At 73.6% G+C, this 115,343-nt stretch carries 93 protein-coding genes and 2 pseudogenes; 59 read left to right on the top strand and 36 right to left on the bottom strand.

What is annotated here, in order from left to right; all coding sequences use genetic code 11:
* Positions 1 to 55: 55 nt before the first annotated feature.
* From AB0F58_RS24780 to AB0F58_RS24770, 3 genes are read right to left on the bottom strand one after another with little or no spacing between them, the layout of a single operon-like run.
* Complete coding sequence (locus tag AB0F58_RS24780; protein WP_357147381.1) at positions 56 to 1,129, bottom strand: Zn-dependent alcohol dehydrogenase; 1,074 nt, start codon at positions 1,127 to 1,129, stop codon at positions 56 to 58.
* Positions 1,126 to 2,544 carry an aldehyde dehydrogenase family protein gene (locus AB0F58_RS24775; protein WP_357147378.1) on the bottom strand — a complete coding sequence of 473 codons (1,419 nt, stop codon included), beginning with the start codon at positions 2,542 to 2,544 and terminating at the stop codon, positions 1,126 to 1,128. The genes AB0F58_RS24780 and AB0F58_RS24775 overlap by 4 nt, the downstream gene beginning before the upstream one ends.
* 45 nt (positions 2,545 to 2,589) lie before the next feature.
* Positions 2,590 to 3,255, bottom strand: coding sequence for a TetR/AcrR family transcriptional regulator C-terminal domain-containing protein (locus AB0F58_RS24770; protein ID WP_357147376.1), 666 nt, complete (start codon positions 3,253 to 3,255; stop codon positions 2,590 to 2,592).
* 104 nt (positions 3,256 to 3,359) lie between these two features.
* On the opposite strand from AB0F58_RS24770, the gene AB0F58_RS24765 reads away from it, so the two are divergent.
* The 5 genes and pseudogenes from AB0F58_RS24765 to AB0F58_RS24745 all read left to right on the top strand — a co-directional run.
* A complete protein-coding gene (locus tag AB0F58_RS24765) occupies positions 3,360 to 4,508 on the top strand; it encodes an acyl-CoA dehydrogenase family protein (RefSeq protein WP_357147374.1) in 1,149 nt (382 codons plus the stop codon).
* 102 nt (positions 4,509 to 4,610) lie between these two features.
* The gene (locus AB0F58_RS24760) at positions 4,611 to 5,783 is read left to right on the top strand and encodes an acyl-CoA dehydrogenase family protein (RefSeq protein ID WP_357147371.1); all 1,173 of its coding nucleotides are present in this window, start codon (positions 4,611 to 4,613) and stop codon (positions 5,781 to 5,783) included.
* Positions 5,780 to 6,244 (top strand): MaoC family dehydratase, encoded by a 465-nt coding sequence (locus AB0F58_RS24755; protein WP_357147368.1) that lies wholly within the window; start codon positions 5,780 to 5,782, stop codon positions 6,242 to 6,244. The genes AB0F58_RS24760 and AB0F58_RS24755 overlap by 4 nt, the downstream gene beginning before the upstream one ends.
* Complete coding sequence (locus AB0F58_RS24750) at positions 6,241 to 7,791, top strand: long-chain fatty acid--CoA ligase (RefSeq protein WP_357147366.1); 1,551 nt, start codon at positions 6,241 to 6,243, stop codon at positions 7,789 to 7,791. The genes AB0F58_RS24755 and AB0F58_RS24750 overlap by 4 nt, the downstream gene beginning before the upstream one ends.
* A 204-nt stretch (positions 7,792 to 7,995) precedes the next feature.
* Positions 7,996 to 8,478 (top strand): annotated as a pseudogene (locus AB0F58_RS24745) (M23 family metallopeptidase); the annotation flags it as partial.
* A gap of 292 nt (positions 8,479 to 8,770) precedes the next feature.
* Here AB0F58_RS24745 and AB0F58_RS24740 read toward each other — a convergent pair.
* The 12 genes from AB0F58_RS24740 to AB0F58_RS24685 form a co-directional block, all read right to left on the bottom strand.
* Positions 8,771 to 10,117, bottom strand: a complete 1,347-nt coding sequence (locus AB0F58_RS24740; RefSeq protein WP_357147363.1) for an MFS transporter — start codon at positions 10,115 to 10,117, stop codon at positions 8,771 to 8,773.
* A 104-nt stretch (positions 10,118 to 10,221) separates the two neighbouring features.
* Positions 10,222 to 11,178 (bottom strand): NAD(+)/NADH kinase, encoded by a 957-nt coding sequence (locus AB0F58_RS24735; protein ID WP_357147361.1) that lies wholly within the window; start codon positions 11,176 to 11,178, stop codon positions 10,222 to 10,224.
* A gap of 128 nt (positions 11,179 to 11,306) precedes the next feature.
* Complete coding sequence (locus tag AB0F58_RS24730; RefSeq protein ID WP_357147358.1) at positions 11,307 to 11,999, bottom strand: hypothetical protein; 693 nt, start codon at positions 11,997 to 11,999, stop codon at positions 11,307 to 11,309.
* Positions 11,999 to 12,964, bottom strand: a complete 966-nt coding sequence (locus AB0F58_RS24725; protein WP_357147355.1) for an NAD-dependent epimerase/dehydratase family protein — start codon at positions 12,962 to 12,964, stop codon at positions 11,999 to 12,001. Before AB0F58_RS24725 ends, AB0F58_RS24730 begins: the two co-directional genes overlap by 1 nt.
* Positions 12,961 to 14,307 (bottom strand): nucleotide sugar dehydrogenase, encoded by a 1,347-nt coding sequence (locus AB0F58_RS24720; protein ID WP_357147352.1) that lies wholly within the window; start codon positions 14,305 to 14,307, stop codon positions 12,961 to 12,963. Before AB0F58_RS24720 ends, AB0F58_RS24725 begins: the two co-directional genes overlap by 4 nt.
* 99 nt (positions 14,308 to 14,406) lie before the next feature.
* On the bottom strand, positions 14,407 to 15,369 hold the full coding sequence (locus AB0F58_RS24715) for an endo alpha-1,4 polygalactosaminidase (protein ID WP_357147349.1): 963 nt from the start codon (positions 15,367 to 15,369) through the stop codon (positions 14,407 to 14,409).
* On the bottom strand, positions 15,366 to 16,262 hold the full coding sequence (locus AB0F58_RS24710) for an NAD(P)-dependent oxidoreductase (protein WP_357147346.1): 897 nt from the start codon (positions 16,260 to 16,262) through the stop codon (positions 15,366 to 15,368). Before AB0F58_RS24710 ends, AB0F58_RS24715 begins: the two co-directional genes overlap by 4 nt.
* The gene (locus tag AB0F58_RS24705; protein WP_357147344.1) at positions 16,259 to 17,119 is read right to left on the bottom strand and encodes a sugar phosphate nucleotidyltransferase; all 861 of its coding nucleotides are present in this window, start codon (positions 17,117 to 17,119) and stop codon (positions 16,259 to 16,261) included. The genes AB0F58_RS24710 and AB0F58_RS24705 overlap by 4 nt, the downstream gene beginning before the upstream one ends.
* Positions 17,120 to 17,147: 28 nt before the next feature.
* Positions 17,148 to 18,653, bottom strand: coding sequence for a hypothetical protein (locus AB0F58_RS24700; protein ID WP_357147341.1), 1,506 nt, complete (start codon positions 18,651 to 18,653; stop codon positions 17,148 to 17,150).
* A complete protein-coding gene (gene pelF, locus AB0F58_RS24695; protein WP_357147339.1) occupies positions 18,650 to 20,377 on the bottom strand; it encodes a GT4 family glycosyltransferase PelF in 1,728 nt (575 codons plus the stop codon). Before pelF ends, AB0F58_RS24700 begins: the two co-directional genes overlap by 4 nt.
* Positions 20,378 to 20,427: 50 nt before the next feature.
* The gene (locus AB0F58_RS24690; RefSeq protein WP_357147336.1) at positions 20,428 to 22,566 is read right to left on the bottom strand and encodes a hypothetical protein; all 2,139 of its coding nucleotides are present in this window, start codon (positions 22,564 to 22,566) and stop codon (positions 20,428 to 20,430) included.
* Between the two features lie 799 nt (positions 22,567 to 23,365).
* Complete coding sequence (locus tag AB0F58_RS24685; protein WP_357147333.1) at positions 23,366 to 24,736, bottom strand: MFS transporter; 1,371 nt, start codon at positions 24,734 to 24,736, stop codon at positions 23,366 to 23,368.
* A gap of 606 nt (positions 24,737 to 25,342) precedes the next feature.
* On the opposite strand from AB0F58_RS24685, the gene asnB reads away from it, so the two are divergent.
* The 3 genes from asnB to AB0F58_RS24670 all read left to right on the top strand — a co-directional run bounded on the left by asnB (position 25,343) and on the right by AB0F58_RS24670 (position 32,820).
* The gene (gene asnB, locus AB0F58_RS24680) at positions 25,343 to 27,181 is read left to right on the top strand and encodes an asparagine synthase (glutamine-hydrolyzing) (RefSeq protein WP_357147330.1); all 1,839 of its coding nucleotides are present in this window, start codon (positions 25,343 to 25,345) and stop codon (positions 27,179 to 27,181) included.
* A 134-nt stretch (positions 27,182 to 27,315) separates the two neighbouring features.
* Positions 27,316 to 28,707: a cellulase family glycosylhydrolase gene (locus AB0F58_RS24675; protein ID WP_357147445.1), complete on the top strand. Its 1,392-nt coding sequence runs from the start codon at positions 27,316 to 27,318 to the stop codon at positions 28,705 to 28,707.
* 840 nt (positions 28,708 to 29,547) lie between these two features.
* A complete protein-coding gene (locus tag AB0F58_RS24670) occupies positions 29,548 to 32,820 on the top strand; it encodes a beta-N-acetylglucosaminidase domain-containing protein (RefSeq protein ID WP_357147327.1) in 3,273 nt (1,090 codons plus the stop codon).
* Between the two features lie 20 nt (positions 32,821 to 32,840).
* Here AB0F58_RS24670 and AB0F58_RS24665 read toward each other — a convergent pair whose 3' ends face one another.
* Complete coding sequence (locus AB0F58_RS24665; RefSeq protein WP_357147324.1) at positions 32,841 to 33,614, bottom strand: GntR family transcriptional regulator; 774 nt, start codon at positions 33,612 to 33,614, stop codon at positions 32,841 to 32,843.
* 158 nt (positions 33,615 to 33,772) lie between these two features.
* On the opposite strand from AB0F58_RS24665, the gene AB0F58_RS24660 reads away from it, so the two are divergent.
* Genes AB0F58_RS24660 through AB0F58_RS24635 form a run of 6 tightly spaced genes read left to right on the top strand, consistent with a single transcriptional unit; the run spans position 33,773 to position 39,757 of the window.
* On the top strand, positions 33,773 to 35,038 hold the full coding sequence (locus AB0F58_RS24660; protein ID WP_357147321.1) for an extracellular solute-binding protein: 1,266 nt from the start codon (positions 33,773 to 33,775) through the stop codon (positions 35,036 to 35,038).
* The gene (locus AB0F58_RS24655) at positions 35,017 to 35,967 is read left to right on the top strand and encodes a sugar ABC transporter permease (protein ID WP_357147318.1); all 951 of its coding nucleotides are present in this window, start codon (positions 35,017 to 35,019) and stop codon (positions 35,965 to 35,967) included. The genes AB0F58_RS24660 and AB0F58_RS24655 overlap by 22 nt, the downstream gene beginning before the upstream one ends.
* Entirely contained in the window at positions 35,964 to 36,860 is an 897-nt protein-coding gene (locus AB0F58_RS24650; RefSeq protein ID WP_357147315.1) for a carbohydrate ABC transporter permease, read from the top strand. Before AB0F58_RS24655 ends, AB0F58_RS24650 begins: the two co-directional genes overlap by 4 nt.
* Positions 36,857 to 37,792, top strand: coding sequence for a BadF/BadG/BcrA/BcrD ATPase family protein (locus AB0F58_RS24645; protein WP_357147312.1), 936 nt, complete (start codon positions 36,857 to 36,859; stop codon positions 37,790 to 37,792). Before AB0F58_RS24650 ends, AB0F58_RS24645 begins: the two co-directional genes overlap by 4 nt.
* Positions 37,789 to 39,015 (top strand): hypothetical protein, encoded by a 1,227-nt coding sequence (locus AB0F58_RS24640; protein WP_357147309.1) that lies wholly within the window; start codon positions 37,789 to 37,791, stop codon positions 39,013 to 39,015. Before AB0F58_RS24645 ends, AB0F58_RS24640 begins: the two co-directional genes overlap by 4 nt.
* Positions 39,008 to 39,757 carry an SIS domain-containing protein gene (locus tag AB0F58_RS24635; protein ID WP_357147307.1) on the top strand — a complete coding sequence of 250 codons (750 nt, stop codon included), beginning with the start codon at positions 39,008 to 39,010 and terminating at the stop codon, positions 39,755 to 39,757. Before AB0F58_RS24640 ends, AB0F58_RS24635 begins: the two co-directional genes overlap by 8 nt.
* 27 nt (positions 39,758 to 39,784) lie before the next feature.
* Here AB0F58_RS24635 and AB0F58_RS24630 read toward each other — a convergent pair whose 3' ends face one another.
* Positions 39,785 to 40,732: a DUF817 domain-containing protein gene (locus AB0F58_RS24630; protein ID WP_357147304.1), complete on the bottom strand. Its 948-nt coding sequence runs from the start codon at positions 40,730 to 40,732 to the stop codon at positions 39,785 to 39,787.
* Between the two features lie 113 nt (positions 40,733 to 40,845).
* Here AB0F58_RS24630 and AB0F58_RS24625 point away from each other — a divergent pair, with 113 nt between their 5' ends.
* From AB0F58_RS24625 to AB0F58_RS24610, 4 genes are all read left to right on the top strand, one after another.
* The gene (locus AB0F58_RS24625) at positions 40,846 to 42,114 is read left to right on the top strand and encodes a sensor histidine kinase (RefSeq protein WP_357147301.1); all 1,269 of its coding nucleotides are present in this window, start codon (positions 40,846 to 40,848) and stop codon (positions 42,112 to 42,114) included.
* Positions 42,111 to 42,782 (top strand): response regulator transcription factor, encoded by a 672-nt coding sequence (locus AB0F58_RS24620; protein WP_357147298.1) that lies wholly within the window; start codon positions 42,111 to 42,113, stop codon positions 42,780 to 42,782. The genes AB0F58_RS24625 and AB0F58_RS24620 overlap by 4 nt, the downstream gene beginning before the upstream one ends.
* 79 nt (positions 42,783 to 42,861) lie before the next feature.
* Positions 42,862 to 43,755 (top strand): ATP-binding cassette domain-containing protein, encoded by an 894-nt coding sequence (locus tag AB0F58_RS24615; RefSeq protein WP_357147295.1) that lies wholly within the window; start codon positions 42,862 to 42,864, stop codon positions 43,753 to 43,755.
* On the top strand, positions 43,752 to 44,828 hold the full coding sequence (locus AB0F58_RS24610; protein WP_357147293.1) for an ABC transporter permease: 1,077 nt from the start codon (positions 43,752 to 43,754) through the stop codon (positions 44,826 to 44,828). Before AB0F58_RS24615 ends, AB0F58_RS24610 begins: the two co-directional genes overlap by 4 nt.
* A 74-nt stretch (positions 44,829 to 44,902) precedes the next feature.
* Here the strand turns inward: AB0F58_RS24610 and cobF are convergent, their stop codons facing one another.
* Genes cobF through cbiE form a run of 3 tightly spaced genes read right to left on the bottom strand, consistent with a single transcriptional unit; the run spans position 44,903 to position 47,672 of the window.
* A complete protein-coding gene (cobF, locus tag AB0F58_RS24605) occupies positions 44,903 to 45,673 on the bottom strand; it encodes a precorrin-6A synthase (deacetylating) (protein ID WP_357147291.1) in 771 nt (256 codons plus the stop codon).
* Positions 45,674 to 45,678: 5 nt separating this feature from the next.
* A complete protein-coding gene (gene cobM / locus AB0F58_RS24600; protein WP_357147288.1) occupies positions 45,679 to 46,449 on the bottom strand; it encodes a precorrin-4 C(11)-methyltransferase in 771 nt (256 codons plus the stop codon).
* Complete coding sequence (cbiE, locus tag AB0F58_RS24595; RefSeq protein WP_357147285.1) at positions 46,446 to 47,672, bottom strand: precorrin-6y C5,15-methyltransferase (decarboxylating) subunit CbiE; 1,227 nt, start codon at positions 47,670 to 47,672, stop codon at positions 46,446 to 46,448. Before cbiE ends, cobM begins: the two co-directional genes overlap by 4 nt.
* Before the next feature lie 268 nt (positions 47,673 to 47,940).
* Between cbiE and AB0F58_RS24590 the strand changes: the two genes are divergently transcribed.
* The 4 genes and pseudogenes from AB0F58_RS24590 (at position 47,941) to cobA (ending at position 52,864) form a co-directional block, all read left to right on the top strand.
* On the top strand, positions 47,941 to 50,007 hold the full coding sequence (locus AB0F58_RS24590) for a putative cobaltochelatase (RefSeq protein ID WP_357147282.1): 2,067 nt from the start codon (positions 47,941 to 47,943) through the stop codon (positions 50,005 to 50,007).
* On the top strand, positions 50,007 to 50,621 hold the full coding sequence (cobO, locus tag AB0F58_RS24585; RefSeq protein ID WP_357147279.1) for a cob(I)yrinic acid a,c-diamide adenosyltransferase: 615 nt from the start codon (positions 50,007 to 50,009) through the stop codon (positions 50,619 to 50,621). The genes AB0F58_RS24590 and cobO overlap by 1 nt, the downstream gene beginning before the upstream one ends.
* Positions 50,615 to 52,006 (top strand): annotated as a pseudogene (locus tag AB0F58_RS24580) (cobyrinate a,c-diamide synthase); the annotation flags it as partial. The gene cobO and the pseudogene AB0F58_RS24580, both read left to right, overlap by 7 nt.
* Positions 52,007 to 52,057: 51 nt before the next feature.
* On the top strand, positions 52,058 to 52,864 hold the full coding sequence (cobA, locus tag AB0F58_RS24575) for a uroporphyrinogen-III C-methyltransferase (protein WP_357147442.1): 807 nt from the start codon (positions 52,058 to 52,060) through the stop codon (positions 52,862 to 52,864).
* A 37-nt stretch (positions 52,865 to 52,901) separates the two neighbouring features.
* Here cobA and AB0F58_RS24570 read toward each other — a convergent pair whose 3' ends face one another.
* Positions 52,902 to 53,888 carry a YafY family protein gene (locus tag AB0F58_RS24570; RefSeq protein WP_357147276.1) on the bottom strand — a complete coding sequence of 329 codons (987 nt, stop codon included), beginning with the start codon at positions 53,886 to 53,888 and terminating at the stop codon, positions 52,902 to 52,904.
* 53 nt (positions 53,889 to 53,941) lie between these two features.
* Here AB0F58_RS24570 and AB0F58_RS24565 point away from each other — a divergent pair, with 53 nt between their 5' ends.
* Complete coding sequence (locus AB0F58_RS24565; RefSeq protein WP_357147273.1) at positions 53,942 to 54,625, top strand: alpha/beta hydrolase; 684 nt, start codon at positions 53,942 to 53,944, stop codon at positions 54,623 to 54,625.
* A 320-nt stretch (positions 54,626 to 54,945) separates the two neighbouring features.
* Here AB0F58_RS24565 and AB0F58_RS24560 read toward each other — a convergent pair whose 3' ends face one another.
* The 3 genes from AB0F58_RS24560 to AB0F58_RS24550 all read right to left on the bottom strand — a co-directional run bounded on the left by AB0F58_RS24560 (position 54,946) and on the right by AB0F58_RS24550 (position 57,894).
* Entirely contained in the window at positions 54,946 to 55,506 is a 561-nt protein-coding gene (locus AB0F58_RS24560) for an SMI1/KNR4 family protein (RefSeq protein WP_357147270.1), read from the bottom strand.
* A gap of 177 nt (positions 55,507 to 55,683) precedes the next feature.
* Complete coding sequence (locus tag AB0F58_RS24555) at positions 55,684 to 56,442, bottom strand: alpha/beta hydrolase (RefSeq protein WP_357147267.1); 759 nt, start codon at positions 56,440 to 56,442, stop codon at positions 55,684 to 55,686.
* A 276-nt stretch (positions 56,443 to 56,718) separates the two neighbouring features.
* Positions 56,719 to 57,894, bottom strand: a complete 1,176-nt coding sequence (locus AB0F58_RS24550; RefSeq protein ID WP_357147264.1) for a serine hydrolase domain-containing protein — start codon at positions 57,892 to 57,894, stop codon at positions 56,719 to 56,721.
* A 104-nt stretch (positions 57,895 to 57,998) separates the two neighbouring features.
* Here AB0F58_RS24550 and AB0F58_RS24545 point away from each other — a divergent pair, with 104 nt between their 5' ends.
* The 10 genes from AB0F58_RS24545 (at position 57,999) to AB0F58_RS24500 (ending at position 66,238) form a co-directional block, all read left to right on the top strand.
* Positions 57,999 to 58,475 carry a hypothetical protein gene (locus tag AB0F58_RS24545; RefSeq protein WP_357147262.1) on the top strand — a complete coding sequence of 159 codons (477 nt, stop codon included), beginning with the start codon at positions 57,999 to 58,001 and terminating at the stop codon, positions 58,473 to 58,475.
* Between the two features lie 88 nt (positions 58,476 to 58,563).
* On the top strand, positions 58,564 to 58,998 hold the full coding sequence (locus AB0F58_RS24540; RefSeq protein WP_357147259.1) for a VOC family protein: 435 nt from the start codon (positions 58,564 to 58,566) through the stop codon (positions 58,996 to 58,998).
* Between the two features lie 131 nt (positions 58,999 to 59,129).
* Positions 59,130 to 59,546, top strand: a complete 417-nt coding sequence (locus AB0F58_RS24535) for a helix-turn-helix domain-containing protein (RefSeq protein ID WP_357147257.1) — start codon at positions 59,130 to 59,132, stop codon at positions 59,544 to 59,546.
* Positions 59,547 to 59,584: 38 nt separating this feature from the next.
* Entirely contained in the window at positions 59,585 to 60,298 is a 714-nt protein-coding gene (gene modA / locus AB0F58_RS24530; protein WP_357147440.1) for a molybdate ABC transporter substrate-binding protein, read from the top strand.
* A gap of 5 nt (positions 60,299 to 60,303) precedes the next feature.
* The gene (locus tag AB0F58_RS24525) at positions 60,304 to 61,107 is read left to right on the top strand and encodes an ABC transporter permease (protein WP_357147254.1); all 804 of its coding nucleotides are present in this window, start codon (positions 60,304 to 60,306) and stop codon (positions 61,105 to 61,107) included.
* Positions 61,104 to 62,198, top strand: coding sequence for an ABC transporter ATP-binding protein (locus AB0F58_RS24520; RefSeq protein ID WP_357147251.1), 1,095 nt, complete (start codon positions 61,104 to 61,106; stop codon positions 62,196 to 62,198). The genes AB0F58_RS24525 and AB0F58_RS24520 overlap by 4 nt, the downstream gene beginning before the upstream one ends.
* A 31-nt stretch (positions 62,199 to 62,229) precedes the next feature.
* Positions 62,230 to 62,964, top strand: a complete 735-nt coding sequence (locus AB0F58_RS24515; protein ID WP_357147248.1) for a Clp protease N-terminal domain-containing protein — start codon at positions 62,230 to 62,232, stop codon at positions 62,962 to 62,964.
* A 193-nt stretch (positions 62,965 to 63,157) separates the two neighbouring features.
* On the top strand, positions 63,158 to 64,474 hold the full coding sequence (locus AB0F58_RS24510) for a hypothetical protein (RefSeq protein WP_357147245.1): 1,317 nt from the start codon (positions 63,158 to 63,160) through the stop codon (positions 64,472 to 64,474).
* A gap of 194 nt (positions 64,475 to 64,668) precedes the next feature.
* Complete coding sequence (locus AB0F58_RS24505; RefSeq protein WP_357147241.1) at positions 64,669 to 65,286, top strand: response regulator transcription factor; 618 nt, start codon at positions 64,669 to 64,671, stop codon at positions 65,284 to 65,286.
* Between the two features lie 370 nt (positions 65,287 to 65,656).
* On the top strand, positions 65,657 to 66,238 hold the full coding sequence (locus AB0F58_RS24500) for a response regulator transcription factor (RefSeq protein WP_357147238.1): 582 nt from the start codon (positions 65,657 to 65,659) through the stop codon (positions 66,236 to 66,238).
* Positions 66,239 to 66,351: 113 nt separating this feature from the next.
* On the opposite strand, the gene AB0F58_RS24495 is transcribed toward AB0F58_RS24500, so the two are convergent.
* The 5 genes from AB0F58_RS24495 to kynU all read right to left on the bottom strand — a co-directional run bounded on the left by AB0F58_RS24495 (position 66,352) and on the right by kynU (position 74,292).
* Complete coding sequence (locus AB0F58_RS24495; protein WP_357147235.1) at positions 66,352 to 68,247, bottom strand: ATP-binding cassette domain-containing protein; 1,896 nt, start codon at positions 68,245 to 68,247, stop codon at positions 66,352 to 66,354.
* Positions 68,244 to 69,968: an ABC transporter ATP-binding protein gene (locus AB0F58_RS24490; protein WP_357147232.1), complete on the bottom strand. Its 1,725-nt coding sequence runs from the start codon at positions 69,966 to 69,968 to the stop codon at positions 68,244 to 68,246. Before AB0F58_RS24490 ends, AB0F58_RS24495 begins: the two co-directional genes overlap by 4 nt.
* A 68-nt stretch (positions 69,969 to 70,036) precedes the next feature.
* Positions 70,037 to 70,153, bottom strand: coding sequence for a SapB/AmfS family lanthipeptide (locus AB0F58_RS24485; protein ID WP_357147229.1), 117 nt, complete (start codon positions 70,151 to 70,153; stop codon positions 70,037 to 70,039).
* Positions 70,150 to 72,813, bottom strand: a complete 2,664-nt coding sequence (lanKC, locus tag AB0F58_RS24480; RefSeq protein WP_357147226.1) for a class III lanthionine synthetase LanKC — start codon at positions 72,811 to 72,813, stop codon at positions 70,150 to 70,152. The genes AB0F58_RS24485 and lanKC overlap by 4 nt, the downstream gene beginning before the upstream one ends.
* A gap of 216 nt (positions 72,814 to 73,029) precedes the next feature.
* On the bottom strand, positions 73,030 to 74,292 hold the full coding sequence (kynU, locus tag AB0F58_RS24475) for a kynureninase (RefSeq protein WP_357147224.1): 1,263 nt from the start codon (positions 74,290 to 74,292) through the stop codon (positions 73,030 to 73,032).
* Positions 74,293 to 74,443: 151 nt separating this feature from the next.
* Here kynU and AB0F58_RS24470 point away from each other — a divergent pair, with 151 nt between their 5' ends.
* On the top strand, positions 74,444 to 75,730 hold the full coding sequence (locus tag AB0F58_RS24470) for a D-alanyl-D-alanine carboxypeptidase (RefSeq protein WP_357147221.1): 1,287 nt from the start codon (positions 74,444 to 74,446) through the stop codon (positions 75,728 to 75,730).
* Positions 75,731 to 75,824: 94 nt separating this feature from the next.
* Here the strand turns inward: AB0F58_RS24470 and AB0F58_RS24465 are convergent, their stop codons facing one another.
* Both AB0F58_RS24465 and AB0F58_RS24460 read right to left on the bottom strand, forming a co-directional pair.
* On the bottom strand, positions 75,825 to 76,124 hold the full coding sequence (locus AB0F58_RS24465; RefSeq protein ID WP_357147218.1) for a BON domain-containing protein: 300 nt from the start codon (positions 76,122 to 76,124) through the stop codon (positions 75,825 to 75,827).
* Between the two features lie 61 nt (positions 76,125 to 76,185).
* Positions 76,186 to 76,800 carry an STAS domain-containing protein gene (locus AB0F58_RS24460; RefSeq protein WP_357147215.1) on the bottom strand — a complete coding sequence of 205 codons (615 nt, stop codon included), beginning with the start codon at positions 76,798 to 76,800 and terminating at the stop codon, positions 76,186 to 76,188.
* Between the two features lie 326 nt (positions 76,801 to 77,126).
* Between AB0F58_RS24460 and AB0F58_RS24455 the strand changes: the two genes are divergently transcribed.
* The 4 genes from AB0F58_RS24455 to AB0F58_RS24440 all read left to right on the top strand — a co-directional run bounded on the left by AB0F58_RS24455 (position 77,127) and on the right by AB0F58_RS24440 (position 81,117).
* Positions 77,127 to 78,113, top strand: coding sequence for a thiamine pyrophosphate-dependent dehydrogenase E1 component subunit alpha (locus AB0F58_RS24455; RefSeq protein WP_357147213.1), 987 nt, complete (start codon positions 77,127 to 77,129; stop codon positions 78,111 to 78,113).
* Positions 78,110 to 79,102, top strand: a complete 993-nt coding sequence (locus AB0F58_RS24450) for a transketolase C-terminal domain-containing protein (RefSeq protein WP_357147210.1) — start codon at positions 78,110 to 78,112, stop codon at positions 79,100 to 79,102. The genes AB0F58_RS24455 and AB0F58_RS24450 overlap by 4 nt, the downstream gene beginning before the upstream one ends.
* Before the next feature lie 53 nt (positions 79,103 to 79,155).
* A complete protein-coding gene (locus AB0F58_RS24445) occupies positions 79,156 to 80,445 on the top strand; it encodes an aminotransferase class III-fold pyridoxal phosphate-dependent enzyme (protein WP_357147208.1) in 1,290 nt (429 codons plus the stop codon).
* Positions 80,446 to 80,586: 141 nt separating this feature from the next.
* Positions 80,587 to 81,117 carry a hypothetical protein gene (locus tag AB0F58_RS24440; protein WP_357147205.1) on the top strand — a complete coding sequence of 177 codons (531 nt, stop codon included), beginning with the start codon at positions 80,587 to 80,589 and terminating at the stop codon, positions 81,115 to 81,117.
* Here AB0F58_RS24440 and AB0F58_RS24435 read toward each other — a convergent pair whose 3' ends face one another.
* The 5 genes from AB0F58_RS24435 to AB0F58_RS24415 form a co-directional block, all read right to left on the bottom strand.
* The gene (locus tag AB0F58_RS24435; protein ID WP_357147202.1) at positions 81,118 to 82,500 is read right to left on the bottom strand and encodes an MFS transporter; all 1,383 of its coding nucleotides are present in this window, start codon (positions 82,498 to 82,500) and stop codon (positions 81,118 to 81,120) included.
* Complete coding sequence (locus AB0F58_RS24430; protein WP_357147199.1) at positions 82,497 to 83,696, bottom strand: cytochrome P450; 1,200 nt, start codon at positions 83,694 to 83,696, stop codon at positions 82,497 to 82,499. The genes AB0F58_RS24435 and AB0F58_RS24430 overlap by 4 nt, the downstream gene beginning before the upstream one ends.
* 43 nt (positions 83,697 to 83,739) lie before the next feature.
* The gene (locus AB0F58_RS24425) at positions 83,740 to 84,315 is read right to left on the bottom strand and encodes a DUF5825 family protein (RefSeq protein ID WP_357147196.1); all 576 of its coding nucleotides are present in this window, start codon (positions 84,313 to 84,315) and stop codon (positions 83,740 to 83,742) included.
* Positions 84,316 to 84,317: 2 nt separating this feature from the next.
* Positions 84,318 to 86,162, bottom strand: a complete 1,845-nt coding sequence (locus tag AB0F58_RS24420; protein ID WP_357147193.1) for a RiPP maturation radical SAM C-methyltransferase — start codon at positions 86,160 to 86,162, stop codon at positions 84,318 to 84,320.
* A 297-nt stretch (positions 86,163 to 86,459) separates the two neighbouring features.
* On the bottom strand, positions 86,460 to 87,218 hold the full coding sequence (locus AB0F58_RS24415; RefSeq protein ID WP_357147190.1) for a ferritin-like domain-containing protein: 759 nt from the start codon (positions 87,216 to 87,218) through the stop codon (positions 86,460 to 86,462).
* A 507-nt stretch (positions 87,219 to 87,725) separates the two neighbouring features.
* Between AB0F58_RS24415 and AB0F58_RS24410 the strand changes: the two genes are divergently transcribed.
* The 21 genes from AB0F58_RS24410 to AB0F58_RS24310 all read left to right on the top strand — a co-directional run.
* Positions 87,726 to 90,629 carry an AAA family ATPase gene (locus AB0F58_RS24410; RefSeq protein WP_357147187.1) on the top strand — a complete coding sequence of 968 codons (2,904 nt, stop codon included), beginning with the start codon at positions 87,726 to 87,728 and terminating at the stop codon, positions 90,627 to 90,629.
* A 509-nt stretch (positions 90,630 to 91,138) separates the two neighbouring features.
* Positions 91,139 to 91,513 (top strand): ectoine synthase, encoded by a 375-nt coding sequence (locus AB0F58_RS24405; protein WP_357147184.1) that lies wholly within the window; start codon positions 91,139 to 91,141, stop codon positions 91,511 to 91,513.
* A gap of 314 nt (positions 91,514 to 91,827) precedes the next feature.
* The gene (locus tag AB0F58_RS24400) at positions 91,828 to 93,015 is read left to right on the top strand and encodes a ParB N-terminal domain-containing protein (protein WP_357147182.1); all 1,188 of its coding nucleotides are present in this window, start codon (positions 91,828 to 91,830) and stop codon (positions 93,013 to 93,015) included.
* A 234-nt stretch (positions 93,016 to 93,249) separates the two neighbouring features.
* Positions 93,250 to 95,256, top strand: coding sequence for a SidA/IucD/PvdA family monooxygenase (locus tag AB0F58_RS24395; RefSeq protein ID WP_357147179.1), 2,007 nt, complete (start codon positions 93,250 to 93,252; stop codon positions 95,254 to 95,256).
* Positions 95,257 to 95,258: 2 nt separating this feature from the next.
* Positions 95,259 to 95,480, top strand: a complete 222-nt coding sequence (locus AB0F58_RS24390) for an MbtH family NRPS accessory protein (protein ID WP_357147176.1) — start codon at positions 95,259 to 95,261, stop codon at positions 95,478 to 95,480.
* 1 nt (position 95,481) lies between these two features.
* Positions 95,482 to 96,336, top strand: coding sequence for an aspartyl/asparaginyl beta-hydroxylase domain-containing protein (locus AB0F58_RS24385; protein ID WP_357147173.1), 855 nt, complete (start codon positions 95,482 to 95,484; stop codon positions 96,334 to 96,336).
* Positions 96,337 to 96,341: 5 nt separating this feature from the next.
* The gene (locus AB0F58_RS24380) at positions 96,342 to 96,821 is read left to right on the top strand and encodes a VOC family protein (protein ID WP_357147170.1); all 480 of its coding nucleotides are present in this window, start codon (positions 96,342 to 96,344) and stop codon (positions 96,819 to 96,821) included.
* A complete protein-coding gene (locus AB0F58_RS24375) occupies positions 96,818 to 97,816 on the top strand; it encodes a hypothetical protein (RefSeq protein ID WP_357147167.1) in 999 nt (332 codons plus the stop codon). Before AB0F58_RS24380 ends, AB0F58_RS24375 begins: the two co-directional genes overlap by 4 nt.
* Positions 97,817 to 98,704 (top strand): LLM class flavin-dependent oxidoreductase, encoded by an 888-nt coding sequence (locus AB0F58_RS24370; protein WP_357147164.1) that lies wholly within the window; start codon positions 97,817 to 97,819, stop codon positions 98,702 to 98,704.
* On the top strand, positions 98,701 to 99,576 hold the full coding sequence (locus AB0F58_RS24365) for a PhzF family phenazine biosynthesis protein (RefSeq protein WP_357147161.1): 876 nt from the start codon (positions 98,701 to 98,703) through the stop codon (positions 99,574 to 99,576). Before AB0F58_RS24370 ends, AB0F58_RS24365 begins: the two co-directional genes overlap by 4 nt.
* Positions 99,577 to 99,578: 2 nt before the next feature.
* Positions 99,579 to 101,372 (top strand): gamma-glutamyltransferase family protein, encoded by a 1,794-nt coding sequence (locus AB0F58_RS24360; RefSeq protein WP_357147158.1) that lies wholly within the window; start codon positions 99,579 to 99,581, stop codon positions 101,370 to 101,372.
* Positions 101,369 to 102,859 (top strand): AMP-binding protein, encoded by a 1,491-nt coding sequence (locus AB0F58_RS24355; RefSeq protein WP_357147156.1) that lies wholly within the window; start codon positions 101,369 to 101,371, stop codon positions 102,857 to 102,859. Before AB0F58_RS24360 ends, AB0F58_RS24355 begins: the two co-directional genes overlap by 4 nt.
* Positions 102,856 to 103,884 (top strand): 3-oxoacyl-[acyl-carrier-protein] synthase III C-terminal domain-containing protein, encoded by a 1,029-nt coding sequence (locus tag AB0F58_RS24350; protein ID WP_357147152.1) that lies wholly within the window; start codon positions 102,856 to 102,858, stop codon positions 103,882 to 103,884. The genes AB0F58_RS24355 and AB0F58_RS24350 overlap by 4 nt, the downstream gene beginning before the upstream one ends.
* Positions 103,877 to 104,128 (top strand): acyl carrier protein, encoded by a 252-nt coding sequence (locus AB0F58_RS24345; protein ID WP_357147149.1) that lies wholly within the window; start codon positions 103,877 to 103,879, stop codon positions 104,126 to 104,128. The genes AB0F58_RS24350 and AB0F58_RS24345 overlap by 8 nt, the downstream gene beginning before the upstream one ends.
* Entirely contained in the window at positions 104,128 to 105,147 is a 1,020-nt protein-coding gene (locus AB0F58_RS24340; RefSeq protein WP_357147146.1) for a 3-oxoacyl-[acyl-carrier-protein] synthase III C-terminal domain-containing protein, read from the top strand. Before AB0F58_RS24345 ends, AB0F58_RS24340 begins: the two co-directional genes overlap by 1 nt.
* A gap of 24 nt (positions 105,148 to 105,171) precedes the next feature.
* On the top strand, positions 105,172 to 105,447 hold the full coding sequence (locus AB0F58_RS24335; protein WP_357147143.1) for an acyl carrier protein: 276 nt from the start codon (positions 105,172 to 105,174) through the stop codon (positions 105,445 to 105,447).
* Complete coding sequence (locus AB0F58_RS24330; protein WP_357147141.1) at positions 105,444 to 106,757, top strand: MFS transporter; 1,314 nt, start codon at positions 105,444 to 105,446, stop codon at positions 106,755 to 106,757. The genes AB0F58_RS24335 and AB0F58_RS24330 overlap by 4 nt, the downstream gene beginning before the upstream one ends.
* On the top strand, positions 106,754 to 107,947 hold the full coding sequence (locus tag AB0F58_RS24325) for a cytochrome P450 (RefSeq protein ID WP_357147138.1): 1,194 nt from the start codon (positions 106,754 to 106,756) through the stop codon (positions 107,945 to 107,947). The genes AB0F58_RS24330 and AB0F58_RS24325 overlap by 4 nt, the downstream gene beginning before the upstream one ends.
* Before the next feature lie 58 nt (positions 107,948 to 108,005).
* Positions 108,006 to 110,756 (top strand): amino acid adenylation domain-containing protein, encoded by a 2,751-nt coding sequence (locus AB0F58_RS24320; RefSeq protein ID WP_357147135.1) that lies wholly within the window; start codon positions 108,006 to 108,008, stop codon positions 110,754 to 110,756.
* Between the two features lie 5 nt (positions 110,757 to 110,761).
* A complete protein-coding gene (locus AB0F58_RS24315) occupies positions 110,762 to 114,736 on the top strand; it encodes an amino acid adenylation domain-containing protein (protein ID WP_357147132.1) in 3,975 nt (1,324 codons plus the stop codon).
* Positions 114,737 to 115,137: 401 nt separating this feature from the next.
* Positions 115,138 to 115,343 (top strand): hypothetical protein (locus AB0F58_RS24310; protein ID WP_357147129.1); only part of this gene is annotated, 206 nt, incomplete at its 3' end.

Genomic DNA, 115,343 nt, shown 5'->3' with positions numbered 1-115,343 from the left:
AGGTGCCGACCGTGCATGGTCACGCTGCGTTCGCCCCGGATGAGACACCCCGGGGCTACGGCACGACGACGGTGCGGGCGCCCTCGCCCCGGGCCATCCGGGCGAACGCCTCCGCCGCGCCGTCCAGGGTGGTCCGGTCGGTGATCAGCGGGCCGAGGTCCAGGGTGCCGTCCAGTACCGCCCGGGCCAGGACGGGCAGGTCCCGGTCCGGATCGGACGACCCGTAGACCGAGGAGCGCAGCGTCCGTGCCGAGTGGAAGATGTCCAACGCGCCGAGGCCCACCACGTCGTCCTTGGCGCCCATGCCCACCACGGTCACCTGACCGCCCCGCCGGGTGGCCCGCCAGGCGGTCCGGATGGTGGCACTGCGCCCGACGCACTCGAAGGCGTGGTCGACGCCCCGCCCGCCGGTACGGGCCCGGATCTCCCGGTTGACGGTGTCGTCGGCGAGCAGGAAGTCGGTGGCGCCCACGGCGGCGGCCAGTTCCGCCTTGGCCGGGGACACGTCGACGGCGAGCACCGGGCCGGCGCCGGCCGCTCGGGCTGCGGCGACCACCGACAGTCCCACCCCGCCGAGGCCGATGACGGCCACCGCCTCGCCGGGGGCGACCCGGGCGGTACGCAGGACCGCGCCCACGCCGGTGAGCACGGCGCAGCCCAGCAGCGCGGCCGACTCCAGCGGCAGGTCCGCCGGGACCGGGATCACCGCCCGCTGGGGCACCACCACCTGCTCGGCGAGGGCGCCCAGGCCGAGGGTGACGTGCAGGGGCTCGCCGGCCGGGGTGCGCCCCCGGGCGGTGGCGGGCTGGCCGGCCCGTTCGCACAGCCACGGCTCGCCGTGTCCGCAGTACCAGCAGTCGCGGCACGGCGGCGCCCAGTTCAGCACCACGTGGTCACCGGGTGCGACCCGGTCGACGCGCTCGCCCACCTCGGCCACCACCCCCGCCGCCTCGTGTCCGAGCACCAGCGGGTACGGCGGGGACAGGGTGCCGTCGACCATCGACAGGTCGGAGTGGCACACCCCGGCGGCCCTGATCTCCACGCGCACCTCGTCGGGGCCGCAGGGCGACGGTTCGACGTCCTCCACCCGGGGCGGTTCCCCGGCGGTCCGGGCGACCAGCGCCCTCACCGCTGGATCGCCTTCGTCTCGTAGAACTCCTCCAGCCCGTGACGGCCCAGCTCCCGGCCGAGTCCGGACTGCTTGTAGCCGCCGAACGGGGCGAGCGGATTGAAGGGCGCGCCGTTGATGTCGACCGCACCGGTGCGCAGTCGCCGGGCGACCCGCAGCGCCCGGTCCCCGTCGCCGGACCAGACCGCGCCGGCCAGCCCGTACCGCGAGTTGTTGGCCACCGCGACGGCATGGTCGTCGTCGTCGACCGGGATCATCGCGAGCACCGGCCCGAAGACCTCCTCCTGGGCCAGCGCGCTGTCCGGGTGGACATCGGCGATCACCGTCGGGGCGACGAACCAGCCACGGTCGGGCACCGGGGCGTCCGGTCCGCCGGCGACCAGCCGGCCCCCGTCGGCGAGCCCCCGGTCGACGTGGTCGCGCACCCGCTGCCGTTGGTCCGCCGAGACGAGCGGACCGAGCCGGGTGGCGGGCTCGAACGGGTCGCCCAGCCGGTAGCCTGCGGCGGCCTGCGCGGCGAGGTCGACCGCCTCGTCGTAGCGGGAGCGGTGCACCAGCATCCGGGTCCAGGCGGTGCAGGTCTGCCCGGAGTTGAGGAAGGCGTTGGCGACGCCCACCTTCACGGCGCCGGGCAGGTCGGCGTCGTCGAGGATCACGTTCGCCGACTTGCCCCCGAGTTCCAGCGCGACCCGGGCGATCCGGTCGGCGGCCAGGTGGGAGATCCGCCGGCCGGTGGCGGTGGAACCGGTGAACGAGACCAGGTCGACGTCCGGGTGGGCGGCGATGGCCTCACCGACCACCGGCCCGGTGCCGGTGACCAGGTTGACCACCCCGGGCGGGAAACCGGCCGCGTCGATCGCGTCGAAGAGCAGGTACGCCGTGAGCGGGGTCAGCTCGCTCGGCTTGAGGACCACCGGGCAGCCGGCGGCGAGTGCCGGCGCGAGCTTGGCCATGACCTGATGCAGCGGGTAGTTCCACGGGGTGATCGCACCGACCACGCCGACCGGTTCCCGGACGACCAGCGAGTTCCCGACGGTCTGCTCGGCGGGTGGCTGTGCGGCCAGGTCGACGTAGCCGTGCAGCACGGTGAGGGGGAGCCCGGCCTGCACCCGGGTGGCCACCTTCAGCGGGGTGCCCAGCTCCAGGGCGACGGTCCGGGCGATGTCGTCGACGCGGGCGGTCAGCGTCGCGTGCAGCCGGCCCAGGCAGGCCGCCCGGTCGGCCGGCGCGGCGGTGGCCCAGCCGTCGAACGCGGCCCGTGCGGCGGCCACGGCCCGGTCGACGTCGGCCGCGGTGCCGGCCGGTACGGTCGCGACGACCTCCTCGGTCGCCGGGTTGTGTACCGGGATCGTCTCTCCGGAGGAGGCGGTGACCCAGTGGCCGTCGAGGTAGAAGTCGGTCCGTGCGAGATCCATGGAGCCCCTCACGTACGTCGCAAACTAGCAGTGCAAGTTTGGACTCTAGTGCGTGTCGGCGGCCGGCGGGAGGGGCGGCAACGGACCGATGGTCCGCTCGTAGGTGTGGGCCAGGCCGTCGATGAGCGCGTCCAGGCCCAGGGCGAAGGCGCCCTCGTCGACCCGTTGCTGGTGTTCGGCGAGTCGGTGGGCCTGGGTGAGGTGGGGGTACTGCTCGGCGTACAGTCCCGCGTCCTCGACGAAGCCCCGGGCGAACGAGCCCAGGGCCGACCCGGCGACGAAGTACCGCATGAGCGCCCCGACGTGGGTGGCTCGGGCCGGGGGCCAGCCCGCGTCGACGAGTCCGCCGTAGACGGCGTCGGCCATGGCGAGGGCGGCCGGACGACGTCCGGGACCCTGCGCGAGGTACGGCACGATGTGCGGGTGGGCGGCCAGGGCCGCCCGGTACGAGTGGCCCCACCGGCGCAGCGCCTCGCGCCAGTCGAGGGCGCCGAAGAACGACACGTCCACCTGCCCGGTGATGCTGTCGGCGACCGCGTCGAGGATCTCGTCCTTGGTGGCGAAGTGGTTGTACAGCGACGGGCCACGGACGCCGAGTTCGGCGGCGAGTCGGCGGGTGGAGAACCCCGCCAGGCCGTCGGAGTCGATCAGCGCGGCGGCGGCCTCGACGATCCGCTCCCGGCTGAGCAGTGGCTGTCGTGGCCGGGGCATCGGCTATCTCCTCCGCTCGGTGACGCGTACTCCGGTGATCCGCGCAGAACTCTGCCACAACCGGGTCTGGACCAATTAAACTTGCACCGCTAGTTTGATTGTCCATGGACCTTCACCTCTCCGTCGAGCAGGCGGCCGTCCGCCGGCTCGCCGCCGACTTCGTCGCACGCGAGGTGACGCCACACGCCGCCGCGTGGGACCGCCGCGAGGCGGTCGACCCGGTGATCGTCCGCCGCCTCGGCGAGCTGGGCTTCCTCGGTCTCACCGTCGCCGAGGAACACGGCGGCTCCGGCGGCGACCACCTCTCCTACTGCCTCGTCCTGGAGGAGCTGGGGCGCGGTGACTCCTCGGTACGTGGGATCGTCTCGGTCTCCCTCGGTCTGGTCGCGACGACGATCGCCAGACACGGCACCCCGGCCCAGCGGGCCGAGTGGCTGCCCCGCCTCTGCGCCGGTGACGCCCTCGGCTGCTTCGCGCTGACCGAACCGGGCAGCGGCTCGGACGCCGCCGCGCTGACCACCCGGGCCACCCGCGACGGCACCGACTGGCTGCTCACCGGTCGGAAGGTCTTCATCACCAACGGCACCACCGCCGACGTCGCGTTGGTGTTCGCCCGGACCGGCGGCGACGGGCACCGGGGCATCACCGCCTTCCTGGTGCCCACCGACGCGGTCGGGTTCTCCCGCCGGGAGATCCACGGCAAGCTCGGCCTGCGCGGGCAGGCCACCGCGGAGCTCGTCCTCGACGACGTCCGGGTGCCCGACTCCGCCCGCCTCGGCGACGAGGGCCGGGGCTTCCGGCTGGCGCTGGCCACCCTGGCCAAGGGGCGGATGTCGGTCGCCGCCGGCTGTGTCGGGATCGCCCAGGGCTGCCTGGACGCCGCCGTCGACTACGCCGGCCAGCGCACCCAGTTCGGCAAGCCCATCGCCGGCCACCAACTCGTGCAGCAGCTGCTCGCCCGGATCGCGGTGGACACCGCCGCCGCGCGGCTGCTGGTCTGGCGGGTGGCCGACCTGATCGAGCGGGGTGAGCCGTTCGCCACCGAGGCGTCGATGGCCAAGCTGTTCGCCAGCGAGGCCGCCGTCCGCGCGGCCAACGACGCCGTCCAGGTCTTCGGCGGGTACGGCTACGTCGACGAGTACCCGGTCGGCAAGTACCTGCGCGACGCCCGCGTGGCCACCCTCTACGAGGGCACCAGCCAGATCCAGCAACTCCTCATCGGACGGGCGCTCACCGGCGTCAACGCCTTCTAGACCCCAGGGGGACACCCGTGACCAGACTCGCCGACCGGATCGCCGTCGTCGACGGCGGGGCCCGCTGACCCGCCCCACGCTCACCGAACACCCGGAGGGGACATGGACTTCGCGCTTTCCGACGAGGAGCGGGCCATCCGTGACACGGCCCGTGACTTCATCACCCGGGAGGTCGTGCCGCTGGAACAGGAGGTGCTGCGCCGGGAACGGGCGCACCGTCCCGGACTGGACCGCGCCGAGCTGCGCGAGTTGCAACTCAAGGCGCGCGCGTTCGGCTTCTGGGGGCTGGCCACCCCCGAGGAGTACGGCGGCATGGACCTGCCCGCCGTCACCCAGTCGCTGATCTGGACCGAGCTGGGCCGCACCTTCGTGCCGTTCCGCTTCGGCGGCGAGGCCGACAACATCCTGTTCCACGCCACCGCCGACCAGAAGGCGGAGTTCCTCGTCCCCACCATCGAGGGGGAGCGGATCTCCTGCTTCGCGATCACCGAGCCCGGCGCCGGCTCGGATGCGGCGAACATCCGGTTCCGCGCCCGCCGGGACGGCGACGACTGGATCCTCGACGGCGAGAAGACCTTCATCACCAACGGCAACGACGCCGACTTCGCCATCGTCGTCGCGGTCACCGACCCGGAGAAGGGCGCCCGCCACGGCGGTGCGACCGCCTTCCTGGTGGACCGGACGATGGGCTGGCGTTCCGAGTTCATCCAGACCATGGGGGAGGGCGGGCCGGCGTCGTTGATCTTCGACGGCGTACGGGTGCCGCACCGCAACGTCCTCGGCGAGGTCGGACAGGGCTTCGACCTGGGCATGCAGTGGATCGGCAAGGGCCGCTACACCATCCCCTCGCACGCGATCGGCATCGCCGAACGGGTGCTCCAGATGGCGATCGAGCACGCCAACACCCGGGAGACCTTCGGCGCGAAGATCGGCACCAACCAGGCCATCCAGTGGATGATCGCCGACTCGGAGACCGAACTCGAGGCGGCCCGCTGGCTGGTGCTGCGCTCCGCCTGGACGGTCGATCAGGGGATGGACCCCCGGCACGCCTCCTCGATGGGCAAGCTCTACGGCGCCGGGATGGTCAACCGGGTGGTGGACCGGGCGCTCCAGATCCACGGCGGCATGGGCTACACCCGCGAGCTGCCGATCGAACGCTGGTACCGGCAGGTACGGCTCTACCGGATCTTCGAGGGGACCGACGAGATGCAACGACTGATCATCTCCCGCGACCTGCTGCGCGGCTACACGAAGATCGGCGGTCACCTGGCATGAGGATCTTCACCGACACCGACGACCTGGCCGCCGCCGTGGGGGAGACCATCGGGCCGGGCCCCTGGACGCCGGTCGACCAGCGCCGGGTGGACCTGTTCGCCGACGCCACCGACGACCACCAGTGGATCCACGTGGACGCCGAGCGGGCGGCGGCCGGGCCGTTCGGCGGCACGATCGCGCACGGCTACCTCACCCTCGCCCTGCTGCCGGCGCTGGTCACCGGCCTGTACCGGGTGGACGGGCTGCGGATGGGCGTCAACTACGGGCTCAACCGGGTCCGCTTCCCGGCCCCGCTGCGGGTGGGCGGCGCGGTACGGGCCAGCGCCACCATCGTCGAGGTGTCCCCGGTCGAGGGCGGGGTGCAGCTGGTCGCCTCGGTCACCGTGCACAGCGACGCGGGCGGCAAGCCGGTCTGCGTCGCCGAGACGGTCAGCCGCCTCTACACCGGTGCGTCGCGGTGACCGCCCTGTCGTTGGCCATGGTGCTGGCCGAGGCCGCCCGCCGGCACCCCGACACGGTCGCCGTGGTCGACGGCGACGTCCGGGTGACGTACGCCGAGCTGTGGTTGGAGGCCCGCTGCTACGCCGCCGCGCTGCGCGGACTGGGCGTGGCGCCCGGCGACACGGTGGCCCTGCTCGCCCCGAACGTGGTCGACTTCCCCCGGGTGTACTACGGCGCCCTCGCCGCCGGGGCGGTGCTCGTGCCGGTGCACCTGCTGATGACCCCCGACGAGATGGGCTACGTGCTGCGCGACAGTGGCGCGACGCTGCTGGTCTGCCACACCTCGCAGCTCCCGACCGGGCGGGCGGCGGCGGCCGTCGCCGGTATCCCGGTGGTGACGGTCGGCCCGGCGTCCGCCGTGACCGACGCGCCACGACTGGAGGACGTCGACGCGGCACGGGAGCCGGTGCCGTCGTACCTGACCCGGTCGGCCGAGGACACCGCGGTGGTCCTCTACACCAGCGGCACGACCGGTGCCCCGAAGGGTGCCCTGCTCACGCACCTCAACCTGGTCATGAACGCGACGGTCAACGTCTTCGACGCCAACGACGCGCGCGGCACCGACGTGGTGCTCGGCTGCCTGCCGCTGTTCCACAGCTTCGGGCAGACCGTGGCGATGAACGGCACCTTCCGGGTCGGCGGGACCCTGGTGCTGCTCAGCCGTTTCACCGGTCCGGCGGCGGTCGACCTCATGCTGCGCGAGGGGGTCGACGTCTTCCACGGCGTGCCCACCATGTACGTCGCGCTGCTCGACGCGGCCCGGGACCGCGACACGCTGCCCCGGCTGCGACTGTGCATCTCCGGCGGGGCGTCGCTGCCGGTGGCCGTGCTGGAACGCTTCCACGCCGCCTTCGACACCACCGTCTTCGAGGGGTACGGCCTCTCGGAGACCTCGCCGACGGCCACCACCAACCAGCCGGCCTTCGGCACCCGACCCGGCACGGTCGGGCACCCGGTCTGGGGCGTCGAGGTGGAGATCGCCCGCGCCGAGCTGGACGACCGCATCGAACTGCTGCCCACGGGGGAACTCGGCGAGATCGTCATCCGGGGGCACAACGTCTTCGCCGGTTACCTCGGCCAGCCGGAGGCCACCGCGCGGGCCGTGGTGGACGGCTGGTTCCGCAGCGGCGACCTGGGCCGCAAGGACGCCGAGGGGTTCGTCACCATCGTCGACCGGACCAAGGACGTGATCATCCGGGGTGGGTTCAACGTCTACCCCCGGGAGGTGGAGGAGGTGCTGGCCCGGCACCCGGCGGTCGGCCAGGTGGCGGTGGTCGGCCTGCCCGACCCGGTGCACGGCGAGGAGGTCTGCGCGGTGGTGGTGCCCGACCCGACCGGGCCGCCGCCCCCGGGTGAGCGGGAACTCGTCGAGTGGTGCCGGCAGCGTCTGGGGCGGCACAAGTACCCCCGGCTGGTCCGGTACGTCGACAGTCTGCCGCTCGGACCGAGTCACAAGGTCCGCAAGCGCGAGCTGCGGGAGGCGATGTCGCGCCCGTCGTCGTCCTGAGCGCGGCGGGCGGCGGCCCGGGGTGGTGGCCGCAGGAAAGCTACCGGAGGGCGCCGGCTCGAGACGAATATTTACATTGATCGATTGCGTGTCTACGATTCCGGTACTGCGCGCGCATCGACAATGTTCTATCCCGAGCCTCAAGGATGAACCGTGCGATCAATCAGGTACGTCGCCACGCTCCTGGCCGCCCTCGCCACCGCCCTGGCCGCCACCCTCGTCGTCGCCACCCCCGCCCAGGCGGCCCCGCTGTTCAAGGCGCCCTACCCCTGCGGGCAGCGGTGGACCTTCAGCCACCACAGCGCCGAGGTCCGCCTGGCCCTCGACTTCGTCCGTGCCGACGGTGGCGGCACCGCCGGCACCCCGGTGCTCGCCTCCGCCGCCGGCACCGCCACCCGCCACTACCAGGCCAGCGGCGCCGGCAACTACATCGTCATCGACCACGGTGGCGGCTGGAAGACGTACTACTTCCACCTCGCCGGGTTCTCCGTCGCCAGCGGCGCGTGGGTCAACCAGGGGCAGCAGATCGGCACCACCGGCAGCACCGGCAACTCCTCCGGCGCGCACATCCACTACGAGCAGCTCTTCAACGGCGTCGGCCAGAACATCGTGATCAACGGGGCCTCGCTCGCGCCGTACCCGGGCGGTTACCACCAGCGGTACCTGACCAGCGACAACGGCTGCGGCGGCGGTGGCGGTACCGCCTTCTGGACCTGGGGATCCGGCATCCGGGTCCGCAGCGACGTGCGACTCGCGGCGCCGGTGGTCACCACCCTGCCCGGCCCCACCCTGGTGTACGTGCTCTGCCAGAAGCAGGGTGACACGGTCAGCGCCGACGGCTACACCAACAACTGGTGGGCCCGGCTGCGCGACCAGAACGGCTACATGACCAACATCTACATCGACCACCCGGCCGCGCAGCTACCGGGCGTGCCCATCTGCTAGTCGCCGTGGGGCCGGCGTCCGGCGCGGACGCCGGCTACCGCGTGGCGGTCGGTCGACGGCCGGCGAGGCTGACCGCGAGCAGGCCCAGCGCGACGAGCTGGGTCGCGCCGAGCGCGATGACCAGTACCGCCAGCGAGCGGGTGTACAGCACACCGACCAGGCCGCCACCGGCCAGCGCCGCGCCGCCCTGGACGGCGGCGAAGACGCCGTAGGCGGTGGCCCGGCGGGGAGCCGGGACGAGGTCGGCCACCAGGGCCTTGACGGTGGAGTCCTGCACGCCGACGGCGGCCCCCCAGAGCAGGGCCCCCGCCACGACGGCGACGAGACTGCCGGAGAGCGCCAGCGCCGGCACGGCGGCACCGAGCAGGGGCAGGGCGAACAGCACCCGCGCGTGCCACCGGTCGTACAGCTGGCCGCTGACCAGGGCGGCCACCGCGGCGGCGGCCATCGCGGCGGCGTACAGCAGGGGGATCCCGGCGGCGGTGACCAGGCCGGTCCGGCTGGCGTGGAACGAGATGATCCCGAAGGTGACCAGCCCGGCGGTGGCGGCCCCGGCTGCCGCAGCGAACAGGAGGAAGCGACGGGGCAGGTCGGCGCCGACCCAGCGGCCCAGCGCGCCCGACGAAGGGCTGCCGGCAGCTGGTCGGGCGGACGCGGCGGGGGCGTTCGACCCGACCTCGCCGGTCGGCGGGGACGGGGCTGATCGGGCGGACGCGGCGGGTGCGCTCTCGAAGACGGCCGGGTCGGGCACCCGCCGCCGGATCCGGAGCAGCAGCCCGACGGCCAGCGCCCCGGGGACGGCGAGGAGGGCCAGGGCCGGCCAGAGCACGCCGGTGGCGGCCAGGACCGCCGCGACCAGTAGCGGCCCGGCGAACGCGCCGAGCTGGTCCAGCGCCTTGTGGACCGCGAACCCACGACCCCGACCGACCGCGCCGGCGGCCTGCGCCAGCAACGCCGACTTGGCCGGGCTGCGCACGGCCTTGCCGGCCCGTTCGGCGAGGATCAACCCGGCGGCGACCGCCAGACCGGCTCCGCCGAGGAAGGGCGTCACGGCCAGCAGGGGGACGCAGACGGCGGTCAACGCGTACCCGACCAGCGTCAGCGACCAGTACCGGCCGGTGCGGTCGGCCAACGGCCCGGAGGCCAGCCGCAGCAGCAGCGACATGGCCTCGCCGGCCCCGGACACCAGCCCGACGACCAGCGCCGACGCGCCCAGGGCGCCCAGCAGGGGACCGGTGATCGACCGGGCGCCCTCGTAGACCATGTCGGCGGTCAGACTGACCATCCCGAAGCCGACCACGACCCGCCAGGCGGACCACCCCGCCGCGCGGGCGGGCGACCGTGCCGGGGTGATGGCCGGGCTGGTCGACACCTGCGACATGCTGACTCCCCGTGGCGCGACCGGCAGGCACCGGGCCGGTCGGACCCGGGACGGGGCGACGATCCGCCGCCCGCGTTCGGCACATACCGTACCGCCACCGTGCGTCACTTCGCTTCGGGACCGGGCCCGGGGGGACGGAGATTCTCGGGGATCAGCTCCAGGAGCTGGTCACGACGCATCGGCAGGTCGAGCAGGCTGAGTTTGAGCTGGCTCCGCTTGGCGTGCCGGCTGGCCGAGAAACGGACCACCCGGCCGGCATCCTCCCGTCGACGGACGGTCAGCGCCCGACCGGGGCGCAGCTCGCCCGACGGCGTGCCGTCGACGTCGACGTCGACCGGCGGACCGTCCGTGGCGATCCGCAACGACACCCGGTCGTCGGCGCCGAGCACGACGGACCGGCCGATGCCCGCCATCGGCGCCACCGGCGTGATCACCATCGTCCGGGTCGACGGCGAGACGACCGGGCCCCCGGCGGCGTAGTTGTACGCGGTGGAGCCGCTGGGCGTGGCGACGACCAGCGCGTCGCACCGGTAGTAGCCGTACGGCTGGTCGTTGACGGTGAGGTCGATCGAGACGGTCCCGGTCCGGCGCTGCTGGGCCAGCACGATGTCGTTGAAGCCGGAGCAGGTCCGTAACGGCTCACCGTCGGCGCGGTCGGCGACCAGACAGCTGTGCGACTCGACGGTGAAGTCGCCACCGACCATGCGGGCCAACGCCTGCTCCAGGGCGTCGGGAGTGATCTCGACGAGGAAACCGAGGTGGCCGTGGTTGACGCCGAGCACCGGTACCGGGTGCTCGACGACCAGCCGCATCGCACCGAGCATGGTGCCGTCACCGCCGAGGGCGACGACCGCGTCGACCTGGGCGACGAACCGGTGGTCCGGTACCGTCTCGACCTCCTGGGCGATCCGGTCGCGGTCCTGGTCGCGTGCGACGACCCGGACCGCGTGGGTACGGGCCCAGTCGAGAATCGTCGCGACCGAGTCGCCCACCGCCCTGCTGGGGTGGACCACCAGACCCACCGTGGGGTTCCTGGTGACGCCGGCGGTGTGACCGCTCATCCGCCGAGCGTAGCCGGGGCCGAAGCGGCCGTTGCGGCCTTCGGCGGTACCCGCCCCCGCCGGGCCGGAGCCGCCCGCGCGGTAGCGCGGGGCGGACGATCCGGCCCCGACCCGGCGGGGGCGGGCGGTCAGGCACGGGACAGGGCGCGATCGCTGACGAAGGACTGGAGCCCGAACTGCCGGGCCCGGCGCTCGGCGAAGTCGGTCAGCCCCGGGCTGTCGGCGTAGTCGAGGCTGTACAGGTCCAGTTCCAGCTGGAGCAGTTGCTCGGCGATCTGGGCGTGGAACTCCAGCACGTCGGGCGGCCAGGGGGCGTAGCCCTGGTCGGTCCAGCGGGCCGAGAACGACTCGAAGACGATCCCGTCGACGATCTCGGCCAACCGGGGCAGCATGCCGAAGCCCCGGTTGGCGAGCAGGTACGCCGGCTGGGCCTCCTCCCGTACCGCGGCCACGAGGGTGATCAGGTGCGGGACGTCCTCCGGGTAGGTCAGCTCGACGTTGAGCGTGTCCAGGAAGAGCCCGGCGAACCCGCGGGCGATCGCGTCCTTCGCCGCGCCGACCACGTGCGCCACCCAGAGCGGGTGGCCGACCTGGACGAACGCGCCACCCCAGTCCGGGTTGCGTTCCTGCCGCTGCCAGGGCGCGGGCGGACCCTGGTCCTCCGACAGCGACAGGTAACCGAGGGTCTGCACCCCCTGGTCGGCGAGGTAGCTCAGCTCGGCGGGCTGGTAGAAGTCCGGCTGGAGGACCACCCGCAGGTACCCGGTGAGCTCCTCCAGCCGGCCGTCGCCGTAGTAGAAGCAGATCGGACGTCGCTGCATCACGACCATCCGTGCTCCCGGTACCAGGCGAAGGTGGTCCGGACCCCCTCCTCGAGGCTGACCGTCGGCTCGTAGCCGGTCAGCTCGCGCAGCCGGGACAGGTCCGGGCAGCGCCGGCTGACCGATCCGGACGGCGCCGCCGACGCCTCGATCGCGGGGCTGACCCCGGCCACCCGCAGGACCAGCTTGGCGAGGTCGCCGATGTTGGTCTCCTCGCGGTCGTTGCCGATGTGCACGATCTGGCCGGCGGCGGCCGGGGCGGCCATCAGCCGCAGCATGGCCTCGACCGCGTCGTCGACGTGGCAGAACGCCCGGTACTGGTCGGCGCCGGGCACCGGGAACGGGTCCGCACCCCGCAGGGCGCGCAGGGACATCTCCGGGACGACGTGGTCGGCGCCCATCCGGGGGCCGTACACGTTGTGGAAACGGCCCACCACCGTGTCGAAACCCCGGGCCCGCGCGGTGTGCAGGAACGCGGCCTCACCGAGCAGCTTGCTGGCCGCGTACGCGAACCGGGGCGCGGTGATGTCGGAGATCATCGTCGGCACGGTCTCCGGCGTCGGCACCGGTACCACCCCGGAGGTCACACCCCCGGCGTAGACCTCGCTGGTGGAGGCGAAGAAGACCCGCTCGCCCGGAGCGACCCAGTCGAGCAGGTGCAGCGCGGAGAGGGTGTTGACCCGGACCACCCGGGCCGGGTCCTGCTCCACGTTGCGGACGCCGACCACCGCGGCGAGCAGGTAGATCTGGTCCCAGCCGGTCGGCAGGGCGGCCCAGGTGGCCGGGGCGGTCAGGTCCCCGGAGACCACCTGTACCGCCGGGTCGGCACGCAGGCGGTCGAGGTCGGCGTCGTCGCGCCCCCGGGAGAAGTCGTCCACGATGGTCACCTGGTGGCCGTCGGTCACCAGGCGGCGGGCGAGGTGCAGGCCGATGAAGCCGGCCCCGCCGAGCAGGAGCACCCTCATGCCGACGCCACCTCTCCGGCCGGAGCGGACGCCGACGGCGCGGCGGGCGCGGGTGGCAGGTAGCCCAGGCCCGCGTAGCGGACCCCGGCGGCGGTGACCGCGTCGCCGTCGAGCACCCGCCACGAGTCGTAGACGAACGCCGGCCGGAGCCCGCCGAACGCCTCCGGGACCGGGATCGCCCGGTAGTCCGGGTGGTCGTTGATGATCAGGACCGCGTCGGCGTCGGTGAACGCCTTGTCCAGACCGATCGGCTCGCCCCCGTACTGCCGGATCACGTCGTCGGTGACCATCGGGTCGTGGCCGAGGACGGTCACCCCGGCGGCGGAGAAGACCCGCATCATGGTGGCGATCGGGGTGCCGCGCATGTCGTCGGTGGGGGGCCATCCCTTGTACGCCCAGCCGAGCACCGCCAGCCGGGTGCCGATGCTGCTGCCACGCGCCTCGGTCAGCATCCGCACGACCGTCTCGGCGACGTGGATCGGCAGGTACTCGTTGAGCTGGCGGGCCTTGCCCACCAGGAACGGCCGTCGGTCACCGGCGCTGTCGATCATGATGTACGGGTCCTTGGAGAGGCAGCCGCCACCGACATACCCGGGCTTGGCGAGGTCCGGGCGCGGGTAGTCGACGTTCGTCGCCCTGATCACCTCGAGCGGGTCGAGGCCGTGCCGCTCCGCGATCAGCGCGATCTCGTTGCCGAAGGAGTAGATCAGGTCGGTGTGGCAGTTGTTGGAGAGCTTGACCAGTTCGGCGGTCTCCAGCCCGGACACCGGGACGATCTTCTGGGCCAGTCCCTCGAAGAACGCGATCCCGGCGGCGAGGCTCTCCGCGTCCAGGCCGCCGACCACCTGCGGCAGCTCGACCAGTTCGCGCAGCGCCTGACCCTGGATGGTCCGCTCCGGCGCCATCACCAGCCGGACCCGGTCACCCCACGCGGCCCGCAGCTCCGGCAGCACCACCCGGCGGCTGGCGCCGACCGGCACCGTGCTGCGGACCACGACCAGGGTGTCCGGCCGGCAGCTGGCGGCGACCGCACGGGCGGCGGCGGCCAGGTTCGCCAGGTTCGGGCGGCGGGTCACGTCGTCGACCGGCGTCGACACGCTGATCACCGCCACGTCGACGGTGTCGCGCGGCAGTTCGGTGTCCACGTGGATGTTCCGGCCGATCCGGGCGGCGAAGATGTCCTCGACGCCCGGCTCGAAGATGTGCGGCCGGCCCCGGGACAGTGACGCCAGGACCGCCGGTGACACGTCCGCGCCGTACACCGTGAAGCCCTTCTCCGCGAGGGCGGCGGTGAGCGTGAGCCCCACGTAGCCGAGGCCGACGACTCCGATCTTTGTGCTCATTCGTCCTGTCCTTTCAGATTTCCGAGTGCGGTGGGTGGTACGTCGGGGGAGGCCCGGGGCCCGGACCTCCGGTCGCGGGGCGCCCCGCGACGGCGGGGCTCAGCCGCAGGGGGCGGTGAGCCGGTCGAGGTCCCGGACGGTGACCGTGCCGGCGAACCGCTCCGCGCGGTACCGGTCGCAGGCTGTCCGGACGTGCTCGGGCCGTACGGCGTAGTCGACGGCGAGCACGAACGTGCCGGCGTCACGCAGCGCCCGGGTGTGCGCCAGGTTCTCCGCGCACCAGTCACGGGTGCACGGCTCGTCGGTGGCGAGGTAGAAGAGTTCCTCCATCGCGATGCCGTCGACGGCCCCCGGGTAACCCGGCTGTTCGCGCAGCTCGGGGGAGTTCTGCGGGACGATCAGGAAACCCGGCCGCCGGGCCTTGGCGTACTCGCTGATCCGGACGATCAGGGCGGCCATCTCGGCGGCCAACCGCGCCCGGTCACGGCCCTGCGCGGCATCGAGGGCGATCTCCTCGTAGGCCAGGGGGGTGTCCAGGTAGACCCCGTCGAAGCCGGCGCGCAGCGCCCGGTCGACCCGGGGCCGGACGACCCGGTCCCACCAGCGTCCGTCCCAGTAGCGGACGAAGTGCTCGCCGGGCCAGGCCGGCCACGGGTTCGCCACCAGGTCCGGGGCGTCGCGCCGCAGGACCGGGTACTCGGGACGGAAGTCCTCGATGCTGCCGATCTCGAAGTACGCCAGCACCTGCTTGCCGCTGCGGCGCAGCGCGCCGACCTCCGCGGCCGTGAAGTATCCGGTGTGCCCGTCCCGGGCCAGGTCGACCACCGCGAGCTGCCACGGGCCACGGGCCAGCGCGTCGAGCCGGCCGTCGGCGTACCCCTGGAGCTGGTACGCCCAGTGGGTGATGGGCCCGGACCGGTTGGGCGCGGCGCCGGTGCCGCCGGGGCCGGTGGTCGCCGGCCGGCGGCCGAGCAGCGCCCACCCGGCGACGGCCAGCACCGTCACCGCGACGCCGGCGGCCACGAACCGTCGCCGCCGCCCGTCCGGGGACCGCCGGCTCACCGGGCCTCCCCGGCGTGCCAGACGTCGGTGACCGACGTCGCCAGGTCGCGCACCGGCGACCAGCCCAGGTCGCGGCCGGCCCGGTCGACGTCGGCCCGGATCCAGTCGACCGCCGTCGAGCGCTGCGGCCCGGTGCCGACCTCCCGGATCCCGCCGTGGTAGCCGGCCGTGGCGGCCAGCAGCCCGACCGCCTCCCGCGCGGTGACCGCCCGGCCGCTGCCCGCGTTGTAGACCCGGTGCGGCAGCCGGGGCGCGAGCACGGCGGCGACGATCAGCGCGGCCAGGTCGCGCACGTCCACGAAGTCCCGGTACGCCGCCAGCGACCCCAGGGTGATCTCGGGAGCGTCGTCGGCGAGCGCAGCGCGGATCCGGGCCGCCGCCCGGCCGAGCAGGTTCTCCTGGGACATGCCGGGGCCGATCGGGTTGAACACCCGCAGCGACACCGCGTCGGCCTCCCCGGACTCGCCGGCGAGCTGGAAGAGCCGGGTTCCGGCGAGGTGGCTCACCCCGTACGCGCTGAGCGGCAGCGCCGGGTCGTCCTCGGCCACCGAGGACCCCGCCGGCACGACGCCGTACTCCCCGGCGGACCCGAGCCGGACCAGCCGGGCGTCCGGTGCCGCCGCGCCGGCCGCCGCCAACAGGTTCGCCGCGACCAGCGTGTTCGCGGTGACCAGCTGGGCGGCGGACCCGGTGAGCGCGCCCACGCAGCAGACGACCGCGTCCGGGGCGGTCGCACGCAGCAGCGCGGCGAGCGCCTCCGACGTGCCGTCGAGCAGGTCGACGGTGGTTCGGCCGGGACAGATCACCTCGCTGACCCGGGGGTCCGCCGTCAGTGCGGCCCGGGCGTGGCCGCCGATGAAGCCGGACGCCCCGAACAGCAGGACCCGCGTCACGCCCGCTCCCCGGACGACACGATGCCCACCCGGTCGACGGCGACCGGTTCCACCGGTCCGACCACCGCCTCGACGGTGCCGGCACCCGGCCCCAGCGGCGTCGCGACCGGTCCCAGCGGCGCGGCGGCCGGCTCCACCGGTCCCGGCCGGGCGGGCAACAGGATCGGCTTGAGCTGCGGGAACGACCGGTTCGCCTCGTCGTAGTCCTCGGGCCGGCCGATGTCCAGCCAGAACCCGTCGAACGGGTACGTGGCCGGGGCCTCACCGGCGGCGAGCAGGTCCAGCACCAACTGGTCGAAACCGAGGGACAACCCCGACGGGTACGGCGCGAGGGTCTTCCGTGACATGCCGTACACGCCCATGCTGACCGGATAGCGCAGCGACGGTTTCTCCCGGAACCCGACGATCCGCCCGGCGTCCACGTCCAGCACCCCGAAGTCGATCCGGTGCACCCGTTCCGACGTGGCCAGGGTCAGCGCCGCCCCGGAGAGGGTGTGGGTACGCAGCAGGTCGGCGTAGTCCAGGTCGGTGAGCACGTCTCCGTTCATCACCAGGAACTCGTCGGGCAGCCGGTCCTTGAGCGCGAACAGCGGGCCGACCGTGGACAGTGGCCGGTCCTCCTCGACGTAGTCGATGGTCAGCCCCCAGGGACGGCCGTCCCCGACGAACGCCCGGATCAGCGGGCCGAGATGGTTGATCGCCAGCGTCACCGAGGTGAACCCGCGCGACGCGAGCTGGTCGAGCACGATCTGCAGGATCGAGTGGCTGTCACCGATCGGCATCAAAGGTTTGGGCAGCGCCGTCGTATACGGCCGCAAGCGCACCCCTTTACCGCCGGCAAGGATCACCGCGTGCATCCGGACCTCCCCAAAGGTCTCGAGCGAACTACCGGTAGTGCCGGACCTGCCCGATCACCGGCAGGAGACCGAGCGCGAACAACACCTGGAGCAGCAGCACGCCGCCCAGGTGGAGCGAGGTGTCGGCGAGCGCGGACCCGTCCTGGCCGAGCAGGGGCGCGACACCGAGCAGGCCGCCGACCCCGACGTGCAGGGCGACCACCACGACCATGGACAGGCACAGCCAGCCGTACCGCCCCCGCCCGGCCAGCAGGAAGGCCAGGTAGTAGGCGCCGGCCAGCGCGACGTGCGCCAGCGTCATCACCGTCCCGGCGGGCGAGAGCATCCCCGCGTGGGCGAGAACGGCCAGCAGCACCGCCCCGGGCACCGCCGCCACGGCGAGACAGGCCGCCACGTCCCGGCCGATCGCCCGCCAGAGCACCGCGGCGAACTCCTCCGGGCGGCGCGCCCGCCGGGTCAGCGCTACCGCGTTCCCCCGGAACCGGCTGGTCCGCCACTCCACGAACCCCATCGACACCAGCAGCGGCGCGGCCGCCGCCGCGATGTCCAGCCGGTCCAGCAGGTACGGCATCTGCGCGTGGAACAGCAGCACCGCCGAGCAGAGCCCGTAGCCGGCCACCCCGACCAGCGTGGTCGAGTCGGGCAGCAGCGGGTCCCGGGCGGGCGGTTCCTCGACCCGGGCGGCGGCGCGGGTGGCGTGCAGGGCGGCGACGAACGCGGCCAGCACGCCGAGCGCCGCAGCGGCCACCGCCCATCGCCGGGCCGTCGTCCCGCCCACCAGCAGGTACATCGTGCCGAGCAGGAAGGCCGGCAGCTGCGTCGCGGCCAGCCACCACTCGCGCCGGTAGAAGACCAGCAGCGTGCTGGCCATCTGGTACGCGAGCTGGCAGACCATCATCACGGCCAGCGGCAGACCACCGTGCGGCAGCACCGTCAGGCCGAGCGGCACGCCGAGCAGCGTCCCGACCAGGGCGGCCGTTTGCAGCAGCCGGGCCGCCGAGCGCGGCCGACCCGACCCGAGCAGCCGGAACGCCGCGTACGCGGTCACCCCGGAGAACACCCAGCCCACCGTCCCGGCGACGACCAGCCCGAGGACCAGACCCGGCCGTCCCACGACCGCCAGCACGGCCGGGAAGGTGGCACTCGGCAGCAGGTAGAGCGGACCGTGCCAGACCGGTCGCAGACCGTCCCGCCGGCCGGCCCCGGCCGTCGCCGCGCCGGTCGCCTCGTCGACGGGGGAGAGCGGCCCCAACCGCTTGTACACCTCGGCGGCGAGGACGAAGACGTCGGAGTAGCCGTACTCGACCTGGGCGCCCCGGTCGGTGTGCCCGGCGGCCTCCAGCGCGGCAGCGACCTGGAGCGCGTCGACCGCCCGGCCCAGCTGGGGCCGGACCCGTTCGACCAGCTCGTCGACCGGGTCGGTGGAGATCCTGGGCAGCAGGATGGTGCGTTCGGGCTCGTCCACCGTCGCGGTGATGGTGCCGACCGCCTTGTGCAGCGGGTCGGTGGCGTCGGGGTCGCGCTCGGGGCTCATCGGGCTCCGCCGGCCAGCCCCGGCGTGCCGGCCGCGGCGCCGCCGCCGAGGAGTCCACCGCCGGGCGGGGAGGCCGGCCAGGTGGCCGGGCCCGGGTCACGGCGCGGCACGTACGGCGGGTTGACCCCGCCCTGCTCCTGCGGTGCGCGCGGCTGGGGCACCCGGACCGGGACGGCCGCCACCCCCGGTGGGATCCGCCGGTTCGGCACGGTGACCCGGCCCTGGGCCTGGCCGCGCAGGTGTCGCGGCGGCGTCGACCCGGTCCGGGGCGCGGCGAGGCGCTCGTAGATGTCGCGGTACGCCTGCAACGACCGTTGCAGCGTGAACTTCTCCAGCACCCGGGTGCGGGCCACCGCGCCGAGCCGCAGCCGCAGCTCCCGGTCGCGCAGCAGCCGTACGCAGGCGTCGGCGACGGCGGCGACGTCCCGGGGCGCGACGACGAAGCCGGTGTCCCCGACCGCCTCGGCGACCCCGCCGACGTTGGTGCAAACGGTGGGCCGCCCGCACGCCATCGCCTCCACCACCGTGTAGGGGAAGCCCTCGGAGATGCTGGTCAACGCCACCAGGTTGCCGGCGTGGTACGCCTCGACCGCGTTGCCGACCCGGCCCTCCAGGACGGCGTGCCCGGTCAGCCCCAACTCGTCGATCAGGGCCTCGCAGCTGGCGTGGTAGACCTTGTTGGCGGCGGGCGTGCCGCCGAAGATGCGCAGTCGGGCCGTCGGGATCTCCGCCCGGACCAGGGCGAACGCCCGGATCAGGGTGTGCAGGTCCTTCAGCGGGTCGATCCGGCCCATGAACGAGATGGTCGGCACGTCCGGCTCACCGGCCGCCGGGGGGAAGTCGTCCGGGTCGACGCCGTTGTACATGGTCCACATCCGGTCGGGGTCGCCGCCGTTGTGCAGCTGCCAGCGCCGGTTGTACTGGGAGTGCGGCGCCAGCGCGCTGCTGATCAGGTAGGCCGCGCCGGCCAGGGAGCGGAAGAAGCTCAGCACCAGCACCCGCACCGCGTGCGGGGCCGCGTCGTGCAGGTAGGAGATGTACCGCTCCCGCAGGTAGATGCCGTGTTCGGAGAGGACCAGCGGGGTGCCGTGCGCCCAGCTGGCCGTCATCCCGACGAGCATGGCCAGGCCGTTCATCGAGGAGTGCACGATGTCGGCCCGCACCGGCGGTGCGCTCAGCGGACGCAGCATGTGCGCGATGAGCCACGCCGCCTCCAGCGCGTCGGCGACGGTGAGCGCGGGTCCGGTCTCGTCGACCCGCAGGGTGCGCCAGGCGTCCAGCATCATCCCCAGGGCCTGGTTGGAGAGCAGGCCCGCGTCCAGGTCGCCGCCGTCGGCGGCGTACTCGAACATGCCGCGCAACGCGAGCAGGAAGGTGCTCCGGTTGACCGCGCCCGCCTGGGAACGGGTGGACTCCAGCGGGGTGACCAGCGCCCGCAGGAACACCTCGTAGGACTCGATGAACCCCGCGCCGGGGCGCCCGGTGGGGACCAGCACCCCCCGCTGGGGGCGGCGGCCCGACGGCCGTCCGCCCCACAACGGGATCGAGTGCACCCGGTCCAGGTTCTCCGGTCGGTCGAACACCGGTTTCTCGGTGCCGTCCACGGTGAGCGCCACGACCTCCCACCGGTAGTCCGGCATCCCCCGGATGAGCTGCTCGCACCAGATGCTCACGCCGCCCATCGCGTAGGGGTAGGTGCCCTCCGACACCAGTGCGATCCTCACCGAGCGCTCCCGTTCACTTCTGCTTCACTGTTCTTTCGTCTGCCCTGGTGCTACGGACGGGGAGCGGCGTTGAACGTCACCGGGGTGCTCGCCGCCAGCGTCACCGGCACGGTGACGTCGGTGCCGTACGAGACGGCGCCCGTGGTGGTCGTGGTCACGCCACCGAGCTGGAGCGAACCGGCGGCCGGCGAGGTCACCGTGATCTCACCGGTGGTCCGGTCGTAGACCGCCGACGCCCCGGCGGTGAGCGCGGCGAAGTGCGCCGTACGCGCCTGGGTGTACGTGGCGATCTGCGCCCACGACGAGTTCAGCAGCGGCACCGAGTAGAGGGCGGTGTACTTGGTCAGCACCTCCTTGACCCAGTCGGTGACCAGCGTCTTGCCGGAGTCGTAGTCCCGCACGTTGGCGACGTGGAAGGTGTGCGCGTAGATCGAGCCGGCCGCGACGTGCTGCATCCCGACCGTGGCCTCCAGGTCCAGGACCTGGGCGTAGGTGCGGTCGGTGGGCCAGTAGGGGAAGGCGCCGTTCGGGCCGTAGAGCGAGTTGTAGAAGTGCGCCTGCTCCGAGCCGGCGGTGGTGAAGTAGGCGATGTTCGTCGGCCAGCACGGCACCACCGCGATGCTCGGGTCCATCGGGTGCGCCTTGGCCGTGTTGAAGTTCGCCGGGACGTGGCTGGCGAAGGACATGTTGCCGGCCACCGTGTCGATGCCGAGGTCCGCCGCCGCCTCGATCAGGTCGGGGTTGGAGGCGGTCAGGCCGAAGTCGGTGAGCGGAGCGCCGGGGTTGCTCGGGGTGGCGTTGTAGACACCGAGGCCGGAGTACTCGGGGGTCTTCAGCACGTTGTTCGGGGCGTTCAGCCCGATCGCCGCGCCCGCGGTCCGGTTGTCCGCGATCTCGTTGTACGTGGTGGTGTAGTCCGTGGTGTTCAGCGCCGGGTGGCTGTACGTGTGGTTGGTCCACCGGAAGTTGTTTTTGAGGCACTTCGAGGTGGCGGTCAGCGTGTTCGGGCCACCGTTGGGGCTGCACGTGTCGCCGGCGAACGGGTCGATACCGAAGCCGTTGTAGGGGATGGTGAAGGTGAACCCGGACGCCAGCGGGTACGCGGTGCGCAGCGCGGTCTGCTGCGCGTCGAGGTTGACCGTGTCGTGGCCGCTGAGCCGGAAGCCGGGGGAGTACTCGACGGTGCCGTCGTCCTTGTAGTGGGCCGACGGGCTGAACCAGTCGTCGAGGTCCACGTTGAGGTGGTGCTTCTGCTCACCGAAGTGCAGACCCTTGGTGGCCCACCGGAACAGGCCGTAGACCAGCAGGTCGGTGTGGAGCAGGTACTGGTTCGAGGTGAAGGTCAGCGCGATGCGCTCCCGGCCGTCGAAGGACGTGCTGCGCACGGCGAGGACGTCGGAACCGTTCGTCATCAGCGCGTCGGCGCTGCACCCGCTCCTGATCGAGTTGCGGTAGACGTACGAACCGGTCACCGGGATCTGGGCGGCGCTGTTGAGGTAGTCGAAGACGCCGGCGCCGGCGGTGGTCAGCGAGACGGGCAGGGGCGTCTCGCCGACTCCGCTCTCACCGTTGGAGGTGAGGCAGTAGTCCTCCGGCCAGGTGCCGTAGCTGGTGTAGAGGGCGACCTGCCGGACCTCGAAGTTGCGCTCGTAGGCCCAGAGCAGGTTCCACTCCGAGTCGGTGAAGCCCGCCAGGTAGTTGCCGCCCGACTCGTAGAGCAGCGTGCCGCTGGTGAGCAGGATCGCGTTGTACTTGCCGACGCCGTTGGAGTCGACCAGCGCGGCGGCGGTGAGCGCCTGGGTGGCGCTGTAGAAGACGTCGTACTTGGCACCCACCCGGTCGAGGGTGGTGGTGATCGCCGGCACGCCGAAGTCCGACGTGTTGGTGGCCACGACCAGTGCCCGGAGCGCGACCTTGTCGTTGATCGCCTGGGTGCCGACGCCGCCACTGCGGGCGTCCTTCTTGAGCCCGGTGACCTTGACGGTGCCGGACCGGTTGGGCAGCGGCTTGGGGATGGCCTGCTTCGGGTTCGCCACCTGACCGAAGCCGGGGACCGCGGGCGGCTGGGCCGGTGCGGTCGACGGCCGGGCGAGGACGGGAGCCTGGGTGCCGAGGACGACCGCGAGCGCGGTCAGCCCGGCGAGGGCGAGTCTTGTGGCGCGACGGCGCGCAGGTCCGGTGGGGACCATGTACTGACCTCCGATGAGGAGACGACCGGGGAACCGTCCGAAGTGGACGGTGGGGAGTGCCGACGAAGGCTATCAATGACAAATTGCGGCGGTCAGAGGCTACATCTGTCGGCTGCGGAATTGACGCGAGCATCGAAAGAGTGCTAGCGCGGCGGATTTTTCCCGACGTCGGGTATCGCGATTCTCGATGAATTGTTCATGGTGTCGAGCCGCGCACGGGGGCGTGACGTGCATGTTTCCCGACCGCTGTTGCATGTCGTCGATGTCGTCAACCGGCCCGCGCCGGGTGGTCCCTGCGGCGCCACCGGCTCCCCGCTGCGCGGGGCCGCAGTCGACGGGTGACCGCTCGTACCGCGGGACCGCTCGGCCGGAGCGGCTAAAGTGGCCGTCCCGTCAACGGGACTGACCGTTCACCCGATGTCGGCACCCGCCATGCGGTCGAGTGTCATGGAATGATCGGTAAGCGTTGTCGAGCGGCCAATTCCAGGCGTTTATGCAGGCAGTGCCCGACGGTGCCGGCAGGGTCGGGGTTTTTCCCCCGTTATCGGGGTGTGCGGGGTTGTTTTTCCGCGCTGCCGGCATAGCGGGAAATGCCGTCAAGTTCGAAAGTGCGGACGCGGTGGGTTCTGCGGCCCGGAGACTCCGTTCCACCCGCCGCCGGGGGTGCCGGTTCGGTGCGGTGTGCGCGGACCGGGCGGTGGGCCAACACCGGCCCGGCAGTCGCCGGCCACCCGTCTGCGTGCGCGACGAGTACGGCACGCCGAAGGCGGATCCGACGCTCGGGAGCGCCGCAGGACGGTCAGCGGGCGGCCTCCCGGCCGGGCACCGTCGGACGGGCCGGGGCCGTCCCGGCCGGTCGCCCGTGCCGCGCGCGCCGGCCGTGTCCGACCAGCGCGAGCGCACCGAGGGCGGCGGCCAGGACCCCGGCGGCCAGCGCGGCCCGCATGCCGGTGACGGAGTAACCGTCGGCGGCCCAGGCGGCGGTGGCGACGGCCGGGCCGAGGGCGAATCCCAGGTTCCGGGCGAGTTGGACGGTCCCGCCGGTCGTCGCGGTCAGGCCGTGCGGTGCGGCGGTCATCACCATGGCCTGAACCGGCCCGCCGTACAGGCCCATCCCGACACCGGCCAGGGCGAGTCGCCAGGCCACGTCGAGCGGCTCCCACCCGGACGGCAGCGGTTGGACCAGCAACAGGCCCACGGTCACCACGACCGCGCCGAGCGCACCGGTTCGCCCCGCGCCCCACCGGTCGGCCAGCACTCCGCCGACCGGACCGGCCAGGCCCATTCCGGCGGCGAAGGCGAGCATGGTCAGGCCGGTGGTCTCCGTGCTGACACCGACCACGTCGACCAGGTGGAACGGCAGGAGGAACTGCATCACCGCGAAGCCGAGGGCGAGCAGCAGGATGGCGACGTGACCGGCGCGGACACCGGGCACGCGCAGCAGGGTCAACACGGGGCGGCTCTCCGGCATCCGCCACCAGACCCCGAGGACCACCGCGGCGGGGAGCACCAGCAGGAGCCACTCCGGGCCGTCCTCCGCCGTCCTGGTCAGCGCCACCAGGAGCACCCCGAGTCCCAGCGCCGTCAGCGCCGCCTCGGTGAGCCACCGGCGGTCGGGGACCCGGAGCGGACCGTCGTCGGGCATGGCGAGGAGCCCGACCAGGACGATCGCGACGGCGACCGGGACCACCGCGAAGAAGACCGGCCGCCAGCCGGCCGCGCCGAGCAGCAGCCCGCCGAGGGGTGGGCCCGCGACCGCACCGAGCGGTCCGAGCGTGGCCAGCACGCTCATCGCCCGGCCGCGTGCCTCGGGCCGGACCGCGATGGTGGCCAGCACCGGCATCAGGGCGAACATCACCGCGGCGCAGGTGCCCTGGGCCACCCGGGCCGCCACGAGGAACCCGACGCCCGGGGCGAGCCCGGCCGCGGCGCTGGCCACCGCGAAGCCACCCACCGACGCGACGAGGGCGGCCCGCTTGCCCACCCGGTCCAGCCAGCGGCCGGCGGGCAGCACCAGGGCCACCACCGGCAGCAGGTACGCCAGGACCGTCCACTGGGTGGTCGCCGGGTCACCGCCGAGGTCGTCCCGGATCGCCGGCAGCGCCACGTTGACGATGCTGGTCTCGAGCATCGCGACGAACACCACCGCGCCGGCGGCGTAGACGAGCAACCACCTGTCGCGCCTCGGGGCGGTCGCCCCGGAATGGTTCCCGGCCCGGCCAGAAGCGTCTTCCGCGTCGAACTCCATAAGCTACTGGTCGCTCCGCGGCATTCTCCGGTTCCCGGAAAAGATGTTACAGCTGTCAATTCCTGTGCGTGGGTGCCGAGTGGAACCCGCCCGGTCGCCTCGTCGCGCCCGTCGCTGGTGGCCTGACTGCGGCGGTCGTCGCCGCCCCGGGCGCCCGGTCGCCGGGGCGGCCCGAATGGTTCCCGGACAATTTCCCGCAACACGAAATTGCCGCAGTACGGACCGATCGCCGTCTCGCCCCCCGCCCCGTCGGGCGGGCCGGCGGGACGCTTCTTGCCCGGTCGTCCCCGGCGGAAGCAGCAAAGATGCCCGTCTATGCAGTTCGGTGGCCGGTCCGCGTCGCCCCGGTCCGGCGGCCCCCTCGGGTCCGGCGCGCCGGCGGGAAGCAGGCGGTCGGAGATCGACTTAATGCCTGCAAAGCCGATAGGGATTACCTTCTATCCCACGTGGCCGGCCTGCGATGCCCGTGGGACACGGTCCCATGTGGTTGCCCGGGGTGCCGGGCCGCGCCGAAAGCGGAGGGACGACATGTGCGGAATCACCGGCTGGGTTTCCTTCGACCGCGACCTGCGGTCGGAGCACCAGGTCATCGAGGCGATGGTCGCCACCATGACCCCTCGGGGCCCGGACGCGGGCGGGCGCTGGCTCGGTGCGCATGCCGCCATCGGCCACCGGCGCCTCGCCGTGATCGACATCGTCGGCGGACAGCAGCCGATGGTGGCTGAGAGGGCCGGCGCCGAGGTGGTACTCACCTACAGCGGTGAGGTCTACAACTTCGTGGAGCTGCGGGATGAGTTGCGTCGTCTCGGCCACCCCTTCCACACCCAGAGCGACACCGAGGTGGTGCTCCGCGCCTACCTCGAATGGGGCGAGGAGATGGTGCACCGGCTCAACGGCATGTACGCCTTCGCCGTGTGGGACCAGCGCCGCCAGGCGCTCATCCTGGTGCGGGACCGGCTGGGCATCAAGCCGCTGTACTACAGCCAGGCCGCCGGCGGGGTGCTGTTCGGCTCCGAGCCGAAGGCGATCCTCGCCCACCCGGAGGTCGAACCCCGGGTGGACCTGGACGGCATCCGCGAGGCGTACAGCCTGCTGTTCAACACCGGCCCGTCGGTCTGGTCGGGCATCCGGGAGGTGCTGCCGGGGTCGGTGGTCCGGTTCGACCGCTCCGGCCTGACCGAGCGGACGTACTGGCAGCTTGAGGCCCGGCCGCACACCGACGACCTGCCGACCACCCTGGAGAACGTCCGGCACCTGCTCGTCGACAGCGCCCACCGGCAGCTCGAGGCGGACGTACCCCGGTGCACGCTGCTCTCCGGCGGGCTGGACTCCACCGTGCTGACCGCGCTGCTGAACCGCGAGATCCGGCACCGGGAGGGCCCCGGGGAGCGCATCCGATCGTTCGCCGTGGACTACCACGACCAGCAGGAGCAGTTCACCGCCGACGTCCTGCGCTCCAGCCCGGACGCGCCGTTCGCCCGCGAGGCGGGCGAGTTCATCGGCTCGGACCACCACACGATCCTGCTCGACCCCGACCGCCTCCTCGACCCGGCGAACCGGCAGGCCGTCGTGGTCGCCCGAGACTCGCCGATCGGCGTCGGCGACATGGACACCTCGCTCTACGTGCTCTTCGGCGAGATCAGGCGGACCTCCACCGTCGCGCTCTCCGGAGAGGCGGCCGACGAGGTCTTCGGCGGGTACCCCTGGTTCCACTCGCCGGAGGCGATCGCCGCCGACACCTTCCCCTGGCTGCTGGTCACCAACGACCGGCAGGCCATGCCGCTGCACCCGGACCTCTCCGCCAAGCTGCGGCTGCGTGAGTTCCAGGCGGACACCTACCGGGACGCCCTCGCGGCGGTCCCGGTGTGCGACGGGGAGTCGCCGCAGGAGCGGCGGATCCGCGAACTGCTGCACCTGAGCCTCACCCGTTGGCTGCGGCAGCTGCTGCACCGCAAGGACCGGCTCAGCATGGCGGTGGGTCTGGAGGTCCGGGTGCCCTACTGCGACCACCGGCTCGTCGACTACGTCTTCAACGCACCCTGGGCGATGAAGACGTACGACGGACGGGAGAAGAGCCTGCTGCGTTCGGTCGCCCAGGGCATCGTGCCCCAGTCGGTGCTGGACCGGCTGAAGAACCACTACCCCTCCACCCACGACATCCGCTACAACCGGGGGGTCCAGCAGCAGGCGACCGACGCGTTGAAGGACCCGCACAGCGCCCTGCGGGAGATCGTGGACATCGAGGGCATCCGGCCGGCGCTGGAGGTGCCGCCGGAGCGGCTCGGGTGGGGCCACCGGCTGCGCCTGGAGCGGGTCATCGACCTCTCGCTCTGGCTCGGGTACTACAACCCGACCCTCGTCGTCTGACCCACCGCCCGGTGGTGTCGGAGGGTCGTGCCAGGTCCCGGCGTTGCAGTAACACTTAACCTTCTTTATAGTTCGATGACAATAAATACCGTCATCGATCCTGGAGGTGGCTCGTGCGACTTCGCGGCAGACCGATCCTGGTGGCCGGCCTCATCGCGGCGGTGGCGCTGGTGCCGCTCGCCGTCTCCCACACCGCCGGAGCGGCAGCGACACCGACCGCGAGTTTCACCAAGGTCAACGACTGGGGCGCCGGGTGGGAGGGTCGTTACACGATCACCAACTCCGGCGCCAGCACGATCACCTCCTGGCGCCTGGAGTTCGACCTGCCCGCCGGCACCACCGTCGGCTCGTACTGGGACGCGCTGTTGACCAGCAGCGGACAGCACCACACCTTCACCAACCGGTCGTGGAACGGTACGGTCGCCCCGGGCACCTCGGTGACCTTCGGCTTCGTCGGCAACGGCTCCGGTGCCCCGATCGGCTGCACCCTCAACGGTCAGCCCTGTGCCGGCGGCACCGCACCGACCACGCCGCCGCCGTCCACCACCGCCCCGCCCACCACCGCCCCGCCCACCACGCCGCCGCCGACCGTCGGCACCCCGGTCGCGGCCAACGGCCAGCTCCGGGTCTGCGGTCGGCAGCTCTGCAACCGCAACGGCAAGGCGGTCCAGTTGCGCGGCATGAGCACGCACGGCATCCAGTGGTACGCCAACTGCGCCACCCCCGCCTCGCTGGACGTGCTCGCCCGGGAGTGGAACGCCGACGTCCTGCGGATCTCGATGTACATCCAGGAGGGCGGTTACGAGACCGACCCCCGCCGCTACACCGACATGGTGCACAACTACATCGAGCTGGCCACCGCCCGGGGCATGTACGCCATCGTCGACTGGCACATGCTCAGCCCCGGTGACCCGAACCACAACCTGACCCGGGCACGCACCTTCTTCGCCGAGATCGCCGAGCGGCACAAGGACAAGGTCAACGTGCTGTACGAGATCGCCAACGAGCCCAACGGCGTCTCCTGGAGCGCCATCAAGAGCTACGCCGAGCAGGTCATCCCGGTGATCCGCAGCCGTGACCCGGAGGCCGTGGTCCTCGTCGGCACCCCCGACTGGTCCTCGCTCGGCGTCTCCGGCAGCGGGGGCGGGGTCGACACCATCGCGGCCAACCCGGTGGCCGGCGGCAACCTGATGTACGTCTTCCACTTCTACGCCGCCTCGCACGGCGACCTGTACTACAACACCTTCGCGCAGGCCGCCGACCGGCTGCCGCTCTTCGTCACCGAGTTCGGCACCCAGGAGTACACCGGTGACGGCGCGAACAACTTCACCATGTCCCAGCGGTACCTCGACCTGATGGCCAGCAAGAAGATCAGCTGGACGAACTGGAACTTTTCCGACGACTTCCGCTCCGGTGCCGTCTTCACCACCGGCACCTGCGGCAGTGGTCAGTTCGGCGGCACCAGCCGCCTGAAGCCGGCCGGTACCTGGATCCGCGACCGGATCCGCACCCCCGACGACTTCTGAGGTCGTGCCGAAGGGCCCCGTCCTACCGCAACCGTAGGACGGGGCCCTGCTCGTCACCGGTGGCCGGCGGTCGTCCGGACGCCCCCGGCGACAGCGGGGTCGGTACCGCCGAGGTGACCCGGGGTGGCCCCCGCCCGGCCGGTGACGGTGTACCGGGTGCCCATGGATGTCGAGTCCCCCGAGGGTCCGGTCCAGGACGGTCCGTGCGGCGTCCCCCGTGGGCTTCACGGGTGTCCGTGGCTGTGCGTCGAGCATCCGCCCGCCGCCACGATCCGGTCCACCGCTCATCGCGTCTCCTCTCCTGAGGGGTTCACCGACCGGCTCCGTGCGCCTACGGTAGGTCGCCCCGGCGGGTGGTCGAGTTCCGTTGAGGAACGGACGACCTCCGCAGGAGTGCAAGTTCGCTGGCAGCGAGGCTGACCGAGCTTCAGAACACAAATTAGGTCTAGACCGGTATCTCCGCCGCCTGGTCGATCCCTGTTCTGCGTCACTGACCAGCGGAAACAGGGTTCCGCCACGGGGTGTCGTCGGTGCGTCGGGCGTCCCCGGAAACCTCGGCGTCGTCCGGATGGTCTTGACGTAACCAGGCGCGGAAGGGATTCTCGTTACTGGCATAGACCATGCCTCAGAACCCCACCAGGCCCCCGGGCCCGATGGCCGATCCGTGCCCCTGCTGACCCGACCGGATCGGCGGGTCCCGTACCGGTCAGTCATCCGCGGTGGTCACAGCACCGCGTTCCGCGCCGGCACCTCACCGGCGGAAGACACTGATTTGGACCGACAAGTGGAGGTCGCGTGTTACTGGCACGCTCTTTTCGCGGTCGTCGTCACCGCACTGTCATGTTCGCCGTCTCGGTCACGCTCGTCGCAGGTGTGCTGAGCCCACTACCGGCCGGTGCCGAGCGACCGGCTCCCACCGGCGCGGCCCGGATCCTCCCGGTGCCGCAGGAGATCGACTCCCGTCCGGGAAACGTGGTGCTGTCCGGTGCCGTCGACGTCGTGGCGGGCGCAGCCGCCGACCCGGCGGCGCGGACGTCGCTGGTGGAACTGCTCTCCGAACACGGCGTCACCGCCCGGGTCGTCGGCGACAGCGACCTGTCGACGCGCGGCCCGATGATCGTTCTGGGCGGACCGGGGGAAACTCCGGTGAGCGCGGACGCGCTGCGCGCCCTCGGCGTCACCGGCCCGGAAGCGCTGCCCGGTGAGGGGTACGTGCTGGCCGCCGGTCGCGACGGACGCGGCCGACAGCGGATCGTGCTGTCCGGGAAGGACGCCACCGGCACGTTCTATGCCGTCCAGTCGCTCCGGCAACTGCTCGAACGGCAGGGCTCCCGGGTGGTCGTCGACGGCGTGCAGATCCGCGACTGGCCGGGGTACAAGATCCGCGGTGGCATGGAGTCCTTCTACGGCCCGGTGTGGTCGCAGGAGGACCGGCGCTCGCAGATCGAGTTCCTGGCCCGGCACAAGATGAACCAGTTCTTCTACGGGCCGGCGGACGACCTGCGCACCGGTTCGAACTGGGACTCGCTGTACGAGGCGGCGGAACTGGCCCGGTTGAAGGAGATCGTCGACCTGGCGAAGTCCCGCCACGTCGACTTCGTGTACCGGATCTCACCGGAGGCGCCGATGGCGCCCAGCAAGGGGATCTGCCACGTGCGCGGGACCGACCGGGCCAAGCTGCTGGCCCGCTTCGACCAGATGTGGGAGATCGGCGTCCGCAGCTACGTCATCGCCTGGGACGACGTGTCGGGCAACTTCGCCTGCCAGGAGGACCGGGACGCCTACGGGGGAGACGCGTCGCCGCTCGCGGTGGCCCAGGCCGAGGTGACCAACCTCGTGCAGAAGGAGTTCATCGAGAAGCGCCCCGGGGCCAGCCGCATGGTGACCGTACCGACGGAGTACTGGGGCACGACGAAGACGGCGTACACCAACCGCTTCGACGAGCTGCTGAGTACCGACGTCGACCTCTACTGGACGGGACCGGCCGTGGTCCCGGCAAGCATCACCGAGGCGGACCTCCGGGCCGCCCAGGACGTGTGGTCGCGGCACCGGATCATGCTCTGGGACAACTACCCGGTCAACGACTACAGCCCCAACCGGCTGCTCCTGGGCCCGCTGGAGAACCGCGACGCCAACATGGCGGACAAGGTCATCGGCATCTCCTTCAACGGGCTCGTCACCTTCCAGGAGGCCTCGCAGATCCCCCAAGGCACCCAGGCCGACTACGCCTGGAACCCGGGGGCCTACGACGCGGACCGCTCGTGGACGCGCACGCTGCAACACCTCGGCGGCGACGCGTACGAGGAACTGCGGCTCTTCGCCGACAACAACCGCGCCAGCGTCCTGGACCCGAGCGCCCGGCCGGAGTTCGCCGCGCTGGTCAACCGTCTGATCGCCGACTACCGGGCGGGTCGACCGGTGAACGCCCAGCTCGACCGGGTCGACCGTGAGCTGCGCCGCCTCGAGGACCTTCCCGCCGCGCTCCGGGCGAAGCTCGACAACCCGCTCCTGCTCCAGCAGATCGGGCCCTGGCTGGACCGGGTCGGCGTGACCGGTCAGGCCGGGCGGGCGGCCGTCCGCATCCTCCGGGCCCAGGACAAGGGTGCCAGCGAAGCCGCCTGGCTGGCCCGGCGCGACCAGGCAGCCGCCCGTGGCATCCTCGACCGCACGTGGCACCAGATCAGTCCCGGGCCGGTCGACGACCTGCTCAGCTTCGCGGCGGCCCAGAACGACGCGTACGTCGGCGACCGCTGGTTCGGTGACCTCGGCGCCCCCACCGGAGCGCCGGCCGCCGCCGCCGGATCCGGGCTGGGGCTGCTCACCGACCGCCGGGACGACACGGCGTACGTCGCCGCCGGCGCACCGCAGGCCGGTGACGCCGTCACGGTCCCGATCACCAAGCCGCACCGGCTGTCGGCGGTGACGGTGGTGCAGGACGCGACCGCCCCGGCGGACGGCATGATCCAGGCACTCGTCGACGGCGGTTGGGTGAACCTCGGGCCGCTCGCCGAGGGGTTCACCAAGGTGCCCGCCAAGAACCTGGCGGCCAGCGCGGTACGCATCCAGTGGACGCCCGGCAGCGTCGCGCCGCGCGTGTACGAGATCGTCCCGCACTACTCCGACGTGCTCCGGGGCCGGCTCTCGGCCGAGCCGTCGGGTGCACTCGTCGCACCCGGGAAGACCAAGCGGTTCCAGGTCGCGCTCGAGGTGTTCGCCGAGGACGGGGTGAGTGGCCGGGTCACCGCCAGTGGCCCGGACGGCTGGAAGGTCACCCCGGCGACGCAGGTGCTCCGCGCGCGACCGGACGGGCGGACCATCGTCACCAGCGTGCCGGTCGCCGTCACCGTCCCGGCCGACGCCGCCGAGGACCGTCACCAGGTGACGGTGACGTTCCAGAAGGACGGCGCGGCGCCGGTGAACGTGTCGGTGCCGATCGTCGTGGGCGACGGCAGCTACCCGGAGTTCGTGGCCGGGGCCGACCCGGCCGGCTACTGGAGGCTGGGCGACCCGGCTGGTTCCCGGACCGCCGTCGACAGTGCCACCGACGGGCGCGACGGCACCTACCGAGGCGCTGAGCCCGGTGTCGAGGGCGTGCTTACCGGCGACAGCGCGGCCGACCTCGGGGACGGCTACGTCGACGTGCCCCGGGGCCCACGGACCAACCTCGAGGGGCCGTTCACCTTGGAGGCGTGGGTCAAGCTCGACCTGCTCGTGCCCACGCCGGGACAGGCGATCATCGAGAGCTACCACACGCCGGCGACCAACGGGTACGTCCTCCGGGCGGAGAACGGTGTCCTGCAGGCCTGGACGCTCGGCGCTCCCGGCAAGGGACACGGCGTCGTGACCGGCCACACCCGGTTGACGCCGGACAGGTGGCACCACGTCGCTGCCGTGTTCGACGGGGCGCGACTGACCGTGTACCTCGACGGCGTCGCGGACAACAGCGTCGCGACGACGGTCGCCCCGGGCAGCGGCACGGCGAGCATCAAACTCGGTGGCCGTGGGGACGACAGCTTCCAGCGGCTCCAGGGCGACCTCGACGAGGCGGCGGTCTACGATCGCGCGCTGACGGCGGCCGAGATCCAGAAGCACTACTTCGCCGGACTGCGGTAGCCACACCCGCCGGATGCGCGTCAGCCGCCCTGCGCCGGGGGGCTGACGTGCATCTGGATGGCGTAGCGATCGCCACGGTAGAGCGACCGCCCGTACTCTACGACCTTGCCCATGTTGTCGACGGAGATGCGCTCGATCAGGAAGGCCGGGGTCTCCTCGGCGACCTCGAGGCGCTTCGCCTCGGTGGCGGTCAACCGCGCGATGGTGACGATCTGCCGGGCGGATTCGAGTCGCACACCGAAGACGCGGCCCAGGACGTCGTAGAGCGAGTCGTCGCGCCCCAGCACGTCGAGCAGGGTGGGGAAGCGCGCGGCGGCGAGGTTGGTCCGTTCCAGGGCCATCGGGATCCCGTCGGCGGTGCGGATCCGCTCGATGTAGTGGGTCGGGTCGCCCGCAGCGATGTCGAGGTTGGCGGCGACGGTGCGGGTGGCCGGGCGGGTGCGGCCACGGTAGCTCTTGGCGCCCGGTGTCATGCCGCGGATCCGCATGTCCTCGCTGAAGGAGCGGAAGATCTCCGAGTGGGTCAGGGTCGGGTGCTGCACGAAGGTGCCGCGTCCGGGCACCCGCCGCACCATCCCCTTGCTCTCCAGCGCGTCGATGGCGCCCCGGACGGTCATCCGGGCCACCGCGAACCGCTCGGCGAGGACCCGTTCGGAGGGGAGCAGCGCGCCGTCTCGTGAGTCCAGGACCAGGGCGGTGAGCACGTCGGTGATGTGTTTGCCCTTGCCGCGGTTCTGCTCCGCCAGCAACGATTCGAGCGCTCCGTCGCTCGGCTCGTGGCGCGTCCTTGGCACGAGTCCGTTCTCCCTTCCCGCTTTTGACGCCATCGTACGGGCAGCGCGTCGCACCTTGGGGGAGGTCGAACGACCCGTTGACCTCTGGTCTATACCAGTATTACAGTCGAGCTCCCCGCCGGTCCGACGGGGTGGTCGCAACGACGATCGGAGACGTGATGACCAGGAAATACGGTGTGTGGGGGGCGGCGGCGATGCTCACCGTCAGCCTCGCTGCGTGCGCACCCGGCAGCGGGGACGGCGACGAGGCCGTCAACCTGAAGGTCTGGGGATGGCGGCAGGAGGACGTCGCCGCCTACAACAAGATCTTCCAGATCTACGAGGACGCCAACCCCGGCGTGACGGTCGAGTACGTCCCCTACAAGAACACCGAGTACGACACGATCCTCAAGACGGGGCTGACCGACGCCAACGGACCGGACGTGGCACAGCTGCGCTCCTACGGCCTGCTACAGCCGCTGGTCGCCGCCGGCGGCCTGGTGCCCCTCGACGACGTCAAGGAGTTGGGCACCTTCCCGGAACCGGTCCTCGACGGCGCCCGGAGCGAGAGCGACAAGAAGGTCTACGGCGTCCCGTTCGCGCTCCAGACCCTGCACGTGATCTACAACCAGAAGCTCTTCCAGGACAACGGCATCACCGCCCCTACCACCTGGGCGGACATGATCGCGGCGTTCGACAAGCTCAAGGCCGCCAAGGTCATCCCGCTGGCGAGCACGGTCACCGACACCTGGATGCTGCCGATCCAGCACGAGATCTTCGGGGCCACCACGTACGGCGGCCCTGACTACCTCGACAAGATGCTCACCGGCGGGGCGAAGTTCACCGACGGGCCCTGGGTGACGTCGCTCGAGACCTGGAAGAGCACCGACAAGTACTGGGCGCCGCAGTCGTCCGGGGTGAGCTACGCCGACGCGCAGGCGCTCTTCACCGCCGGCCGGGCCGCGATGTTCCCCGGCGGCATCTGGGAGCTCGCCGTGTTCCAGAAGGCCAACCCCGACCTGAAGATGGGCATCTTCAACGTGCCGCCCGCCCCCGGCGCGCCGGTCGACAAGACCCTCGTCCCCGGCTACGTCGACGGGTCGTTCGGGGTCTCGGCGAAGTCCGCCAAGCGCGAGGCGGCGCTGGACCTGGTGCGGTGGATGGCGTCGGAGGAGTTCGGCCGGGCGTACTCCGACGAGCTGCGGCAGATCTCGGCGGTGCCCGGCGTCCAGCCGAAGGACGACCTCCTGGCCCAGGCGCTGCGGACGTACCAGGAGAACCCGAGCCCGTACGTCACCTACGCGTACTTCTCCGGTGGAACGCCGACCGCGTGGGACCTCGCCTCGGCGGCGTTCTCCGACTACCTGCTCGGGCGACGTACCGCCGCCGACGCGGCCGGTCACATCCAGCGAGGGGTCGACCAGTGGTTCAAGCCCAGGAGCTGACCCTCCGTCCCGCCCGGCGGCGACGCCGTCAGGCGGGACGGACCGCACCGGGGTGGATCGCGGCGTTCTGCCTGCCGGCCTTCGTCCTCTACGGGCTCTTCCTCGTGGTGCCCCTGCTCACCGCCTTCTACTACGGGTTCTTCCGCTGGGAGGGCACCCGCCAGGGGGAGTTCGTCGGGATCGGCAACTACCAGGAGATCCTCACCCGCTATCCGCTCAGCGACCAGATCTCCGCCGCGCTCGGGCACAACGTGCTCTTCTTCGTCGGCACCATGGTCATCCAGAACACCGTCGGGCTGGGCCTGGCGGTGCTCCTGCACCGCAGCCCGCGGGGGAAGCGGTTGTTCCAGACCCTCTTCTCGCTGCCCTACCTGATCAGCCCGCTGATCGTCGGCTACATCTGGTCGCTCCTGCTCAGCCCCACCTTCGGCCCGATCAACGTCGCGCTCAGGGCGGTCGGCCTGGACTCGTGGGCGCGTCCGTGGCTCGGTGAGCCGGACACCGCGCTGCCGGTGCTGATCCTGGTCAACGCCTGGCAGTGGGTCGGCGGGCCGATGCTCATCTTCGGCGCAGCCCTGGCCGGTGTGCCGCGCGAGCTGGAGGAGGCGGCCGCCATGGACGGCGCGTCGGCCACCCGGACCTTCTGGAGCGTCCGGTTCCCGCTGCTGATGCCGGCGGTCGGGGTGATCACCGTGCTGACCTTCATCGGCTGCTTCAACATCTTCGACCTCGTCTACGCGCTGGGCGGATCCGACGGCGGACCCGGTGGCGCCATGGACGTGCTGGGCCTGCTCTACTACCGGACCGCCTTCCAGGGCGGCAGCAACGCGATCGGAGAGTCCTCGGCGTTGGCCATGCTCATCTTCGTGCTCATCTTCGGGATCTCCGTCGCCCTGGAGCGGGTGCTCCGCCGCCGGGAGGTCACGTGAGTGCCCTGCTGACCACCCCTCGTCGCACGTCGCCGGCCACCGGCGGCTCCCCGCCCCCGGGGGCCACCCGCCCCCGGTCGCTGACCCGGAGCATCGGCGTCCAGGTCGTGCTCTGGGCGTACGCGGCAGTCGCCTTCGGCCCGCTGCTGCTGGTGCTGATCGGCTCGTTCCGGTCCAACGCGGAGATCCTCCGCGCGCCGGTCGGGCTGCCCAGCTCGTTCGACGTGAGCAACTACACCCGGGCCTGGGAAACCGCGTCCATCTCGACGTACTTCCTCAACTCCCTTGCCGTCACGGCCGCCTCGGTGGTGCTGTGCGTCAGCGTGTCGGCGCTGGCCGCCTACGCCCTGGCCCGGTGGCGGTTCCGGGGGCGTGCCCTGCTGGCGGCGTTCTTCCTGTCGGGCCTGATGATCCCGGCGAAGCTCGGCCTGCTGCCGGTGTTCTACATGTTCCAGTCGATGAACCTGATCGACAGCCGGATCGGGTTGGTGCTGCTCTACGCGGCGAGCGGGGTCCCGTTCTCCGTCTTCGTGATCATGGGCTTCATGCGCGGGCTCCCCGGGGAACTGGAGGAGGCGGCGCGGATCGACGGCGCGCACGAGGGGCGCCTGTTCGTGTCGATCGTGCTGCCCCTGATGCGCCCGGCGCTCGCGGTGGTGACCGTCTTCCAGTTCGCGCCGACCTGGAACGACTTCTTCTATCCGCTGGTGCTGCTGCGCAGCAGCGAGAAGTACACCATCCCCGTCGGGCTGACCCGGTTCTTCGGCGAGTTCGCCGCCGATCGCGGCACCCTGTTCGCCGGGCTGGTGATCGCGCTGGTCCCGCTGGCCGTGGTGTTCGCGCTGGCCACCCGGCAGATCGTCGCGGGCCTGACCGCCGGGATGTCCCGATGACCGTGACGATCACCATCGACGGCGGGAAGTCGCAGCTCAGAATGCTGCTGCGCACGCCCGTGGGCCGTCAGCTCGGGGTCGGGCCCGGCTTCTCCTACCAGCCCCACGAGGACGGTGTCGACCGGATCCTGACCGCTGTCCGCGACGCCGCGGCCACCATCGCCCTCCCCGACCGGGTGACGGGTGTGGTCGCCGGGCTGACCGGCATACCGGGCGAGGACGCCGAGCGTCGACGCCTCGCCCACGCGCTCACCGCCCTCCTCGGTGGTCCGGCCGTGGTCGTGGAGGACAGCGTCCTCGCCCACGCCGGCGTGCTCGGCGGTGCCGGTGTGGTCCTGTGCGTCGGCACCGGGACGACGGTCCTGGCGGTGGCCGCGGACGGCGCCCACGCCCGGCTGGACGGCTGGGGCCCGCATCTCGGCGACCGGGGCAGCGCGTACGCGATCGGGCTGGCCGGGATGCGCGCCGCCGCAGCCGCGTACGACCGCATCGGGCCGGGAACCGAGCTGGTCGACCGCCTCGTGGCGGCGCTCGGTGGCAGCGATCTGGCGGCGCTCCAGCGCTACTACCGGGACCCGGACCTGGTTCCCCGGACCGCGGCCTTCGCCCTCGAGGTCCTCGCCGCCGCCGACCGTGCCGACCCGGTGGCCGGCCGGATCTGCGCCGGGGCGGCGACCGACCTCGCGGACGCGGCGCAGGCGGCGACCGCGCGACTCCGCCTCGACGGGGCGGAGCGCCGGGTGTCGTACAGCGGGCGGCTCCTGGCCCCGGGGAACGTCCTGCACCGGGCGCTGTCGGCGGAACTCGCCGCCCGGGGGCTGCCGCTGGTCGCCCCCCGGGCCGAGCCGCTCGACGGCGGGCCCATGCTGCTGGACGGCGCCGGGCCCTACGCCCGCCTGCTGGCACCCCAGAGTCTCGGCGGTGCCGCATGAGGGTCGGACACGGCACGGCGTGCCTCGCGGTCGTGCCCGGCGAACCGATGGGTGGCTACGTCGACCGCTCCCAGGGAGTCCAGGACGTGCTCGACCCGCTCGAGGTGCACGTGGTGACCTTCGCCGACGACGGTCACCGGTTCGCGCTGGTGGTCGTGGACCTGATCTGTGTGAACGCGGACGTCGTCGAGCGGATCCGGGCCGCCCTGCGGGGCGTCGGGGTGCCGTCCTGCTGGGTCGCGGCCACGCACACCCACGCGAGCCCGGAGGCGGGTTGCGCCCCCGGTGGCGGGGTCACTCCACGGCACGTCGGTGACCGGCTCGTGGCCGCGTCGCTCGCGGCCACGCGTCAGGCCGTGGCGACCGAGCGGTCAGCCCGGCTCGCCGCCACCCGCACCCTGGTCTCCGGGCTCGCGAGCCGCCGCAACGTCGTGGACTCGCCGCCGATGGACATCCCCGTCGACACGATCGGGGTCACCGTGGGCACCGACGTGGTCGGCCTGGTCGTGGTCTCTCCGGTCCACCCGACCATCCTCCCCGCCGCCAACAACCACGTGAGCGCGGATCTGACCGGGGGGATCCGTCGAGCGTTGTCCGCGCCCGACCGGTGGGTGGTCGTCGCCACCGGTGCCGCCGGCGACATCAGTACCCGGCACACCCGCCAGGGCCACGGACCACCCGAGGTGGACCGGCTCGGGGCCCGGGTGGCCGACCGGCTCGTGCCACCGTCGTCACCCGTCGACGGCGGCCCGGCGGCCCCGGTGCGGCCACCGGTTTCGCGCAGCGTGCGCCTGCGGCCCAAACAGCCGGCGGAACTCGACGCGTCCGCGTACCAGATTCCGCAGGTCCGGGACGGGCGTATCCGCCAGGTCCTGCACCAGGGGCTGCGGATCGCGCGGGAACAGGCCGCCCGCCAGCGCAGCGAACCGTACGAGGTCGAGGTCGCGGCGGTCGACCTCGACGGCGTCACGGTCGTCGGCGTGCCCGGCGAACTGTTCCTGGAGTTGGGGGAGGCGATCCGTGCCCGCGCGGATGAGGTCGTGGTCCTCGGCTACACGAACGGCTACCTCGGCTACCTGCCCGCCCGCGACACCCCGCCCTGCTACGAAACCTTCGCCAGCCCGGTCAGCGCCGGCAGCGGCGAGATCGTCGTCGAAACCGCCGTCGAGGCGGCCCTCGAGGCCGCCCGCGACCGTGACCGTTCCAGGAGGAACCGTGCCTGAACCCGCCTACGCCGCCATCGCCCGGACCGCACTCGACCAGATCCTTGCCACCCAGCTCGCGGCGATCGAGTCGGCGGCCACGCTCGTCGCCGACTCGATCGCCGCCGGTGGGGTGCTCCAGGCCTTCGGGACCGGTCACTCGCGGATCGTCACCCTCGAACTCGCGGCGCGTGCCGGTGGCCTCGCCCCCGTCAGCATGCTGGCGGTCAAGGACCTCGTGATGTTCGGCGGCGCCGACCCGGGGCCGATCCTCGACCCGACGTACGAGCGTGAGTCCGGCCTGGCCGAGCGGATCTACGCGCTCGCCGCGCCCGCCGCCCACGACCCCTTCCTGATCGTGTCCAACTCCGGCATCAACGCCGCCGTGGTCGAGATGGCGACGCTGGCCCGTGACCGGGCGCACCCGATCATCGCCGTCACCTCGCTGACCCACACCCGTTCCGCCGGGGCGCGGGCGACCGGGGGACCGCACCTGGCCGACCTGGCGGACGTGGTGATCGACAACCTCGCCCCTGCCGGCGACGCGGCGCTGGAGATCAGTCCGGGAGTCCGGATCGGGGCGGTGTCGTCGCTCACCGGGGTGTTCGTCGCCCAGATGCTGACCGAGCTGGTCTGCCGCCGGCTTCTGGACCGGGGCCTCGATCTGCCGGTCCACATCTCGGCGAACCTCTCCCACGGCGACGCGCACAACGCGGCGCTCCAGGAGCGGTACCGCGAGCGGGTCCGCCCGATCGAACCGTGACGCCTCGCCGCCGGAGCCCCGACTCCGTCAGTCGTTCCGGACCGGGGCACCCGTGGTGGGGTCCCGCCGGCCGGCGGCGGTCACGTCGGCCGGGCGCTGCGGGCTCCGGTCGTCGGGGGGCTCCGGCGGGGAGATCCAGGTGACCAGGACGACCGAGATGATCATGAGGAGGAACCAGGACGCGAGCTTCGCCGCTGAGACGGGTTGCCAACCGTCCAGCTGGCCGGGGTAGAGCCAGGCGTTCGACCAGGTGGCGATGTTCTCCGCGAGCCAGATGAAGAAGGCGACGAGGAGGAAGGCCAGCAGCAGCGGCATGCGCCACCGGAACCGGAAGATGCGGAACTGCATGACGCAGCGCCCGAACACGAGCACGACGACGGCGATGAGCAGCCACCGGGCGTCCCGGACGTAGTGGTTGGTGAAGAAGTTGAGGTAGATCGCCCCGGCCAGGACGGCCGTCACCCACCGCCTCGGATAGCGGACGAACCGCAGGTCGAACAGGCGGTGGACGCGGACCAGGTAGGAGCCGACCGCGGCGTACATGAAACCGGTGAAGAGGGGCACGGCACCGATCCGCAGGACGCCGTCGGGCGGGTAGGACCACGACCCGACGGAGGTCTTGAACAGCTCCATGATCGTGCCGACGAGGTGGAACAGGACCACCACCCGCAGCTCGCGCAGGGTTTCCAGGCGTCCGGTCACCATCGCGACCTGGATGGCGACCGCCGCGAGGGTCAGCACGTCGTTGCGGGCGAACGCGGTGTCCTCCGGGTACCACAGACGCGCCGCCAGGATGACCGCCAACATCGCTCCGCCGAACACGCATGCCCAGGCCTGCTTCAGTCCGAAGGCCAGGAACTCGGTCAGCCAGGCGGACGGCCCGCGCCGGGGCAGCCGGGCCAGGACCGCGCGGACCCGCGCGTCGACGGCGCGCTCGCCCGAGGTCAGGGTGGTGGGGTCGGAAGGGGTGTGCACCGGCCCGACGCTATCGGGCCGTCCGGCCCCTGCCGCGCCGGATGTCGGGTCACCAGGGCGTCCGAAAGTCCGGCCGTTCGCCGTCGACCGGCACGATGTGCCATCGTCGCGGCATGAAGGTGGATCCGACGTCGTCGTGGCGGCGGCCCGGCCCGTCGCCCGACCAGCGGCGTACCGACGTCCTGGTGGGCGTGGCGGTGGCGGCGGTGGCGCTGCTCAACCTCACGCTGGCCAACAGCGCGGGGCAGTTCGTCCTCGGTCGTCCGCCGGCCTGGCCGGAGCAGGTGTTCTGGACGCTGGCCTGCACGCTGCCGCTGGTCGTGCGCCGGCGCTGGCCGGCCGCCGTGGCGATCGTGATCTCGGTGGCGTTCATCGCGGCCCAGTTCCGCCAGTCGCCCGAGCAGCAGGTCTCCAACGGCGCGCTCTACGCGGCCGTGTACACGGCCGGTGCCTGGGGCGCCGACCGGGTGCGGGCCCGTCGGGTGCGGATCGGCATCATCGCCGCGATGTTCGGCTGGCTCGCCCTGTCCGCCGCGCTGACGGTGGCCGACATCCCACCGGACGCGTTCTCCGAGGCGAGCGGCCCACTGGAGCCACTGCTCGCGGTCATGGTCAACAGTGTGCTGATCAACGTGTTCTTCTTCGGCTTCGCGTACCTGTTCGGTGACACCGCGTGGACGTCGGCACGCCGGCAGCACCAGCTGGAGGTGCAGACCGACCAGCTGCGCCGGTCGCAGGCCGACGCCGCGCAGGTCGCGGTCATGGGTGAACGGGTACGCATCGCGCGTGAGCTGCACGACGTGGTGGCCCACCACGTGTCGGTGATGGGCGTGCAGGCCTCGGCCACCCGGCGGGTGATGGACAAGGACCCGGACAAGGCGCGCACCGCGCTCGCGGCGGTCGAGCAGAGCGCCCGGACCGCCGTCGACGAGCTGCGCCGGATGCTCAACCTGCTGCGGGCCAGCGGCCCGGACGAGCGGCCGGGCGGCGCGGGGGTCGACCGGGTCGAGGAACTCGTGGCCAACGCCCGGGACGCCGGTCTCGACGCCCGGTTCGGCGTGTACGGTCAGCCGGTGCCCCTGCCGGAGTCGCTGTCCCAGGCCGCGTACCGGATCGTCCAGGAGGCCATCACCAACACGCTGAAGCACGCGAGCGCCACGGAGGTCGACGTGCGGGTCCGCTACCACGCCACCGAACTGGAGGTCGACGTGGCCGACAACGGACGCGGCGCGCCGCCGGGGGCCACCGCCGGTGTCGGGCTCGGCCTGATCGGCATGCGGGAGCGGGTCACCGCCCACGACGGCGCGGTGACGGCCGGCGCGCGCCCCGGCGGCGGCTTCCGGGTCCGGGCCCGGTTCCCCCTGGTGCGGGTGCCGGCGTGAGCGTGATCCGGGTACTGCTGGCCGACGACCACCACCTGGTCCGGACGGGGTTCCGGGTCATCCTCGAGACGGAGGACGACGTCGAGGTGGTCGGCGAGGCGTCCGACGGGCGGCAGGCGGTCGACCTGGCCGCCCGCCAGCGCCCCGACGTGGTGTTGATGGACGTCGAGATGCCCGGCGTGGACGGGCTGGAGGCGACCCGGCAGATCGTCGCGGCGGACGCCGGACCCGCCGTGCTGATCCTCACCACCTTCGACCGGGACGACTACCTGTTCGCCGCGCTCCAGGCCGGTGCCAGCGGCTTCCTGCTCAAGAACGGCACGCCGGAGGAGCTGATCGACGCGGTGCGGGTGGTGGCCCGGGGCGACGCGCTGCTCGCGCCCGAGATCACCCGCCGGGTCATCGCCACCTTCGCCAGGCCGGGCGGTACGGCGGGGAGCGGCCGTACCGACGGCGCCCGGCTGGCCGAGCTGACCCCGAGGGAGCACGAGGTGCTGGTGCTGCTCGCCGGCGGCGCCACCAACGCGGAGATCGCGGCGGCGCTCTTCCTCGGTGAGGCGACCGTGAAGACCCACGTCAGTCGGGTACTGGCCAAGCTGCGGCTGCGCGACCGGACCCAGGCGGTCGTGTACGCCTACGAGCACCGGGTCGTCACTCCCGGCCGCTGATCATCCACCGCGCGACGGACCTCGACGGTCGATCGCGCGACGGACGTTGCCGGGGTCGGTCCTGCCTAGCCTGGTGGACATGACTTCGCTCTTGCAGCTCGAGGCGGTGAACCGCGACTTCGGGGACCGGCGGGTGCTCAGGGACGTCACCTTCGACGTGGCGCCGGGCCGGCTCACCGGCTTCGTGGGCGCCAACGGCGCGGGGAAGACGACCACGATGCGGATCATCCTGGGCGCCCTCGCGGCCGACTCCGGCACGGTGACCTGGGGTGGCGCGCCACTGACCCGTGACGTCCGGCGTCGCTTCGGCTACATGCCGGAGGAGCGCGGGCTCTACCCGAAGATGTCCGTCCGTGAGCAGCTGATCTACCTGGGCCGGCTGCACGGGCTCGGCGCGGACGCGGTCGCCGCCAACGCCGACGTCCTCCTCACCCGCCTCGGTCTCGGCGAGCGGGCCGACGACACGTTGGAGAAGCTGTCGCTGGGCAACCAGCAGCGCGCGCAGATCGCCGCCGCGCTGGTGCACGAACCGGACCTGCTGGTGCTGGACGAGCCGTTCTCCGGTCTCGACCCGCTGGCCGTCGACACGGTGCTGGCGGTGCTGCGCGAGCGCACCGAGCGCGGCGTCTCGGTGCTGTTCTCCAGCCACCAGCTCGAGGTGGTCGAGCGGCTCTGCGACGACCTGGTCATCATCGCCGACGGCGCGATCCGGGCCGCCGGCGCCCGCGAGCACCTGCGCCGGGAGTACGCCCTGCCCCGGTACGAGATCCGGGTCGACGGCGACGCCGGCTGGCTGCGCGACCAGCCGGGCGTCACCGTGGTCGACCTCGATGGCGCGCACGCCGTCTTCGACCTGGCCGCCGGCACCGACGACCAGTCGGTGCTGCGCACGGCGCTCGACCGCGGTCCGGTGCGTGCGTTCCGTCCCCTCACCCCGTCCCTGGCGGAGATCTTCCGGGAGGTCACGCGATGACCACGTACGACGCCGTCCGCCTCGTCGCGGCCCGGGAGATCCGGGTCAAGCTACGCGACAAGACGTTCATCTGGAGCACCATCGTCTTCCTGATGATCGCGGCTGCCGCGACGGTCCTGCCGGGGATCTTCGGCGGCGGCCCGTCGTCGGTGGCCGTGGTCCAGGGCCCCGCCGCCACCGCCCTGGCCGACGCCGGTCTCGAGGTCCGTACGGTCGGCGACGACGCGGAGGCCGAGCGGCTGGTGCGCGCGGGTGACGTCGACGCGGCGGTGGTCGCCGGCCCCCGGGTGCTGGCGATGGACGACGAACCGTCGGAGGTGGTCGACGCGCTCAGCGCACGCCCGGCCGTCGAACTGCTCGACCCGAACGCGGTCGACCCGGTGCTCGCCTTCCTCGTCCCGTACGCGTTCGCGTTCGTCTTCTTCATCACGTCGCTGACGTTCGGGTTGCAGATCGCGCAGAGCGTCACCGAGGAGAAGCAGACCCGGATCGTGGAGATCCTGGTGGCGGCGGTGCCGGTCCGGGCACTGCTGGCCGGCAAGGTGATCGGCGGGACGGTACTGGCCTTCGGGCAGATCGCGCTGATCGCGGTCGTCGCGTACCTCGGGGCGTCGCTCGGCGGCGCGCCGGGCGACGTGGTCTCGCTGCTCGGCCCGGCGATCGGCTGGTTCCTGCCGTTCTTCGTGGTCGGGTTCGTGATGCTGGCCGCGCTGTGGGCCGCCGTCGGGGCGGTGGTCAGCCGGCAGGAGGACATCGGTGGCGCGTCGACGCCGGTGCAGATGGTCGTGATGCTGCCGTTCATGGCCGTGGTGTTCCTCCAGGACAACCCGACCGTCATGACGATCCTGTCGTACCTGCCGCTCTCCTCGCCGACCGCGATGCCGGTGCGGCTGTTCACCGGTGACGCCGCCGGCTGGGAGCCGTTCGTGTCGCTGGCGCTCCTCGCGGTCAGCGCGGTGGCGATGGTGTTCGTCGGGGCCCGGATCTACGAGGGGTCGCTGCTCAAGACCAGCGGCCGGATCCGGTTCGCGACGGCGTGGCGCGACCGGGAGGCCGCCCGCCTGGGCGACTGACGCGCTGGTCGGGCCCGCCGGGGACTCCCGGCGGGCCCGGCGGCGCGCTCCGGCCGACGCGCCCGTGCCGTCGGTCAGCCGTCGGTGACCCGGTCACGCCGGCGCAGCAGGTAGGTGTCCATGATCCAGCCCTTGCGCTCGCGGGCCGCCCGCCGCGTCTCGACGATCTCCTGCGCCACCTCGGCCAACGGCCCGGCGGCCAGGATCTCGTCGGCGGTGCCGAGGTACGCCCCCCAGTAGATGTCGAGGTCCTCGCCGACGTGCCGGGTGAAGGTGCAGTGCGCGTCGAGCATCACCACGATGTCGTCCACGTCCGGCGGCAGTCCGTCGGCGATCCGCCGGCCGGTGGTCACCAGGAACGGCCGGCCGACCCGGTTGAGCCCGATCCGGTGCCGGGCGGCCAGCGTCGACACGCTGCTCACCCCGGGGATGACGACGTGGTCGACGTCGAGCTTCCCCCGGGCCTCGATCTCCTCGACCACGGCGAGGGTGCTGTCGTAGAGGGCCGGATCGCCCCAGACCAGGAACGCTCCGGTGCCCCCGTCGGCGAGGTGCTCGGCCATCGCCGTCTCCAGCAGGTCGGCCCGGTCCCGACGCCAGTCGTCCACCGCCCGGACGTACCCCTCGGCGGTGCGGTCCCGGTCCGGGTCGCGGACCTCCACCACCCGGTGGTCGTCCCGGGCGAAGCGCCGCATCAGCTCCTGCCGCAGGGCGATCAGGTCGTGCTTCTCCGCGCCCTTGTCGAGGACGAAGAAGACATCCGTCCGGGCCAGGGCCTCCGCCGCGGCCAGGGTGAGCTGGCCCGGGTCGCCCGCGCCGATACCGATGATCAGGATGGTCCGCACGGCGCTCAGTGTGCCGCAGGCGGGCGACGCTTCGCCGCCCGGTCCCGGTCGGGGGAGTAGAGGTAGCTGTCCGGGAAGGCGTCGGCGGCCAGCACCCGACCGACGATGATCACGGCGGTCCGGCGTATCCCGGCCTGCTCGACCGTGCCGCCGATGTCGGCCAGGGTGCCGCGCAGGACCACCTCGTTCGGGCGGCTGGCGTTCGCCACCACCGCGACCGGGCAGTCCTCGCCGTAGTGCACGGCGAGCTGGGCGGCCAGCTCCCGGGTCCGGGCGACCGCCAGGTGCAGCACCAGGGTGGCCCGGCTGCGACCGAGTTCGGCCAGCTCCTCCCCGGCCGGCATCGGCGTGGACCGGGCCTGGGTGCGGGTGAGGATCACCGTCTGCCCGACCGTCGGCACGGTCAGCTCCCGGCCCAGCGACGCCGCCGCCGCGGCGTACGACGGCACGCCCGGCACGATCTCGTACGGCACACCGGCCGCGTCGAGCCGGCGGACCTGCTCGGCCACCGCGCTGAACACCGCCGGGTCACCGGAGCAGAGGCGGGCGACGTCCTCCCCGGCGGCGTGCGCCGAGGTCATCTGCGCGACGATCTCGTCCAGGGTCAGCTCGGCGGTGTCCACCAGCCGCGCCCCGGCCGGACAGACGGCGAGCAGCTCGTCCGGGACCAGGCTGCCCGCGTAGAGGCAGACCCGGGCGCGGGCCAGGATCCGCTGCCCCCGGACGGTGATCAGGTCGGCGGCGCCCGGTCCGGCGCCGATGAAGTACACGGTCACGGTCGTACCACCGCCCATTGCACCAGGGGCCGGGCCGGTTTCCAGCCGGTGAATCCGCCCAGCGGCGCGGCCCGGTCCACCGCCAGCCGGGTCAGGTCACCGCCGAGGCGGGCGGCCCGTTCGCCGAGTTCCCGTTCGCCCTCCAGGGTGACCGCGTGCGCGACCAGCCGGCCGCCGGGACGCAGCGCCTCCCACACGACGTCGAAGAGCCCCGGCGCGCTGAGCCCGCCGCCGACGAAGACCGCGTCCGGGGTGGGCAGGTCGGCCAGGGCCTCCGGTGCCCTGCCCTGCACGATCCGCAGGTGCGGCACTCCGAGCGTACGGGCGTTGGCGGCGATCCGGGCGGCCCGTTCCGGACGGCTCTCCACCGCGATCGCGGCCGAGGCCGGGTCGGCGCGCAGCCACTCCACGCCGATGCTGCCGCAGCCGGCGCCGACGTCCCAGAGCAGCTCGCCACCGGTGGGCGCGAGGCGGGACAGGGCGAGCGCCCGTGCCTCCCGCTTGGTCAGCGCCCCGTCGTGGTCGAAGGCGTCGTCGGGCAGCCCCGGCACCGTGGAGAGGATCCGCGTCCCGTCGGCGGCGACCACCCGGACGGCGACCACGTTGAGCGGGTCACCGGGCGGTGCCGTCCACTCCCCGGCGGTACCGGTGGTGCGCTGTTCCCGCTCCGCGCCCAGCGCGGCCAGGACGGTCAGTTCGCTGGGCCCGTACCCGGCGTCGGTCAGCGTCCGGGCCAGCGCGGCCGGGGTGTGCGCGTCGTTGCTGAGCACCAGCAGCAGCCGCCCCGGGACGAGGTCACGCCGGATGCGGTCCAGGTCCCGGGCGACGGCGCTGAGCACCGTGACGCGCTCCACCGGCCAGCCCAGCCGGGCGCAGGCCAGGGAGACCGCCGAGGGGTGCGGCACGGTGTGCACCCGGTCCGGTCCGAGTAGTCCTACCAGGTGGGTGCCGATGCCGTACCACATCGGGTCACCACTGGCCAGGACGCAGATCCGCCGGTCGGCGTGGGCGGCGAGCAGGCCGGGCAGGGCGGGCAGCAGCGGCGTCGGCCAGGGCACCCGGTCGGCCCGGACCGATTCGGGCAGCAGGTCCAGGTGGCGTCGACCGCCGACGACCACCTGGGCGTCCGTCACCGCCCGCCGGCCGGCCGCGCCGAGGCCGGTCCAGCCGTCGGCGCCGACGCCGACCACGGTGACCTGGTCCACGGATGTCGAGAGGCTCACGCGGTCGAAGGTAGCCGAGCATGATCGGCACCTGTCGTGGTGGGGGTGGATGTGACATCATCTGCGACGACGGCGCGGTGAGGAACACCGGTGGGTCGGCCCGGAGGGTCGACGAATCCGGGGCGGTCCCGCCACTGTGACCCGTCCGGCCGGGCGCCGGGCGGGGAGCCAGACACTCATGTCGCCGTCACGTGTCACCGGCGCACACCGCCCGGCGGCGCAGTCGTTGACCGGTCGCGGGCGAGGAGACCCGTGCGAGGTGAAAGGTGTGACCGTGCGGTCGTACCCGTTCTCCGCCGTCGTCGGGATGGACGACATGGCGTTGGCTCTCAGTCTCTGTGCCGTCTCGCCGGGAATCGGCGGGGTGCTGGTCCGGGGCGAGAAGGGCACCGCCAAGTCGACTGCCGTCCGGGCGTTGACGGCGCTGCTGCCCCCGGTCGAGGTGGTGGCGGGCTGCCGGTTCTCCTGCGACCCGGCCGCGCCCGACCCGCGCTGTCCGGACGGCCCGCACCCCGAGCCGGTGACCGCCGAGGTGCGGCCCGCCCGGCTGGTGGAGCTGCCGGTCGGTGCCAGCGAGGACCGCGTGCTCGGCGCGCTGCACCTGGAACGCGCCCTCAGCGAGGGCGTCACCGCCTACGACCCCGGCCTGCTGGCCGGTGCGCACCGGGGCCTGCTCTACGTCGACGAGGTCAACCTGCTGCACGACCACCTGGTCGACGTGCTGCTCGACGCGGCGGCGATGGGCCGCGCCACGGTGGAGCGGGAGGGCGTGTCGGTGACGCACGCGGCCCGGTTCGTCCTGGTCGGCACGATGAACCCCGAGGAGGGCGAGCTGCGGCCGCAGCTGCTCGACCGGTTCGGCCTGACCGTCGAGGTCGCCGCCAGCCGGGACCCGCAGGTACGGGCCGAGGTGATGCGACGGCGGCTGGCATACGAGGCCGACCCGGAGGCCTTCGCCGCCCGCTACGCCGACGCCGACGCCGCCCTCGGCGAGCGGGTCGCCCAGGCCCGGACGCTGCTGCCCAAGGTCGAACTCGACGACGACACGGTGCTGCGCATCGCCGCGCTCTGCGCCGCCGCCGAGGTCGACGGAATGCGCGCCGACCTGGTCATCGCCCGGACCGCGATGGCCCACGCCGCCTGGTGCGGGCGCACCGACGTGCAGGTCGGCGACGTGCGGGTGGCGGCGCGACTGGCGTTGCCGCACCGGCGGCGCCGCAACCCGTTCGACCCGCCCCAGCAGGACGAGGCCGAACTCGAACGGGCGCTGCACGAGGCCGGCCTGGACGAGCCGCCCCCGCCGCCGGAGGACCCGGAACCGCCGCAGGGCCCCGACGGGCCGGGCGGACCGGAGGACCCGGACGGCCCCGAGGACCCCGGTGGCCCCGGGGGAGCGGGCGCCCCGGACGACTCCACCTCCGACGGGCAGGCCCCACCGGACGGGCAGCGCGCCGGCGGGGAGCCGTCCGGCTCCGGCCCGGCCGGGGAGGCGTCGCCCACGCCGGCCGGTGCGCCGTACCGGGCCCGACTGTTGACCGTGGCCGGCACCGGCGCCGGCACCGCCGGGCGTCGCTCCGCCGCCGTCACCTCCGTCGGCCGGACCGTCGGCACGGTACGCCCCAACGGTCCCGCCTCCGGTCGCCCGCACCTGGTGGCGACGCTGCGGGCCGCCGCGCCGCACCAGCGGGCCCGGGGCCGTCGCGGCCCCGGCATCCTGGTCCGGCCCGGGGACGTCCGCCTGCCGGTCCGGCAGGGCCGGGAGAGCAACCTGATCCTGTTCTGCGTGGACGCCTCCGGCTCGATGGGGGCGCGGCAGCGCATCGGCGCGGTGAAGGCGGCGGTGCTCTCCCTGCTGCTCGACGCCTACCAGCGGCGCGACAAGGTGGGCCTGGTCACCTTCCGGGCCGCCGACGCGGAACTGACCCTGCCCCCCACCTCCAGCGTGGACGTCGCCGCCGCCCGGCTGGAGGCCCTGCCGACCGGTGGGCGGACCCCGCTGGCGGAGGGGCTGCTGCGCGCCCGCGAGGTGCTGCGCGTCGAGGCGATCCGCGACCCGCGCCGCCGGCCGCTGCTCGTGGTGGTGACCGACGGGCGGGCCACCGCCGGGCCGGAGGCGCTGTCACGCGCCATGCGCAGCGCCCGGCTGCTGGCCGCCGACGGTGTGCCCGCCGTGGTGGTCGACTGCGAACAGGGCCGCATCCGGATGCACCTGGCCGCCGAACTCGCCGCCACGCTGGCCGCCGAGCACCTGCCGCTGGAGGACGTCGCCGCGCCCACCCTCACCCAGGCGGTGCGGTCCCGCACCGCCGTCCGACACGGAAGCGGGGCAGCCTGATGCCACAGGGTCAACCGGTCGCCGTCCCCGAGGACGGTCTCACCACCCGGCAGCGGCGCAACCGGCCGCTGCTGATCGTCCACACCGGCGCGATGAAGGGCAAGTCCACCGCCGCGTTCGGGCTGGCCCTGCGCGGCTGGAACCAGGGCTGGTCGATCGCCGTGTTCCAGTTCGTCAAGAGCGCCAAGTGGACGGTGGGGGAGGAGAACGCCCTCACCACCCTCGGCCGGGTGCACGAGGAGACCGGCCAGGGCGGGCCGGTGTCCTGGTACAAGATGGGCGCCGGCTGGAGCTGGAGCCGTACCCAGGGCACCGAGGCCGACCACGCCGCGCAGGCCGCCGAGGGCTGGGCCGAGATCAAGCGTCGGCTCGCCGCCGCCGAACACGACCTCTACGTGCTCGACGAGTTCACCTACCCGATGAAGTGGGGCTGGGTCGACGTCGACGACGTGGTGGCCACCCTCGCGGAGCGTCCCGGCCGGCAGCACGTCGTCATCACCGGCCGGGACGCGGATCCGCGTCTCGTCGACGCCGCCGACCTGGTCACCGAGATGACCAAGATCAAGCACCCGATGGACGCGGGCCAGAAGGGTCAGCGGGGGATCGAATGGTGACCGCGCCGCCCCGGATCCTGGTCGCCGCCCCGGCCTCCGGGCAGGGCAAGACGACCGTCGCCACCGGCCTGATGGCGGCCCTACGGCAGCGGGGCCTGACGGTCAGCGGTCACAAGGTGGGCCCGGACTACATCGACCCCGGCTACCACGAGCTGGCCACCGGCCGGCGGGGCCGCAACCTCGACCCGTTCCTCCAGGGCGAGCAGCGGATCGTGCCGCTCCTGCTGCACGGCGCCACGGTGGGCGCGCCCGCCGACGTCGTGGTCATCGAGGGCGTGATGGGCCTGCTGGACGGGGCCGTCGGCCGGGCCGGCTTCGCCTCCACCGCCCACGTCGCCCAGCTCACCGGCACTCCGGTGCTGCTCGTGGTCGACGTCTCCGGCACGTCCCGCAGCATCGCCGCGCTGGTGCACGGCTTCGCCACCTTCGACCCCCGGCTCACCGTCGCCGGGGTCATCCTGAACAAGGTCGGCTCCGCCACCCACGAGGCGGAGATCCGGGAGGCCCTCGTCTCCACCGGCGTGCCGGTGCTCGGCGCGCTGCGCCGCGACGCCGCCCTGGACACCCCCAGCCGGCACCTCGGGCTGGTCCCGGTCGCCGAACGGGCCGCCGCGGCCCGCCGTACCGTGGACGCGCTCGCCGCGCACGTCGCCGCCGGGGTCGACCTCGACGCGGTGCTCGCCGTCGCCCGCCGCGCGCCCGCCCGCACCGGCCCGGCCTGGGACCCGGTCGCCGAACTCGGCGGGTTCACCGCCGACGCGACCGTCGCGGTCGCGTCCGGGGCGGCGTTCACCTTCCGGTACGCCGAGACCGACGAACTGCTCTCCGCCGCCGGCCTGCGCCTGGCGACCGTCGACCCGCTGCGCGACGAGGCGCTGCCCGCCGACTGCGCCGGGCTCTACCTGGGCGGCGGTTTCCCCGAGGTGTACGCCGCCGACCTCTCCGCCAACCAGCCGATGCGCGAGGCGGTGGCGGCCGGCGTCGCCGCCGGACTGCCCGTGGTGGCCGAGTGCGCCGGCCTGCTCTACCTCGCCCGGGAACTCGACGGCGCACCCATGGCCGGGGTGCTCGACGCCACCGCCCGGATGACCGACCGGCTCGTCCTCGGCTACCGGGAGGCCCGCGCGGTCACCACCAGCGTCCTGACCGACGCCGACGACCTGGTCACCGGGCACGAGTTCCACCGCACCCGGGTCGACCCGGCCGGTGAGCCGGCCCACGCCTGGCGGTTCCGGCCCCGCCCGTCGGTCGCCCACGGCACCACCAACCACGCCACCGACGGCTTCGTCGCCGGCCCCGACGGCCACGTGCACGCCTCCTACCTGCACGTGCACTGGGCCGGTCACCCCCGGCTGGCCGCCCGGTTCGCCGCCGCCGCACACCGGCGCCGCACCGGCACCCCGATCCCGGCGCCGCGCCGCCCCGCCGAGGACACCGTGCTCCCGGCGCCCGTGCCGGCGGCGTCCGCGCCCACCCCGGACGCCCCGGTCACCGGCCGGGTGACCCTGGTCGGCGCCGGCCCCGGTGACCCCGACCTGATGACCCGACGCGGGCTCGACCGGCTCGCCGAGGCCGACGTCGTGGTCGCCGACCGCCTGGTGCCGCACGCGCTGCTGCGCGAGCTGCGGGCCGGCGTGCGGGTGATCGACGTGTCCAAGGTGCCCCGGGGAGCGTTCGTCCCGCAGGAGCGGATCAACGAGATCCTCGTCGAGGAGGCCCGCGCCGGCCACCGGGTCGTCCGGCTCAAGGGCGGTGACTCCTTCGTCTTCGGCCGGGGCATGGAGGAGGTCCAGGCCTGCCAGGCGGCGGGCGTCCCGGTCGAGGTGGTGCCCGGCATCTCCAGCTCCATCTCCGTACCGGAGTTGGCCGGGGTGCCGGTGACCCACCGGGGGCTGACCCAGGGCTTCACCGTCGTCTCCGCCCACCTGCCCCCGGGGGACCCGGGCAGCACCGTCGACTGGGCCGGGGTGGCCCGCGCCAACACCACGATCGTGCTGCTGATGGCGGTGCAGACCCTGCCCGACGTGACCGCCGCGCTGATCGGGCACGGCCTGGACCCGGCCACCCCGGCGGCCAGCATCGAGAACGGCGGCACCGCCGCCCAGCGGGTGCTCACCGGCCGGCTGGACGAGATCGCCGACGTCGCCGCCGCGCACCGGCTGCGTCCGCCGGCCATCACGGTGATCGGCGAGGTCGCCGCGTTCGCCCGTACCGTGCACCCCGCACCGGCGGCCACCGGCTGACCTTCCACCGACGGCGCGGGTGGGCGGTCCGGCGACCCTAGGCTGCTCCCCCGGGCCGGGGTCCGGCCGACGGCGGGAGCGCCGCGCCGAACCGGGCCGCGACCGTCGCCACGGCGGCCCTCAGTTCGGGGCCTTCCTCCACCGAGAAGTCGAACGGGACGGTGGCCAGCCACTCCTGCGCGTACATCGCGGGGTTTCCGGTGCTGCCGACCAGGACGCAACGGTCCCCGTCCGGCTGGAGGCGGCCCATCGGCGGCCGGATCCAGGGCGCCACCTTCTCCCATGGCGCGTGGAACACCACGCGGGTGGGGTACTTCCAGCCCACGCCCAGATTCTCCTCGAGCGCGGCGACGGGATCCAGGTCGTCGGGCGGCGTGAAGCCGTGCGGGGTCTGCCGTACGCTCCGGACCCGGTCGATCCGGTACGTGCGGATGGCGTCCGCGCGGTGCGAGTGGCACAGCAGGTACCAGCGTCCGTGCCGCACCACGACCGCCCACGGATCCACGTCGGCGGTCCACTCCTCACCGCTCCCGCCCCGGTAGGTGACCTCGACACGGCGTCGGTCGGCGACGGCGGCGACCAGGGCGCTCGTGGTGGCGGGGTCGGGGCGGGCCGACTGCCGGTCGGGGGTGGCCGAGGCGTAGGCCTGTAGCGCCGATGCCTGCCGTCCGACGCTCTCGGGGAGCGCCCGGATGACCTTGCTGAGCGCCGAGCCGACCAGGTCGTCGGCGTCGATGGCGGTCGGCTGCCCGTCGAGTACGGCCATGACCAGGCCGAGGGCCTGTTCCTGGGTGAAGACGATCGGCGGTAGCCGGGTGCCGCGGCGCAGCCGGTAGCCCCCGTACGGCCCGCGCACCGACTCGACCGGGATGCCCGCCTCGCGAAGGATGCCGATGTAGCGCCGGGCGGCCCGTTCCGTCACACCCAGGAGCGAGGCGAGCTGGTCGGCCGTCGTGCCGGGACGTGTCTGCAGGATCTCGAGCGCGCGCAGGGCCCGCGCGGTGGGGCTCGGACCGGTTGCCACAACGGTCAGCGTACCGGCAGTAGAACGTCCGGAATTGCCGCTAGGTTGAGCCGATGAGTGCAGAACAGATCGTGCTTCTGGGTGGGCTGTGGCTCGACGGGTCGGTATGGGCCGGCGTCACGTCCGAGCTGGAGAAGAAGGGCCGCAACGGGGTGCCGGTGACCCTGCCGGGCCAGGGTGACGGGAACACCTCGGCGACGCTGGCCGACCAGGTGACCGCGGTGCTCGCCGCCGTGGACGCGGGGCCCGACAGGTCGGTGGTGGTGGGGCACTCCGCAGCCTGCACCCTGGCCTGGATGGCAGCCGACGCGCGGCCCGAGCGAGTCGCGAAGGTGGTGCTGATCGGCGGCTTCCCGTCGGGTGACGGGCAGCCGTACGCGGACTTCTTCGAGATCACCGACGGCGTCATGCCGTTCCCGGGTTGGGGCCCCTTCGACGGTGCGGACGCGATCGACCTGGACGAGCAGGCGCGGCGGGCGCTCGAGGCGGCCGCGATCCCGGTTCCCGAGGGCGTGGCCAGGGGCGTCGTACGACTGACGGACGAGCGGCGGTTCGACGTACCTGTCGTGCTGGTGTGCCCCGAGTTCACCCCGGCCCAGGCGCGGGAGTGGATCGCCGCGGGCGACGTACCCGAGCTGACCCGGGCCAAGCATGTCGACCTGGTCGACATCGATTCCGGACACTGGCCGATGGTGACGCGGCCGGCAGAGCTGGCCCGGATCCTGGCTGCGGCCTAGCGGCACGGGGAACGACCACCCAGTGTAGGCGTCCGGATGCCACGTGTGCTCGGACCCGGGTGTACGGTCCGAGGTGGCAGCCAGCCGGTACAGAGCCGGCGGGTGATGGCTGACGCACAAGTAGGAGACGGCGTGACCCAGGCCACCGTCGGTGAAGAGGCGGACCGGATCGCACCGGCCGAGATCCGCCACCGACCGGCGGGCCGGGACGCACCGCAACGGAGTGCGGCAGTCGAGCCGACCACATCCGACGGGTGAGCGAACCGAGCCGCGGGGTACGAGCCGGTATCCGGTTCTTCGCAGGGGCCCAGCTTCGGCAGTCAGGAGGCCGCCCGTTCCTGTGCTTCCGGCCAGGACGGCATCTCGTCGAGGTCCTCACCCTCCTCGGCCCTGACCCACCAGCCCGTGTCGTTGACGTAGTGCTCGAACCAGGCTGCCAGGCTGGGCGAGTCGATCCACCAGGCCGCATCGGGATCTCCCGGGTTGGGTTCGAAGAGGAGGACCGTTCCCTGGTCGCTTCGGCAGTCGACGCACGCGTACATGCCGCAGCCCCAGGTCAGGATCGGAAGCACCCCTTCCGGCCAGGCCCACTCGGTGCCGGCGCGGCTGGCCCGAGCCTGGAGGTAGCACTCGACGGCCTGCTCGGAGGTCGGGCCGTCGGTCAGGCTGAGGAGCTGGTAGTCAGGACCGAAGCCACCGTTCGCGACCTCCCGGTAGACCGCCGCGAGGAGCGGGTGCAGCGTGAACCCCAGTCGCTCCTCGACGCTGTCGATCGTGCGTGGGGACAGCGGAGTCGGTAGACCGGCGGTGAGCGCCGACGTCGACTCGTCGTCGCGTGCCCGGTCAGCGATGCGTGCCAGGAGTTCCGTGTAGTTCGCCACGAGAAGCGATCATGCCGGAGGCGTCTGTCATTCTCGCCGCGCCCGATGGGTGTTACCAGGCATCGGGTCGACGGCCACGGGACGGCGGACAGAGCGGGCTGCCGCCTGCACCCGCTCGCCCGCGTTGGTCGCCGGTACCGGCGACCGGCTTCGGGCCGGACGCCGGTACCGGTCAGGTCAGGCCCGGCAGAGGTGGCGGGACAGGAACGTGTCGTCCACGCCGACCCACCGGACGCTGCGGTGGTCGCCCGGCTCCGCGTGCAACGTCTTTTCCGCCGAGGCGAACGCGTCGAACAACGCGAGCCCGGACGTCCGGTCGGCGTACTCGTCGTCCCACGGCAGCAGGAACTGGACCGGCACGGTGATCTGCCGCGCGGCCATGATCACCGTTTCGTCCACGAAGAACCCGCCGCCGAAGATCGCGGCGGTGATCCGGGGCTCGGCTGCGGTCAGCCGCACCCCGATCGCCGTGCCCATCGAGATGCCCCCGCCGTAGCCGACCGGCGCGGCCGGGCCGATCTGCGGCAACGCCTGGAGGGCGTCCAGCGTCGCCTGCCATTCCGCCACGGCCCGTTCCGCGAGCGAGGCGGTGAAGCGGATGCTGGCCGCCGCGAACCGCGGGGTGTCACCCGCCGTCACGGCTGCCCGGATCTCCGTACGGGCCTGCTCGTCCTCGTCCGTACGCGGGCGGTCGCCGTGCCCCGGCGCGTCGATCGCGACGACGTTGAAACCCCAGGTGGCTGCGGTGTGCAGGGCGCGGGCCCGGAGTCCCGGTGCCTTCTTGTGCATGCCGCCGTTGTGCCCCAGGAGCACGATCGGGGCATGGTCGCCGCCGGATGCGGGTGCCCACAGCGCACCCGGGATCTCGCCCACGAGGAAGTCGCGTTCGACGACACCGTCGGACGAGGTTTCCGCAGTGAAACGTACAGAATGCATGGTTTGGTGCCTTTCGGGAGTGCCGTCCTGGTGGGCGCTCCCGGCGACGGTTACCTCAGCCGCCCGTCCGTGACGGGAGGGAGCACCACGTGCGAACTGCGTTCACGGGTCTCACCTCCTGGATGCCGGGTCACGGATCTGCGGGCACGCTAACAATCCGCCGCACTGTCAGCCAGTGAATTACCCGTCGGTCACGCGTGCATGGTCCGGCTCGATGCGGAGAGCCGTGACGTGGCACCGACATCTGTGACATCGGTGCGGGCGACACCACCGGCATCAGGCTGGTTGGCGGGCCAGAGCCGTCCGCACTGCCTCGACCAGGCTGGTGGTACGGGGGTCCGGGTCCGCCGTGACGCGGAGCCCGTTCATGACGTACCCGAAGGCGATGCCGCTGGCCGGATCGGCGTAGCCGAGCGAGCCGCCGTAGCCGGCGAAGCCGAAGGCGGTGGGCGACCACCAGGGCTGGTCCGGTAGCGGCAGGCCGAAGCCGAGCGCCAGCCGGGTCGGCGTCATCAGCACCCGGTCGATTCCGCTGGCCTGTTCGCGGGTGGCGGCGGCGAGGGTGGTCGCGTCGAGGGTCCGGATGCCGTCGACGTCGCCGATCAGGCTCGCGTAGAACCGGGCCAGTGACGAGGCGGTGCAGATGCCGTTGACCGCGGGAATCTCCGCCGCCCAGGTACGGGGGTCGGCCAGGTCGAGCGGCGGGTCGGTCACCATCGTCGAGCGGACCACCAACGAGGTCGGATCGGTGTACGCGGCGAGTGCCGCCCGCAGCGCCTCCGGCACCGCCTCGGCGGTGGGGGGCGGGGCGGCCGGCTGCTCGACGGTCCGGGCGACCCGGTGCGCCTCGGCGGCGGGCAGGCCGACCCAGAGGTCCAGGCCGAGGGGCTTGGCGATCTCGTCGGCGACGTACGTGCCGAGGCTGCGGCCGGAGACGCGACGGACCACCTCGCCGACCAGCCAGCCGTAGGTGAGCCCGTGGTAGCCGTGCGCCGTGCCCGGCTGCCAGGCGGGTGCCTGGGCGGCCAGCGCGGCGACGACGGGCTCCCAGGTCAGCGCCTCCGCCAGCGGGACCGGACGATCGAGCACCGGCAGTCCCGCCTGGTGGGTGAGGAGCCAGCGGACCGGGATGCTGCCCTTGCCGGCCGCCGCGAACTCCGGCCAGTACCCGGCGACGGGTGCGTCCAGGTCGAGTTGCCCGCGCTGGGCAAGCAGGTGGGCGCAGGCCGCCGGCACGCTCTTGGTGGTCGAGTAGACGACCTGGAGGGTGTCCTCCCGCCAGGCGCGGCCGGTGGTGGGATCGGCGATCCCGCCCCACAGCCGGACCACCTCCCGGCCGTGCCGGTAGACGCTGACGGCCGCGCCGATCTCGGCGCGCGTGTCGAAGTTCGCCAGGAACGCCTCCCGGACCGGCTCGTAACCCGCCGCCACGGTGCCGCTGACCACGGACATGCGCTCTCCTCCGGAGTGTCGGGACCGGACCGCAGCCCGGACATCATTGTCAGGTTACCCTGACGATGAGCGTCAGGGAATCCTGACGGCAATATGCTTACGGGATGTCGGAGGAAATGGTTCCGGGCCACGCCAACCTGATCGGGTTCCGGCTGCCGGACGGGACGCTCAGCACGGACGCCCCGCCGCCGGCGGGTGCGGTCGGCTACCGCGCCCGGTGCAGTTGTGGCTGGCTCGGCACCAGCGACTACCCGGCCGCCGAGGAGGGGCGCTGGATGGCCACCTCCGAGTGGAGCGGGCACGTCAGGCCGATCCTGGCCGCGACGCCGCCCGGCTGGCTGCTCGGCCGCTCCGACACCCTCCGGGACAACGTCGCCGACCTGGCCACCGCCTGGCCGTTGCAGGCCCTCGGCATCCTCGCCGAGGTGGAACGCTGGCAACGACAGCTGATCGAACGGGCCGTGGTGGCGGCGCGGGAGGCCGGGCTCTCCTGGGCCGAGATCGGGAACGCCCTCGGCGTCAGCAGACAGTCGGCGCACGAGCGGTTCCGCAACGTCGCACCGTCCAAGCCGCCCGCCTGAAGCAGGTTCGGCGCCCCGGCCGCCGCCACCACCGAGCCAGGGGCGAAACCCTGGAGACGACGAGCGACCCGAGCTCTACGGTGGACCGATGGCATCGGTCAAGCAGATCCAGGTCACCTTCGACTGCACAGAGCCCGAGCGGGTCGCCCGCTTCTGGTGCGAGGTGTTGGGGTACGTCGTACCGCCGCCGCCGAAGGGGTTCGCCATCTGGGACGACGTCGAGCGCGCGATGCCACCCGAGCGGCAGGGTTCGTGGTTCGCCTGCGTCGATCCCTCAGGGGTGGGCCCGCGACTGTTCTTCCAGCGTGTCCCCGAGGGCAAGGTCGTCAAGAACCGGGTGCACCTCGACGTGCGGGTCGGCACCGGGCTCGTGGGTGAGGAGCGCCTGGCCGCGCTCGAGGCCGAATGCGCGCGACTGGTCGCCCTCGGCGCGGTACGCGTGCGACTACTGACTGCCGACGAGGAGAACGAGTCGTGCCTCGTGATGCAGGACATCGAGGGCAACGAGTTCTGCCTCGACTGACGCCGGGCGGCCCTGGTGCCGGCCGGCGCTGAGAGCCCTCGCATCTGCCAGGTGTGCACCGCCCTGCTCCTGCCTTCCGCCAGGGGAGAGGGGCATGCCGGCCGGCAGCTGCGGGGTCCTACAGTGTCCCGGTGACGAGTTACCGGATCGGTGAGGCCGCCGAGCTGCTCGGGGTGAGCGCCGACACCGTACGCCGCTGGGTGGACGGGGGCCGGCTGCCGGCCGGGCGGGACACGCACGGCCACCGTGTGATCGACGGGGTCGAGTTGGCCGCGTACGTCCGGGCCCAGGCCGCCGCGCCCGACGACCGCGCGGAGTTCTCCTCGGCGCGCAACCGGCTGCGGGGCATCGTCACCGCCGTGACCCGGGACGCGGTGATGGCGCAGGTCGACATCCAGGCCGGCCCGTTCCGGGTCGTGTCGCTGATGAGCCGGGAGGCCGTGGACGAGCTCGACCTGCGGGTCGGCGCGGTGGCGGTGGCGGTGATCAAGTCGACCACGGTCGTGGTGGAGCGTCCGTCGGCGGCGCGGGGGAGGGCGGGAGCGTGAGGGTACGTGGCGTCCTGGCCGCTGCGGTCGCGTCGGCGGTGCTGGCCGGATGTGGCGGCGGTGGCGCCGCCGACGGGGCGGGGGAGAGCGTCACCGTCCTGGCGGCGGCGTCCCTGACCGACGCGTTCGCCACGATCGCCCGGGAGCTCGAGGCGGACCGGCCGGGCACCCGGGTACGCCTGACCTTCGCCGGCAGTTCCGCCCTCGCCACCCAGATCAACCAGGGCGCCCCGGCCGACGTGTTCGCCTCGGCCGCGCCCGCCCCGATGCGGGCCGTCATCGAGGCGGGCAACGGGGACGGCCCGTCGGTCGTGTTCGCCCGCAACCAGTTGGTCATCGCGGTGCCGAAGGGCAACCCGGCCGGGGTCGCCGGGCTGGCCGACCTGACGAGGCCCGGGACGAAGGTCGCCCTCTGCGCCGCGCAGGTGCCCTGCGGCGCGGCAGCGCGCACCGCACTCGACGCCGCCGGGGTGGCCCTCACCCCGGTCACCCTCGAACAGGACGTCCGGGGCGCGCTGGCCAAGGTCACCCTCGGCGAGGTGGACGCCGCCCTGGTCTACCGCAGCGACGTCCGGGGCGCCGACGACGTGCAGGGCGTCGAGTTCCCCGAGTCGGCCCGTGCGGTCAACGACTACCCGATCGTCGTGCTCGCCGACGCGCCGAACCGCTCCGGGGCGCGGGCCTTCGTCGACCACGTCCGATCCGAGCGGGGCCGCGCGGCCCTCACCGCCGCCGGCCTCGCGTCCCCGTAGCGCCGATGCGGTCCCATACCCCTCGGGCCGCCCGGTCGCCGGTGCCGCTCGTGCTGCTCGCGCCGGCCGCTCTCGGCCTGCTCCTGCTGGTGCTGCCGCTGGTCGGACTGCTGCTCCGGGCGCCCTGGACGGATCTGCCGGGCCGGCTCGCCGAGCCCGGCGTGCTCACCGCCCTGCGGCTCTCCCTGGTGTCGGCGACCCTGGCCACGCTGCTCTGCCTGGTACTCGGCGTGCCGCTGGCCTGGCTGCTGGCGCGGGTCGAGTTCCCCGGGCGTCGGATGGTCCGGGCCCTGGTCACCGTGCCGATGGTGCTTCCTCCGGTGGTGGGCGGGGTGGCGTTGCTGCTGGTCTTCGGGCGGCGGGGTCTGCTCGGCGGCTGGCTGGACGAGACGTTCGGCGTGACGCTGCCGTTCACCACCGCCGGGGTGGTGCTCGCCGAGGCCTTCGTGGCGATGCCCTTCCTGGTCGTCGCGGTGGAAGGGGCGCTGCGCGGCGCGGACCGTCGCTTCGAGGAGGCCGCCGCGACACTGGGTGCCGGTCGCTGGACCGCCTTCACCCGGGTCACCCTGCCGCTGGTGGCACCCGGGGTGACCGCCGGAGCGGTGCTCTGCTGGGCGCGCGCCCTCGGCGAGTTCGGGGCGACGATCACCTTCGCCGGCAACTTCCCGGGCACCACGCAGACCATGCCGTTGGCGGTCTACCTGGCGCTGGAAACCGACCTGGAGGCGGCGATCGTGCTGAGTCTGGTGCTGCTGGTCGTCTCGGTCACCATCCTCGCCGCGCTGCGCGACCGTTGGGCGCTCCGGTGACCGGCGGCCTGGCCGCCCACCTCGTCGTCGACCGGGGCGCGTTCCGGCTCGACGTGCGGTTGCAGGTCGCCCCCGGCGAGGTGGTCGCCCTGCTCGGTCCGAACGGGGCCGGCAAGACCACCGCCCTGCGCGTCCTCGCCGGTCTGCAACCACTGACCGCCGGGCACGTCACCGTCGACGGTCGGGATCTCGACCGTCCCACCGACCGGTCGTGGGTTCCGCCGGAGCACCGTCGGGTGGGCGTGGTGTTCCAGGACTATCTGCTCTTTCCGCACCTGAGCGCGGTGGAGAACGTGGCGTTCGGGCCCCGTCGGCAGGGGCTCGACCGGCGGGCGGCCCGCGCGCAGGCCCGGCAGTGGCTCGACCGGGTCGGCCTGGGCGACCACGCCGCCCGCCGACCCCGGGAACTCTCCGGTGGGCAGGCGCAGCGGGTCGCGCTGGCCCGCGCGCTGGCGGCCCGGCCGGCGCTGCTGCTGCTCGACGAGCCGCTCGCCGCGCTCGACGCCCGGACCCGGCTGGACACCCGGAGCGAACTCCAGCGGCACCTGGCCGCGCATCCGGGGGCGACCCTGCTGGTCACCCATGATCCGCTGGACGCCCTGGTGCTCGCCGACCGGTTGGTCGTGGTCGAGGCGGGACGCGTCGTGCAGGAGGGGGACGCGGCCACCGTCGCCGCCCGTCCCCGCACCGACTACGTGGCCCGGCTGGTCGGGCTCAACCTGCATCGTGGCCGGGCCACCGGCAACCGGGTCCGGCTGGCGGACGGGCTGACGCTGGTCACCACCGTCTTGAGCGAGGGGGACACCTTCGTCGCCTTCCCGCCGTCGGCGGTCGCGCTGCACCCCCACCGGCCGGGGGAGGGCGGGGACAACACCTGGGTGGCCACGGTCGCCGGCGTCGAGCGTCACGGCGACAACCTCCGGGTACGCCTGACCGGTCCGCTCCCGGTGGCCGCCGACGTCCCCCCGGCCGCCGTCGCCCGACTGCGGCTCACCGGCGGTCAGCGGGTCTGGGCCGCCGTCGAGCCGGCCGCGATCCGCGCGTACCCGACGGGGGCCAGCGACCCCCATGGATCGTCAACCTCAGGTTGACTTTTGGAGATCGTCAACCTATGGTTGACGTATGACGAATCCTGTCCCGATGGACCCCCAGGTACGCCTCGACGACCTGATCGAGGCGATCAAGCGCGTACACACCGACACCCTCGACCAGCTCGCCAGCGCGGTCGTCGCCGCCGACCACCTGGGCGAGGTCGCCGACCACCTGATCGGCCACTTCGTCGACCAGGCCCGGCGGTCGGGGGCCTCCTGGACCGAGATCGGCCGGAGCATGGGCGTCAGCAAGCAGGCCGCCCAGAAGCGCTTCGTGTCGAAGGGGGGCGACACTCCGATGGACCCGAGTGAAGGCTTCAACCGGTTCACCCCCCGGGCCCGCAACGTGGTGGCGGCCTCGCACAACGAGGCGCACGCCGCCGGCAACCCGCAGATCGGCCCGGAGCACCTGGTCCTCGGGCTGCTCGCCGAACCGGAGGCGATAGCGGCCAGGGTGATCGTCGCGCAGGGGATCACCCTGGAGGCGGTCCGGGCGGCGGTGGCCGCCGTGCTGCCGGCGGCGGTGCCGGACGTGCCGGACCTGATCCCGTACAACGCCGAGGGGAAGAAGGCGCTGGAGCTGACCTTCCGGGAGGCCCTGCGGCTGGGGCACAACTACATCGGCACCGAGCACATCCTGCTCGCCCTCCTCGAGCAGGAGGACGGCGACGGGGTCCTCACCCGCCTCGGGATCGACAAGGCGGCGTCGGAGGCCGGCATCGCGGCGACCCTCAAGGCCGCCGTGCGGATCACGCCCGCCGACTGAGCGGCGGTCCGGACGTCCCCGGCGCGTGGCCGGGGACGTCCGGACCGCCCCGATCGGAGTGGCCCATTACCCGTACTCGGCGTCCGGCGGGAGGTGGCGGTCGGTTTTCCGTCACCTCCCGCATCGCTGTGGGCGATCGTCCGAACACGAGGCTACGATGTGCGGACGTTCCCGCCGGAAGGGTCGTCCTCCGTTGCGCCGTGCCGCGATCGCCTCCCCCTCGGCCCCGACTCCGGGGCGTACCGCCCTGTCCGGGTCGGCAGGGTGGATCCGGCTCGCCCGCGCGGCCGTCCTCGTCGTGACCGGGGTCGGCGCCGTCCTGCTGGCGGTGGCGATCGCCGCCTCGCCGGCGCAGGCCGACACCGCAGTGGCGGGTGGACACCCCGGACCTTCCGACGCCGCCGTGGGGCAATCCGCGCCCGGCGATCCGCTGGTCATGCCGTTGCGGGAGCGCGCCGTCGCGTCGACCGAGGCGCCGCTGTCGACGGTACGACCCGCCCCGAGTCACCGGAGCCCGTCCTCCGTGGTGCCGACCCGACCGGCCCTGACGTCGGCGGCCACCCGGGCGACGCCGCCGTTCCGTCCGGCGGACCGGGATGCCGGAGCGCGGCCCCGGCCGGCACCCCTGGTGCCGGGGATCGTCGAGCAGATCGTCCCGTCCCGTCCCGCTCCGCCGGCTCCGGCCCCGCCCGCCGTGCCGGCCGTGGTGCCACCCGCCGTGCCGGTGCGACCCCCGGCATCCCCTCCGCCGGGTACCCCGGACGAGGCCGCGCCCCCGCCCGGGGCCGCGACACCGAGGCCGTCGCGCCCGACCGCGCCACCCCGGCCCGTACCTGACGACGGGCCGGCCGGTCCGGTGGAGGCCCCCGCCGTGCCTCCCGCGCCGGACGCCGTCCCGCCGCCCGGCCGGACTCCGCTGCCGCCTCGGCTGGTCGGCGCGGTCGACGGCGTGCGGGACGGTGTGGTGCGGCCGATCGTCGGCCTGCTCACCGACGTGGTCGGTGGGGTGCTCGCACCGATCCTGGACCTGCCCGGCGGTGGGCACTGTCCGCTGCTCCCGCCGGGATCGTCACCACCGGCCGCGCCGGTGATGACGCCCCTCCCCGAGAGCCCGACCGATCAACCGCCGGTCACGGATCAACCGTCGGCCGTGGATCCGCCGGTCGCGAATCCGCAGGTCCAGCCCCCCATGGTCCACAATGGAGGGACGTCGGCGCCGGGCGTGGCCCGGGGCGGCGGACCGGGGCGCCCCGGGGACCCGGCCGTTCCCGGCCGACGGTCCGTGCCGGCCGCGCCGGTCCTCGACTCCGGTTCGGCGTCCGGCGACTCGTCCGAGGTTCCGCTGGCGCCCGGCGACGACCGGGTCGGCACCGACAGCGGCTCCCGAACCGGTGTGGCCCTGCCGCCGACGACGTCCGGCCCGGACCGCTCCGAGCGGGACGTCCTCGCGGAGCTCCCGCCGGCACCCGCCCGGGGTCGCTCTCCCACGGTGGCCGCCCGCCCCGGCTGAGTACGCCCCTCCCGTCGTCCGCCCCGGCTCCCGGAGCCGTTCACGTCGACGACGGGTCGCGTGGGCTTCCCCGTCCGGCTGGACGTGCGGGAGCCCGAGGGCCGTACCCCTTTCGCGTGCGCATCGGCCCCGCCCTCCCCTTCCGGGAGTCGGCCGGGTGGCCGTCGCGACGCGTACCCGAGAACGGAGAGTACGTGGTGATCCGCGTTGTCGTGGTGGAGGAAATGGGACTGTTGCGTGGTGCGCTCTGTGCCGCGCTGTCCCACGAGAAGGACATGGAGATCGTGGCGGCGGTCGCGGACGTGGGCGAGGTGCCCGCGGCGGTGCGGCGTAACCAGCCGGACGTCGTCGTGCTCGACGTGGTGCCGGATTCGGCCGAGTCGCCCGGGTTGGTCCGGGCGATCGAGGAGATCGGCGTCCAGGCGCCGAAGGCGGCGGTCCTCGCGATGAGCTACCGGTGGAATCCGGCCGTGCTGGAGGCGGCGGTGTCCGCCGGAGCGCGGGGGTTCATCGGCAAGGACGGGCCACTGGAGGAGCTGATCCGGATGGTCCGGTTGCTCGCCGCCGGGGAGCGGGTCATCGACCCGACGGCGGCGGTGGCGGTGCTGAGACCCCCGAAGAGTCCGTTCACCCCCAGGGAACTGGACGTCCTGCGTGCCGCCGCCGAGGGGTTACCGCTGAAGGAAACCGCCCGGCGGCTGTACCTGGCGCACGGGACGGTGCGCAACCATCTGTCGGCGATCCTGCGCAAGACCGGCTCCCGTAACCGGGTGGAGGCGATCCGCCGCGCCCAGCGTGAGGGGTGGCTCTAGTCGGCCCCGCTGGTGGGTCGCCCGCCGATCCCACCAGCGAGGTTGCCGTCGATCGGCAGGAGTGCGCTCGCCACGGCGTGTGCGGCGAGGGCACGTGCGGGAAGCGGATGTTAAACGTCCGGCCAGTCCCGTGCAAAGGACTTTCCGGCCGCATCGGTCATCGTGGAACTCATCCGACCAGGTGACGGTACCGGCCGAACGTCTGATTGGGTATTGTCCATTTGGGAGGGACGGGAATCCGTCCGGGGGAACCTGTTAACGCTTCCTTTACGTGGGCGGGGGTTCGTCATGTCGTACGGACGTTACATTCGCGTGATGGGACGTTAACTCTTCATGCTTTCCGGTTGGTGTCCAATTCGGGAGGAAGTTCGTGATCCGTACCTTGCTTGCCCTCGACGGCACGCTGATCCGCGGTGCGTTGGCTCTGGTGCTCGCCGCCGAGCCGGACATCAGCGTGGTGGCCGAGGTGGATCGCGGTGACGAGATCCAACCCATGCTCTGGACGAAGTTGCCCGACGTGGCGGTGGTCGACCTCGACCTGATCGAGGACGGGGCCGGCACCGCCGGACCGTGCCCGATGCTGGTGCTGGCCGACCGGCGTCGGGTCCGGGGGTTGCACCACGTGCTGTCCGGCGGACGGACGGTCGGCGTCCTCGCCAACGACATCTCACCGCACCGGGTGGTCGACGGTGTCCGCCGGCTCGCCCGGGGGGAGACGGTGGTCGACGCGGAACTGGTCCTCGCCGCGCTCACCGCCACCAGTCCGCTCACCGGACGGGAGACCGAGGTCCTGGAACTGACCGCGTCGGGGGCCACGGTCGCGGAGGTGGCCGGCTCGCTGGGCCTCTCACCGGGCACGGTGCGCAACCATCTCGGCCGGATCGCCCGGAAGGCGGGCGCGCGTACCCGGGTGGAGGCGGTCCGCGTCGCCCGGGACGCCGGCTGGATCTGAGTGACCCGGGCCCCGGCCGGCTACGGCCGGGGCCCGGACCCGGTGCGGGTCACCGGGGCCGGTGGCGAAAGCTCACACGGTGTCGGCGAGATCCGCGAACCGGAGGGCTTCCCTCACGCCGGACCGCTGCGTGCCGGCGACCCGGCCTGCGGCGGCGCGGTGGACAGGTCGTCCCAGTACCCCACCAGCTCCCGGTACGTCGCGGAGCGGGCGAGCAGTTCCCGGTGCTCGCCGAGCATCGGCTGATCCCCGTCGAGCACCAGCACCCGGTCCGCCCGCAGCGCGGACGTGATCCGGTGGGCGATCACGACCAGGGTGCCGGGCCGCCGGGCGAAGGCCTCCTCGACCAGGGCCTCGGCCGCCGGATCCAGGTGACAGGTGGCCTCGTCCAGGATGGCCAGCGGGGCCGGGGCCAGCCAGGCCCGTACCGCCGCGATCACCTGCCGTTCCCCGGCGGAGAGCGCCGTCGGCACCACCGGCGCGTCCAGCCCGCCCAGCCGGTCGGCCAGGGGCCGGGCGCCGAGTGCGGACAGGGCCGCGACCAGGGCGGCGTCGTCGGCGTCCGGACACAGGTAGCGGAGGTTGGCCGCGAGGGTGCCGCTGAAGACGTACGCCTCCTGGGGCACCAGCACCCGCGACCGGGCGAGCCGGTCGAGGGCGACCGCGTCGACCGGTGTGCCGGCGATCTCCACCTGACCGGCCTCGGGGCGTACCAGCCCGGAGGCCAGGGCCGCGAGAGTGGACTTGCCCGCCCCGCTCGGCCCGACCACCGCGAGGTGCTCGCCGGGGGCGAGGGTGAGCGAGAAGTCCGCGAGCACGGGGCGGGCGCGCGGACCGTACCGGAAGGTCAGCCGGTGGACGCGCAGCGCGGGGGTGCCGTCCGGCGGTGGATCCGGCGAATCGTCCGGTCCCGGTCGTCGACCCGGTGGCCCGGCGGTCGGTACGGGTTCTCCGGCGGCGGGCAGCGGCGGGGGTGGCACCGGGGTGTGCCCGGCGGGATCGGGCGGGCTGGTCCGCAGGATCCGCTCCAGCGTCACCACGTACCGCAGGCCGCCGCCGCCCACCCCCTGCACCAGGGAGCGCAGGGCCGGTTGCAGCCCGGTCGAGACGTAGACCAGCGCGCCGAGCACCGCCCCCGCGGTCACCCCCCGCTCCACCAGCCAGGACGCGGCGAGCATCAGCACCGCCAGCGGCGCCCAGCCACCCAGGCCGAGGCTGAGGCTGCGCAGCGCGGTCATCCGGGCCACCGTCCGCTCGGCCGCGGCCTGCGCGGCGATCCGGGTCCCCACCTCGGCGACGACCCGGTCCTGCGCGCCGCAGGCGAGCACGTCCCGGTGCCCGGCCAGCGCGGTCGCCGCGGCCTCACCGAGCGCCTCACCGGTCCGGACGTAGCAGCGTTGGTGGGCGACCATCGCCGGCAACCCGGCGGCGAAGACGGCCAGCCCGGCCAGCATCGGCGCGGCGACCAGGGCGGCGACCAGCGGAGCCAGCGCGACCAGGCCGAGCAGTGCCGAAGCGGCGGCGAAGAGGAACCCACGGACCACCATCAGCAGGCCGCCGAAGGCGTCCCGGACCACCTCCACCTGCTGGGTGAGCCGGGCCACCGCCGCGCTCTCCGGCCGGGCGGCACCGGTGGTCGCCGTGTGCAGCGCGCCCCGCACCACCCGGGCGGCCAGGTCGTCACGGAACGGCTCGACCACCGCACCGAGCGCCCGGTACACCCGGCCGGTGGCCGCCGCGCCGACCAGCACGGCCAGCGCCAGCACCCCGAGCCAAGCCAGGCCGGTGCCGAACCGGCCGGCCAGGAAACCCTGGTCCACCGCCCCGGCGACCAGATAGCCGGAGAGCAGCGCCGGCAGCGACTCGGCGGCCGACCAGCCGGCCAGCCGGCCGAGTTCCCGCCGCCGGGCGTGCAGTGCCCGGCGGGTCTCCCGGACCACGCCGGCGGGCTGCCGGTGCGTTCCGTCCGTTGGTCGCTCCCCGGCGTCGCCGGTGGGGGAGGGGTTCACCGCGCACCGCTCCCGGCCTCGAAGACCGCCCGGTAGGCCCGGTCCGACCAGAGCTGACGGTGCGGCGCGAGCGCCCGCAACCGGCCGCCGTCGAGCCAGGCGACGAGATCGGCGGTCGCCGCCGTCGCGACCCGGTGGGTGACCACCAACCGGGTCCGGTCACCGGCCCGCCCGGCCACCGCGCGGGCGATCCGGTGCTCGGTGGCGGTGTCCAGGCTGGACGTGGCGTCGTCGAGGACGAGCAGCCGCTCGGCGGTCAGCGCGCGGGCCAGTCCCAGCCGCTGCGCCTCGCCGCCGGAGAGCGGAGCCCGGGTCAGCGGGGTGCGGAAACCCTCCGGCAGACGACCGACGCAGTCGTCCACCGCCGCGGCGCGGGTCGCGGCGAGCACCGGGGCGGTGGCCGGGCCCTGCGCCGGCGGGGTAGCCGCGTCCGGGGGCAGGGCCAGGGCGACCGCCTCGTGCACGGTCGCGCCGACCAGCACCGGTCGTTCGAAGGCGTACCCGACCGCGCGACGCAACGCCGCCGGGGCGACCCGGTGCAGCGGCACCCCGTCCAGCAGCACCTCACCGGCGTCCGGGTCGTGCAGCCGACCGGCCACCGCCGCGAGCGTGGACTTTCCGGAACCGGAGACACCCACCACGGCGACCGTGCCGCCGGCTGGCACGGTCAGGTCGACCCGGTCCAGAATCGGGGGGCCGTCGTCGCGGTGGACCGTGACCCCGCGCAGGGTCAGCACGCCCCGACCGGGGGGTAGGGGCAGGTCGCCGGCCGGTGTGACCGGCAGGTCGGTCATCTCGGCGAGACGCAGTGCCCCGGCGCGGACGCGGACCAGCCGGTTCAGGGCGGCCACCGCCGCGCCGAGTCCGGCGCCGAGGGCCGCGTACCGGACGGCGGCGACCAGTTCGCCGGGGGTGAGCCAGCCGGCGGTCAGCCCGTACCCGCCGACGGCGATCACGGCCAGGTTCAGCAGCGGCGCCACGGTGGCGGTCCGGGCGCCCGCGCGGGCCAGCAGCTCCCAGCTGCGCCGGCCGTGTTCGCCCAGCTCGGGCAGGGGTTCGAGGATCCGGGCGGCTTCCCGGTCGGCGGTAGCGGCGGCGGCGACCGTGCGCGCCCCGCCCATCGACTCCAGCAGGCGGCCGGCGATCGTGCCGAGGACCCGCTGGTAGGCGGTGATCACGGTGGAGGCGTCGGTGACGAAGGCACGCAGCAGCACGGCCAACAGGATCAGCCCGGCGAGCAGGGTCACGCCGAGCACCGGTTCCAGGAGGACGAGCGCGACCACGCTGCCCAGCGGGGGGATCACCGCCATCGCGCCGAGGACCACCGCGTTGCCGGCCTGCCCGGCGTCGGCCGCCTGACCGACCAGCCGACCGACCAGATCGCCCACCTGGTGTCGGCGGGCCTGTCGGACGTCCAGGCGGAACAGGTGGCGCAGCAGGTGGGCGCGGAGTCGGGCGGTGGCACGGGACGCGCCGTACCCGGTGGCCAGGTCGCCCAGGGTGTTGGTGACGATCAGTACCGCCACCAGCGCGCAGGCGACCAGCGTCCACCAGTGGGGGCCGTCGCCGAGCGCGGCGTCGACGGCCGCGCCGAGGGCCGCCGGGAGGAGGAGTTCGGCGGCCGCGCCGAGCAGCGCGACGGCGACCAGCGTGACGGTCCACCGTCCGCCGTACCGCACCGACCGGCGCACCAGCCGGTCCCCGGCCGACCGCGTCCCCATTCGTCCTCCCGACACGCGTGCGCCCCGGGCGGGTACGTCTACCCGCCCGGGGCTCGCTTGGTGAGCTATCAGTCGCAGCTCGTGACGGACAGCGAGCTGCCCTCGCAGAGGAGCAGGCTCAGCCCACTGGGGTCGCCGTGGGTACGGTCGGCCGTCTCCATGCCCTGAAGGTCCAGAAGCGTCATGTCAATTCACCTCCTCCTGGGGTCTCGGTGGTCAAGCTCGCCCCCGTGGTTGAGGGGAGTTCGGGTGCGCCGGCCAGCGGCGCGAGGAAGGGCAGCGTCAGCGGCTCGTCGTGCCGCGCCGCGCCCAGGGCGAACAGCACCCCGGCGGTGCCGGTGCCGAGGTCCATCGAGAGCCGCAGCAGCTTCTCGCCGGGGAAGGCCGTTCCGCCCCCGTACGGCATGGCGTGCCAGGCCAGCCGGCGTAGCTGCGCGTCGAGTTCCTGTCGCTGTTCGGGCGTCCGGGCGGTCGCCGCGAGGTAGGCGATGATCCCGGCCCGACCCGCGAAGAGGCCGCTCTGCGCGTACATCGGGGAGCGGGCCGCCCGGTAGGCCGCGGCACTCGCCCGGGCGAACCCGTCGTCGTGCCGGTGAGCGAGGTACTGGTCGAGGACCAGCCCCACGCCGACGCCGCCCTGCCCGAGGTAGGGCATGGTCCGCCAGCCCTCGTTGACCTCCAGCGCGCCGTTCGGGCGTACCACGCACCGACGCAGGTCCTGACGCAACGCCGTGGCGGCGTGCTCCAGCAGCGTCGCGTCCCCGGTCAGCTCGTGCAGGCGTACCAGCATCAGCGCCGGTCCACTCCGACCGCGCAGCAGCCCGGCGAACGGGTGCGCGCCGCCGCTGATGTCCGGCCCGGGGTCGTCGGCGAGCCGGTCGACCACCCGCTCGGCGACCCGCCACGCGGCGTCGCGCAAGCCGGACTCGCCGGTGCGTCCAGCCAGGTCGGCCAGGTTGAGCGCCACTCCCGACAGTCCGCTGAGCAGGCTGTGGTCCAGCCGGTCCCAGGACTCCCGGAGGCAGATCTCGATCACGTCCAGCGCGTCCTGCCGACGCCCCAGCCGCTCCAGCGCGTACGCGACGCCGTGCAGTCCGTCGTAGAAGCCCAGCCGGGTCCCGGACGTCGGGTTCGTCGCCCGCCGGACCAGCCACTCCTCGTGTTCCGGCCAGCGGCCCGCCCCGGTCTGCGCCAGGGCGTGCAGCACCCCGGCCGCGCCGTGCGCGAGATTGAGTCCGCCGCAGCGGAACTGCTCGATGTCCCCCGGGAAGAGCCGGTCGTCGCGTTCGGGGGTGGCGCTGGCGAGGATCGCCGTGGCGAGGTGGTCCCGCAGCGTCGGCCAGTCGTCAGCGGCCAGATCCGGTACCGGCCTGACGGCCGGTGCGGAATCGGAGCCCGCGCCGGACGGAACCGTGGTGCCGGTGCCAGCGCCCTCCGCGGCGAACGCGTCGGTGATCTCGGCGACCGCCGGGTCGAAGAAGGACCGGGGAACCGGGAAGTGCTCCGCGACGACCTCGGCCAGGTGCGCGGCCTTCGCGGGGGAGAGCCGGATCAGTTGGGTCAACGGGAGGAACAGCGCCAGGCGGAGGCAGGCCAGGGCGTACCGGTCGGCGGCCTTGCCCCTGACGTTGCGGGGCGCGGCGAAGCCCTGGTTACGCAGCCCCGGACGGTGGTTGTCGTCATCGGCGGCGGCAACCTCGAAGTCGACCAGCGCGATCCGGTCGTCCGGCCGCACCATGATGTTGGACATGTGCAGGTCGCCGTAGACGACGCCCCGATCGTGGATCGCCTGCACCGCCGTCTCGACCTGGGCGTAGACGTCCTGTGCCCACCGGACGTACGTCGCCCGGTCGTCGGCGGTGGCGTCCGCGTCGACCAGCGGGTGCCGGTTGGCCAGCACCTTGTTCAGCGACCGGCCCTCGATGAACTCCAGTGCGAGGAAGCGGTGGTCGCCGAGGGTGAACTCGTCGTGCAGCCGGGGCAACTGCGGCAGGTCGGCGAGCCGGCGCAGCATCGCCGCCTCCCGCTCCAGCCGGGTGACCGCGTCGGCGCCGTCGGAGTCCAGGCCGGCCAGCGGGCGGGCCTCCTTGAGCACCACGGTCGTGTCGGTGCGGGTGTCCCGCCCCACGTAGAGACCGCCACCGTTGGAGAAGTGGATGACCTTCTCGATCCGGTACGGCACCTCGTTGGTGCTGGTCGCGTTCCGGGCGGCCAGGTGGGGGGCGAGGAAGTCGGGCAGGGTGACCCAGGACGGGACGTGGAAGACCGGGTCACGCCGGTCCGGCACCAGCGTGCCGGTGTCGTCGGCGATCGCCGGGACGGTCTGCCCGTCCGGGGTGAGACAGTAGCGGGCGGCGAAGCCGCCGTAGCGGACGTACACCGGTCCGGCGCCGTAGCGCAGATCGCTGAGGATGTACGGACCGGTTTCGCCGGCGAGCAGCTCGTCCAGCTCCTTGCAGGCGAGCTCCAGTTCCGCCTCGTCCCGGGGGTAGATGGTGACGAACTTGCCGCTCCCGGCGCGGTAGGCGTACTTGGAGTTGCGCAGCAGCACGATGCGCGGGCTGCGGAGGAACTTGAACGCCAGACCACGCGGTACGCAGTACGACCAGACCGCGTCGAGCACCCGCTCGGCGTTCTCGACGCCGGCCGAGACGTGGATCTTCCAGCCCTGCGGGGGCAGCGAGTTGCCCTCCGGGGCGTAGTTCATCCAGTCGCTGGTCGCCTCGGACGTCCAGCCGGCCGGGGCGGGGCGCCCGGTGGCGAAGGTGTGCCCGTCGGTGGCGGTGCCGAGGGAGTCGTAGAACATCCGGTCCGTCACGCAGAAGCTGTCGTAGCGCTCGTCCACTGTCTGGCCTCCCTCCGCGTCCCGGGCCGGTCCTCGTCGCCGGCGATGTACTGAGTCTTGTGGACGGGACGGTGTCGGCTCCAGTGCGCTTAGTCATGACGCCGGATGCGCAGCGCATGGGTACTCATGACAAAAGTCAGTCCGGGCCCGTGCGGACATACGTGAACCGCCCGGCGCGGACGCCGGGCGGCTCGGGTGCTGGGGTGTCGTCGCAGGTCAGGTGACCCGTGGGGTCTCCACCGGGAGGCGTTCGTGCCCGCCGCTCGCCACCAGGTCGCGCAGCCGCGCCAGGCCGTCCCACACGTCGACGTAGCGGGTGTAGAGGGGGGCGGGGCCGAGCCGCAACCGGTCCGGCACCCGGAAGTCACCCACCACCTTCGCCTCGCTGATCAGGGCCCGGGAGATCCGTAGCGCGTCCGGGTGGGCCAGGCAGATGTGGCTGCCCCGCCGGTGCGGGTCACGCGGCGAGGCCAGCGTGAAACCGAGCGGGGTGAGCCAGGCGTCGGCGAGGTCGACCATCAGCTCGCCCAGGCCGACGCCCTTGGCGCGGACCCGGTCGATGCCCGCCTCGGCGAACACGTCGAGCGCCGGGTCGAGAGCGGCCAGCGACAGGATCGGCGGGGTGCCCACCAGGAACCGGTCGAGGTCCGGGGCGGGGTCGTACTCCGGCCCCATCCGGAACTGGTCGCGCTGGCCGAACCAGCCCCAGATCGGCTGGCGCAGCTCGGCCTGGAGCTCCCGCCGGACGTAGAGGAAGGCCGGCGCGCCCGGCCCGCCGTTGAGGTACTTGTAGGTGCAGCCGACGGCGAGGTCCGCGCCGGCGGCGGCCAGCTCGACCGGCACCGACCCGGCCGCGTGCGACAGGTCCCACAGCACGTACGCCCCGGCCTCGCGGGCCGCCTCGGTCACCGCGGCCAGGTCGAGCAGGGTGCCGGAGCGGTAGGAGACCGCCGAGAGCACCACCAGCGCCACCTGGTCGTTCAGGGCGTGGCGTACGTCGGCCGGGCTGAGCCCCTCGTCCAGGTCGGAGGCGAGGGTCCGGACGGTGAGGCCGCGCTGCGCGGCCAGCCCCTGGAGGAGGTAGCGGTCGGTGGGGAACTCCTCGGCGTCGACCAGGACGACGCCCCGGCCGGGCCGGGCGTCCAGGGCGGCGGCGGCGAGCTTGTAGAGGTTCACCGAGGTCGAGTCGGAGACCACCACCTCGCCGGGACGCGCGCCGAGCACGTGCGCGGCGAGCCGGTCACCGAGCCGGCGACCCCAGTCGATCCAGGTCGACCAGGAGCGGACCAGCTCCGTTCCCCAGTCCTGCCGGAGCAGCCGGTCCAGGGCCTCCGGGGTCGCCGCCGGGAGCCGTCCCAGGGAGTTGCCGTCGAGGTAGACCAGGTCCGGGTCGGTGATCACGAAGCGGTCACGTAGCCCGGCCAGGGGGTCGGCCGCGTCCCGTTCCTCGGCCGCCCGACGGGAAAGGTCCCCGCGCATCGTCCGCTCCTCTCGTCCACGCCCACCAGCGCGGCCAACATAACCGATCGACCGGTGGCGTCCGCCGAGGCCACCGGCCCCGGCGACCGGCGCGCGGTCGGCCGGCGAGTAACCGCCCTCGGGCACCGATGGGTGGTTAACCTGCTACGTCATGACCGGATCAGCGCGGCGGGGCGCGGCGGCCGTCGTCGGGGCCCTCGTCCTCGGCGTCGCCGCGCCGACGCCGGTACCCGCCGCCGGATCGGCTCCCGTGCCGGCCGTCACCGGACGGCCGGTCGGGGTCGGCAGCCCGCTGCCACCCGCCGCCGGGCCGCCCTGCCCGCGGCAGCCCGCCCCGGCGGTCTCCCGCCCGCCCCGCCCGGCACCGCCGCCGGTCGCCCCGGCCGAGCGGGCCGTCGGCGGGGCGGCGCTGGCCACTCCCGGGCTGGTCGTACCGCCCGGGGCGGCGCCGCCACCGGCGCTGACCGCAACCTCCTGGCTGGTCGCCGACCTGGACACCGGGGCGGTGCTGGGCGGGTGCGGCCCGCACGAGCCGGCCACCCCGGCGAGCGTGCAGAAGCTGCTGCTGGCGGCGACGCTGCTGCCCGCCCTCGACCCGCAGCAGGTGGTCACGGTGACCCGCGCCGACCTCGACATCGAGCCGGGCAGTTCCGCCGTCGGGCTGGTCGAGGGGGGCCGTTATCCGGTGGAGCTGCTCTGGCTCGGGCTGCTGCTCCAGTCCGGCAACGACGCCGCGAACGTGCTCGCCCGGCTCGGTGGCGGCGGGCAGGGCGCGGCCGGCGGGGTGCGCGCGATGAACGAGCGGGCCCACCGGCTCGGGGCGTACCAGACACACGCGGTGACCCCGTCCGGCCTGGACGGCCCCGGCCAGTTCACCAGCGCGTACGACCTGGCGCTGATCGCCCGGGTCTGCTTCGCCGACCCCACGTTCCGGCGCTACGCGCTCACCCCACGGGCCCTGGTGCCGGCCCAGGGACGGCTGGCGCGGGGCTTCGAGATCCAGAACGAGAACCCGCTCGTCGCCCGGTACCCCGGGGCGCTCGGCGGCAAGACCGGCTTCACCGACCTGGCCCGGCACACCTACGTCGGGGCGGCCGAGCGGGACGGTCGACGGCTCGTGGTGACGCTGCTCGGGGCCGAGCCCCGGCCGCTGCGGGGCTGGCAGCAGGGGGCCGCGCTGCTCGACTGGGGGTTCTCGCTGCCCCGGGACGGCACGGTCGGCCGGCTGGTCGACCCGGGCGAGCCGGTGCCCGGCGCCACGCCGACCGGCAGTCCGCCCACCGCCCCGGCCGTCGTCGCGGTCCCCGACGCGGGCGCGTCCCGGGGATCCCGGTGGCCGGAGCTGGCGGGTGCCGGCGTGCTGCTGCTCGGGGCGCTCCTGGCCGTCGTGCTGCTGCGCCGCCGACGCCGGGGTGCCGGGACGTCCTTCGGGGGGTGACCCCGGCCCGGCCGCGGGCGGGCGTGACCCACCACCCCGTCCGGTCCGGTCACCGCGGACGCGAGCCGCCCATCCGGCCGCCCCGGCGGCACGGTCAGCGTCGCGGTCGGTGCCGGTTGGCGAGCCGGAGGGCGTTGCAGACGTCGGCCACACCGGCCGCGCCCCAGGCGAGTTCCCCGGCGGTGAACCGGACGTCCGGGGTCTCCACGGTGCCGGCGAGGATGACCACCCGGTTCTGCACCTCGACGGTGATCCGCTGGCGGCGGGTGAGCCGGTTGCCGAGGAGCCGTCGTGTCACCGCGACGGCGAGGCGGGTGTCGTCGTCGGTCGGCGGCGTCGGGAACGGCTCGAAGGGGTGGGCGTTCTCGTCGGGCAACGGCCAGGGCAGGACCATGGGACGACTCCTTGCGGGCGGGTGCGGTGGGGAGGGGCGGGGGCGCTGCCGGCGGACGGGGTCAGGGGTGCCCGCCCGGCACCGCCGCCCGCCCCGTGGGGGTGGTGGTCCGGTGGCCGGCCAGGTGGGCCACTGCCTCGTCCCGGCTGGCGAAGGTCGGGATGACGGCGTCCAGCCGCATGGTCCGCAGGACGGTGCGGACGAACGCCGACGGGGCGGCGAGGCAGAGCGTGGCGCCCCGTTCGCGGGCCTCCCGTTGCGCCCGGACCAGCAGGCCCAGGCCGGTGGAGTCGAGGAGGTGCACCCTGCCCAGGTCCACCACCACGTCGCCGCCCATGTCGGCGGCGTGGTGCAGGGCGGCGCGGAGGGTGTCGCCGGTGTCCAGGTCGACGTCACCGACGGAGGTGACGACGGTGACGTCCTCGACGTGGTCGATGCCCAGGACGCCGCCGGGACCGTGGGCGTCGCACCCGGTCCGCTCCTCGGCCCCGGGCAGCAGGCTGCAGTGCGGACAGCGGTGCGGCCCGGAGGCGAACGGCGAGCCGCTCCAGCCGAGGTCGGTCACCAGCGTCCAGACGACTTCGGCGTCGGGCAGCACGCAGGCCAGCCCGGTGGTGGATTCGCCACAGGTGTCGCAGGTCAGGGTCATCAGCCGCTCTTCGGACACCACGGTCATCGGGTCGTTCCCTCCTGGCGGGTCGAGGCGCGGGCACCGCCGCGCACCCCGGGTCGGAACGGGAGTCGCCGGCCGTCGCGGGTGACGGTCCCGGTCGTCCGGCGCCACGCCGGTGGTGCCGCCGCGTCCCACCCTGCCGCCGGGGATTGGCGGCCACCGCGCGGATCGATGACAGTTCCGTGACGATCGGACCCCGCCGCTCCCGGCCGGACGACGATCTCTATTGACATGCGTCACTGTCATGGCAGGATTGCAGATCCACGCCGAGAAGGCTCCACCACCCGGGGAAACCCGACGGTCCGGCGAAGGCGGGAACGGTTGTGCAGGTGACAGCGGCGTACCGGACGATGATCCGGATCCGGATCCTCGAGGAGAGGATCATCGAGTCCGCCAACCGGGACGAGATCGTCGGCTTCGTGCATCCGTACACCGGGCAGGAGGCGGTCGCGGTCGGTGTCCTCGCGGCTCGCCGCCCGGACGAGTGGGTGGTCAGCTTCTACCGCTGCCACGGGCACGCGGTCGCCGCCGGCCTCCCGCTGGACGGGATCGTCCGGGAGATCCTCGGCCGCTCCGGTGGCCTCTGCGGGGGCAAGGGCGGCTCGATGCACCTGGCCGACCGGACCCGCCACTTCCTCGGCGCCAGCTCGATCGTCGGCAGCCAGCTCGCCATCGCCGCCGGGGTGGCGATGGCGGAGAAGTCCGCCGCCGCCGGCCGGGCCACCGTGGTCTTCTGCGGTGACGGCGCGCTCGGCACCGGCGTCAGCTTCGAGACCCTCTCCATCGCGGCCACCCTCGGCCTGCCCCTCGTGCTGGTCTGCGAGGACAACGGCTGGCAGGACCAGACCCGCAGCGACCTCGTCCGGCACCGGAGTCCGACGGAGCTGGTGGCCGGACTCGGCATCGACCACCTCGAGGTCGACGGCAACGACGTCGAGGCGGTCCACCGCGCCGCCGGGAGCCTGCTGGACCGGTGCCGGCGTGAGCGCCGTCCCCAGGTGCTGGTGGCCCGCACCTACCTGCGGCACTACCACGCCCAGGTCGGCGCGGCCCGGCCCGCCGAGTACCGGCCGGCCGACGAGGTCGCCTACTGGCGGGCCCGCGATCCGCTCGACATCGCCGCCGCCCGCGCCGACCTGACCGACGCCTGGCGGGACCGGTGCCGCGAGGAGACGGTGCGGGAGGTCGACGAAACCTTCGCCGCCGCCCTCGCCGCCCCACCACCGGACCCGGCCACGGCCGCCAAGCAGGTCACCACCGGACCGGTGGCGGCGGCCGGGCAGGTCACCACCGGACCGGTGGCGGTGGCCCGGTGACCCGGCGGCATCCGGTGGGTGCGGCCGTGCGGGCGGCGCTGACCGAACAACCCGACCTGCACATGTTCTGCACCTACCAGCAACCCGACCTGATCGAGCTGTTCGGGGCCGACCGGATGGTCCGGCTGCCGATCGCGGAGAACGCGATGGTCGGCATGGCCGTCGGGATGGCGCTGGTCGGGCGGCGCGTGCTGGTCAGCATCGCCCGGGTGGCCTTCCTGTTCACCGCGTTCGACCCACTGGTCAACCAGGCAACCAAGTGGCGGTACATGTCCGACGGGCAGTTCTCCGTACCGCTGGTGATCCGGGGACTCACCCGGGGCGACGAGCACCTGGGCGCCCAGCACGAGCACAGCGCCCACTCGATGCTCAGCCAGATCCCCGGCCTGGTCGTCGCCGTTCCCAGCTCGCCCAACACGGCGGCCGGGCTGCTCAGCACCGCGCTGCGGCACCCCGATCCGGTCGTGGTGCTCGAGTCACCCCGCCTGTACACGCCGGACTGGGCGGACCTGCCCGAACCGGAGGACACCCCGGCGGCCCTGCCGTTCGGCGTGGCCGGTCGGGCGCTGGCCGGACGGGACCTGACCCTGGTGGGCATCGGCAACACGGTCGCGCTCTGTCTGCGCGCCGCCCGTCGGCTCGCCGACCACGGACTGCGCTGCCAGGTGGTCGACCTGCGTACCGCCGCGCCGCTGGACCGGGACGGCACGGCCGGGCTGGTGGCCGGGGCGGGTCCGGTGGTGCTGGTGGACGAGGAACCGCGCACCTCGTCCCTGCTGTGCGATCTCGGCCTGCACCTGGTCCAGGTGGGTGCGGTCGAACCGGACCGGCTGGCCGTCGTCGCCGGCGCGGCGGTGCCCGCACCCGCCAGCCCCGTGCTGCTGGCGCCCCTGCTGCCCACGGTGGACGACGTGGTCGGGGCGGCCCTCGCCCTCACCCGCCGGCGGTACGCGGGCACCGGTGGACCGTCCGCCGCCGGCGCGCACTGACCGACGTCGACCGCACGGCGGCCCACCGGGGCGGCACAACTGGGAGGAATCAGATGACGTCGGAATTTCCCGCGGACTACGCGGTGTGGCACGGCCTGTCGCCGATGACGGACTTCTTCCGGGACGCGGACCCGGGACTGTTCCTGGTCTCCGGCGCCGGCAACCACGTCACCGACGCGGCCGGACGCCGCTACCTCGACGCCCGGTCGTCCATGTGGAACCTGACCCTGGGCCACTCCTGCGAGCCGGTGAAGGAGGCGATGCGGCGGCAGCTGGACACGCTCCCCTCGGGCACCGTGATGCGGTACGAGCACCCACCCGTGGTGGCCGTCGAGTACGCCGCCCGTCTCGCCGCGCTGATGCCGGCGCCGCTGCGGCACGTCCGGTTCGGCAACACCGGCAGCCAGATGACCGAGTCGGCGGCGATGCTCTCCCGCTTCCACCGTCGGATGACCGGGCAGCCGGACCGGCGGTACGTCGTCGCCGTCCACAACGGCTACCACGGCACCGGTCCGCTGGCCACCGCGTTGACCGGCGAGCCGATCCTGCACGACTGGTCGGCCCCGCTGGACGGGTACGTCCGGCACGTCACGGGGCCGGCGCTGCCGGAGATCCTGGCGCTCGTCGAGGAGATCGGCGTGGACCGGGTCACCGCGGTCATCGTGGAGCCGGTGCTCGGCAGCGACATCGGGGCCGTCTCGCTGCCCTTCCTGGCGTCGCTGATCACCGAGTGCCGGGCCCGGGACGTCCACGTCGTCGTGGACGAGGTGACCACCGGGGCCGGGCGCACCGGGACCATGACGGTGAGCGAACGGCTCCCGGTCGCCCCGGACATGGTCGTGCTCGGCAAGGGGCTGAGCGCCGGCTACTTTCCGCTGGCCGCGCTCGTGGTGGGCACGCCGATCTTCGACGCGCTCGCCGACCCGCCGCTGCGGCTCGGCTTCCCGAACGGCTCCACCACCGACGGGCACCCGATCGGGATGGCCGCCGGCCTCGCCGTGCTGGACGTGCTCACCGCCGAGGGGTTCCTGGCGGGGGTACGGGAGACCGGTCGGCACCTCGTCGAGCTGATCACCGGATCGCTGGCCGGTGAACCGGGGATCGGCCCGGTGGTGGGCGAGGGGATGATGCTGGGGTTGGGGCTGGCCCACGACGACGGCACGCCCTGGTCGGTCGCGGAGGTCAACCGGTTCCGGCTGACCTGCCGCGACCACGGGCTGTTGACCAGCTACGCACCGGGTTTCCTGCCGTTGATGCCACCGCTGACCCTGTCCCGCGCCGAGTGCGGGGAACTGGTCGACCGGCTCCGGGCCGCGCTGCGCGCCCACCAGGGCGAGCGCTGAGCGGGCGACTCCCGGTCCCTCCGCCCGTTCCTCGCCGGGCTGTGTCGCCCCGGTTACCGGGAGACGTTCGCGGCCCTGCTGACCAGGTCAGGCGGTGGGTGTGGCACGGTGGGGACCCACTCCGAGCCGAACGAGGTCCGAATGCAGTTTGCGCGCGACCACGCGATGACCGCGCTGATCTTCGGTGCCTTCGCGTCGTCCTGGTTCGGTTGGGCGCAGGAGAGGCCGCCGAGGGCCCTGGTGCGTCCGTTGATCGCCGGGGCGGTGTTGAGCCTCGCGGTCGCCGTCACCGGCGGGGTGCTCGCGGTCCTGCACTGGTCGACCGGGTCGGCGTTGAGCGAACCGGGGGCCATGAAGCGGTACGGGGTGATCGTCGGGATCGAGTTCGGCGTCGCCGCGTTCGGCGTGCTGGCGTTGGCGCTCCGGAAGCAGGCCCACCTCTTCCCGACGTGGGTCTGCCTCGTGGTCGGGGTGCACTTCTGGCCGATGGCCCCGGTCCTGCGGAGTCCGGCGCTGCGGGTGCTCGCGGTGGTGATGGTCGTGGTGGCGCTGGCCGCGTGGCTGGTCGCCCGCCGGTGGAAGCTGCCGCTGAGCGCGACGACGGGGGTGGGTGCCGGCGTGACCCTGCTGATCGCCGCTGCCCTGGCCCTGCTGGGCGCGGCCACGAGCTGATCAGCGGGGCGCCTCCCCGGTCACCGGTCCGGACCAGGGTGCCCGCGCGTCGGTGTCGACGGCGGCGGCCGGGTCGTTCCGGTGCCGCTCCCGGCGGATCGTCCCGGTGACGGTGGCCGTGCCGGCGAGGGCGACCAGGGCGAAGCCGGTGAGGGTCCCCGGCAGCCCCCAGACGTCGGCGGCGACGCCACCGACGAGCGCCCCCACCGGAACGGCCAGGATGGACACCGTCCGGCTGAACGCGATGACCCGGCCGAGCCGTTCGGCCGGCACCAGCCGTTGCTGGAGGGTGGCCGACGCCACCGACCAGACCGTCGCGCAGTACCCGAAGATCAGTTCGTAGATCACGAAGAGCAGCAGCGGGGCGGCGAGTGACGCGGCCGGGATGAGCAGCAGCGAGCCCGCCGCGACCGGGGCGAACAGGGCGATCGAGCGGTCCAGCCCGAACCGGCCGAGCACCCGTCGGGCGGTGGCCACGGCGGCGAGCGCCGCCGCGCTGTTCACCCCCCACAGGGCCCCGACCTGGAACGGGCTCAGCCCCAGGGTGCGGTAGGCGTAGAGGGTGTAGAGGGCGCCGAGCCCGGCCCCGCCGACGTTCAGCGCGGCGGTGGCGAGGGCCAGCCGGCCCAGCAGCGGGATCTCCCGGAAGGTGCCCAGGCCCTCCCGCAGGGCGGTGCGCAGGTCGGCCGCGGAGCGGCGGAGCGCGACCCGCCGGGGCACCGGCGTGGTGACCGCCGGTTCTGCGGGGGCACTGCGGTCGGCCCCGCGCAGCCGGCTGAACACGACCGCCGAGGCGAGGTAGCTCACCGTGTCGACGGCGATGGCGAGGGCGGCGCCGAGGGCCTGCACGAGCAGTCCACCGACGGCCGGTCCGGCGATCTGGCCGGCGGCGCGGGCCCCGGCGAGGGAGGCGTTCGCGCCTACCAGCCGGTCGGCGGGCACCAGCCGGGGCAGCACCGCGTTGATCGAGATGTCGGTGACCCCGGACAGGATCCCGGAGCACGCGGCGACCACCACCAGGTACGGCAGGGAGAGCACGTCGAGCAGGTACATCGCCGGCACCGACGCCACCACGAGCGCGTGCAGCAGGTCGTTGGCGACCAGCAGGCGGCGGGGTGAGCGCACGCTGTCGATGAGGACGCCGACCAGCGGCGCGGTGAGCCCCCGGGCGCCGTACTCCAGAGCGAAGATCAACGCCGCCGCGACCGGCCCGGCGTCGAGCAGCAGGATGGCCAGGGTGGGCAGCGCCAGCGCGGTGACGTGGGTGCCGGTGAGGCTGATGAGCTGCGCGAGCACCAGCGGTCGCAGGGCCGACCCGCCGGGGGAGGGGGTCGTCGGGCCGGGACGCAACGGACCTCCCGAGGCGGCGGCGGACCCGGTCACCAGGTGACCGGCAACTCGCGGGGCCCGCGCAGGATGGTGCCGGTCTTCCAGCCCACGCTACCGGCCGGCACCGCCAACCGGAGGCCCGGCACCCGTTCCCGGAGCGCGACCAGCGCCTCGTGCAGCTCCATCGTGGCCAGTCGGGCACCCAGGCAGCGGTGCGGCCCCCAGCCGAAGGCCAGGTGCGGTTCCGGATCCCGGTCCGGCCGGAACGTGTCGGCGTCCGGGAACGCCTCCCCGTCGCGGTTCGCCGAGATGGTGGAGACGAAGACCGCCTCACCCGCGCGCACGGTCACCCCGTCGAACTCCACGTCCTCGAGGGCCACCCGGGCCAGCCCGGTGCCGCCGTTGAGCGGGACGAACCGCAGCAGCTCCTCGACCGTGCCGGCCATCCGGTCCGGACCGGTGTCGAGGCCCGACCAGAGTCCGGGCCGGGTCAGCAGCAGGTACGTCGAACTGGCGATGTGGCTGGCGGTGGTCTCGAACCCGGCGGCCAGCAGGGTCACCCCGAAGGAGAGCAGCTCCTCCTCGGTCAGGCGGCTGCCCTCGTCCCGGGCCTGGACCAGGGCGCTGAGCAGGTCGTCGGTGGGCTGCCCACGGCGCTGGCGGATCAGGTCCCGCAGGTACGCCTCCAGCGCGTCGACCACCACGCGGAACTCCTCAGCGGTGATCCTGCGCAGCGCGACGAGGGACTCGGTCCACCGGCGGAACTCGTCCCGGTCGGCCAACGGCACGCCCAGCGTCCGGCAGATCACGGTCATCGGCAGCGGCAGCGCGAGGGCCCGGGTCAGGTCCGTCGGCGGCCCCTGCCGGAGCATGTCGTCGAGGAGCCCGTGGGCCACCGCCCGCACGTACGGTCGCAGCCCTTCGATGCGTCGTTCGGTGAACGCCACCGCCACCAGCCGGCGCAGCCGTCCGTGTTCCGGCCGGTCGACGTCCATGATGGTGCTGACGAAGGGCGGGTCCGGGGTCTGCCGGGGCACGTCCGGCTCCATCGCCGCGGCCCGGCTGAACCGGGGGTCGGTCAGCACCCTGCGGACGTCGCGGTAGCGGGTGGCCAACCACGCCTCGCCCTCGTACGGCAGCCGGACCCGGGTCAGCGTGCCGGTACGCCGCGCCTCGGCCAGCCGGGGATCGAGGCGCAGCTCCGCGTAGCCGAGGAACGGGTAGTCGGGGACCTGGTCCGTGGCACGCACCACGCTGCTCCTTCCCGGTGGACGACGGGTACGCGGCCGGCGCTCAGACGGCCAGGTACGGCACCGGCCAGTGCCGCAGGCGGTAGGGCAGGACCAGCAGGCGCTGGTCGACCCGGAGCAGCAGCCCGGCCTCGGCGACCGTGTCGACCAGGTCCCGGGCCTGCGGGGCCAGGTCGTCCACGGTGCGCGCCTCGGCCATGGCGAGGAAGTGCTCGGCGCCCTCGTCGATGGTCAGCCGGGCGTCCTCGCTCTCCGGCCGGACGTCCTTGATCGCCACGAAGCCGGGGCCGCGCCGGTAGAAGAAGCTGCCGTACCGGTAGCCGGCGGTCCAGGCGGCGGCGTGGGCGGCGGAGTCCGCGTCCACCCCGCCCGAGGGGGCCACCAGGTGCACGTGGGTGTGCAGCGGGAAGCACGGCCGCCCGGCGAGCCGCCACCGCAGCCGTACCGCGTGGCTGGTGACCTCACGCAGGTAGCGCAGCAGGTCCAGGTCCTCGGCCGGGGACCGCCCGAAGTGGAACACGGTGTCCGCGTCGACGGTGCGGTAGGTGAGCTCCGGGGTGACCGGCGGGAGGTTCCGGGGCGCGTCGGCTCCGGTGGCGGGCAGGTCGGAGGTCAACATGGTCACCCAACCTTGATCGGTATGGCGCTGGTGGCGAGGCCGATCCAGTGCCCGTTCTCGACGAAGACCAGCCCCCGGTCGGCGAACCCGGCGAGGATCTCGCGCACGTCCTCCTCGGCGACGGTGAAGCCCCCGGCGGAGACCTCGCGGTGCAGGGCGGCCAGCGACCGGCCCGGCTCCGTCGCCCGGTACACCGCCCGGTGCAGGGGGTCGGTGATCCGGTGGTCGGTGACCGGCCACCCGACCCGACGGTCCTCGAAGACGGTCGCGTCCGGCTCGTCGATCCGCAGGAGGGTGCTGTCCGGGTATCCGGCGATCCACGCGGAGAGCAGGTCGCCCAGTTCCTTCGCCTCGGTGTCGGAGATGCCGACCGGGTCGGTGTCGAAGAGGTAGACCATGTCGTGCAGGTCCTCCTCGGGCAGGTCGTACACGTGCCGGTAGGCCCGGGCCGTGTGGCGGTGCGGGAAGCCCAGCGCCGGATTCTCGAAGTACGGGCTGAAGCGCTCCAGCAGGATCCGGGACGCCCCGGCCGGCGGTTGCAGGTGCATCAGCGCCGGGAGCTGCCGCAGCACCGGGGCGTAGTCCTCGGCGCGTTCCTCCGGGAAGCCGTAGAGCCAGTTCCAGGTGACGGTGAGGCCGGCGGACTCGCAGTCGCGCAGGGTCCGCACGTTGCGCGTCCCGGCCACGCCCTTGTCCATGATCTTGAGTACCGGCGACACCAGACTCTCGATGCCGGGCTGGACGTGACTGACCCGGGCGGCCCGGAAGATGTCGATCTCGGCGGGCTTCAGGTTCGACTTGACCTCGTAGTGCAGGCGCAGGTCCCAGTCCAGCTCGGCGAGCCGGGGCAGCACCGTGGTGAAGAAGGTGTTGGCGATGATGTTGTCGACCATGATCACGTCGAGGGTGCGGTGCCGGCCGGTCAGCTCGCCGATCTCCCGGATCACCGCGTCCGGGTTCTTCGCCCGGAAGGTCATCAGCGTGCCGTTCAGGCCGCAGAAGGTGCAGTGGTGCTTCTCGCCCCACCAGCAGCCCCGCGCGGTCTCCAACACGAGCTTCGGCTCGACGTGCACGTTGACCGGGGACGCCTCCAGCCGGGCGAACCAGTCGTCGAAGTCGGGGACCGGCACCTGCGGCATCGGCAGCGGCGACGACTGCGGGTTCTGGTGCGCCACCCCGGTGTCGTCCCGCCAGCAGAGCCCGGGGACGGTGCGCAGGGTCTCCGGGGTGGCCCCGTCGGCCAGCACGCGCAGCAGGGCCGGGAACGACTTCTCTCCCTCGCCCCGGAGCACGAGGTCGACGAAGGGGTAGTTGCGGTGCAGGGCGACGCCCATCGGCCCGTCGCAGTTGCCGCCGCCGAAGACGATCGTGACGCCCGGGTCGCGGGCCTTGATCCGTCGGGCCACCGCCAGGCTCGGGACGTTCTGCATGAAGGTGGTGCTGAAGCCGACGATCCGGGGTCCGCGCGCCAGCACCTCGTCGGTCACCAGCTCGACGAAGTCCGCGGCGTGCGTGCGCATCCGGGTGACCGGCCCGATGTCCAGACCACCTTCCCCCGCGTACACCTGCAACGTCTCCACGCCGAAGTCGGGGTCGTCGTGCAGGACGCCGGTGAAGACCCAGTCGCCCAACCCGTCGAAGAGGCCCTCCTCGGCGACCGCCGTGTACTCCCGGGGGCCCAGCTCGTCGTCGGTGCGGGCCATCAGGAACTCCGCCCACCGCAGGTTCGCGTGGTACGTGTCCGGGGTGGGCAGGCCGGCCCGGGTCACCGCGGCGCGGAGCAGGCCGAGCGGCAGTGAGGGTGACTCCAGCGACTGCCACGGCATCGCGACGAGGCAAACGGACACGTCATCGTCCCCTTTCTCACACCGGTTGCGGGTGGGCCCGGGTGGGCCGGCTTCCACCCGGGCCCCCTGCGTCACTTCTGCGACTCGGTCTGGGGCCGGTTCAGCGGCACCAGGTACTTGCAGACGCCGTGGGTCGGCGCCTTCACCTTGACGACAGTGATCTTCATCGGAATCACCTCCCTTCCTCGGACTCCGCCCGCTACCTGACTGCCGGCGCGACGTGCCGGGTCTGGATGGAGTGCTTGACGACGCCGTGGGTCGACGCCTTCACCTTGACGACGGTGATCTTCATCGGGATCACCTCCCTCCTTCGATCTCGATGGGGATTCCGGCGGCGGCGAGCCGGGCCCGGTGCCGCCGGAGGAACCAGGCCCGCACCCCGGCGGGCTCCCGGCCGGTGTGGGTGGCCAGCGCGTCGGCGACCTCCTCCAGACCGGTGAGGCCGATGCCGACGTCGTGCCACTCGCGGGCGTGTTCGGCCCAGACCTCCCGACCCCGTGGGGTGCGGGTCTCCCGGGCCAGGAAGTTGAGGCCGATGGCGATGTGCCGGATCTCGTCCCGGCGCACGTGGTGGTACAGCCGGCCGAGCGGGTCGCCCGCGAAGACCTCGCCGAGGAGGATGAACTCGTCGGCGGCCAGCCCCTCCAGCAGGGTGTGCACCAGGGCCCGCCCCAGGTAGGGCAGGGCGGCCAGCCCGTCGTCGAGGGGTTGCAGGACCTCGCGGCAGGGCTCCGGTTCCCCGCCGACCGCCTTCGCGTACCGGTAGAAGGCATCGGCGTGCCGGGCCTCGTCGGCGGTGGCGAGGGCGAGGCTGAAGCGCAGCGGGGCGTCGTCGGTCTCCGCCGCGAGGGTGGCCGCGGCGACCAGTCCCGCCTGCTCGGCGTAGTAGCCCCGGGACGCCACCCGCCACGCGCGTTCGGCGCGCGCCGGGTCGTCACTGAACCGCCCCTCCCGCAGCACGTCCTCGACGCGCCAGGGATCCCGGTCCCGACTGACCTGGAAGATCCGGTAGGCCACCTCGTCGGCGTCGAGGTCGTCCGGTCGCAACAGGCTCATGTCCGCCTCCGCGTGGCACCGGTCCGGCGGGCCGGTCCGTCGTGGTCACCGTCCGTCCGCCGGTCCGGTGCGGCGGTAGGGTACGGGCGGACCGGGACCCGGGGCCGCCGATCGGGTGGGTTTCCGGTCACCGAGGTCCGCCCCCTTGGGTCGATCGAGCCGGTCCGGATCGTGGGGACCGGTGGGCGGTCGCTACGTCCTGCCCGTGAGCTTCATCGCTGTTCGGGGGCGGTGGCAGGGCAGCCGGTCACCCATATTCCGACCCCTTCCGCCGCGCCCGTGCGGCCGGGGCGGGCGGTGTGGTGCCGGAATCGGTCGGTGGGCCGCCGGAGTCGCTGGTGGCCGGCGTCGCGGCGGGCGCCGGCCGGTTCGTCCCCGGCAGGGACAATCTGGGTGGTCACCACCCACCGCCGGTACACGGGCGCCCCCGGCATCCGGTCCGCGCCGGACGGGTTGCCCGTCGGTAGCCGTGGACCCACCCCCCGCAAGATTGATATGTTTCTATCCATGTCGGTGGGGGTGACACGACTCGTGGGCCGCACCGACGAGCTGCGCACCCTGGCCCGGATCCTGACCGCCACCCGCGACGGGGACGGTCAAGCGGTGTTCCTGGTCGGCGGACCGGGCATCGGCAAGTCCCGGCTGGCCGCCGTGGCCCGTGACCTCGCGTCCGCCGTCGGGACGCGGGTGCTGCACGGCCGCTGCGGCGTGGTCGGTCCGGCGATGCCGCTGCGACCGCTGCGCGAGGCGCTGATCTCGGTGACCGGTGCCCTGGAACCCGACGACCTCGCCGCGCTCGGGCCGTACCGGTCGGCGCTGGCCCGGCTGGTGCCGGACTGGGCCGTCGTCGAACCGCCCCGGACGCAACCCGCCGACCACGACCTGCTGGCCCTCGCCGAGGGGGTACTGCGCCTCACCGGGCTGGCCGGCCGTGACCGGGGCTGCCTGCTCGTCCTGGAGGACCTGCACGACGCCGACGGCGGGACGCTGGCCGTGCTCGACTACCTCGTCGACAACGTCAACCGGCAGCCGACCACCCTGCTCGGTACGCTCCGCGCCGAGGCGGGACCGGCGCTGGACCTGGTCCGCGCCGCAGCCCGGCGGGGCGCCTGCCGCCTCGTCACCCTCGGCCCACTCGACCCGGACGACCTGCGCCGGCTCGCCGGCGCCCGGCTGGACACCCATCCCGACGAGCTGCCGCAGCCCGCGATCGACCTGCTCTGGGCGGGCAGCGGAGGCAATCCGGGGGTCGCCGAGGACGCCCTCGGCGAACTGGTCGACGCCGGTGTGCTGCGGCCGACTCCTACCGGATGGCGGGTCGGGCGCGCCCGCGTCGACGCCCTGGTGGCGCTGCCCTGCCTGACCCGCCCGGTCGACCGCCTCGATCCGCGCCGGCGGGAGGCGCTGTTGCTGGCGGCGACCCTCGGCCCGGTCTTCCCGCTGGCCGTGCTGGCCCAGGCCAGCGGTCGACCCGAACGGGAGCTGTACGGCGACCTGGGTGACGCGACGGTCGCCCGGTTCGTCCGACCGGACGGCCCGGAGCCGGACCGCTACCGCTTCGTCCACCCGCTGGTCGGCACGGCGCTGCTCGCCCGCCTGGACCTGGCCGAGCGGCGTCGGCTGGCCCGGCGGGCCGCCGACGCGGTGACGGCCGTCCACCCGGGACTACCCGGTCCACACGGCCGGGCAGCCGCCGACCTGTGGCTCCGGGCCGGCGACCCGGCCGCCGCCGGCCGCCTCCTCGCCGAGGCGGGGCGACGCGCTGTCGACCGGGGCGCCGCCGAGGAGGCCGTGGAACTGCTCGACCGGGCCAGCGGCCTGCTCGTCGACGCGGACGTCGCCGACCGCGCGGCCGTACTGGAGTCCCTGATCCGGGCGCAGACCGAGGCCGGGGCGGTCGACCACGCGCTCGGGCACGCCGCCGCGCTCGACGACCTCGCCGACCGGCTCGACCCGCGCCACCGGAGCAGCCTGCACACCGAGCTGGCCTGGACGGCGACCGGTGCCGGCCGGACCGGTGACGCGCTGCGTCACGTCGACCTCGCCCGCGCACTGCTCGGCCCCGACGCCACCGAGTCGGAGACCGCCCCGCTCGACGTCGTCGCCGCCCATCTGACGGCCCGCAGCGGCGGACCGGACGGGGCCGCCCGCGCCGAGGCCGCCGCCCGGCGGGTCGAGAGGGTCGCCCGTGCCGCCGGTCTGCCGGCCGTCGCCTGGCGGGCCGGCCTCCTCCTCGGCGAGCTGACCCGCTCCCGGGACCCGGCCGAGGCCACCGACCACCTGCACCGAGCCTGGTCGGTGGCGGTCCGCCAGCACGTCCCGGTCTGGGAGGTCCACTCCCTGGTCCGGCTCGGCGACGACGACGCCCTGCGCACCGGGGACCTGGACCGGCTGGAGCGGGCGCACCGAACGGCGGCCCGCATGGGCGCGCTGCACGCCCGCCACGAGGCGGAGACGCGGCTCGCCCTGCACGCCGTCCTCCAGGGGCGGTTCACCGCCGCCGACCTGCTCACCGAGCGGATGCTCGCCGCCGCCACCCGGCACCGGCTGCCGCGCCTCGCCCGACACGCCCTGCTCCTGCGCGCCACGGCCGCCGCGCACCAGGGGCGGCACCGGGCGATGACCGACGCGCTCGTGGGGTTCCGCCGGCACGGCGGCGACGCCGACCGGTACGCCTCCTGGACGCACGGGCTGACCCGGCTCTTCGCCGCCCTGCTGCGGGAGGACCGGGCCCGGGCCTGGCACGAGTCCCGCCGGGCGGCTCGGGCCGACCGGGACCACCCCACGGTCTGCCCGATCGCCGGCCGGCACGGCCTGGACCTGCTGGTGCGGGCGCTGACCGAGGTCGACGACCCGTCCGCCCCGCCGGCCGCGGACCTGCCCGGCCGGCTCCGCTGGAACCAGCAGTTCCGGCTGCTCGCCGAGGCGGTGCGCCTCGGCCGCGCGGGCCGCGCGGCCGAGGCGACGGACGCGGTTCGGGAGGCGGTGCGGGTCGCCGCGCCGTACCCGGTGGCCCGGCACCTCGGCCTCCGCCTGGTCGCCGAGGCCGCACTGACCGACGGGTGGGGCGAACCGGTCGAGTGGCTGCGGACCGCCGAGGACCACTTCCACCGCACCGACGTGCCGGCCGTCGCCGCCGCCTGCCGGAGCCTGCTGCGCCGGGCCGGCTCCCGCCCGTTGCAGCGCCGGGCCGGCGTCGAGGAGATCCCCGGCGTGCTGCGGGCCGCCGGCGTGACACCCCGGGAGTACGAGGTGCTCCTCCTGCTCGCCGGTCGGCTCAGCAACCGGGAGATCGCCGACCGGCTGCACCTGTCCGCCCGCACCGTGGAGAAGCACGTGGCGAGCCTGATCGCCAAGACCGGCCAGCCGGACCGGATCGCGGCGGGGCGTCTCGTCCCGGACGACCGCTGACCCGGCGGGCGGTGCCCGGACGCCCACTGACCCGGCGGGCGGTGCCCGGACGACCATCCCGGGGCCGCTCGGGAACGGGTCCGTCGGACAGCTGCCCGGGACGCTGGCCAACCGGCCAGTAGACCACGTGCCGGAAGGTCCGGCAACGGCTGACGACCCCGTGTACGACGTGATCAATTGTCGGGTCCGACCGGGGCGGTTATCGTGACGCCGCCGGTTGCCGGATGCCGGATGCGGACCCGGCGTGACCGGCGGTCGACGACCCGTTCGTTCCGGGCGTCGGTCGAAGAACGGGTCGGGTCCGGGGCGACCACGGTCACCGCGTCGGCGTGCCCTCCGCCGCCCGTCGTCGTCGCGCACCCCGTCCACCCGCGTCGTCGGCACCCACGACGACCACCGGCAGGGGTGTGGGTGTGCTGACGCCGGCCATCCGGGCGGTCGCGCCACCAACCCGGCGTCGACCTGGCCCACCCGACGAAATCTCCGACATCCGAAAGCGGGGCTCTGGGATGATCTTCAGGACTCTCGACACCGTGAAAGCCGTGGAGTGGGGTAACGGCGTGAGCCGGCGCTTCCTGCTGGCCGACGACGGTCTCGGCTACACGGTCACCGACACCATCGTCCGAGCCGGGACGAAGTCCCTGCTGGAGTACCGCAACCACCTCGAAGCCTGCTACTGCATCGAGGGTTCGGGCGAGGTCATCGACATGCGCGGCCGGTCCTACCCGTTGGCGCCGGGCACCCTGTACGCCCTCGACCAGCACGACTCACACTTCCTGGTGGCGGGGCCGGAGGCGGATCTGCGGCTGGTGTGCGTGTTCTCGCCGGCGCTGCTCGGTGACGAGGCGCACCGACTGGACGGGGCGGGCTCGTCGCACTACTGACCCGGTGCTGGTCGATCCGTCAGGGACGGTGGGGGTGTGCCGGGACGCGAGGGCTCCGGCACGCCCCCACCGGCCGGTCGTCCACACCAGATGCCCGCGCCGTGTGAGATGTCGGTATTCGCGCTGGACGAGCCGAGGTGGCGAAGATCGATCTGTTGGTCGGCCGGGCTGTTGGTTACCCTGCCCTTGCGATTCGTGATCGTAACGGGGAGGCGATCTGACGTGTGCGCGGTGAGAAACGGCGTGTCAGCCGGCCCGTAGCGGCGACGGCGCACGGCCCGGCGCCGGTGGCGCGTCCGTCCAGCGGCACGCGGATGTACGCGGTGCCGGTCCGGCGGAGCACCGTCGGCGCGGGCGACACGTCACGCGGATTCGACATCCACACCAGAACCCGACCCGGATCGCGCTCGCGCGGTAACGCCGAGAAGGTAAGACGGTGCGTGTCCGCCCTGCGGTCCGCACCCACGGGGGAAGGATTCACCATGCGCTACATCGATCCGGGCATCGTCCCTCCACACCGCCGTCCAATGGCGGACCGAATAGCGGTGGACCGGGTGCCCGTTGCTGCCCTGCTAAGGGCGGACTCGCCGCGACTGGCCGGCGAGAACGAGGAACACGCCCGAATGCTAGCCGAATCAGGGGCGGCACTTCCACCAATTGTCGTGCACCGCCCCACCATGCGGGTCATTGACGGCATGCACCGTTTGCGGGCGGCGGTCCTGCGCGGTGACGCGGAAATTTCCGTGCTGTTCTTCGACGGCGACCAGGAAGAGGCGTTCATCGTCGCCGTCGAAACCAACGTCGCCCACGGGCTGCCGCTGTCGCTGGCCGACCGGACCGCCGCCGCGGTGCGCATCCTGGCCAGCCGGCCGGACTGGTCGGACCGGAGGATCGCCGCGGTGACCGGTCTCGGCGCCACCACGGTGGCCGCCGTCCGGCAGCGTTCGACCGACCGGTCCGGGCGGTCGAACACGGCGGTCCGGATCGGCCGGGACGGCCGGGTACGTCCGCTCAGTGCCGCAGCGGGCCGCCTGCTGGCCAGCAGACTGCTGGAGGAGCGGCCGGACGCCCCGATCCGGGAGATCGCCGCTGCCGCCGGGGTGTCCCCGTCCACCGCCCTGGACGTGCGCAACCGGCTGCGGGACGGCGCGGATCCGGTGCCCGCGCGCCAGCGGTCGACCGACCGGGTGGACCGGACGACCCGACCGGCCCGCTCGGCGCGGCGCAACGACGCCGAGTACACCTCGGTGCTGACCACGATGGACTCGCCCGGAATGCTGCAGAGCCTGCGCCGGGACCCGTCGCTGCGGTTCACCGACGGCGGTCGTGCCCTGCTCCGCTGGCTCGACAGCTACACCGCCGGCCTCCAGCACTGGCGTAACCACGCCGGCAACGTGCCCGCGCACTGTGCCCAGGCGATCGCCGAGCTGGCCCGCCGTAACGGCAACGCCTGGTACGAGCTGGCGGAAAGCCTGGAGGCTCGGACGAACATCGGGGCCTGACCGGACGGAACGGGACGGTGCCGCGCCGATCCGGCCGGTGCCGTCCCGTTCTCGTCGGTCGTCCACCGTTCGCGTGTTCGTGCGGTCACGGCTCGGGCTGGCTCGATTCGATCGACCACGTTAATCTCCGACGGAACTCGCCGACCGCCGCTCACGCCCTATTCGGGGAATCGTGGGCGCAGCTGGACAACCCGCCTACACAAAGGGTGGGCCATGACTGTCACGGGAGTCCGTGTGCGCAATGATGAAACCGCCGTCAACGGTATTCCGGTCGAACGTGAAGAATCCGTCGTCGACGTTCTCGGGGTCGGCTTCGGCCCGTCCAACCTGGGGCTCGCCGTCTGTGCCAGAGAACAGTTTCCCGGCCTGACGTGCCACTTTCTCGAACGGCACTCCACCGTGCGCTGGCACCCCGGCATGATGCTCGACGGCGCGCGGATGCAGATCTCGTTCCTCAAGGATCTGGTGTCCCTCCGGGACCCGGCCAGCCGCTACACGTTCCTCCAGTACACCAGGGCCCGGGGCCGCCTGGAGCACTTCGTCAACCTCAACGAGTTCCGACCCACCCGGCTGGAGTACGACGACTACCTGAAGTGGGTGGCCGAGGACTTCACCGACCAGGTCAGCTACGGCGTCGCGGTCACCCGCGTGACGCCCGTCGCGCCGACCGGCACCGGCCGGATGTCGCTCCTGCGGGTGACGGGGGAGGACCTCGCCACCGGCCGTCGGACCTCGCTTCTGGCCCGCAACGTCGTGTACGCCCCGGGCGGCCTGCCCCGGCTGCCGACCGGATCGCTCGCCGCCGGTCCCCGGGTCGTCCACTCCAGCGCGTTCCTCGACCGCTTCCCCGCGCTCTTCCCCGACCGCGACCGGCCCCACGAGTTCCTCGTCGCGGGGGCCGGCCAGAGCGCGGGCGAGATCGCCGAGTACCTGCTGACCCGGTACCCGGCCGCGCGGGTCCACATGGCCATCCCCGGCTACGCGCTGCGGCCCACCGACAACAGCCCCTTCGGCAACGAGCAGTTCAGTCGGGCCGAGATGGACCGCTTCCACCGGCTCGGCGCGCCGCACCGGGAACTGCTCGTCCGGGAACGGCGCGATGCCAACTACGGCGTCGTCCGCGAGGACCTGATCGACCGGCTGTACGGCCTCGCGTACCTCGACGCGGTGCGCGGGCGGCAGCGGCTCGTCATGCACCGGTTCGCCCGGCTCGCCGCGGTGCGCCCGGACGGCGACGACACCGCGTCGCCGCTGGTCGCGACCCTCACCGACCGGCTCGGCGGGCCGGACGGAACCGTCCGCTGCGACGGCGTGGTGCTGGCCACGGGGTACGAGCGGAGCCTCGACCCGGACATCTTCGCCGACCTGCTGCCGCACCTCGTCCGCGACGACGCGGGCGCACCGGTGGTGACCCGGGAACACCGGGTGCGCACCGGCCCGGAGGTCACCGGCGGCCTGTACGTGCAGGGGGTCGCCGAGTCCGCGTTCGGCCTCGGCGACACCCTGTTGTCGTACATCCCGTTCCGGGCCGGGGAGATCCTCGACGACGTCCGGGCGCGGGTCCCCCGGACCGCGTACCCGCCCGGTCACTACCTGGAGCACGACCGGGAGAAGCTGTTCGCGCTGATCGAGCGGTTCCGGTTCGCCGCACTCGTCTCGGTGCTGCCTGACGGCGAACCGGTGGTCACCCAGGTCCCGCTGATCCTGGACCGCACCCGTGGCGCGCACGGGGTCCTCTTCGGACACCTGGACCGGGCCAACCCGCACGCCGACCTGATCGACGGTCGGCGGATGCTCGCGCTGTTCCAGGGCCCCAACTCGTACATCTCGCCGAAGCTCTTCCCGAACGACCCGCTGCCCACCTGGAACTCGATGAGCGTGCAGGTGCGCGGCGCGGTCCGCCCGGTGCGGGACCGGACGACGCTCGTCCGGGGGCTCTGTGACATCGCCGACCGCTCCGAACCGGAGAGTCTGCTGGCCCCGGGCGACCCGCGGATCGACCGGTTGGTCCGGCACATCATCGGCTTCGAGATCGAGATCGACGAGTTGGTGGGCCGGTTCAAGCTCTCCCAGGACCGCGCCGAGCCGGACCGGTTGCGCGCCGCCCGGGAACTGGCCCGCCGCACGGAGGCCGGCGAACGCGGCTTCATCCAGTACGTCGTCGGCCTCGACCTGACCCGCGACGACGGGTCCTGGCCGCTGGCCGCCGAACCCGTCCGACCGCTCGCCCCCAGGAGTTGACCATGAGCACCGCCTCGGACCACGAGGTCGCCGACGACCAGTTCGTCGTCGTGCGCAACCACGAGGAGCAGTACTCGATCTGGCACGCGGACAGTCCCGTGCCGGTCGGCTGGGACGTCGTCGGCGAACCCCAGTCCCGACAGGCGTGTCTGGACCGCATCGACACCCTCTGGGTGGACATGCGGCCCGCCAGCCTCCGCAGGTTCATGACGGAAGAGGGATGAGATGCAGACGCAGTTGATCGGACGGGTGGACATCGACCAGGAGCGGCTGCGGACGGACCTCGCCGCCACCCGGGACTTCCGGTTCTCCGAGCCGTACATCGAGTTCTCCATCGGCCGACCGTGGAGCAGCTGCATGCTCTGGACCCACGGCGGCGAGGTCGGCGACGGGGTGATCGCCCACTACGACCCGTCCCGGCCGTCGCGCCCCACCCCCTACGGCGAACGCCTGCCGTACGTCACCGAGCTGATCGAGCGCACCTTCGACACCGAGCACCTGCTCTTCGCCCGGCTCGCGGTGATGTCCGAGACGGTGCTCATGCCGCACCGGGACTACGTGGAGTTCACCGAGGTGCCCGAGGAACAGCGGGCCACCCACCGACTGCACGTGCCCCTGGCCACCAACGAGGACTGTCTCTTCCTGGAGGACGGGACCGTCTACCGGATGAAGTCCGGTGAGGTCTGGTGCCTGGACGTCACCCGGATGCACAGCGCCGGGGTGCTCTCGGACTTCCGGCGCATGCACGTCATCCTCGACTTCGCCGGTGTGCCCGACCCGTACCGCCTGCTGCGCGCCGACGTGACGACGCGGCCCGGCATCCCGGCCGGCAACACGATCGCCCGGCCCGCCCTCACCGACCAGGAGTACGCGGCGGTGCTGCGGCTGGCGGAGGTCGTCGACCTGGACAACCTGCCCGAGCTGTTCGGGATCCTGATCAAGAAGAACTTCCGCCGCGACGGCGGTCCGGACTTCGTGTGGCGGGCCGCCCGGGAGATCGCCCGGCGCAGCGGCCGGCCGGAGATCGTCGACCGGATGGCGGAACTCCACAAGCACCACATGCTCGAGCGGGACGAGTGACCGGCATGGCCCACACCCCACCCCCGGCACCGGTGCCACGGTTCCACCACGTCGGTGTCCAGACCAACGACCTGGACAACACCCTGTCCTGGTACGCGGACTTCCTCGGGGCCCGACCGGCCTGGTCGCTGGAGACCTTCTCCGCGCTGACCCGCAGCCGGTTGCCCGGCATCACCCGGCTGACCGAGGTCGCCGTCGGCGACGTCCGGCTGCACCTGTTCGAGCGGAAGGGACGTCCGGCGCCCGCGCCGGGGGAGAGCCTCACCCAGTTCCAGCACGTGTGCCTGGCGGTGGACCACCCGGAGGAACTGGACACCCTCCGGGAACGGTGGATCGGGCTGTTCCGTTCGGGCCGGTACACGTTCGCGCTCCCGGAGCCCCCCACCGACGTGGTGGCCGACGACGACGGGGTGCGCAGCCTCTACGTCTACGACGTCAACGGGCTGGAGTGGGAGTTCACCCACGTGCCGGGTGAGGCCCGATGACGACGGACACGGTCCTGGTCCTCCGCGAGCTGCCGACCGGCGGACGGTGGAGCTTCGGTGGCTTCCCGTACGGCCTGGAGCCGTTGACCCTGCCCGACCCCGCCACCCGCGACGAGGACCCGGCCGGGGACCCGACGCGGTGGGGGCCGGACTACGCCGAGGCGTGCCGGCGGATCCTCCGCCCCACCGCGTACGGCCCGTCGGAGCGGACCCCGGCGGCCGGACCCGGCGACGAGCTGTACTGGTTCCGCTGGCTCACCGGGCACCAGGTCACCTTCGTGATCTGGCGGTTGATGACACAGCTGGTCGAGGCGGCCAGCGACCGGCGGATCGATCCGGTCCTGGCGCTGGACCCGCTCACCCGGTACGTGCGCGGCTACTGCGCGATGCTGCTGTACACCGGCTCCTGCCCGCGCGACACGTACGAGCGGACCATCCGGCCGAGCATGCAGCTGCGGCATCCCAGCTTCAGCGGTGGCTGGGCCCCCGACTACCGCAGTGTCCGGGACCTGTTCCGGGGCCGGCGACCGCTGCTGACCGGGTCGGCCGACGCGGGGGAGCTGCGCGAGGCGATCGAGCTGCACGAGACGGTGCACGAGGGGGTGGCGGCCAAGCTCGTGCCCGACGGGCGGTCGCTGCTGCGCCGGTCCGAGGTCCGCGGCTCACAGGACGTGCGCCTGCTGCACCTGCTCTACGACAACTACTTCCTCACCCAGCGGGCCCCGGTGTCCCGGCACGACGTCGTCGCCCAGCTGCTGCGCCGGCTGGTCGCGGTGACCCAGGACGTCGCGACGAACGGGCTGTACCCGCAGGCCGACGAGGAGCCCGGCAGCGGCCCGGCGGAGCTGCGCACGGTCGCGGTACGTGGGTGCGAGCGGGACTTCACCGAGATCTGCTTCCAGGTCGCCGGCAGCGCGACGCGGCTGCCCGGCGCGCCGGCGCGCCCCGGTGACCTGCGCCGACCCCACCCGGCCGGCCGACCGGACGGGGCGTAGATGCGGTACGGCGTCGTGATCCTCCCCGAACACCACTGGCCCGAGGCGCGCGCCCGCTGGCGGCGCGCCGAGGAGTTGGGCTTCGACCACGCGTGGACGTACGACCACCTGAGCTGGCGGTGGCTGCGGGACGAACCGTGGTTCGGCGTCGTGCCGACGCTCGCCGCGGCGGCGGTGGCCACCTCGCGCATCCGGCTCGGCGCGCTGGTCGCCAACCCGGGTCTGCGGCACCCCGCCACCTTCGCCAAGGAGCTGATGACCCTGGACGACATCTCCGCCGGGCGGGTCGTCTGCGCGGTGGGCGCCGGTGGCTACGACTCCGACGTGCTGACCGGGACGCCGGGAGCCGGTGGCCGCGCCACCCGGTTCGCCGAGTTCGTCGAGCTGACCGACCGGCTGCTGCGGGGGGAACGGGTCGGGTACGCGGGCGAGCACTACCACTGCCGCGACCTCGTGCTCACCCCGGCCTGCGTGCAGCGGCCCCGGATCCCGCTGGCCGTCGCCGCCGCCGGGCCGGCCGGCATGCGCCTGGCGGCGCGGTTCGCCGACACCTGGGTCACCTCCGGGGTCGCCAACGGGTTCGACCCGGAGCCCTTCCCCCGTACCGTTCCGGTGCTCCGGCGGCAGCTCGACGCGATGGAACGGGCGTGCGCCGAGGTGGGCCGGGACCCGGCGACGATCGACCGGCTCCTGCTCACCGGCGCGTCGGTCGGCGGGGTGCTCGACTCGGTGGCCGCGTTCCAGGACGCGGCGGCGACGTTCGCCGGCCTGGGCTTCACCGACCTGGTCGTGCACTGGCCGCGGTCACAGTTTCCGTACCGGGCGCGGATGGACGTCTTCGAGCAGATCGCCGGCAGTCTGCCCGGACGCCCGGAGGGGGCCGCGTGATCCGCTACGAACGGGTGGGCATGTTCGCCACCGGAGCGTCCACCGGCAGCCCGCTGACCGTGGTACCCCACGCCGACGGGTTGCCGACCGGGGCGATGCACGTGCTCGCCCGCCGGTTCGGCACGCCGGAGACCACGTTCGTGCTGCCGCCCACCATGGCCGGAGCCGACTACCGGGTGCGGGTGTTCACCCCGGCCGGGGAGTCACCGTACGGCGGGCACTCCGCGCTCGGGACGGCGGTGACCCTGCACCGGCTGGGTGTCCTGCCGTCCGGACGGTTGGTGCAGCAGTGCGGCACCCGACTGCTGCCGGTCACCGTCACCCCCGGCGGGGGCACCATCACCGCCGCCGCCCCGCTGCCCGGCGCGCCGGTCGACCGGGCCCTGCTGGTCGCCGCCGTCGGGCTCGACCCCGCCGACCTGGCGGCCGGCCCGGCCCGCACGGCCGGCTTCGGCCCGCTCTTCCACTACCTGCCCGTCCACCCCGACGCCGTCCGCCGGGCCCGGCCGGACCTGGCCCTGATGTGCGCGGGCAACCTGCCCGACGTGCTGGTCCTCAGCTGGGACCGGGCGGCCCGCCGGGCCGAGGCCCGCCTCTTCGCCCCCGGGTACGGGATGCCGGAGGACCCGGCCTGCGCGCCGGTCGCGCTCGGCCTGGGGGCGTGGCTGGTCGCCGCGAAGGAACTGCCCGTGGTCGACGGCACCCACACCTACCGGATCGAGCAGGGCGCCGGCACCGCCCCACAGGGCCGACTGGACTGCACCGTCACCGTGGCCGCCGGCCGGGTCTCGGGGGCGTCGGTCTCCGGCCGGGTGGCGCCGGTGGACCGTGGGGAACTCGCTGTTCCGGGCTCCGGCCCGGTGGAGGGATGAGCATGTTGCACCGACCAGAGGTACGCGGCACGTACGGTGCCGTCGCCTCCACCCACTGGCTCGCCTCGCAGGCCGGGATGGCCATGTTCGACCGGGGCGGCAACGCCTTCGACGCGGCGGTCGCCACCGCCTTCGTCCTCCAGGTCGTCGAGCCGCATCTCAACGGCCCCGCCGGAGACGTGCCGATCATGCTGCACGACGCCCGGCTGGGCGGGGTGCGGGTCATCTGCGGGCAGGGCCCGATGCCGCAGGCCGCCACGATCGACCGGTTCCGGGCCCTCGGGCTCACCGCGATCCCCGGCTCCGGACTGCTCGCGGCGTGCGTGCCGGGAGCCTTCGGGGCCTGGCTCCGGCTGCTGCGCGAACACGGTCGGCTCCACCTCGCCGACGTCCTCGAACCGGCGATCTGGTACGCCGAGTCCGGGTATCCGCTGCTGCCGGCGGCAGCCCGGATGATCGACGCGCTCGCCCCGCTGTTCCGCGACGAGTGGGCCGAGTCGGGGCGGACGTACCTGGTCGACGGGGCTGCTCCCCGGCCCGGGGCGCGGCTGCGCAACCCGGCGCTGGCCCGGACGTTCCGCCGTCTCCTCGCCGAGGCGAGGGCGGGCACCGGTGACCGGGAGCGGCAGTTGGACGCTGCCGAGCGGGCCTTCTACGAGGGCTTCGTCGCCGAGGCCGTGGACGACTTCGCCGCCCGCGCCGAGATGCTCGACGCCACCGGCGAGCGGCACCGCGCCCTGCTGACCGGCGCGGACCTGGCCGGCTGGCGGGCCACCGTCGAGGAGCCCGTGACGTTCGACTACCGGGGGTACACCGTCTGCAAACCCGGTCCGTGGTCGCAGGGCCCGGTCTTCCTCCAGCAACTCGCCCTGCTCGCGGGGACCGGCTTCGCCGACGCGGGATTCGGTAGCGCGGCGCACGTGCACACCGTCACCGAGGCGGCGAAACTGGCGTTCGCCGACCGGGAGGCGTGGTACGGCGACCCGGACTTCACCGACGTACCGCTGGCGGCCCTGCTCGCGGACGAGTACACCGCCGCCCGCCGGGCGCTGGTCACCCCGGAGGCCTCGGCGGAGCTGAATCCGGGCGCGCCGCTCGGCCGGCCCGGCTGGACGCCGCCGCCGGTCACCGGGGAGAGCCCCCGCGACCGGCCCGGGTGGCTGCGGCAGCTCGACAGCGGGATCCCGGCGGTGGTGAGGCTGACCGAGGCCAGCGGCGACACCTGCTGCCTCACCGCCGTCGACCGGGAGGGGAACCTGGTCGCGGCGACGCCCAGCGGCGGCTGGCTGAAGAGTTCCCCGGTGGTGCCCGGCCTGGGTTTCCCCCTCGGCACCCGGGGACAGATGGCCTGGCTGGTCGAGGGGCACCCGAACTCGCTCGCGCCGGGCAAGCGGCCCCGCACCACGCTCAGCCCGACCCTGGTGCTCCGGGACGGGCGACCGTACCTGGCCTTCGGCACCCCGGGCGGTGACCAGCAGGACCAGTGGACGGTGCAGTTCCTCCTCAACCACCTGGAGTTCGGGATGAGCCCGCAGGCGGCGGTCGAGGCGAACACCTTCCACACCGACCACGTGCCGTCGTCGTTCAGCCCGCGCCGGTCCCGGCCCCGGTCGCTGGTGCTCGAGCCGGGCCTCGACCCCGGGGTGCTGGCCGACCTGCGGGCCCGGGGACACGAGGTCGAGCTGGTCGAGGCGTACTCCCTGGGCAAGGTGTGCGCGACCGGCGTCGGCCCGGACGACCTGCTGGTCGCCGCCGCCAGCCCCCGGGGCGGCCAAGCCTACGCGGTGGCCCGGTGAACCCGCTGGTCGCCCGGGTGGCCGAGCAGGCCCGCCGGGACCCGACCGCGCCGGCCCTGGTGGACGCCGGACAGCTGACGAGCTACGCCGAACTGGTCGACTCGGTGCGGGCCGTGGCCGCCGGACTCGCCGGGGCGCCGCAGGGACCCGTGGCCGTCCTGGCCCGCAAGTCGGCCCGCGCGGTCGGACTCGTCCTGGGGGTGCTGGCGGCGGGACGGACCTGCTTCGTCCCCGGGCCCGGACTGCCGCCGGCCACCCTCCGCACGCTCCTCGGGCAGGCGGGCTGCGTCCAGGTGATCTCCCCGGACACCGACTGGGACGCCGAGCGGGCCGCCCTGGTCGGAGCCGCCGCCGGGGCGGACCGACCCGTCCCGTCCGGCCCCACCGCGCCGGATCCTGCCTCCTTCCTGCTCACCACCTCCGGCTCCACCGGCACCCCGAAGATCGTCCCGCTGGGCGCCGGCGCGGTCGACCGGTTCGTCGACTGGGTGCACGCGGCGTTCGACGTCGGACCCGGCCGGCGCGTGCTCAGCTACGCGCCGCTGAACTTCGACCTGTCCCTGTTCGAGGTCTGGGCGACGCTGGCCCACGGGGGACAGGTGGTGCTCGTCGACCCGGACACCGCCACCGGCCCCCGCCTGCTCGACCTGCTGCGCACCCGGCAGGTCCACGTGGTCGAGGCGGTGCCGCTCCTCTACGAGCTGCTGGTCGACGCCGCCCGGCCGCACGGCGTCCGACTGGACACCCCGGACCAGGTGGTGGTCACCGGGGACGCCATCCGCCCCGCCTGCCTCGCCGCGCTGCCCGCCCTCTTCCCGAACGCCCGGCTCACCAACGTCTACGGGTGCACCGAGACCAACGACAGTTTCCGACACGAGGTGCGGCTGCCTCGGGACGCGGCCGGGCCGCTGCCGCTGGGTGATCCGCTGCCCGGGGTGAGCGCGCTGCTCGTCGACGACGCGGGACGGGTCGTCACCGGCCCCGGCGTCGGCGAACTGTACGTCCACACGCCGTTCCAGACGTCCGGATACCTGCACCCGTCCGGGCCACCACGGTTCGTCGCGCACCCCGAGCGGGCCGACGGGCGGCGCTACTTCCGCTCCGGCGACCTGGTCCGCCGGGATCCGGACGGCACCCTCACCCTTTCCGGTCGCAACGACTTCCAGGTGAAGATCCGTGGTCAGCAGGTCAACCTCCAGGAGGTCGAGAACGTCCTGCTCGCCCACGACGACGTGCGGGAGGCGGTGGTCGTCGCGGTGTCCCGGGAGCCGGGTGGCCGGAGCCTGCACGCGGTCGTCCGGCGACGCGCCGCCAGTGGTCTCACCGACGTGGACGTCCGGACGTTCGGCGCGCGGCGGCTGCCCGCCGCGGCGGTCCCCTCGACGGTGCGGATCACCGACGGCCCGCTGCCCCGCACCGCCACCGGCAAGCCGGACCGGGACCGGATCCGGACCATCGAGACGTCCCGCCGGCAGGAGCAGTCATGAGGTGGACCGACATCTACGTGGCCGGCGGCGCGAGCGCGCTCGGCCGGCGCGAGGAGACCGCCACGGCGGTGGCCGAGGGCCGCTACGACGCCGCTGTCCGCGACGCCGACGGCTTCCTCGCCGTCTCGGTGGCCGACGACGACGGCCCCGCCACCGACCTGGCCGTCCGGGCGGCCCGCCGGGCGCTGACCCGCGCGGCCGTCCCGCCGGAACGGATCCGGCTGCTGGTGCACGCCGGCATCGGCCCGCAGGGGCCGGCGCACGTCGCCCCGGCGTCCCGGGTGCACGGTGCCGCCGTCGGCGGCGTGGCGAGCGCGGTCGAGGTGCGACAGTCCTCCAACGGTGGCATGACCGGCATCGAACTGGCCGCCGCGTACCTCGCCGCCGCGCCGGCCGGCACGGCGGCGATGGTGACCACCGCCGACCGCTTCACCCGGGTCGACCGGTACCGCGCGGACGCCGGGAACGTGCTGGGCGACGGCGGGACCGCGCTGGTGCTCACCCGGGGCACCGGAGTGGCCCGGCTGCTGTCCACGGTGGTTCTCGGCGACGGCCGGTTCGCCGACATCGGCCTCGCCGACTCGTCCGTCTTCCCGGACCGGCCGGCCTTCTTCGCCGAACACGGCCACCGCCTGCTGGACCTCGTCGCGGCGATGTCGCAGCGGCAACGGGAGAGCGTCCGGCAGGCGTTGGCCGAGGCGGGAGTGGCCGGGCCCGCCGGGATCAGCCGGTGGGCCTTCGACAACGTCGGGCTCACCATGGTCGACCGGGACTTCCGCACCGAACTGGGCATCGACGACTCCGTCACCTGCTGGGAGTGGGGGCGCACCGTCGGGCACCTGGGGGCCGGCGACCCGGCCGCCGGCCTGGTCCACCTGCTCGAGACCGGCGCGGTCGGGCCGGGCGACCGGGTGGCGTTGTGCGGCATGGGCAGCGGGTTCACCTACAGCTGCGCGGTGGTGGAGGTCGTCGATGCGCCCGCGTGGGACGTCACCGACAGGTCGGAAGGTGGGGAACGTGTCTGAGGTGCTGCCGACGCTCCGGAAGCTGATCACCCGGTTCTCCGCCGTACCCGAGGAGCAGATCACCCTCGACACCCGCTTCGACCGGCTGGGCGGGTGGGGCAGCCTCGCCGCGCTGCAACTGCTGGCGGCGGTGGAGAGCGAGTACGACGTCCACCTGGACCTGACGGAGTACCTGCGACTGCGGACCGTCGGCGACCTCGCCGGCCACCTCCGGGACCGCCGGACCGACGGGGCGGGGCGGTAGTGCCCGCCGTCGGGGTGGGCGTGGCGGGGCTGGGGGTGGCGCTGGGCGAGCCCTGCTCCGTCGCGGAGACCGCCGCCAGCTACGTCGAGGATCCGGAGCGGGTGCTGAACTGGGGCTACCACACGTACCACCGGTCCCCGCCGGGGCAGTCCCCGACCCGGCTGGCCGCCCGCGCCGCCACCGCCGCGCTGGCCGACGCGGGCGTCGACCCGTCAGCGGTCGACCTGCTGGTGGTGGCGAACAGCGAGGTGCCCGAGTTCCTCCAGTGGGACGTCTCCGCCGCGGTCGCCCGGGAGGTGGGCACCACCGCCCCGACGCTGCTGCTGAACCAGGGCTGCGCCTCGGCGGTCACCGGGTTCCAACAGGTCGCCGGGCATTTCGCCGTCCGCGACGACGTCGAGACCGTCCTGCTGGTCGCGGTGAACCAGGTCAGCGAGGCGCACAGCAACCGGATGCGGCTCAACACCTGCCTGGGCAGCGACGGCGCGTCGGCCGCCCTGCTGCGTCGTGGTCATCCCCGGCTGCGCTGGCTGGCCACCGAGCAGATCACCGACCCGGCCTACGTCGACTTCTTCCGCGTCGAGTACGGCGGCAGCGCGGTGCCCCTGCCACCCGACGGGGTCGGCAACCCCGACGTCGACGTGCTGGGACTGGTGTACCGCCACTTCCGGCGCGCGCCGGCGCAGCTCGCCGAGTTCGCCACCGCGCTGACCGGCCGGGTGGTCGAGGTCGTCGAGCGGGCCTGCCGCCGCGTCGGGATCGACCGGAGCGAGGTGGCCCGGCTGGTCTACCTCAACGACAACCAGGCGTCGATCGCCGCCGTCGCCGCCGCGGTCGGGGTGCCGCCGGAGCGCACCAACGCGTCGCTCGCGGCGGCGACCGGGCACTGCGGCGCAGCCGACCACCTGATCTGCCTGGACGCGTTCGCCCGGCACGGCGACCTGGCCGACGGGGACGTGATCGCACTGGCCGGCGTCTCCTCCGGCATGCACTGGTTCTGCACCCTGCTCGTGGTGTGACTCGAACGGAAAGGGCCCCTGGCCATGACCGAGCTGACCCTCGAAGACCTGCTGCACCTGCTGGCGGAGCACGCCGGCGGGGACCGGCCCGCCGCCGCGCGCGACGACGCCGGGGACGTCCCGTTCGACCTGCTCGGATACGACTCGCTCACCGTGCTCAGGACGGTGGGACACCTGGAGACCGTCCACCGGGTCACGCTGCCGGACGCGGTGCTGCGGCAGGCCCGGACGCCACGCCACCTCGTCGAGCAGACCAACGCGGCGCTGCGGCACGGCCCGGCCACCGCCGAACAGCCGTGACCGGGGTGGACGGGCCCACGACGGTGACCGGCCGCCGGCCCGGACGGATCCCGGTGGTCCTGCGCGACCGTTCCTTCCGGCGCTACTGGACGGCGCAGAGCCTGTCGTACGTCGGGGACCAGGTCACCATGGTCGCGCTGCCCCTGACCGCGGTGCTGGCGCTCGACGCGTCCGCCGTCGACATGGGTCTGCTGTGGACCCTGGAGTCGTTGCCGCTGCTGCTCTTCTCCCTGCACGCCGGGGCCTGGGTGGACCGGCGGGGACGTCGCCGCCGCATCATGATCTCCACCGACCTGGCGCGTGCGGTCCTGCTGGGCAGCGTCCCGGTCGCCTACCTCGTCGGGGCGCTCACCCTGCCGTACGTCTACGCGGTGGCGTTCCTGGTCGGCGCCCTGGCGGTGCTGTTCAACGTCAGCTCGTACAGCCTCTTCCCGGCCATGGTGCCCCGGGAGCACTTCGTGGCCGGCACCTCGCTGACCCGGGGCAGCTTCTCCTTCGCCCTCGTGGCCGGTCCGGGCGTCGGCGGCGTGCTGGTGCAGATCGTGTCCGCCCCGGTGACCATCCTGCTCGACGCCCTCTCCTTCGTCGTCTCGGCGGTCCTGCTCCGCTCGGTCGACGTCACCGAACCCGAGGGCGATCCGACGGAGGCGCGCGGCTACGTCTGGGAGGGGCTGCGGTTCGTCCGGCGGACCCCGGCGTTGCTGGCCAAGTTCGTCGCCGGCGCGGGGCTGAACTTCTTCTACTCCGTCTACTTCACCCTGCTGTTCCTGTTCGCCGCGCGGGAACTCGGGCTCTCCGCCGGGATGATCGGGCTGGTGATCAGCGTCGGCGCGGTCGGCGCCCTGGTCGGGTCCGCCGTGACCACCTGGACGTCCGGCCGGATCGGCCTGGGCGCGACGTTCATCGTGGGCTCGTTCCTGTATCCGGCGGCGCTGGTGCTGACCCCGCTGGCCACCGGTGACCGCTGGCTGGTGGTGACGATGCTGCTCGTCGGGGAGTTCGTCTCCGCCGTCGGTCTGATGCTCTGCGACATCAGCGGAACCTCCATCCAACAGGCGCTGACCCCCGACGTCCTGCGCTCCCGGGTGCAGGGCGCGCACCTGGCGGTGAACTACGGCGCCCGACCGCTGGGCTCGCTGGTGGCCGGCGGCATGGGCACCTGGCTGGGGCTACGGCCGACCATGTGGATCGCCGTCGTCGGTGGGGCCGCCAGCGTCCTGTTCCTCTTCTGGTCCCCGATCCCGCGCATGCGGGAGCTGCCCGTCCCGCCGGACGACCACCGGCGGCCCGTCCCCGAGGAGGCGTCGTGACCGACACGTTGCCCGCGCTCACGGATCCGCACCTGTACGCGCACGGTGATCCGCACGCCGTCTGGGCGCACCTGCGCCGGCACCGTCCCGTCTCCTGGCACACCCCGGACGGGCACGAGCCGTTCTGGGCGGTCGCCGGTCACGCGGCGGGACTGGAGGTGCTCACCGACTGGTCGCGGTTCACCTCGACCCGGGGGACGGTGCTGCGGCCCAACCTGTCCGACCCCTTCCCGGGCGCGGGGACGATGCTGACGCTGACCGACCCGCCCCGGCACACCGTGCTGCGGGAGGTGATGAGAGGGCTGTTCAGCCCCGGGGCGGTGGCCGCACTGCGGGAGCGCGCGCAGCGGGTCGCCGGGGAACTGGTGCGGCGGGCCGCCGCTGCCGGCTCCTGCGACTTCGTCCACGACGTCATGGCCCCCTTCCCGCTGGCGGTCACCGCGGACCTGCTCGGCGTGCCGGCGGCCGACCTCGAACGGGTCGGTCGCTGGACGCGCGCCGCCAGCGACCACATCGACGACATCGACGGGACCGCGGCGCAGGAGGCGCACCTCGAGGTCCTCCAGTACTACGGTCAGGCGTTGGCCGAGCGCCGGCGTGCCCCCGGCGACGACGTCGTCTCGGTCTTCGCGCGGGCGCAGGCCGACGGTCTCGACATCACCGACGACGAGATCATCCTGACCTGCGACAACCTGATCGTGGCGGCCACCGAGACCACCCGGCAGGTGACCGGTTCCGGCCTGCTGGCCCTGCTGGAGCACCCCGACCAGTTCGCCGCGCTGCGTGCCGGCGCGGTGCCCGCCCGGCGGGCGGTCGAGGAGTTCCTCCGCTTCGGGCCGCCGATCAGCCATCTGATGCGCGCGGCGACCACCGACACCACGGTCGCGGGCACGGCGATCCGGGCCGGGCAGGCGGTCAGCGTGTGGCTGCCCTCGGTCAACCGGGACGAGGCCGTCTTCGACCGGCCGGACGAGTTCCGACTCGACCGGCACCCGAACCGTCACCTGACCTTCGGTGGTGGCGTGCACTCCTGCATCGGCGGGCCGATCGCCCGGCTGATGATCCTCGCCGTGGTGGAGGAGCTGCTCCGGGGCACCCGCAGCGTCGCCCTCGACGGGACGCCCCGGCGGATCCCGTCGCACATCGTCTGCGGCCTGGCGTCGCTACCCGTCACCATCCGTCCACGCTGACCGGCGCCGTGGGGCCCGGCCTGCCCGCCGCCCCCGCGCCTGGCGAAAGGAACCTCACGTGCTCCAGCACCCTGCTCCGCCGTCGCCCGACGGCGTCGATCTCCCGGTCACCCCCGCCGTCCGGATCCGGGGGAACCTGGACCTCACCCGGTGGGACAGCCTCGCCGACGCGCCGGAGGACCTGCGGCTCGTCGGCGAGCCCCGCCCCGCCGACGCGCCGGCCACCTCCGGCGTGGTCGCCGCTCCGGTGGCCGCGGAGGTCCGCCGGACGGCCCGGGCCCTGGCCGTGGCCCGGTCCGGTCGCCCGGCGGGCAGCGGCGACCTCGCCGAGCGTGCCGTCCTGTTGGCCGCCTTCGTCGCCACCCTGCACCGGTACTCCGGCGCCGAGCGGTTCCTCGTCGGACTGCCGGACGGCGATCGGGCCGGCCGCGTCCCGGACGTCGTCGGCCCGTCCGACCCGACCCTGGCCGTGCGGGCCGTGGTCAGCCCGGAGCAGGCCTTCACCGACCTGCTGGACCGCACGGCCGCGACGCTGGCGGACGCGCTGGCCCACCGGCAGCTGCCCCGCGCCGAGGTGGCGGAGGCGGTCGGCCGACCGGGCGTGGTCCGGGCCGCCTTCGTCCTGCGCGCCGCCCCCGACGGAGCCGCCGCCCCGGACGCCCACCCGGCCCGCCCGGCCGACGCCAGTGCGCCGAGTGCCGACCCGGCTCACCCGGCCGATCCCGGTGGGCCGGACGTCGAGGAGGTGACCGTCCACCGCCGGGTGCCCGGCGTCGACCTGGCCCTGGTGGTCACCCCGGCCGACGACGGTTTCCGCTGCGAACTGGAGTACGCGGACGGCGCCCTCACCGCAGCGGCGGCCGAGCGCTTCCTGGCCGCGTACCGCACCCTGCTGGCCGACGCGGTGCACCGGCCGGCGACCCGGATCGACGAGCTGCTGCTGCTCCCCGCCGGCAGGCACGCCGCACTGGCCGCGCGGGTCAACAGCGGCTACGCCGTCTACCCCGACCTGGAGCCGATCCACGAGCCGTTCGAGGCGGCGGCGGCCCGGTGGCCCGAGGCCGTCGCGGTCGAGTGCGGGGGCACCACCATCCGGTACCGCGAGCTGGACCGACGGGCGAACGCGCTGGCCCACCGGCTGGCCGGGGCCGGTATCGGTCCCGAACACACCGTCGGCGTCCTGGTGGACCGCTCGGTCGACCTGGCCGTGGCGGTGCTGGCGACCCTGAAGGCCGGGGCCGCGTTCGTACCGCTGGACGCTCGCGCCCCGGCGCAGCGGCTGGCCACCGTCGCCACGGACGCCGGGCTGCGGACGGTCCTCACCCAGCCCCACCTCCTCGACCGGCTCGCCGCCGTGCCGGTGCCGACGACGGTGGTCCCGTCGGACGGGGAGGCCGAGCGGCCCCCGCCGGTGCCCCGCTCGCTCGACCGGGCCGCGTACGTCTACTACACGTCCGGCTCGACCGGCACCCCGAAGGGCGTGGTCCTCGACCACCGCTGTGCCGCCGGTCGCCTCGAGTGGCTGGCCCGGCGGTACCGGTTGGCGCCCGGCGACCGGGTGGTGCACAAGACGCCGCTCATCTTCGACGTGGCCATCTGGGAGATCTTCGGCCCGCTGGCCGCCGGGGCCACCGTCGCCATGGCCGACCCGGGCCTCGAGGCCGACGTGGCGCACCTCGCCGGGCTGCTCACCGCCGAGCGGACCGTGTTCGGCCACTTCGTGCCCTCGATGCTCGGCGCCTATCTCGACAGTGCGCCGGAACGGACGTACCCGGACCTGCGCTGGGTGCAGCTCTCCGGCGAGGCGGTGGGCACCCGGCTGCTGGAGCGCTTCGCCGGCCACTTCACCGCCGAGCTGCACAACCTGTACGGGCAGACGGAGACCTCCGAGGTCGCCGGTTGGGAGGGCCGGGGACACGACGGGGGCGACCGGGTGCCGCTGGGTCGCCCGCTCGGCATCTACCGTCTTCTTGTGCTCGACCGGGCGCTCCGGCCGGTCCCGGTCGGTGTTCCCGGCGAACTCTGCGTCGCCGGGGTGGGCGGCCTGGCCCGGGGCTACCACGGCCGTCCCGCGCTCACCGCCGAACGGTTCGTACCCCACCCGTACCCGGTGACGCCGGGGGAGCGGCTCTACCGCACCGGTGACCTGGCCGCTGTCGACGAGCACGGAATCCTGCACTACCTGGGGCGGGTGGACGACCAGACCAAGATCCGGGGCTGCCGGGTGGAGGTCGGCGAGGTGGAGGCGGTCCTCGGCCGGCACCCGGGGGTGGCCGACTGCGCCGTGGTGGCCCGTCCGGACGACGACGGCGTCAACCAGCTCGTCGCGTACGTGGTGGGCGACGTCGCGGTGGCCGAGCTGGCCGCGCACGCGGAGCGCCTCCTGCCCGGGTACATGCTGCCCGCCGTCTACGTCGCGCTCGCGGCGCTCCCGCTGGGCCACTCCGGCAAGCTGGACCGGCGCGCGCTGCCCGCGCCCACCAGCGCGGACCGCACCGCCCGGGTCACCGGCGACGATCCGCGCACGGCGGTGGAGACCGAACTGAGCGGACTGTGGCAGTCGGTGCTCGGTGTGGAGCGGGTCGGCCGTACCGACGACTTCTTCGCCATCGGCGGCAACTCCCTGCGCGCCCTCCAGGTGCTCAACCGGGTCAACGCCACCTTCGGGGTGCGGGTCACCGTCCGGCAGTTCTTCGCCGAGCCGACCGTCCGGCACATGGCGGCGACCATCCAGCGCTCCCTGACCGACCTGGTGGCCGCGATGTCCGAGGAGGACGCCGCCAAGCTGCTCGACCAGATGGAGAGGTGACGACCGTGACCAACCTCGGTACCGCACAGGACGAACTGATCCGTCGGTTGCTCAGCCGCAAGGTCGACGACGGCGCGAACTGGTCGATCCCCCGGGTCGCCCCGGGCACCCCGGTCGCGCTGACGGCGGCACAGGCCCGCATCTGGTTCCTCGCCCGGCTCTACCCGGCCAGCGCCGAGTACAACATCTTCGACACCGTGCACCTGCGCACCGCACCGGAGCAGGAGCGGCTGGCCGTCGCGCTGCGGACCCTCGTCGAGCGGCACGATGCGCTGCGCGTGCGGATCACCGACACCGGCGGGGCCCCCGTCCAGATCGACGAGGGGCCCTTCGACCCGGAGGTGACCTGGTACGACCTGACCGGTCTGGACCCCGTCGAGGCGGACCGGCGGGCCGAGGTGATCGCCAACCGGTGCGCCCGGGAGCTGATCCGTCCCGACGAGCGGCCGCTGTTCCGCTTCTCGGCGATCCGGCTGCCGGCGGGCGGGGCGGTGCTGGTCATGGTGGTGCACCACCTGATCACCGACAACTGGTCCTGGACGATCCTGCTGCGCGAGCTGACCACGGTGCTGTCCGGGGGGACGCTGCCGCCCGCCGGACGGGTGGGTTACCTGGACTACGCCGCCTGGCAGGGCTCCACCGTGGACGAGCGGCGGCTGGCCCGGGAGGTCGGCTACTGGACGGCCAAGCTCGGCGGGGAGCTACCCGTGCTGGACCTGCCCAAGGACCGGCCCCGGCCGGCGGTGTCCAGCCGGCTCGGGCACGCCCTCCCGGTCGCCGTCCCCACGGGGACGGCCGACGCTGCGCGGCAACTGGCCGACCGGGAGGGCACCACCCTCTTCGTGGTGATGCTCGCCGCGTACAAGGTGATGCTGTTGCGGCTGACCGGGCAGCGGGACCTGATCGTCGGCACCGCCCTGGCCGGTCGGGACCATCCCGTGACGGAGGACCTGGTCGGCTGTTTCGTCAAGGCCGTCGCGCTGCGGACCGCGCTCCTGCCGACCGGTACCTTCCGGGACGTCGTCCGCGACGTGCACCGGACCGTGCTGGAGGCCCAGGACCACCAGGCCCTGCCGTACGACGAGATCGTCGCCCGGCTCGGTGTGCCGCGCGATCTCGGCGTCCATCCGGTCTTCCAGACCTACTTCGGCATGCAGACGGCCGAGGAGCTGCACCTGCCCGGCGCCGAGATCGTTCCCTTCAGCCTCTTCGACTACGGCGCCGCGAAGTGGGACCTCACGTTCTCGCTCACCGAGTCGTCCAACGGGCTCGACGGCATGGTCGAGTGCGCGGCCGACCTGTTCGACCGGGACACCCTCGACCGGTTCCGGCAGGTCTGGCTTCAGGTGCTGGCGGCGGTCACCGCCGACCCGGACGCCCCGGTCGGCCGGGTGCCGCTGGTCTCCCCGGCCGAGGCCGACCGCATCCTGGGCGAGCTGAACCCGTACCGGCGTCCGGAGCACCGGTACCGCACCCTGGCGGAGCCCTTCGAGGAGCAGGTGCGACGTACCCCGGACGCGGTCGCGCTGGAGGGGCCGGAGGGCGAGCTGACGTACGCCGGGCTCAACGCGCGGGCCAACCGCCTCGCCCACTTCCTGCGCCGGCAGGGCGTGGACGCCCACTCCCGCGTCGCGCTCTGCCTGGCCCGTGGCTTCACCATGGTCACCGCGATCTACGCGGTGGCCAAGTCCGGGGCGGCCTACGTGCCGCTGGACCCCGAGCATCCGGACGCCCGGCTCGCGTTCATGCTCGCGGACACCGCGCCCACCGTGGTCCTCACCGACCGCGCCTGCCGGGACCGGGTCCCCGCCGGCTCCTGGCAGGTCGTCACGCTCGACGTGGAGGCCGACCGCTGGGCGGACGAGCCGGCATCCGACGTCACCGCGGTGCGACCGCCGGGCCACGCCTCCCACCTGCTCTACACCTCCGGCTCGACGGGGCGTCCCAAGGCGGTCGTCTGCCCGGTGGACGGCGCGGTCGCCGACCTGCTGTGGATGCAGCGCCGCTACCCGTACCGGGCGGGCGACGCCGGGTTGTTCAAGACCTCGTACGGCTTCGACGTGTCGCTGTGGGAGGTGTTCTGGCCGCTCTACGCCGGTGCCCGGCTGGTCGTCGCCCCGCCCGAGGCGCACCGCGACGTGCACCAGCTCGCCGCGCTGATCGACCGGTACCGGGTGACCACCGTGTACCTCATTCCCACCCTGTTGCAGGTCTTCCTCGACGAGCTGCCCGAGGGGGCCGGCCGCTCGCTGCGGTACGTGCTCTCCGGCGGCGAGCCGGTCACCCCCCGGCTGCGCGACAGCTGCCACGCCCGGCTCGACGCCGACCTGGTCAACGGCTACGGCCCCACCGAGACCGGCTGCGCGACGGACATGGTGGTGCCCCGGGAGCCGGGCGCGCCCGTCGTCCCGCTCGGCCGGCCGGCGGAGAACTTCCGTCTCTACGTCCTCGGCGAGCACCTCGACGTGCTGCCGATCGGGGTGCCGGGCGAGGCGTACCTCGCCGCCGAGGTGGGGCTGGCCCACGGCTACCACCGCCGCGCCGACCTGACCGCCGAACGTTTCCTCCCGGACCCGTACGGGCCGCCCGGCGCGCGGATGTACCGCACCGGCGACATCTGCCGGTACCGGCCGGACGGCGTCCTCGAGCACCTGGGCCGGATCGGGCGGCAGGTGAAGGTGCGGGGCATGCGGATCGAACTCGCCGAGGTGGAGAGCGTCCTGGCCGAACACGACGGGGTCGACGAGTGCAGCGTGCTCGCCGTGGACCAGCCCGGTCGCAGCGGGCTGGTCGCCTTCGTGGTGCCCGCTCCGGGCACCGGAGCCGACGCCGCCGAGCTGCGTCGGCACGCGGCGCGGCTGCTGCCCGCCCACATGGTGCCGGACTGGATCGTCGCCGTGGACGGGATCCCGGTGAGCGTCAACGGCAAGACCGACCACGCCGCGCTGCTGCGGGGCTGGTCCGGGCCGTCCGGCGCCGAGACCGCCGGGCGTGCGCTGGTGCCGCCGACGGGCGCGACGGAGGTGACCCTCGCCGGCGTCTTCGCCGAGGTGCTGGGCCGGACCGAGGTCGGCGCGACGGACAACTTCTTCGAGTGCGGCGGTCACTCCCTGCTGATCTTCAAGCTGATCGCCGCCTGCGGTCGGCTGCTCGGCGTCCGGCCGGCGGTGGCCGACGTGTTCGCCGCGCCGACCGTCCGGCAGCTCGCCGAACGCATCACCACCGCCGGCCCCCGGCAGAGCAGCCTGGTGCCGCTGGCACCCCACCCGGGTCACCCGGTCGTCGTCCTGGTGCACGGGTCCGGCGGGTCGGCGCTTCCGTTCCGGGAGCTGGCCGCCGCGTTCGGCGACGAGTTCTCGGTCTACGCCCTGGAGTCGCCCGATCCGGACCTGCCCGGATACGCCGTCGAGGAGCTGGCCCGTCGGTACGTCGCCGAGGTCGACCCGGTGCGCGGTCTCAGCCCGGTCGGTGTGGTCGGCTGGTCGATGGGGGGCTGCGTGGCGCTGGAGATGACCCGGCAGTGGCGGGAGCGCGGGGTGGACGTCGCCGCCACCGTACTGCTCGACACGGCGCCGCCGCCGGCTGCCGTCGCGTCCCCGGTCGCGCGGGAGCGGGTCCGCCGGTCGATCGCCGAGCTGGACGTCTTCGCGGCGGAGGGCATCGACGCCTCGGACGTCGGCGACCTGTCCGGTGAGTTCGACCGGCTGCGCCGGGCCGTCGAGGCGAACCGGCGGGCCTATCTGGCGTACGAGCCCGCGCCGCTCGACGAGCCGGTGCACCTGCTGCGGGCCCGCGACGGCGACGGTGACCGCCGGGAGCTGCTGCCGGCCGGTGACCACTGGGGCGACCTGCTGCCGGGCCTCGTCACCGAGCAGGTGCCGGGCAGCCACTTCTCACTCCTGCGGGGCGCGCACGCCGGTCCGCTCGCCGTCACCGTCGCCCGGATCGTCACCGCCGGCATGACCTTCGAGGAGATCTGAACCCGGACCCCGCCCCGCCGGAGAGCGTGCCGGCCGGACCCGGTCACCCCGGGTGCGGCCGGCACGGCATCCGCCGCCGAACCGGGTGGTCGTCGCGGCGACATCCGGGGTGGCGGCTTCTGCCCGCGGCGGGTGGAGCCGCTCGTCCCGGTTCGCCGCCGAATTGGCGTCGTCCGATCTGGCAGGGCCGGTCGTACGACTGCCCGCGCGGCGCGGTCGAACGCCCGGTCCGTTCGTTTCTACGCCGCGATCCGGTGTCGTAGAGTCGGCCCTGACCGGGCTTCCGGTGATTGTCCACGCCGGTGGGCGCCCCCGTTTCCGTCATCCGTTCCGGGGCTGGCTGGCGTATGCGCCGATACCAAACCCTCGTGTCTTCGAGACGTCTGTGAGGACTCCTGCTGATGAACGAATTCAACACCATTGACGCGGAATTCGGCGACGACGGCCGGCAGCCTGTTCCCGATCCGTCGACGTCGGTTTCCGACGGAGTGCCGGCCCTCGCTTCCGGTGGCTTGTTGCATGGGTTGTTTGAGGAGCAGGTGCGGCGGGTGCCGGGTGCGGTGGCGGTGCGGGTGGGTGGGGTTGAGGTGTCGTATGGGGAGTTGGA

This window comes from Micromonospora sp. NPDC023956, assembly GCF_040639195.1.
GTDB lineage: Bacteria > Actinomycetota > Actinomycetes > Mycobacteriales > Micromonosporaceae > Micromonospora.
Note: the sequence above shows the minus strand (reverse complement) of the source record. Positions and strands in the feature narration are given on the sequence as shown.

Bases quoted from the DNA above. Each gene is read 5' to 3' on its own strand.
- AB0F58_RS24610 (WP_357147293.1), top strand. From the start codon at position 43,752: ATGACCACGTACGACGCCGTCCGCCTCGTCGCGGCCCGGGAGATCCGG.
- AB0F58_RS24660 (WP_357147321.1), top strand. From the start codon at position 33,773: ATGACCAGGAAATACGGTGTGTGGGGGGCGGCGGCGATGCTCACCGTC.
- AB0F58_RS24720 (WP_357147352.1), bottom strand. From the start codon at position 14,307: ATGAGCACAAAGATCGGAGTCGTCGGCCTCGGCTACGTGGGGCTCACG.
- AB0F58_RS24375 (WP_357147167.1), top strand. From the start codon at position 96,818: ATGACGACGGACACGGTCCTGGTCCTCCGCGAGCTGCCGACCGGCGGA.
- AB0F58_RS24550 (WP_357147264.1), bottom strand. From the start codon at position 57,894: ATGTCCGTGGTCAGCGGCACCGTGGCGGCGGGTTACGAGCCGGTCCGG.
- AB0F58_RS24740 (WP_357147363.1), bottom strand. From the start codon at position 10,117: ATGTCGCAGGTGTCGACCAGCCCGGCCATCACCCCGGCACGGTCGCCC.
- AB0F58_RS24760 (WP_357147371.1), top strand. From the start codon at position 4,611: ATGGACTTCGCGCTTTCCGACGAGGAGCGGGCCATCCGTGACACGGCC.
- asnB (WP_357147330.1), top strand. From the start codon at position 25,343: ATGTGCGGAATCACCGGCTGGGTTTCCTTCGACCGCGACCTGCGGTCG.
- AB0F58_RS24380 (WP_357147170.1), top strand. From the start codon at position 96,342: ATGGCCCACACCCCACCCCCGGCACCGGTGCCACGGTTCCACCACGTC.
- AB0F58_RS24335 (WP_357147143.1), top strand. From the start codon at position 105,172: ATGACCGAGCTGACCCTCGAAGACCTGCTGCACCTGCTGGCGGAGCAC.
- AB0F58_RS24425 (WP_357147196.1), bottom strand. From the start codon at position 84,315: ATGTTGACCTCCGACCTGCCCGCCACCGGAGCCGACGCGCCCCGGAAC.
- AB0F58_RS24390 (WP_357147176.1), top strand. From the start codon at position 95,259: ATGAGCACCGCCTCGGACCACGAGGTCGCCGACGACCAGTTCGTCGTC.
- AB0F58_RS24765 (WP_357147374.1), top strand. From the start codon at position 3,360: ATGGACCTTCACCTCTCCGTCGAGCAGGCGGCCGTCCGCCGGCTCGCC.
- AB0F58_RS24410 (WP_357147187.1), top strand. From the start codon at position 87,726: ATGTCGGTGGGGGTGACACGACTCGTGGGCCGCACCGACGAGCTGCGC.
- kynU (WP_357147224.1), bottom strand. From the start codon at position 74,292: ATGCGCGGGGACCTTTCCCGTCGGGCGGCCGAGGAACGGGACGCGGCC.
- AB0F58_RS24615 (WP_357147295.1), top strand. From the start codon at position 42,862: ATGACTTCGCTCTTGCAGCTCGAGGCGGTGAACCGCGACTTCGGGGAC.
- AB0F58_RS24690 (WP_357147336.1), bottom strand. From the start codon at position 22,566: ATGGTCCCCACCGGACCTGCGCGCCGTCGCGCCACAAGACTCGCCCTC.
- AB0F58_RS24735 (WP_357147361.1), bottom strand. From the start codon at position 11,178: ATGAGCGGTCACACCGCCGGCGTCACCAGGAACCCCACGGTGGGTCTG.
- AB0F58_RS24540 (WP_357147259.1), top strand. From the start codon at position 58,564: ATGGCATCGGTCAAGCAGATCCAGGTCACCTTCGACTGCACAGAGCCC.
- AB0F58_RS24470 (WP_357147221.1), top strand. From the start codon at position 74,444: ATGACCGGATCAGCGCGGCGGGGCGCGGCGGCCGTCGTCGGGGCCCTC.
- AB0F58_RS24445 (WP_357147208.1), top strand. From the start codon at position 79,156: ATGACGTCGGAATTTCCCGCGGACTACGCGGTGTGGCACGGCCTGTCG.
- cobO (WP_357147279.1), top strand. From the start codon at position 50,007: ATGCCACAGGGTCAACCGGTCGCCGTCCCCGAGGACGGTCTCACCACC.
- AB0F58_RS24465 (WP_357147218.1), bottom strand. From the start codon at position 76,124: ATGGTCCTGCCCTGGCCGTTGCCCGACGAGAACGCCCACCCCTTCGAG.
- AB0F58_RS24555 (WP_357147267.1), bottom strand. From the start codon at position 56,442: ATGCATTCTGTACGTTTCACTGCGGAAACCTCGTCCGACGGTGTCGTC.
- AB0F58_RS24485 (WP_357147229.1), bottom strand. From the start codon at position 70,153: ATGACGCTTCTGGACCTTCAGGGCATGGAGACGGCCGACCGTACCCAC.
- AB0F58_RS24770 (WP_357147376.1), bottom strand. From the start codon at position 3,255: ATGCCCCGGCCACGACAGCCACTGCTCAGCCGGGAGCGGATCGTCGAG.
- AB0F58_RS24640 (WP_357147309.1), top strand. From the start codon at position 37,789: ATGAGGGTCGGACACGGCACGGCGTGCCTCGCGGTCGTGCCCGGCGAA.
- AB0F58_RS24700 (WP_357147341.1), bottom strand. From the start codon at position 18,653: ATGAGCCCCGAGCGCGACCCCGACGCCACCGACCCGCTGCACAAGGCG.
- AB0F58_RS24705 (WP_357147344.1), bottom strand. From the start codon at position 17,119: ATGCACGCGGTGATCCTTGCCGGCGGTAAAGGGGTGCGCTTGCGGCCG.
- AB0F58_RS24385 (WP_357147173.1), top strand. From the start codon at position 95,482: ATGCAGACGCAGTTGATCGGACGGGTGGACATCGACCAGGAGCGGCTG.
- AB0F58_RS24725 (WP_357147355.1), bottom strand. From the start codon at position 12,964: ATGAGGGTGCTCCTGCTCGGCGGGGCCGGCTTCATCGGCCTGCACCTC.
- AB0F58_RS24350 (WP_357147152.1), top strand. From the start codon at position 102,856: ATGAGGTGGACCGACATCTACGTGGCCGGCGGCGCGAGCGCGCTCGGC.
- AB0F58_RS24565 (WP_357147273.1), top strand. From the start codon at position 53,942: ATGAGTGCAGAACAGATCGTGCTTCTGGGTGGGCTGTGGCTCGACGGG.
- AB0F58_RS24460 (WP_357147215.1), bottom strand. From the start codon at position 76,800: ATGACCGTGGTGTCCGAAGAGCGGCTGATGACCCTGACCTGCGACACC.
- AB0F58_RS24670 (WP_357147327.1), top strand. From the start codon at position 29,548: ATGTTCGCCGTCTCGGTCACGCTCGTCGCAGGTGTGCTGAGCCCACTA.
- AB0F58_RS24545 (WP_357147262.1), top strand. From the start codon at position 57,999: ATGTCGGAGGAAATGGTTCCGGGCCACGCCAACCTGATCGGGTTCCGG.
- AB0F58_RS24360 (WP_357147158.1), top strand. From the start codon at position 99,579: ATGTTGCACCGACCAGAGGTACGCGGCACGTACGGTGCCGTCGCCTCC.
- AB0F58_RS24415 (WP_357147190.1), bottom strand. From the start codon at position 87,218: ATGAGCCTGTTGCGACCGGACGACCTCGACGCCGACGAGGTGGCCTAC.
- AB0F58_RS24775 (WP_357147378.1), bottom strand. From the start codon at position 2,544: ATGGATCTCGCACGGACCGACTTCTACCTCGACGGCCACTGGGTCACC.
- AB0F58_RS24730 (WP_357147358.1), bottom strand. From the start codon at position 11,999: ATGCAGCGACGTCCGATCTGCTTCTACTACGGCGACGGCCGGCTGGAG.
- AB0F58_RS24405 (WP_357147184.1), top strand. From the start codon at position 91,139: ATGATCTTCAGGACTCTCGACACCGTGAAAGCCGTGGAGTGGGGTAAC.
- AB0F58_RS24400 (WP_357147182.1), top strand. From the start codon at position 91,828: ATGTACGCGGTGCCGGTCCGGCGGAGCACCGTCGGCGCGGGCGACACG.
- AB0F58_RS24645 (WP_357147312.1), top strand. From the start codon at position 36,857: ATGACCGTGACGATCACCATCGACGGCGGGAAGTCGCAGCTCAGAATG.
- AB0F58_RS24525 (WP_357147254.1), top strand. From the start codon at position 60,304: ATGCGGTCCCATACCCCTCGGGCCGCCCGGTCGCCGGTGCCGCTCGTG.
- AB0F58_RS24755 (WP_357147368.1), top strand. From the start codon at position 5,780: ATGAGGATCTTCACCGACACCGACGACCTGGCCGCCGCCGTGGGGGAG.
- AB0F58_RS24370 (WP_357147164.1), top strand. From the start codon at position 97,817: ATGCGGTACGGCGTCGTGATCCTCCCCGAACACCACTGGCCCGAGGCG.
- AB0F58_RS24515 (WP_357147248.1), top strand. From the start codon at position 62,230: ATGACGAATCCTGTCCCGATGGACCCCCAGGTACGCCTCGACGACCTG.
- AB0F58_RS24625 (WP_357147301.1), top strand. From the start codon at position 40,846: ATGAAGGTGGATCCGACGTCGTCGTGGCGGCGGCCCGGCCCGTCGCCC.
- AB0F58_RS24440 (WP_357147205.1), top strand. From the start codon at position 80,587: ATGCAGTTTGCGCGCGACCACGCGATGACCGCGCTGATCTTCGGTGCC.
- AB0F58_RS24490 (WP_357147232.1), bottom strand. From the start codon at position 69,968: ATGGGGACGCGGTCGGCCGGGGACCGGCTGGTGCGCCGGTCGGTGCGG.